Here is a 115,343-nt window from a genome sequence, read left to right on the forward strand (position 1 = left end):
TCCACCCAGCAAGCTGGGCATCATCGTTCGACTTGCATGTGTTAAGCACGCCGCCAGCGTTCGTCCTGAGCCAGGATCAAACTCTCCGTAAAAAAATTACAACCAACACCGAAGTGCCAGCGAGTTGATTCTGACTGTTGACTGTCTACTGACAATCTTCAATCCAAAAGGAATTGTCTCCGACGATCACAACCGAAGTTGATCACGCACGGGGTCAATAAATTGGCATTGACAATGTGCACGCTGTTGAGTTCTCAAGGACCAGACGCACTCCCCACTCGACCCCGAAAGAGGTTCCGCCAGAGAGGCATTTCGTCTCCACCCGGAAGGCACGACTCAGAGAGTCGGACTTCACTGGGATGTGTTGCCTGAGCGGGACCCCGTCCGGACTGCATCCCCGGGGCTCTCGCTCCGGTGACCGTCTCGGCCGTTCCGTTCTCCGCCTCAGCGGCAACGAGTGATTACTCTACACACGCCTCGGGGGCCCCGCCAACCGGCCTGCACCCCGGGCGTGTCGGCACCCGCGATGCCCGGTAGGACGCGGAACGGCCCGCCCCCCACGGTGGGGAGCGGGCCGTTCGGCGCTGCGGGTCAGTGGCGGGCGATGACCGGGTTCTTCAGGGTGCCCAGTCCGGAGATCGTCACCTCGACGACCTCGCCGTCTCGAATCTCGCCGACGCCGGCCGGGGTCCCGGTCAGGATCACGTCACCGGGCAGGAGCGTCCAGATCGACGAGATGAACTCGATGAGGGACGGGATGTCGTGCACCATCTCGCTGGTCGAGCCCACCTGACGCAGGTCACCGTCCACGCGGGTCTCGATGCGGATGTCCGACGGGTCGATCTCGGTCTCGATCGCCGGACCGAGCGGGCAGAACGTGTCGAAGCCCTTCGACCGCGTCCACTGCCCGTCGCGCGCCTGCAGGTCGCGGGCGGTGACGTCGTTGGCGATCGTGTAGCCGAGGATGACGCTCGCGAAGTCCTCACGCGTGACGTTCTTCGCGAGGGAGCCGATCACGATGGCGAGTTCACCCTCGTGGTCGACGCGTCCGACGCCCGCCGGGAGACGGATCGGGTCCTCCGGACCGATCACCGAGGTGTTCGGCTTGAGGAACACCACCGGGTCGTCCCCCGCGCGCTCGTCCATCTCGGACGCGTGCTCGGCGTAGTTGAGCCCGACGCCGATGACCTTCGACCGCGGGATCACCGGCGCCAGGAGCTTGGCGTCGGCGAGCGGCACCCGCTCCCCCGTGGTCTCGAACCCCTGGTACATCGGGTCCCCCGCCAACACGACCAGGTCGCGCTCGTCGAGGATGCCGTACCGCGGGTCTTCACCCTTGCTGCTGAACCGTGCGATCTTCACCGTTGGAGCCTACCGACGCTCGCCTGGACCTCAGGCCGGGTCGGTCAGGCGCGTCATCCACCCGTGCGGGTCGGGACGACGGCCGGACTGGATGTCGGTGAGCTCCTCGCGCAGGGACATCGTCAGTTCGCCGGCGCCCACGGTCGGCGAACCGATCGTGAAGCCCTCGCCGCGGAGCTCCGCGATCGGGGTCACGACGGCGGCCGTGCCACAGGCGAACGCCTCGGTGATCGAGCCGTCGGCGACGCCGTCACGCCACTCGTCGAGCGTCACCCGGCGACGTTCGACCCGCAGGCCGCGGTCCTCCGCCAGCTGCAGGATCGAGTCGCGCGTGATCCCCTCGAGGATGGAGTCCGAGTCGGGCGTCACGAGCGTGCCGTCCGACTTCACGAGCACGACGTTCATGCCGCCGAGCTCTTCGAGGTACTTGCCCTCCACCGAGTCGAGGAACATCACCTGCTGGCAGCCGTGCTCGTAGGCCTCCTGCTGGGGCAGCAGGGACGACGCGTAGTTGCCGCCGGTCTTCGCCGCACCCGTCCCGCCCTTGCCGGCGCGGGCGTACTGCGTCGACAGCCAGATCGACACCGGCTTCGGCCCGGAGGTGAAGTACGCGCCGGCCGGGCTCGCGATGCAGTGGTACGCGACCTCCTGCGCCGCGCGGACCCCGAGGAACGACTCCGTCGCGATCATGAACGGCCGCAGGTACAGGCTCGTCTCGGGCGCGGACGGCACCCAGTCGACGTCCGTCCGGACGAGCTGCCGGATCGACTCGACGAAGGTCTCCACCGGGAGCTCCGGGAGCGCCAGTCGCCGGGCGGACCGCTGGAACCGCCGGGCGTTGGCGTCCGGACGGAAGGTCCACACCGAACCGTCCGCGTGCCGGTAGGCCTTCAGCCCCTCGAAGATCTCCTGCGCGTAGTGCAGGACGCTCGCGCTCGGGTCGAGGCTGATCGGCCCGTACGGGTGGACCGAGGCGTCGTGCCACCCCTCGTCGAGCGTCCACCGCACGGTGGCCATGTGGTCGGTGAAGTGCTTGCCGAAGCCCGGGTCGGCGAGGATCTCCTCGCGCTCGGCGGCGGCGCGACGCTCGGCCGATGGGGTGGTGGCGAACTCGAGTCCGAAGGCGGTGTCGGTGCTCATCTGGGGAGACTCCTGTCAGGCGGTGGTGGTGCGTGCCGTGGCCGCGGCGGCGATGGCGTCGCCGATCTCGGCCGTGCGACGCTGCGTGGTGCCCCGGTCAGCCAGATCGGCCTCGACCGCCCGCGTGACCGCCGACGCGAGGTCGCTGCGACCGATGTGGTCGAGCAGCAGTGCGACGGACAGGATGGCGGCCGTGGGATCGGCCTTCTGCTGACCCGCGATGTCCGGCGCGGAGCCGTGGACCGGCTCGAACATGCTGGGGAAGGTGCCGTCCGGGTTGATGTTGCCCGAGGCCGCCAGACCGATGCCGCCGCTGATCGCGCCGGCAAGGTCGGTGATGATGTCGCCGAAGAGGTTGTCGGTGACGATGACGTCGAACCTAGCAGGTTCCTTCACCATGTGGATGGTGACGGCGTCGACGTGCTGGTAGTCCACCGTGACGTCCGGGTACTCCTGCCCGACGGCCGCGACGGTGCGCTGCCACAGGGCTCCGGCGTGCACGAGCACGTTGCTCTTGTGCACGAGCGTCAGGTGCTTGCGCGTCCGACGGTTCGCGAGCTCGAAGGCGTACCGGACGACCCGCTCGACGCCGTACGCGGTGTTGAGGGACACCTCGGTCGCGATCTCGTGTGGGGTGCCCGTGCGGATCGCGCCGCCGTTGCCGACGTACGGCCCCTCGGTGCCTTCGCGCACGACCACGAAGTCGACCTCGCCCGGGTCGGCGAGCGGGGTCTCGACGGCGTCGTACACCTTCGTCGGCCGGAGGTTGACGTAGTGGTCGAACGCGAACCGCAGCTTCAGCAGCAGCCCGCGTTCGATGATCCCGCCGGCGAGCCGGGGGTCCCGCGGGTCCCCGCCGACCGCACCGAGCAGGATCGCGTCGTGGGTGGCGATGGCGGACATGTCGTCATCGGTGAGGATGTCCCCGGTCTCCAGGAACCGCGTGGCGCCGAGCGAGAACGGGGTCTCCTCCACCACGAGGTCCTCCGGCAGCACGGCGTGCAGGACCTTCAGCGCCTCGTCGACGACCTCGGGCCCGATGCCGTCCCCACGGATGACCGCGAGCTTCACCGTCTGTGTCATGTCCGCCACTCCCCTACAGCGTGATGTCGATCTCGCGGAGCGACGCCGCGTCGATCGTGGACCGGACGTGCTCGAGGATCTCGGCCGGGACCGGCGAGTCGACGGTGAGCACGCTGAGCGCCTGGCCGCCGGCGGCCTCGCGCGAGATCTGCATGGCCGCGATGTTGATGCCGGCCTCGCCGAACTCCTTGCCGTAGACGGCGACGATGCCCGGACGGTCCGTGTAGACCATGACCACGTGGTGCTCGGCGAGGGCGACCTCGACGTCGTGGCCGTTGATCTCGACGAGCTTCGCGATCTGCTTCGGACCCGTGAGGGTGCCGGAGACGCTGATCGCGGGGCCGTCGGACTGCGCGCCACGGATGGTGAGCACGTTGCGGTACTCCGGGCTGTCCGAGTCGGTGATGAGCCGCACGGAGACCCCGCGCTGCTCCGCGATGAGCGGAGCGTTGACGTAGGACACCTGGTCGCTGACGACGTCGGTGAAGACGCCCTTGAGCGCCGCGAGCTTCAGCACGCTGACGTCGTACTCGGCGAGCTCGCCGTGCACCTCGACGTCGATGCTCGTGACGGGCGACGTGGCGAGACCGGTGAAGACCTGGCCGAGCTTCTCGACGAGCGGGATGCCCGGACGCACGTACGGGTCGATGACGCCACCGGCGACGTTCACCGCGTCGGGGACGAGCTCGCCGCCGAGGGCGAGCCGCACCGACTTGGCGACCGAGACACCCGCCTTCTCCTGTGCTTCGTCCGTCGAGGCGCCGAGGTGCGGCGTGACGACGACGTTCGGGAGGGCGACGAGCGGCGAGTCCTTCGGGGGCTCCGACACGAAGACGTCGAGGCCGGCGCCGGCGATCGTGTTCGAGGTGAGCGCGCGGTGCAGCGCGTCCTCGTCGATCAGCCCGCCGCGGGCGACGTTGACGACGAACGCGGTCGGCTTCATGAGCGCGAACTGGTCGTCCGAGATCATGCCGACTGTCTCCGGCGTCTTCGGCATGTGGATGGTGGTGAAGTCGGCGCGCTTGAGGAGGTCCTCGAGCGAGACGAGCTCGACCCCGAGCTGCTGGGCACGGGCCGTGGTGACGTACGGGTCGTACGCGATCACCTGGACACCGAACGCCTGCAGGCGCTGGGTGATGAGCGCGCCGATCCGGCCGAGACCGATGATGCCGACGGTCTTCTCGTACAGCTCGACCCCGGTGTACGCGGAGCGCTTCCAGGTGCCGGCGGCGAGCGAGGCGTGCGCGGCCGGGATGTGCCGCGCGAGCGACAGGATGTGGCCGACCGTGAGCTCGGCCGCGGAGATGATGTTCGAGGTCGGCGCGTTGACGACCATCACGCCGGCGGTGGTGGCCGCCTTGATGTCGACGTTGTCGAGGCCGACACCGGCGCGGGCGACGACCTTGAGGTTCGGGGCCGCGGCGATCGCCTCGGCGTCGACCTTGGTGGCGGAGCGCACCAGGATGGCGTGCGCGTCGGCGAGGGAGGCCAGGAGGGCGGGGCGGTCGGTACCGTCCACGTTCCGGATCTCGAAGTCGGGCCCGAGGGCGTCGACTGTGGCGGGCGAGAGTTCTTCGGCGATCAGGACGACCGGCTTCGGCACAGCTGCAGTTTCCTCACACGAGACGGGCGGTATCCCACCATCGTATCGACGTGCGCACGTGGTTACGACCGCAGCGACGGTCCTGTGGGTGACCGCACCACGGACTGGAGGCGCGTGGCGGGCCCGCCACGCGCCTCCAGTCCGTGGTGCTGGGCGGCTTCTAGAACTGCAACAGGCTCGGGACGAACAGCTGCAGGTCCAGCCACAGCGCGCCGGCGGCCGCGAAGGCGACGACGAAGACGCCGAGGGTCACCGGCAGGCTCGAGCGGCGGGTGACCACGAGGGCCACGACGAACGCGACGGGTGCGATCAGGATGTCGAGGACCAGCCAGAGCCACGGCGTGCTCGTCTTGAGGGAGTCACCGCCGGAGGTGGAGTCGAGGAAGGCGTTGAACTCGGTGACCTTCTGCGAGATCTGCGAGAGGTTCCCGACGGCCTGCACCGTCATGTAGGCGAACAGGACGGCGAAGACCGCCCAGATCACGACACGGCCGGCCAGCGCGCGCGAGGACCGACGGACGGTCGGCGTCGCGGCGGTCACCCGAAGCTCCGCGTCATCAGGAACGGCCACGGGAACAGGACCGCGGCACCGAGGAGCATCCAGAGCAGGCGGGTGCGGGTCCGGCGTCCGCGACCGGCCCAGAGGACGACCGTGAACCAGAGGGCGGGCGCGACGATCGACAGGAAGCGCAGGACCTCGACGAAGACGGTCAGGACGGTGTCGACGTTCGAGACGTAGGAGGTCGACGCGGTGAGCAGCCACGCGACCGTGTAGAGCAGGTAGAGACCGCCGAACACGCCGAAGCCGATCAGGGCGCCGGAGGTCTCGGGGGCCTCGGGGTCGCGGACCCCGCGGTCCTTGACGGCGACCGGGTTGTGGGCCGCGTCGACGTGGGTCGCGTCGTCGGCGTCGCCCCAGCTGAGGGCGTCGTCGTCGTGGTCGACCGAGCCGTCGGGCGGGGATGCTGCCGTGGTCATGCACCCGATTCTACGAGGCGAGCCGCATCGGCTCGACCATGGACCGCCTGTGCGGCAGCCGGTCAGGCGTCGGCGGGCTGCGTCTCGAGGACCTGGGCGACGACGTCGCGCACGGCCGGGAACAGCGGGTGGCTCTCCATCAGGCCCGTGAGGATCTCGGTGAGCGCGTGCGCCGTGGCACCGGAGCGCAGGAGCGCGTGCAGCTCGATCGACTCGGGGTCGTTCTCGTCGTCGAAGTCGAGGGCGACCCGGACGGCGCCGAGCAGGTGGTCGACGGGCAGCCCGCGCTCGGCGAGCTGCGAGGCGGGACCGACGAAGCGCTCCCGGCGGCCGAGCTTGCGGAGCGGGTTCCGGCCGACGCGGACCGTCGTGTCGGGCAGGTGCGGGTTCGCGATGCGGGAGAGGTTCGCGGCGACGTAGCGCGCGTGCTCCGCCGGATCGAACCCGTGCTTCGCGATGAGGAGTGCCGTGGTCTCGGCGAGGACCCCGTCGACCTCGGCGCGGACGGCGTGGTCCTCGAGGGCCTCCCGGATGAGGCGGATGCCCCGGACGTAGCCGTGGTACGCGGCCGTCGCGTGGGCGGTGTTCACCGTGTAGAGCTTCCGCTCGACGAAGGGCTGCAGGTCGTCGACCCAGGTGACGCCGTCGATCGCTGGCGGTTCGGCGTCGGAGTCGGCGAACGGGGTGCGCTCGATCACCCATTCGTAGAACGGCTCGAGGACGACGTCGAGACCGCCGGACTGCCCGAGGACGCCGGACTGGTCGGGCACGATCCGGTCGATGGCGCAGTTCGCGAAGACCGCGGCGATGTCGCGGTCCTCGAGGATGGGGGCGCGGCGGATGCTGGCGTGCAGGGAGTCGGTCGCGTTGAACGCGTTCTCGCAGGCGACGATCGTGACGTCGCCGCGCTCGAGCGGCCGGGCCGCGAGCCCCTCGGCGATCACGGGTGCGACGAGCGGCAGTGTCCGTGCACCGACGGCGGTGGTGACGACGTCCGCCTCGGCGATGGCCTGGATGACCTGCTCGCGGTCGGTCTTGCTGCTGAGCGCCGTGAACCCGTAGACGAGGTGCTCGACCGGCATCTCGCCGACCTCGTGCACCACGAAGCGGCCGGCCTCGTTGAGGGCGGAGACGACGCGGTCGTCGACGTCGACGAAGGTCAACTCGTAGCCGCTCGCGACCAGGAACTGGCCCACGAACCCACGCCCGATCTTGCCGGCGCCGATGTGGACCGCTCGCTTCGTCACCGCCATCCGACGATCCTCCCATGGGTCTCGGTGCGGTTCTGCCACACGGTGCCGTCAGCGCGCGACATGTGTCGCGCAGGTGCCGCGGGCACGGCGAAGGGACGCCGGACGGCGTCGTCGGGTTCGTTCTGGAGCTGCTGCATAACGTTCGGGTCACGTCGCGAGGCGGCGGTGCAGGGTGCACCGCCGCCTCGTCGTCGAGTCCTCGGAAGACTACCGCGCGGCGGAACCGTCCACGTAGTCGCCGTCGTTCTGCTTCCACGCGAAGAGGGCGCGGAGCTCACGGCCGGTGGCCTCGATCGGGTGGCCCTCGCCCTTCGCACGGAGCGCCTTGAACTCCGGCGCGCCGGCGTCCTGGTCGTCGATGAAGCGCTTCGCGAAGGCACCGTTCTGGATGTCCGCGAGGACGGCCTTCATGTTCTCCTTGACCTCGGGCGAGATCACGCGCGGGCCGGAGACGTAGTCACCGAACTCGGCGGTGTCGGAGATCGACCAGCGCTGCTTGGTGAGGCCGCCCTCCCAGATGAGGTCGACGATGAGCTTGAGCTCGTGCAGGACCTCGAAGTAGGCGATCTGCGGCTGGTAGCCCGCCTCGACGAGGGTCTCGAAGCCGTACTGGATGAGCTGCGAGGTGCCACCGCAGAGGACGGCCTGCTCGCCGAACAGGTCGGTCTCGGTCTCCTCGGTGAAGGTGGTCTTGATGCCACCCGAGCGGAGGCCGCCGATGGCCTTCGAGTACGACCACGCGAGGTCCCAGGCGGAACCGGAGGCGTCGACCTCCACCGCGACGATCACGGGCACGCCGCGGCCGGCCTCGTACTCGCGGCGCACGGTGTGACCCGGGCCCTTCGGGGCGACGAGCGACACGTCGACGCCCTCCGGCGCCTGGATGTAGCCGAAGCGGATGTTGAAGCCGTGGCCGAAGACGAGCGTCGCGCCCGGCTGCAGGTTCGGCTCGATGTCGTCCTTGTAGACGATGCGCTGGACCTGGTCCGGCGCGAGGATCACGACGACGTCCGCCCACTTGGTGACCTCGGCCGGGGTGAGGACCTCGAACCCGGCCTCCTCGGCCTTCTGGCGGCTCTTCGAGCCCTCCTGCAGGCCGATCTTGACCTCGACACCCGAGTCGCGGAGGTTGAGGGCGTGGGCGTGGCCCTGCGAGCCGTACCCGATGACGGCGACCTTCTTGCCCTGGATGAGGGTCAGGTCGGCGTCGGCGTCGTACACGATGTCAGTCACGAGGGTGTGTCTCCTTGGTTCTGGTGGTCTTGGGCGGGCGCTCAGCGCACCCGGTCGGTGATGCTCTTCGGTCCGCGGCCCATGCCGAGCAGGCCCGCACGGGCGAGCTCCTTGATGCCGTACGGCTCGAGCACGCGGAGGATCGCCTGGATCTTGCCGGGGTCCCCGGTGACCTCGACGACGAGGGAGTCGGTCGCCACGTCGACGACCTGGGCACGGAACAGGTTCACTGCTTCGAGCACCGCCGAGCGCGTCTGGTTGTCGACACGCACCTTGACGAGCATGTGCTCGCGCTGGACGGACTGCGAGAAGTCCAGCTCGACGATCTTGATGACGTTGACCAGCTTGTTGAGCTGCTTCGTCACCTGCTCCAGGGGGAGGTCCTCGACGTCGACGACGACCGTGATCCGGGACAGGCCCTCGACCTCGGTGTTGCCGACGGCGAGCGACTCGATGTTGAAGCCGCGGCGCGCGAACAGGCCGGCGACACGGGTCAGCAGACCCGGCTTGTCCTCGACGAGGAGGGAGAGGACGTGGCTCATGCGGTTTCCCCCGTCATGTCGGCGTCCTCGTCGTCCCAGGTGGGCGCGAGGGCCTGGGCGTACTCGATGGACGAGTTGCTGACGCCCTGCGGGACCATCGGCCAGACCATCGAGTCGCGGCTCACGACGAAGTCGATCACCACGGGACGGTCGTTGGTCTCGAGGGCGAGCTGGATCGCGGCGTCGACCTCGTCGGCCTTCTCGACGCGGATGCCGAGGGCACCGTACGCGTCGGCGAGCTTCACGAAGTCCGGGACCCGACGGGTGCCGTGACCCGTCTGCAGGTCGGTGAAGGAGTGCCGGCCGTCGTAGAACAGCGTCTGCCACTGCCGCACCATGCCGAGCGACGAGTTGTTGATGATCGCGACCTTGATCGGGATGTCGTTGATGACGCAGGTCGCGAGCTCCTGGTTCGTCATCTGGAAGCAGCCGTCGCCGTCGATCGCCCAGACCACGCGGTCGGGCTGGGCCACCTTCGCGCCCATCGCCGCGGGGACCGAGTAGCCCATGGTGCCGGCGCCGCCGGAGTTGAGCCAGGCGTTGGGCCGCTCGTACTTGATGAACTGCGCGGACCACATCTGGTGCTGGCCGACCCCGGAGGCGAACACGCCCTCGGGTCCGGTGAGCTCGCCGATGCGCTTGATGATCGCCTGCGGGGCGAGGAGCCCGTCGGTCGGCTCCGCGTAGCCGAGCGGGAAGTCGACCTTCAGCTGCTCGAGCTTCGCCCACCACTCGGCGATCGCGGCACGCTCGTCGGTCGGGACGGCGTTCCACGCGTCGAGCAGGTCCTTCAGGACCTCGCGCGCGTCGCCCACGATCGGGACGTCCGCGAACCGGATCTTCGAGATCTCGGCGGGGTCGATGTCGACGTGCACGACCTTGGCGTTCGGCGCGAACTCGTCGGCCTTGCCCGTCACGCGGTCGTCGAACCGGGCGCCGAGCGCGATGATGAGGTCGCTGTCCTGCAGCCCGAGCACCGCGGGGACGGTGCCGTGCATCCCGGGCATGCCGAGGTGCTGCGGGTGCGAGTCCGGGAACGCTCCCCGCGCCATCAGGGTCGTGACGACGGGGGCGCCGGTGGCCTCGGCGAAGGCGAGGAGCTCGGCCGTCGCCCGGGACCGGACCACGCCGCCGCCGACGTAGAGCACCGGGCGCTCCGACTCGGACAGCAGCTGGGCGGCCGCGGCGATCTGCTTGCCGTGCGCCTTGGTCACCGGGCGGTACCCGGGCAGGTCGATCTTCGGCGGCCACACGTACGGCGCCGACTTCTGCTGGGCGTCCTTCGTGATGTCGACCAGGACCGGACCGGGGCGACCGGTCGTCGCGATCTGGTACGCGGCCGCGAGCGTCGCGGGGACGTCGGCCGGGTCGGTGACCAGGAAGGAGTGCTTCGTGATCGGCATCGTGATGCCGACGATGTCGGCCTCCTGGAAGGCATCCGTCCCCATCAGGGTCGAGAACACCTGCCCGGTGATCGCGATGAACGGCACCGAGTCCATGTAGGCGTCGGCGATCGCGGTCACGAGGTTGGTCGCGCCGGGACCGGAGGTCGCGATGGCGACACCGACCTTGCCGGACGAGGACGCGTAGCCCTCGGCGGCGTGGCCGGCGCCCTGCTCGTGACGGACGAGGACGTGGCGGATCGTCGTGGACGCCATGAGCTCGTCGTAGAACGGGATGATGGCACCGCCCGGCAGGCCGAAGACGTCGGTGATCCCGAGGTGCTCGAGCGTCCGGAGGACGGCTCCCGAGCCGGTCAGGATCTCCGGCGTCCGGCGTGCACCGGCGGCCGCGGACAGCGGAGTGGCTTCCGTGGGCATGAGGTGTTCCTTGCCTGGAGAGATGGCGATGGTGCGTGTGTCGACGCTAGCCCGTCACTGCGCCCTTGGCGGCGGACTGGACGAGCTTCGCGAACTTCGCGAGGACTCCGCGGGTGTAGCGCGGGGGCAGCGGTGCCCAGCCTTCTCGGCGGGCCTCCAGCTCGGCGTCGTCGACCAGTAGGTCGAGCGAGCGAGCCGCGATGTCGACACGGATGCGGTCGCCATCGCGCACGAATGCAACTGGACCTGCGTCCACTGCTTCCGGTGCGATGTGGCCGATGCACAGGCCGGTTGTGCCGCCTGAGAATCGTCCGTCCGTCAACAGTAGTACATCCTTGCCGAGACCGGCGCCCTTGATGGCGGCGGTGATGGCCAGCATCTCGCGCATTCCAGGACCGCCCTTGGGGCCCTCGTAGCGGATGACCACCACGTCGCCCTTCTGGATCCGGCCCTCGGTCAGGGCGTCCATGGCGGCACGCTCGCGGTCGAACACGCGGGCGGGTCCCTCGAACACCTCGGCGTCGAAGCCGGCGGTCTTCACGACGGCGCCCTCCGGCGCGAAGGAGCCCTGCAGGATCGTCAGCCCACCGGTCGCGTGGATCGGGTTGTCGAGCGTCCGGAAGACCTCGCCGTCGAGCTCCGGCGGGTCGATCTCGGCGAGGTTCTCGGCGAGGGTCTTGCCCGTGACGGTCATGACGTCGCCGTGCAGCAGCCCGGCGTCGAGCAGCGCCTTCATGATCACCGGGATGCCGCCGTTGCGGTCCACGTCGACCATGACGTACTTGCCGAACGGCTTCATGTCCGCCAGGTGCGGGACCTTCGAGCCGATGCGGTTGAAGTCGTCGAGGGTGAGCTCGACCTCGGCCTCGTGCGCGATCGCGAGGAGGTGGAGGACGACGTTGGTGGAGCCTCCGAGTGCCATGGCGACGGCGATGGCGTTCTCGAACGCCTCCTTCGTCAGGATCTGGCGCGCGGTGAGCCCCAGTCGGAGCATGTTGACGACGGCCTCGCCGGATCGGTGCGCGTAGTAGTCACGGCGACGGTCGGCGCTCGGCGGCGCGGCCGAACCGGGCAGCGACATGCCCAGGGCCTCGGCGACGGAGGCCATCGTGTTGGCGGTGTACATCCCGCCGCAGGCGCCCTCGCCCGGGACGATCGCGCACTCGATCTTCTTGAGCTCTTCCTCCGACATGGTGCCGGCCTTGCACGCACCGACGCCCTCGAAGGAGTCGATGATCGTGACCTCCTTGAAGGAGCCGTCGGCCTGCTTCACGTAGCCCGGCATGACCGAGCCCGCGTAGAGGAAGACGCTCGCGAGGTCGAGGCGGGCAGCGGCCATGAGCATGCCGGGCAGGGACTTGTCGCAGCCGGCGAGCAGGACGGTGCCGTCCAGGCGCTCGGCGTTCACGACGGTCTCGACGCTGTCGGCGATGACCTCGCGCGAGACGAGGGAGAAGTGCATGCCCTCGTGGCCCATCGAGATGCCGTCGGAGACGGAGATGGTGCCGAACTGGAGCGGGTACCCGCCACCCGAGTGGACGCCTTCCTTGGCGCCCTGCGCGAGGCGGTCGAGGGACAGGTTGCAGGGGGTGATCTCGTTCCAGGAGGACGCGATCCCGATCTGCGGCTTCTCCCAGTCCTCGTCGCCCATGCCGACGGCCCGGAGCATGCCACGCGAGGTGGTTGCTTCGATCCCGTCGGTGACGACCCGGCTGCGGGGCTTCACGTCGATGTCAGGCATGGAGCGAGTCTAGGCGCAGTTGGGATACCAATCGGACAACAACATGCGTTCGCATGGTGAAACCCCGCCTGGAGGAACGGATCGCCCTGGTCAGCGCACCGCGCGCAGGCGGGCGAGCTGCTTCAGGACCCCGGTCAGCGCCGCCGGATCGGCGACCCGGTAGGCGGCGAGCGTCTCGCCCTCCCCCACCTTCACGCCGACGTCGCCGTCGCCGAGCACGCGGAAGGCGTCCTCGTCGGTGACGTCGTCCCCGGCGAAGAACACCGCGTCCGCGCCGTGCAGGTCGCGCAGGCGGGCGATCGCGTCGCCCTTCGTGACGTGCCGGACGGCGAACTCGACGATGTCCTTGCCGCCGCGCTCGAGCACGTCCGGGTCGGCCTCGTGCGCCGCGGTGCTCGCAGCCGCGTTCGCCTCTGCCGCGACCTCGGCGCTCACCCGTCGGGTGTGCACACCGTGCCCAGCGGGCTTGTGCTCGATGACCACGCCGGGGAACCGCTCCCCCACCTCGTCGAGTGCCGCACCGATCCGGGCGACCCTGGCCTGCTCGTCGTCGGTCAACGCGGCCTCGTCGTGCCCGTCGACCCGCCACTCGACGCCGTGCGAGCCCACGAGGGCCATGCCGTCCGGCGCGTGCGTCACCGCGGCGAGGCTGTCGAGCGGCCGCCCCGAGACGAGCACGACCTCGGTGTCCGCCGCGCGGTGCAGCGTGAGCACGGCCGCCCACGAGCCGGGCAGCGCGCCGACGTGCGCCGGGTCGTCGGCGAACGGCGCGAGCGTGCCGTCGAAGTCGAGGGCGACGATGAGTCGCGGCGCAGCCGCGAGCGTCTCGAGGGCCGCGTCGACGGCGGTCTGGTCGGTGGTCGTCTCAGGCATCACGCGCCTCCCGGGTGTCCTCGGCAGCACGCGCCGTCTGGGCGTCCTGGTCGAAGATCGACATGTTGTCCGTCTGCGCCTCGCGGTGCTGGTCCTTCGGGTCCGCCGCCGACGGGTCGATCTGGGCGTTCCGCGGGGCGTGCCGGTCGAGTGCTTCGAGGAAGGAGCGCGACCAGCGCGCCACGTCGTTGTCGCGGACGCGCTTCCGGAGCGCGCGCATGCGCGTGGAGCGCTCGCGGCGCGGCATCTCGATCGCGCGCTGGATCGAGTCCTTCAGCGCGCCGATGTCGTGGGGGTTGACGATGACCGCCTGCTTGAGCTCGTCGGCGGCACCGGCGAACTCGGACAGGATGAGGACGCCGTCGTTGTCGAACCGGGCCGCGACGTACTCCTTCGCGACGAGGTTCATGCCGTCGCGCAGCGCGGTGACGAGCATGATGTCCGCGGCGAGGTACAGCGCCACCATCTCCTCGCGCGGGTACCCGTGGTGGAGGTAGGCGATGGGCTGGTGGCCGATCACACCGAGGTCGCCGTTGATCCGGCCCACCGTCAGCTCGATCTCGTCACGGAGCGCGGCGTAGGTGTCGACGCGTTCGCGGCTCGGGCTCGCGACCTGCACGAGGGTGGCGTCCTCCACCGCGATCCGGCCGTCCTCGACGAGCTCGCCGAAGGCCTTGATGCGGTGCCGGATGCCCTTCGTGTAGTCGAGTCGGTCGACGCCGAGCAGGACCGTCTTCGGGTTGCCCAGGCTCTCGCGGATCTCCCGCGCGCGCTCCTGGACCTCGGGACGGTGCGCGATCTCCTCGAAGCCGGCGGCGTCGATCGAGATCGGGAAGTGGCGTGCCTCGACGTGGCGCACGGTGATGCCCTTGCGGCTGCGCGGTGCGTCCGGGTCGTCGACCGGGACGTCGATCGTCTGGCCCTTGGTCGTGTAGCCCTTGATGTGGCGGACCGCACGGAGGAAGTCGCTCGCGTCGTCGTGACGCTGGAACCCGATCACGTCGGCGCCGAGCAGCCCGTCGAGGATCTGCGCACGCCACGGGAGCTGTGCGTAGATGCCGACCGGCGGGAACGGGATGTGGTTGAAGAAGCCGATCGTCAGGTCGGGGCGGCGCTCCCGCAGCAGGGCCGGGACGAGCTGCAGCTGGTAGTCCTGCACCCACACGATGCCGTCCTGCTCGACGATCTCGGCGATCTGCGCGGCGAACCGCTCGTTCACGCGCTTGTAGGCGTTCCACCAGTCGCGGTGGTAGCTCGGGTGCTCGATGACGTCGTGGTAGAGCGGCCACAGGGTGTCGTTGCTGAAGCCCTCGTAGTACTCCTCGACGTCGGCGTCGCTGAGCGGGACGGGCACGATGTGGATGCCCTCGTTGTCGAACGGTTCGACCTCGACCTCGGGCTGGCCGACCCAGCCGACCCAGGCACCGTCGTTCGCCCGCATCACCGGCTCGAGTGCCGTGACGAGGCCGCCTGGCGAGTGCCGCCAGCCCTCGTTGCCGTCCTCGTCGACGACGCGGTCGACCGGCAGGCGGTTCGAGGCGACGACGAAGGCGTAGCGGGTCTGTTCGGTGCGGGGTGCTGCCATGGGGTGGTGGTGTCTCCGTTCCGCCCGGCTCAGCGCCGGGTCCAGCCGTAAGTTACCAGCGTGCCGACAGCGGATTCACGGCGGATCGGCGGCTTCCGGTATGCTGCATCCGACGTGTCGGGGGGACGCGCGGGTGCCGCAGGGGTCGGCACCGCCCTCTCGACCGGAGAGGACCCACCCGCCGTGAGCGACCAGCCGCCCGTCCCGCCCGTTCCGCCCGTCCCGCCAGGGGCCCAGCCGGGAGGCGCGCAGCCGTTCCCGGGGCAGCCCGCGTCCGCCACGCAGCCGGCCTCCGACCCGTTCGGTCGCCTCCTGCGCACCGTCCCCGGACGCGACTGGCTCGCCGCCGTGGTCGCCGCCGTCGGCGGCTGGGTCGCGGCCTACGTGGTGGCCGCGCTCTCGCTGCTCCTCACCGTCGCGGTCGCCGCGTCCGGTGGCTCCGGTTCGTCGGTCGGCACCGGGACCGGCTCGGGCTCCGGGACCATCGGCGGTGCCGCACCCGACGTGCAGGACCTGCTCTCCGGCGTCAGCGTCCTCCTCGGCGCGCCCGCACAGCTCGTCGTGCTCGCCGACCTCGGACGCCTGCACCTCTCCGGTTCGGCGACGCTCTTCGGGGTGTCCGGTTCCGCGGCGCTCGGCGTGGTCCCGGCACTCGTGCTCGCGGCGCAGGTCGTGCTCGCGGTCGTGCTGACCCGTCGCATCCGGACCCGCACGCTCGGCTTCGTCCAGCTGCTCGTCACCGCCGTGCTCTCCGGGCTCGTGCTGACCGCGGTCACGACCCTCACCGGACTCGTCCTCGCGATCCGGTTCCCGGACGTCCCCGGCGTGTCGATCGACCCCGTGCACGCGGTCGGCGTCGGCAGCGTGCTCGGGTCCTTCGTCATCGGCACGCTGTCCGTGCTGCTCGCACGACCGTCCGTCCTCGTGCGCGGCAACGTCCTCGTCGCCCGAGCGCTCGGGACCGCACGGGTCGCCGTCGGACAGCTCGGCGTCCTCGTCGTGCTCCTCACCCTGGCGACCATCGTCCTCGCGCTCGTCGCGCAGCCCGAGTGGGGCGCCGCCGTGCCGCTGCTCGTCGGCAACATCGCGGTGGCGTTCACCGCACTGGGCTTCCTCGGCGGTGTCGGGACCTCCGGCCTCGGCTCGGCGGGGTCGACCGCGTCGGTGTTCGGTGGCACCACCGGATGGCTCTGGATCGTGGTGCTCCTCGTGCTCGTCACCGCGTTCGCCGCCGGTCTCGCGCTCGCCGTCCGCCGCAACGACCGGGTCAGGACGGCCCTCGACTGGGTCGTGACCCCGGTCGTGTGGTTGCTCGGCGGGGTCGTCCTCCTCGTACTGGGCACGGGCGTGATCGGGTACCAGGCCACCGGCACGAGCGTGGTCGGCGGGTCCGGATCCGTCGGCGTCGCCCCGTGGGCCCCGCTCGTCTTCGCACTCTGGGGCGGTGCGGTCGAGGTGGTCGCCCGGTTCGTCGCACCCGCGCTGCTCCCCCGGCTCGGCGGCCGGGTCGTGCTCACCACCGCTCGCCTGGTCGGCACCGACCCGCGGCCGACCGTGCCAGTCGGCGTCCCCGGTGCCCCGACCGCGACGGCGACGGACGCCGCGCCCGGCCCGGTCACCGCACCAGGAGCCTGGTCGGCCACCCCGGGCGTCGTCGCCGCTCCGACATGGGGCGCACCGGCCGGCGCACAGCCCTTCGTCGGCGCCGGCTCCCCCGCGCCCGCGCCGATGTCGCCGCGTGCGAAGAAGGTGCTCGTCCGCTCGCTCATCGCCGGCGGCGCGGTCGTCCTGGTCGTCATCGCCGGGGTGGTGACGACCTCGGTCCTCCGCACGAACGTGTGGGGACCGGCGCCGACCGTCCGGTCGTACGTCGACGCCATCGCCCGCGGGGACGCCGCTGCTGCCGAACGCCTCAGCGAGGTCCCTGCCGACGCCAGCATGCTCGACGCGACCGTGCTGAAGAGCGCCGAGGACCGCCCGGAGGACGTCCGCGTCGGACGGGTGACGACGAGCGGTGACACCGCGCTCGCCACGGTGTCCTTCACGCAGGGCGGCAAGAACCGGTCGGGGCAGGTCACCCTGCGCCGCACGGGGACGGCCTTCCTCGTGAAGGACGAGTGGCGCGTCACCCAGCCGCTCGCCGCCACCGTGTCGGTCACGGCGTCCTCGGCGCTCGAGGGCGCCCCGGTCACGGTCGGCGGGAAGAAGGTCGGCGAGATCGAGGACGGGCAGTTCCGTTCCCTGGCCTACCCCGGGAAGTACGCGGTGCAGGTCGGCGGGTCCAAGTACTTCACCGGCGGCACGAAGTCGGTGTCGGTCGGTTCCTCGACGTCGTCGTCGTACGTCGACTTCGAGCCGAAGGCCACGGAGCAGCTCACGAAGGACGCCGAGCAGTACGTCACGGACCTCATCGAGTCGTGCGCGAAGAAGACCGACGTCGACGCGCTGAGCGGGTGCCCCTGGTACGGACCGTACGACGCTGACGGCGCCGTGAAGTACCAGGTGAAGACCATGCCGAAGCTCGACGTCCAGGTCTCCGGCTCCGGCTCGATCTCGGTGGAGAGCACCGAGGACGGCGTGATCGGCTACGACTACACGTCGTACTTCGGCGACTCCGGCCACGCGGAAGACACCTTCGACGTCTACGAGTACCTCAAGGTGCAGGACGGGAAACTCGTCGAGGCCTACTGACGCACACCGCGCGGCGGCCGGCCTGGGATCCCCGGGCCGGCCGTCTCACTAGGCTCGTCCGCATGGTCATGACACGGGCGTGGCGGAACGGCGGTGCGGCGGAGCGGGACTTCCCGGTCGACCGGATCTCCGAGATCGTCGCCGACGAGGACGCGTTCGTGTGGGTCGACTACACCGACCCCGACCCGACCGACCTGGAGCACGTCGAAGCCGAGCTCGGCATCCACGCGCTCGCCGTCGAGGACGCGGTCGAACGGGGCCAGCGCCCGAAGCTCGACCGGTACCGCGACAGCCTGTTCCTGGTCGTGTACGACGTCGCCGGCCTCGACGACGACGGCGACGTCGTGACGCACGAGGTGAAGGCCTTCGTCACCGAGCACGCCCTCGTCACGATCCACGGCGCGGACGTCGACACCGGTGCGGTCGAACGGCGACTCGACGCGAACGCCGACATCGCCGACCACGGGGTGCCCTGGCTCGTCTGGGGGCTGCTCGACGCGGTGACCGACCACGCGACGAGCACCGTGGAGGACATCGAGCGCCGGATCGACGACCTCGAGGACGACCTGTTCGAGCACGGCAACCCGCGCGAACAGCAGATCCAGCGCCGCTCGTTCCGGCTGCGGAAGGCGCTGGGGGTGCTCCGGCGGCAGGTCGTGCCCACCCGGGACAGCGTCGCCTCCCTGCTGCACGGCGACGCCGAGACGATCTCCGACGGCATCCGCCCGTACTTCCGGGACGTCGAGGACCACCTCGTGTCGATCGCGGACTCCGTCGACCAGCTGCGCGACGCGGTGTCGAGCGTCCTCGACACGAACCTCAACCTGTCCTCGAACCGCCAGAACACGGTGATGAAGAAGGTGACGAGCTGGGCGGCGATCATCGCCATCCCCACGGCGATCACCGGGTTCTTCGGGCAGAACGTGACGTTCCCCGGCGAGAGCCACTGGAGCGGTCTCTTCCTGTCGCTCGCCCTCATCGTGACGTCCTCGCTGGTGCTCTACCGCGTGTTCAAGACCCGCGACTGGCTCTGACGCCGGCGCCACGGCCGCGCGCCGCCTCGCACCGTGCGAGGGGGCTCGACGCTCCGTGCGAGGTCCCGTTCACTGTGCGAGCTCGGAACGCTCGCACACTGCGCGAAACCTCGCACACTGCGCGGCCCGCGCAGCGCACCTCGCACCTCGCACCTCGCACCTCGCACCTCGCACGGTGCGTGATGGCGCAGCGGGCTAGAGGCGCAGCGCGAGCACGCCGGCCACGACGGTGAGCGGGGCGACCACGCACCCGAGCGCCATGTACTTCCCCCACGACAGGTGCACACCCTCCGACGACAGCCGGGCGTGCCACAGCAGCGTCGCGAGGGAGGCCCACGGCGTGATGAGACAACCCGCGTTCACACCGACGAGCAGCGCCGCGTAGCGCAGGGCCTCGTGTCCGGCCGCCGGCTCGAGCACCAGGTACGCGGGCAGGTTGTCGATCGCGTTCGCCGCCAGCGCCCCGGCTCCGCCGAGGGCCAGGAGCGACCCGGTCCCGGTGCCACCCGGCAGCGCGTTCACGATCGGGTCAGTGAGCCCGGTCGTGTGCAGCGTCTCGACCACGACGAACAGCCCGGCGGCGAAGAGCAGCGTCGACCACGGCACGCGGGAGACCCGCAGCTCCGACGGTGCACGGAACGCCGCGACCACCACGAGCACGACGGCAGCCGCGACCGCGGCGATCCACACCGTCACGCCGGCGGTCAGCGCGATCACCAGGGCGACGAGGACCGCCGACGCCGACCAGAAGAACACCGGGTCGGTCGCCTGGCGGACGGACACCGGGGTGTAGCGGCCGAACAACCGCCCCCGGAACACGACGAGCAGCACGGCGCACGGCACCACGACGCCGGCGAGCGCCGCCCAGACCATCAACCCCGCGAACGGGATCGGCCCGTCGAGCCCGATCCGGTCGACGGCGAGCAGGTTCGTGAGGTTCGACACCGGCAGCAGCAGCGACGCGGTGTTCGCGAGCCAGACGGTCGTCAGCGCGAAGGGCATCGGCGGCAGGCCCACCCGGCGGGCGAGCGTGATCACGATCGGGGTGAGGAGCACCGCGGTCGTGTCGATCGACAGGAACACCGTGCACACCACGGCGAGCACGACGACCGCCGCCCAGAGGCCGATCGTGCGCCCGCCGCCGACACGCGCGGCGAGGTCGGCGAGACGGTCGAACACCCCGGCGTCCGCCGCGAGTTCGGCGACGACGGTGAGGCCGAGCACGAACGCCAGCACCGGGACGACCCGGTCGGCGAGCTCGGCGAGGTCGGACAGGGGCAGCAGGCCGAGGGCGACGCACACCGCGCCGACCACGAGCAGTGCTCCCCCGATGACGGCCTGACGCACAGCGGCTCCTCTACGAGTGCGCCGGCAGGGCGACCGGCGGCGCTCCAATGTAGCGGCCGGTAGCGTTGACGGGACCAGCGAAGGAGGAACCCGTGCGGAAGTTCATGTTCAGCGGTGCGGTGTGGAGCTCGATCATCAGCGGCTACAGCGTCGTGCAGACCACCAGGCAGGGACCGCGCGACTGGCGTCTCGCGCTGACGTGGGTGGCGTGGCTCGCGACGACGATCGTCGCCATCGGCACGGTCGTCGAGGACGACCGGGCGGTGAAGGCGAAGCAACCGTGAGCACAGCGGCGAAGCAACCGTGAGCGCAGCGGCGAAGCAGCCGTAGGGTCGCGAACGCGACCGGCAGACGGACTGGAGGCGCGGTGCCAGCTGGCACCGCGCCTCCAGTCCGTCCTGTGGTCGCGCTCAGCGCTCCGAACGCGGGATCCCGGAGGTCTGGATCGGACCGGTGAAGAGGGCGGCGCGGTCCTCCTGGTCCGGGGTGAACAGCGCCGAGGACGACGCCGTCGAGGCGGTCCGGCGGGACGCGCGCGGCTCGGCGACCTCGTCGACCATGAGCACCCGCTGCACCGGCTGGGCGTCGGGGTGGGTGCGCTGGATCCAGGCGACGAGCTCCTCGCGGACGTAGCAGCGCAGGTCGAACAGCGACGGGGCGTCGTGCGCGGTGACGAGGACGCGGACGTGCACGAACCCCTGGACGGCGTCGGTCACCTGCAGGACCTGCACCCGGCGGTCCCAGAGCTCGGTGCGGTCGAGGATCCGCTCGAGTTCCGCACGCATCTCCCCCGGGCGCACCCGCCAGTCCAGGTCGAACTCGACGGCGCCGAGCAGTTCGCTGTTCGTGCGCGTCCAGTTCTCGAACGGCGTGCTCGTGAAGTACGTCGACGGCAGCACGAAGCGCCGGTCGTCCCACAGGTGCACGACGACGTAGGTGAGGGTGATCTCCTCGATGCGCCCCCACTGCTGTTCGACCACGACGACGTCGTCGACACGGATCGACCCGGAGAACGCGAGCTGCATGCCGGCGAACACGTTGCCGAGCGTCGACTGCGCAGCGAGACCCGCGATGACGGAGATGAGTCCGGCCGAGGCGAGCACGCTCGCGCCCGCCGCCTCGACGCCGGGGAAGGTGAGGAGGATCGCGCCGAGGCCGATGATGACGAGCACCGCGACGGTGAGCCGGCGGAGGACGAGCACCTGCGTCCGGATGCGCCGGGCGACCCGGTTGTCTGGCACGTCGACGCGGTAGCGGTGGAGTCCGAGGCTCTCCAGGACGATCGCGATCTCGCAGGCGAGCCACGTGCCGACGCCGATCGTGACGATGAGGAAGGTGTGCGAGACCCCGTCGCGCCAAGGGTATGCGTCGGGCTGGTCCGGGATGCTCGATGCGAAGGCCGCCCAGAGCAGCACGACGAGGAGCATGGTGCGGGTCGGGTGCTTGGTGCGGCGCGACAGCACGGCCGCCCAGCGCCTCCGTCTGGCGAGGGCGCGGAACACGAGGTGCAGGACGAGGGCAGCGGCGGCGGTGACGAGCAGCGCGAAGCCGATCGCGACGAGGAGCCGGAGGAGGGTGTCCATCCCGCCATGCAACCAACTGGACGACGGTCGTCGCCCAGCGGACCACAAGACGGGAGGCGCGGTGCCAGCTGGCACCGCGCCTCCCGTCCGGCTCGTCGGGCCCTACTTCGAGGACGTGAGCGAGTCCACGTAGTCCTGGTGCTCGGACGCCCACTTCGCGGTGATCGCCGGGTACTCGCTCGTCTTCGCGCCGCTGTTCACGAGCGCGTTCTCGAGCGAGTAGAGGGTGTCGGAGTCCATCGAGAAGTCCGACATCCACTTCGACGCCGTCGGGAAGTCGTCCTTGATGGACTTCTTCGCGATGGTGTGGATCTCCTCGTTCTTGCCGAGCGCGCCCTTCGGGTCCTCCAGGTCCTTGATCGGGAACGCGTCGTACGCCCAGTGCGGACGCCACAGCGTCACGACGACGTCCTCCTTCTTTGCGATCGAGGCCTTGAGGTCCGCGAGCATCGCGGGCGTGGAACTCGTGACGAAGTCCATACCGTCGAGGCCGTACTGTGGGATGACCTGCTCGGACACGACCTTGGTCTCACCGGCGGCGGGCTCGATGCCGATGATCTTGTTGCCGAAGTCGGACGCGTGCGCCTTGAGCTCGTCGATCGAGTCGATGTCCGAGTACTCCGGCACGGCGAGCTCGAGCGACGCCTGCTCGTTCCACGCGCCGAGGTCCGTCAGGTCCTTGCCGTACGTGTCCATGTACTCCTGGTGCGTGTTCGGCAGCCAGGTGTCGAACACGACGTCGTAGTCGCCGGAGGCCAGGCCCGTGTAGGCGGGGGCGACGTCGGAGTTCGTGAGCTGGACGTCGTAACCCTTCTGCTCGAGCACGTACTTCCAGAGGTAGCTGGCGGCGGTGTCCTCGTCCCAGCCGTTGAAGACGACGACGTGGATCGACTTCTGGTCGCCGTTGTCGAGCGTGCCGGTCGCGCCGTAGTAGCCGGGCGGCATGCAGGCGGAGAGGCCGAGGGCGGTGGCGGCGGCGAGCGCGGCCGCCACGAGGGTGCGCTTGGTGCGGGTGCGCGGGGTGTGGTTGCGCGGGGTGTGGTTGCGCTTCATGGTCTGGTCCTTCCTCACGCGTCGACGGTCTGGCGGTCGGTGACCGCTTCGGTGGTGGCGGCGGTCTGGGCGGTCGCCGCGTTCGGCGTCGCGGTCGCCGTCGGCTTCCGCTTGCGACCGAACAGCCTGGAGGCGCGCCCCGCGTCGCCGCCGAGCGCTGCGGTCAGGCGGTCCAGCAGGATCGCGAGGACCACGACGGACAGACCGGCCTCGGCACCCAGACCGACGTCGATGCGGTTCAGCGACGCGACGATCTGCTCGCCGAGTCCGCCGGCGCCGACCATGCCGGCGATGACGACCATCGAGAGCGACAGCATGATGACCTGGTTGACGCCCGCCATGATGCTGGCCTTCGCGAGCGGCAGCTGGATCTGGCGGAGGATGCGCCACGGGCTGGAACCGAACGCGGCGCCGGCCTCGACGACCTCGCTCGGGACCCCGCGGATGCCGAGCTCGGTGAGGCGGACACCCGGGGCCATCGCGAACACGATCGTCGCGACGATGCCAGGGACGACGCCGACGCGGAAGAGCAGCAGCGCCGGGATCAGGTAGACGAACGCCGGGGTGGTCTGCATGAAGTCGAGCACCGGGCGGATGATGCGACTCGCGGCGTCGGAGCGGGCGGCCCAGATGCCGAGCGGCACGCTGAACACGACGGCGAGGCCCGCGGCGACGATCACGAGCGCCAGGGTGTCCATCGCGTTCGTCCACTGGCCGACGCTCACGATGAAGAGCAGACCGATCGCGGCGCCGAGGGCCAGCTTCCAGCCCTTCGCGACGAACGCCAGGACCACGAGGATCGCGACGATCACCCAGAACGGCGGGGTGGAGAGGAAGTACTCCATCCACGCGTCCATCCACGTGAACACGTAGCGGACGACGTCGAAGAAGCCGGAGAGGTAGGTGGTGATCCAGTCGACGATCGCTGCGACCCAGGTGCCGAGGGGCAGGTGGAAGTCGCCGAAGGAGTTGGTACCGGGGGTGATCATGCGTGGTCTCCTTCGGCGAGGGTCGAGTCCATGTCGGAGTCGGAGATGCGGGTGACCGGCTCGAGCACCGGGATCGGCATCGTCGCGGTGGGCACGTTGCCGAGCGCCGCGAGCAGGGTGACGCGCGGGACGACGCCGAGCAGGCGCCCCTCGTCGTCGACGACCGCGATGGGCAGCGGCGACTCGACGGCGAGCTCGAAGAGATCGGTGAGTGCCGTGTCCGGTGCGACCCGGGCGAACTCGGAGTTCACGATCGCGTCGAGGTTGGTGTCGCCGGCCTTGACCTGGCGCATCACGTGCCGGTCGCGGACCCAGCCCTCGAGCTTCCGGCCGCGCCCGGTGACGAACACCGCCGCGGTCTGCAGGTCGCGCATGGTGCGCAGCGCGCCGCGTGGACCGACGGTGAGCGGGACGGCCGCACGTGCGGGCTCCATCACGCTCGCGGCGGTGAGCACGCGGGCACGGTCGACGTCCTGCACGAACTGGGCGACGTAGTCGTTCGCCGGGTCGGTGAGGATGTCCTCCGGCGAGCCGATCTGCACGATCCGACCGTCGCGCATGACGGCGATCCGGTCCCCGAGGAACATCGCCTCGTTGAGGTCGTGCGTGATGAAGACGATCGTCTTCCCGAGGCGCTGCTGCAGGTCGACGAGCTGCTCCTGCATCTCGCGGCGGATGAGCGGGTCGAGGGCGCTGAACGCCTCGTCCATGAGCAGGACGTCGGTCTCGGCGGCGAGGGCACGGGCGATGCCGACGCGCTGCTGCATGCCGCCGGAGAGCTCGTCCGGCTTGGCGTCCGCCCAGACGTCCAGTCCGACCAGGCCGATGACCTCGCGGGCCTTGGCGAGCCGGGTGGCCTTGTCGACGCCGTTCACCTCGAGGCCGAACGCGACGTTCTCGAGCACCGTGCGGTGGGGCAGCAGCGCGAAGTGCTGGAAGACCATCGACACGCTCGTGCGACGGATCTCGCGGATCTCCTTCGGCGTGGCCTTCGTCACGGTGCGGCCGCCGATCTCCACCGTGCCGGCGGTGGGCTCGAGCAGACCGTTCAGCATCCGGATGAGGGTCGACTTGCCAGAGCCGGAGAGCCCCATGACGACGAAGATCTCGCCGGGGCGCACGTCGAACGACGCGTCGATGACGGCTGCGGAACCGAGGTCACGGACCTCGTCACGCGTCGCGCCGGCGCCCAGACGGCGGACCGCCTCGCCGGGACGTCGGCCGAACACCTTGTAGGCGCCGCGCACGCTCAGCGCAGGATCAGCGGTGGGGTGGTCCGGCGTGGTGGCACGCCGGTCCTGGGGTGGTGCGATGGTCAACGGTGCTCCTCGCGGGACCGCGGCGCACGGGCGCACGGCGGTACCGGTGTGGTTGCGGACGGGTCGTCCGGCACCCTGTTCGGCGGCACCGCATCGAGCCCGCGCAACGGCGCAGGGCGAGCGATCACGCACGCGGGGGTCGCACTCGGGACGACCCCGGTCCGGCCGACCGTACGGCCGCCGCTGTGCTGCTGCGTCGGACGCGTCCTGATCGTCGGTGTCCCCTGAAGGGACGTTCAAGGCTATCGACGGTTGTCCCCCATCGCGAATCCGGGTCCGCCGGAATCCCGGCACCGCTGTACCCCGACCACGGCGTGTCGCCCGTCGCCACGGGGATCGCGATCGTAACCGTCCCGTTACAGTTCAGGCGCCTCGCATGTTTGTGTGCCGCCCCGGTTCCACGCACCTGTAGCGTGTCGCGCATGACAGCGCAGAACGACACCGGGGTGGACCGCGCGCCCGCGAACGACTTCTCGCACGAGCAGGAGGGCTACCAGCACGGTCTGAAGCCCCGGCAACTGCAGATGATCGCCATCGGCGGCGCGATCGGTACCGGCCTCTTCCTCGGCGCCGGCGGCCGACTGCACACCGCGGGTCCGGCCCTCGCGGTCGTCTACCTGATCGCGGGCATCTTCGCCTTCTTCATCCTGCGTGCGCTCGGCGAGCTCGTGCTGCACCGCCCCTCCTCCGGGTCGTTCATCTCCTACGCCCGCGAGTTCTACGGCGAGAAGTTCGCGTACGCCGCGGGCTGGATGTACTTCCTGAACTGGGCGATGACCTCGATCGTGGACACCACGGCTGTCGCGGTCTACCTGAAGTACTGGTCGGCGTTCACCGCTGCTCCCCAGTGGCTCCTCGCGCTGATCGCCCTCGTCGTCGTCCTCGCCGCCAACATGGTCGCGGTCAAGGTCTTCGGGGAGCTCGAGTTCTGGTTCGCCCTCATCAAGGTCGCCGCCCTCGTCGCGTTCCTCGTGATCGCGCTCGTCTGGCTGATCTGGGCATTCCCGGTCGAGGCCGGCGGCGAGACCGTCCGCACCGGCTTCAGCCTCTGGGCCGACAACGGCGGTCTGCTGCCGAACGGGCTGCTCCCCGCCGTCCTCGTGGTGCAGGGCGTCGTGTTCGCGTACGCGGCCATCGAGCTCGTCGGCACCGCCTCCGGCGAGACGCAGGACACCGAGAAGGTCATCCCGCGCGCCATCAACTCGGTCATCCTCCGCATCGCGGTGTTCTACGTCGGCTCGGTCGTCCTGCTGTCGATCCTCCTGCCGTACACCGCGTACAAGGAGGGCGAGAGCCCCTTCGTCACCTTCTTCTCGTCGATCGGCAACCCGCAGGTCGGGGCGATCGTCGGCTCGATCATGAACTTCGTCGTGCTCACCGCCGCACTGTCGTCGCTCAACGCCGGTCTGTACTCGACCGGCCGTGCGCTGCACTCGATGGGCATGAACGGCTCGGCGCCGAAGTGGACCACGAAGATGTCGAAGGGCGGCGTGCCGTACGCCGGCATCCTGCTGACCGCGGCGTTCACCGTCGCGGGCGTCGTGCTCAACTACTTCATCCCGAGCCAGGCGTTCGAGATCGCGCTGAACATCGCCAGCCTCGGCATCATCACGGCGTGGGGCACGATCATCCTCTGCCAGATGAAGCTCCGCTCGTGGGCGAAGCAGGGGCTCGCGAAGGAGCCGTCGTTCAAGCTGCCCGGCGCGCCCGTGACCTCGTGGCTGACGCTCGCGTTCCTCGTGTCGGTGCTCGTCCTGATGGCGATCGACTACCCGGTCGGCACCTACACGATCGCGTCCCTCGTCGTCGTGATCCCGCTGCTCGTCGTCGGCTGGTTCCTGCAGCGTGACCGGATCCTCCGCATCGCCTCCCTGCGCGAGGGCGTGACCGGTCCGTTCCCCGTGACGGGCCGTGACCCCGCGAACCAGGTGCGCCGCCGGGACGAGGACGGCAACTGACCGTCTCGCTCCTGTCCGGATAGCGACGACGTGGCTCGACGCCGCGCGCACGGGTCCGGCACCCCTCGGTACGATCGGCGGGTGCCGGACCCTTCTGCATCCCCCGCGACCTCCTCGCCCGTGCTCGATCTCCAGTTGACCTGGCGCGGCACGTTCGGCCGCGTCCGGGTGTTCGACGACCACGTGTCGGCCGAGACCAGCTTCGAGCGCGACGGACTCACCCAGGTCCCGATGGACGCCGTGCACGGATGGCGGATCGAACCGTGCGACTTCGACGCCGTGTGCGTCGAGTTCGTCACGACCGACGACACCTACCGGGTGCTGCTCGACACGTCGGACGAGAAGGTCGCCGGGCTCGCGCTCCGCCGGGCCTTCGGGGCGCCGCTGCCGTCCGAGTCCTGACCCGGGCCGTTCTCCCGGCCACTCACGGCCAGGTGCGCTCCGCCTGCCCGTCGGCGACCCGCTTCGACCACACGGCATCGAGTGCGGCCGTCTGCGCCCCGGTGAGCACGACGTCCCCGACCGCGACGTTCTCGGCGAGGTGGTCGGTGCTCGAGGTGCCCGGGATCAGCAGGACGTCCGGTGCGTGCCCGAGCAACCAGGCGAGCCCGAGCTGCGCGGGCGTGATGCCGAGGTCCGTCGCGATGCGCAGGGCCCCGGGCTCCTCGGCGACCTTGGGCAGTCCGGGGAACGCGCCCCCGAGGGGGAAGTACGGCACCCACGCGATGCCGTTCCGCACGCACACGTCGAGGAGCGCCTCGTGCTCACGCGCCACCAACGAGTAGGCGTTCTGCACGCACACGATCCCGGCCGCGAGCCCGCGTTCGAGGACCTCGCCGGACACCGCGCTCAGCCCGATGCCGCCGATGAGGCCCTCGTCGCGCATGGCGGTCATCTCGGCGAGCTGGTCGTCGAGGTCGACCAGCTGGTCCCCCTCCGCGATCAGCCCGGGACCGATGTCGGCTCGGCGGAGGTTCACCACGTCGATGCGGTCGCGCCCGAGGCTCCGCAGGTTCGCGTGCACCTGCTCGCGGAGCTGCTCCGGGCGCTGCGCGAGCGCGAGCGGCACCGGTGCGTCCACCCGGACCGCGCCGACCTTGCTCACCACGACGACCTCGTCCGAGGCGCCGAACGCCCGACGGATCACGTCGTTCGCGACCCCGTCCCCGTAGAAGTCGGCGGTGTCGACGTGGTCGACCCCGAGTTCCCGGGCACGGTGCAGCAGTGCGACACCACGGTCGCGGTCTGCGTCGAAGCGTTCGAGGGCCATCGCGCCGTACCCGATGCGTGCGACGGTCCGTCCGCCGAGGTCGTACGCGCCGCCCGGGCGCTCGTTCTCGTTCTCCTGCATGAGGTCTCCGGTAGTCTCGCCTGAAGCGGAGGAACCTCCGCTTCGCCGATCATAACCGGAGGTACCTCCGCTTTGTCCAGTGAGCCGACATCCGAGCGCCGACGACCGCGCGCCGACGCCGCCCGCAACCGCGAGCGACTCGTCGAGGCCGCACGAGCGGCGTTCACCAGCGACGGGGAGGACACCTCGCTCGAGGGCATCGCGCGGGCGGCCGGCGTCGGCATCGGCACGCTCTACCGGGCGTTCCCCACGCGCGAGGACCTCATCGCGGCCGTGTACCGCGCCGAACTCGACGCAGCACTCGACACCGTCGACGACCTGCTCCGGTCCGCGTCCACCGGGGCCCGGGCACTCCGGGCCTTCTGCGGTCGGTACGCCGAGTTCGTCGCCACGAAGCGCGGCCTCGCCGAGACCGTCCGGGTCGGAGCGCTCCGGGGTGCCGCCGAGGCCGCCGGCACCCGCGACCGCGTGAACGCCGCCGTGCAGCGGTTCCTCGACACGGGGGCCACGGACGGTTCGCTCCGACACGACCTGCTCGCGGACGACGTCACCGCGGCACTGATCGGGATCCTGCTGTCCACGCGGGACACCACGGGCGCCGAGCAGACCGGTCGCCTGCTCGACATCCTGCTCGCGGGGCTCAGTCGGAGCCCCGCGCGAACTGCGTGACGCGGAAGGTCGCTCCCTGCGGGTCCCGCAGCTCGGCCGCCCGCGTCCAGAAGCCCTCCCACGTGCCGAGCACGGTCCCGCCGAGGCGTTCCGCCACCGCGGCGGCGTCGTCGCGGTCGGCGACGCTGAACGACACGTGCCAGTCGTCCGGACCGGAGTCGCTGCGTGCCAGGGCACCGACCACGTCGGCGAAGCCCTCCGGAGCGCCGACCTGGCGTTCGCGGATGTCCGGGTCCGACGTCGCGGCGAGGTGGTCGCCGTACCCGGGCAGTCGGACCATCGCGCTCGGGCCCTCCTGCACGTCCGAGACCTGCCACCCGAACAGCTGCTCGTAGAACGAGAACGCTTGCTCGGGCTCCGTCGAGCGCAGGTCGCTGAACACCCAGCCGCCGGGTGCGTTGACGTGCTGCGCGCCGAGCCGTGCACGGGCCTGCCAGAGCCCGAAGGCGGCACCGCGGGGATCGACGCAGTCCACGCTGCGACCAGCAGCTCCCCCGGGTCCGGCGTCCTCCGGCGCAGCCGCCGATCCACCGAGCTCCACGACCCGGGCGGCCACGGTGTCGGCGTCGTCCACCGCGATGTACGTCGTCCAGGTCGCCGGGTCCTCGCTCGACGCGATGGCACCGACCTCACGCCCGTCGACGCTCACGATCCGGTACGACCCCGGGACGCCGGGTGGCAGGCGTTCCTCGAAGTCCCAGCCGAACAGCCCGCCGTAGAACGCCTGCGCGGCATCCGGGTCGGGTTGGCGGGCGTCGATCCAGCTCGGGACGCCCTGCGGGTAGGTGCGCGGGGTCTGGTCGGTCATCGTCGCTCCCGGGTCCGCCGGCGCTCAGCCGGATGCCCCCGGTCTACCGCGCACCACCGACGCGCGCACGCCTCAGTCGTCGGTGTCGACCCGGTCCGTGACGACGTCACCGGAGCCGGCGTCGATCCGGACGCTGTGCTTCGTGCCGGACGGGTCGCGGACGTCGCCCTCCCAGACGACCTTCCCGAGGTGGTCGTCGAGTCCGAGCTCGGTGATGGTGCCGGCGTGCAGGTCCTCGAGCTTGCCCGCAGCGGCACTGACGTCGAGGTCGGCCGCCGCGACGAACCGGTCGTTCTCGGCGCGGTCGTCGGCGTCGGAGGTCTCGGCGCGCGGCGAGCCGGACACCGAGGTGCCGTCGGCGTTCGTGTGGACCTCGTGTTCGCTGCCGTCGTCGGTGACGACCAGGACCTCGTACGCCGAGCCGTTCTGCTCCTGCTCGACGGACATCACGACACCGGACCCGACGGCCTTCCGGGCGGTCTCGACGGCGGCGCGCAGGGCGTCGTTCGACGCGGCTGCTGCGGTGGGGGTCCCACCGGGAGCGTTCGACGACGACGCTGCGGACGACGACGAGTCCGAGGAACCGGACTGCGCGGTCGAGCACCCGGCGAGGGCGAGCGCGGCGACGAGCGGAAGGGCGGTGAACCCGGCGATGCGACGGGCGGAGCGGACTGGGGCGGTACGGGGAGTGTTCATGCGACCAGCGTGCCGACCGGGTGCTGAAGCAGACCTGAAGCGACCTGTTCAGCCACCGAGTGCGATGCGCACGACGAACCGCGCACCCCCGAGCGGCGAGTCCGTGACCGCCACGTCACCGCCGTGCGCCCGGACCGCGTCGCGCACGATCGCGAGGCCGAGCCCGGCGCCGCCGGCGTCCCGACTCCGGGCCTCGTCGAGCCGCACGAACCGCTCGAACACCCGGTCGCGCTCCCCCGCCGGGATCCCGGCGCCGTCGTCGTCCACCGTCAGGACCGCCCGTCCGCCGTCCTCGGCGAGCGCCACTGCCACCCGGGAGGACGCGTGCCGGACGGCGTTGTCGACGAGGTTGCGGACCACCCCGGCGAGCACGCGCTCGTCGCCGAGGACGCGGGCCGCGGCGATCCCGGAGCCGTCGACGCGGACGCGGCCGGCGCCCCGGGCCCGGGCGACGGCGTCGAACGCCAGGTCGTCGAGGTCGACCGGCCGGCGGTGGCCGATCCCGCCCTCGTCGAGCCGGGAGAGTTCGAGCAGCGCCGTGACGAGGTCCTGCAAGCGGAGCGCCTCGGACCGGACGACCTCGGACAGCTCGGTGACGTCCGTGCGCTCGGGGTGCGCCGCGGCGACCTCGGCGTGCTGCCGGATCGTGGCGATCGGCGACCGCAGCTCGTGGGAGGCATCCGACACGAACCGCCGCTGCCCCTCGGCGGAGCGGTCGAGTCGGTCGAGCATGGCGTTCATCGTGTCGGCGAGCCGGGCGATCTCGTCCCCGGTGTCCGGCACGGCGATGCGGGCGTCCGGACGGGCGGCCCGGATCGTCTCGACCTCGTTCCGCATCCGCTCGACCGGGCGGAGCGAGCGCCCGGTCACGACCCAGGTCACCAGGCCCATGAGGAGCACGAGCACCGGCACCCCGACCGCGAGCAGCACCACGGCCGCGCCGACGGCGGCGTCGGTCTGTTCGAGCGAGACGCCGTAGACGACGGTCGCCTCGCCGCCGCCCGGCAGGTCGACGTCGTCGGCGACGAGCAACCACCGCTCGCCGTCGTGCGACCAGCGGCTCTCGTCGGCGGTGGGCAGCGCGGGCGGGTCTGCGTCGTCGCCGTGGGCGAGCACCGAGCCGCCGTCGCCGACCACCTGGACGAGGACGTCCTCGTAACCGCTGACCACGCCGGCGCCGTCGGCCTCGACCCGGGCGGACGCCTGCTCGAGTCCGGACTCCGCCGCGGTGCGCACACCGTCGAGGAGCACGAGTCGCAGGACCACCACGAACGCCGCAGCGCCGACGAGCAGTGCGGCGAGCACCACCACGATCGCGCCGACCGTCGTGCGGGCCCGGACGGACCGGAGACGCCGCGTGGGCCGGGGAGCGTCAGCCACCGTCGGCCGCCAACCGGTACCCGGCACCGCGCACGGTCTCGAGCGAGGTGCGCCCGAACGGTCGGTCGACCTTCCGCCGGAGGTGCCCGACGTAGACCTCGACGATGTTCGGGTCGCCGTCGAAGTCGACGTCCCAGACGTTCTCGATCACTGCGCGCTTCGAGCAGACCTCACCGGCACGGCGGGCGAGGAACTCGAGCACCGCGAACTCCCGGCTGGTGAGGTCGATCGCGGTTCCGCCGCGGGCCACCGTCCGGGCAGCAGGGTCGACGACGAGGTCGCCGACCGTGAGGACCGCCGGCCGCTCCCGGGCGCCGCGGCGGACCAGCGCCCGGAGGCGTGCGACGAGCACCGGGTGCGAGAACGGCTTGGTGACGTAGTCGTCGGCCCCGGCGTCGAGCGCCTCGACCTGGTCCCACTCGCCGTCCTTCGCCGTCAGCATGAGGACCGGTGTCCAGTCGCCGTCGGACCGGAGTTGCGCGCAGACCGCCCAGCCGCTGAGACCGGGCATCATGAGGTCGAGCACGATCGCGTCGTAGCTGAACTCGCGGGCGTGCCAGAGGCCGTCGACGCCGTCGTGCGCCACGTCGACCGCCCACCCCTCGGCTTCGAGGCCACGGCGGACGCCGTCGGCGAGCCGCACCTCGTCGTCGACCACCAGCACGCGCATCCCACGATCCTGCCGTGCCCCGCTGAAGCGGGCCTGAAGCGCCCTGGACGCGACCAGGGGCCGGACTGGAGGCGCGGTGCGGGCCCGCCCCGCGCCTCCAGGCCGTCAACCAGTCGCGTCCAGGGCCGCGACGATCGCGACCGCGCTGCGCACCAGCAGCGCCGTGAGCGCGTCCGCGGCGGCGTCGTCGTCCGTCGGGACCTCGTCGAGCATCTCCTCGACGAAGGCGACCCACGAGCGCAGGGCGCTGCGCAGCAGCGGACGGTCCTCGTGTCCGAGCTCGGTGAACACCGCGATCACCCGGCGGGCGTTCTCGTCACGGGCCTCGTCGATGAGCGCCCGTGCCTCGGCGTCGCCGGCGGAGGCACCGCGGACGAGCGCGTGGAACGTCCCGCGGTGCTCGGTCACGAACGCGACGAAGCGACGGAGGGTGTCCTCGAGCCGGGCGAGCGGTTCGAGTTCGTCGCGCGGCTCGGTGGCGTGCAGCATCGCGTCGCGGGCGGTGCGGACGATGGCCTCGTGCAGGCCCTGCTTCGTGCCGAAGTAGTGGAAGAGCAGACCCCGGGAGACCCCGGCGTCGGCGGCGAGCCGGTCGATCGTGATGTCCTCGAGGGGTTCGTCCACCAGGGTCGCGACCCCCAGGGCGACGAGCTGCGCACGGCGTTCCTCGGAGCTGAGGCGGGAGCGCTGGCGGTCGTCGGGCACGCGTGGAGCCTAGCGAGCGGGCATGCCCGTCCCCCGAACGGGTGACGATTTTGTTGACCTGAAGTCAACAACGGGTCTAGCGTGGCCTGCGGTCGCGACGGAGCGGCCGTCACGAGGAGGAACGATGTTGTTCACCAGACTCACCCGCTCGCACGGCGGCCGCGTCGCACTCGTCGCCGTCCCGGTCGGGATCGCCACCGCCATCGCGTTCGGCGGTGTGGCCCAGGGAGCGGTCCCCGTCTCCTTCTCGGTCTCCGGCCAGCAGTTCCAGATCAGCGCCGACAAGCTCGACGGCCAGCAGTTCTCGCAGTACGCCGGCGTCGCGAAGGACACCGCGGGGAACGACCGCCAGGTCGCGATCGCCAACATCGGGTCCGCGACGCTCGCGAACCTGTGCCAGTCCGTCACGACCGAGACCCCGATGGGCAAGGTCGGCGTCATGATCACCGCCGGCGGCGGGAAGACCCCGGCGTCCGCGAAGGACCTGCAGATCGGGATGACCGACCTCAAGGGCGACGCCGAGTTCCACGACATCCGGATCGGAGTCGACGCCTCGACCGTCAGGGGCGACCAGCACGGCAGCGCCGGCGACTTCGCCCAGGACGCCGACGCGCTGACCATCGACGGCGTGCAGCAGACCGCGTGGTCGACGACCGCCGGGACGTTCACGTTGACGGGCATGCACCTGCAGCTGACGGACGGCTCGAAGAGCTGCTTCTGATGAGCGCCCACGCCGTCGCCCCCACGTCGCCCTGGGCGCGCTTCCGGGTCTGGGCCCGGTCGCGCCCGTTCGTCGGCGGCCTGCTCGTCGTGCTCGGTGGGATCGAACTGTTCTGCTCCGGCCAGCTCGACCTCGGCAACATCCGGATCCAGTTCGGCATCGAGGGCCTGCAGGCCACCGTGATCCCGATCGCCCTCGTGGCACTCGGTGTCCTGGCGGTGTGCTCCCCCGCGCAACGGGTCTTCTACGGGATCGTCGCGCTCGCCCTGGCGGTGTACTCGCTCATCGGCGTGAACCTCGGCGGCTTCGTGCTCGGGATGCTGCTGTCCGCGGTCGGTGGTGTGCTCGTGGTGGCGTGGATGCCGCGGGAGTCGTCCGAGCCGGCCGACCCCGAGCGTGACGAGGGCGCCGCGTGAGCCGTCGGCTGCGTGCGTCGCTCGGGATCGGGACGGTGCTGGTCGTGTCGGCCGCGTTGACCGTGACGGGTGGGACGAGCGCCTCGGCGGCGGGGTTCTGCATCCCGCTGCTCATGGACTGCTCGGCGCCTGCTCCCTCGTCGACGCCGTCCTCGCCGCCGTCGTCGCCGTCGTCGCCGCCGTCGTCGTCTTCACCCTCGAGTCCGTCCGTCCCCTCCGGGTCGGACACCACAGCCCCGTCGTCGCCGGGCTCCGGGACGGGTTCGGGTCCCGGCCCGGCATCCGGCGGCGACGGTGCCACCCGTGATGCTGCTCCCCCGACGACGGCCACGCCCGACGCAGCGTGGGGAGCGGCGGTCCCGGACGACACGACGGTCTTCACGCAGCCGTCGGCGCAGCTGAGCAGTTCCTCCATCGGGATCGGCGGCCTGTCCGGGCTCGCGCTCGTGCAGGTGCCCCTGGCGGACGGTTCGGAGATCACCGTGATCCGGCTCAGCGCCGACCGGGTGGCGATGGACGACTTCACGCTCGACGTCCGCGGCGAGTCGAACGGGACCTCGGCGGTGACGACGGACGCCCGGATGGAGCTCCGTGGCCACGTGCAGGTGTACCTGAACTCGGTCACGGCCGAGCTGCCGGGAGGGAAGCACCTCACGCTCGGCGCGGACACCCCGCCCCCGGGCGGCGAGCTGCCGACGACGTGGGCCCGGGTCGACCTCGGGCTCGTCGGCGCCACCGCCGACAGCATCACCCACACCGGGTCCGACCTGCGGGTGCGGCCGGGCGCGTAGGGGGCGTGCCGGGCGCGTAGGGGGCGAGCCGGGCCGTTCCGGGCGTACCAGGCCGTTCCGGGCGTACCGGGCCGTTTCTTTCGACCAGGTACGCCCGATTCCGCTACCCACGGCACGCGTGATGGGAAGGAACAGACACACGGGAGGCACGTGGCGGCGCCGCACCGCGCCTCCAGGCCCGCCCGCGGCTTGCACGAGCCCGCTGGGTCGACCGCATCGAACTGTTCCGCGGGTACCGGGTCCTTTCGGGCGTACCGGGTCGTTCCTTTCGACCAGGTACGCCCGATTCCGCTTCCTACCTCACGCGTGATGGGAAGGAACAGACCGACGGGAGGCACGTGGCGGCGCCGCACCGCGCCTCCAGGCCCGCACGCGGCTTGCACGAGCCCGCTGGGCCGGCCGCACCGGGCCATCCCGCGCGTAGCGGGTCCTTTCGGGTGTACCTGGCCGTTTCTTTCGACCAGGTACGCCCGAGTCCGCTTCCTACCTCACGCGCAATGGGAAGGAACAGACAGACGGGAGGCCCGTGGCGGCGCCGCACCGCGCCTCCAGGCCCGCACGCGGGCGGCACTCGAAGGGTGGGCCGACCGCACCGAGCCATTTCGCGCGTACCGGGTCGTTTCGGGCATACCGGGCCGTTTCTTTCGACCAAGTACGCCCGATTCCCCTCCCTACCTCACGCGCTATGGGAAGGAACGGGCGGCGGGGGCGCGCTCAGACGAGCAGGAGGATCCCCGCGACGACGGAAGCGACGGCGATGAGCAGCGCGAGGAGCAGCAGCACGAGGTGCACCGTGTAGAACGTCGTCGGCTTCCCGGTGGAGTCACGCGCCCGGGAGTCCTTCGCGACCCGCTGGAAGAAGCGCGGCCAGGTGACGACGTTGAAGACGGCACCGATGAACAGGACGACAGCTGCGAAGACGGTCACCAGACGATCCTAGACAACGTGTGTCGGGGCCGGTGGTGCTCGGCCGCCCCCAACGCGGCCGAGACCCACCCCGGCGGCCACAGAATCTGTAGCAACTGCTACAAACCCTACACGGCCCGGGCGACGGCGTCGAGCCATCCAGTGGGATTCATGTCCCGTTCACCGCCGTGGGCGGCTCCGGCGACCACCTGGAGCCGTGCGGTGCCCGGCCACGAGGCCACGAGCGCGCGGCTGGAGTCGAGTGGCACGGTCCGGTCGGCGTCGCCGTGGACGACGAGGAGCGGCGGTGCGGGCGCGGCCACGACGGGGAGCTGGAGTCGGACGGGCGCGGCCTGGCCGGCCAACCTCGCGAGCCCCGGGACCCGCAGCGTCCACCGCAACACCGCGGCCGCCGCCCGCCCGATCGGACCGCCGCCGGCACCGTGCGCGACCGTGGCGTCCCAGTCCGACAGGGGCCCGGTGAGCACGACACCCCGGACCCGGACGGGGAGCGGACCGGCGAGCAGCCGGAGCCAGAGCGAGGCGCCGAACGACCAGCCCAGCAGCACGACCTCGGTGGCGCCTCGGGCAGCCGCGAACCGGAGCCAGGCGAGCGCCTCGTCCTGCTCGCGCAGACCGAAGCCGTGCCGGCGGGCCGGGTACCGGGCGGAGTGCGAGGCGAACAGCACGGTGTCCCCGCGGTCGACGAAGGCGTCGGCGACGTCCTGGTGCCGCAGGGAGTGCGAGCCGAGGCCGGGCAGGAACACCGCCCAGGTCGTACCGTCACCGCCCGGGCGGATCCATCCGGGGAGCCCGCCGACCGACACCGGCTCGAGCCCCGGCGCTGGTTCGACGTCCGGCGTCTCGTACAGGGCGGCGGCCCGACGAGCGATCACGGTTCCGGCGATCGGGACGAGCACACCGACGACGCCGGCCACGACACCCGCGGTGCGCACGGCGGCGGTCAGGGGTCGGCTACGCGACATCGAGCGCAGCCTCGGCGTCCGCCAACGCCTGGCGCTCCGCATCGCTCAGGGTCTGGCGAGCGCGACGAGCACCGTCGTTGATCTCGACGATCAGTCGGCTGAGACGCGTGGCGGGGTCACCGGAGTCCGGGTAGGCGTTGTCGATCCCGATGCGCTCGTGCAGGGGCGCGAGGCGATGCAGGGCGACCTCCACCCGTCGGGAGCGTCGGCGCCGCGAGACCTGGTGGCCGATCACGAGCAGGAGCATCCCCGAGGAGACGCAGATCACCGCGCCGGGGGTCGTCACGTCGTACGGCAGCGCGAGCGCGTGGGTCAGGTCGAGGCGACCGGCGACGTGCGCGAGGTCCATGACCACGACGACGACCATCCGCACCACACCGAGGACGCCACCGAGCACGAGGACCCACAGGCCGACGAGGTCCGTCGTGGTCCGGGCCTCGCGCAGGTGCAGCACGCAGATCAGCCCGGTCGCGCCGAGGGCCACCCCGAGGTAGACCGTCTGCGCGATCGAGTAGACCGTGGCGGCCGGGTGCTGCCCGGCGTCGAGCATGAAGGTCGTCGTGGTCGCCGGCTTGTCGAGGACCACGAAGGCGACGACCACCACGACCACGACCACCGCGCAGGTGACGACGATCGCGTTCCGGAGCCACGGCCGCGCAGCGCCGACCGCCTTCGCCACGCCCCAGAGCAACGTGCTCGTCCCGGCGACCATGAGGCAGTCGCTGATCACGGTGACGACGTTGAACCCGCCGAACAACGGGTCGAGCCACAGGTAGAGCGGGTCGACGTTCGTGACGATCGTCGCCGCGAAGAGCAGGAACGTGATGGCCAGCGTCCGGTCCTGCCCGCGCTGGAGCACGAACAGCGTCACCGTGCCGGCGATGAGGAGCAGCGCCTGGACGAGGGAGACGATCACCCGAACACCCCGCGGAACGCACTCGGACGACCGCGGTGGCCGCGGATGAGCCCGGCGAGCCGGTCGGCGAAGACCTCGGCCTCGTGCTCGTACTCGTTCGAGAACAGCCCGCGGGCGAGGGCCCGCTCGACCTTGTACTCCGGCAGGTCCGGGATGACGTCGCGGATGTACGCCGCCTGCGGTGCGTGGTCCTGGTGGCGGTGCAGGATGTGCCCGAGCTCGTGGCCGATGACGAAGGACCGGAAGGTCTGCGACGCCGTCGGCGAGATCATCACGAGGTGCTGGCGTTCCAGGGTGGCCACGAATCCGCACACCGGCTCGGCGGCGAGGAACGCCTCTTCACGCACGACGATCGGCTTGCCGACGACCTCGGCCGCTGCCGACACCGCCTGGTCGACGTCCGACCAGCCCTCGGCGGCTCCGCGCGCCCAGAACGCCTCGACGAAGTCGGCGGTCATGCGACGCTCCCCCGCTGGGACTCCTCCTCGAGGACCTCCGCGATGCGGCGGAGGGCATCGGGCGAGAGCTCGCCGGGGAAGGTGCGGGCCGCGAAGCCGCTCACGCGTGCCGAGCGGAGCGACCGGACGAGGGCGAGCTGGGCGCCGATGCGCTCGGGGACGTCGCTGTCCTCGAGCAGGAAACGCTCGTCGACCTCGAAGAACCCGGCCAGCAGGCGGAGCAACCCGGTGTCCCGGTTGCGTCGTCCGTCGCCGGAGAGCATGTACGTCCACTTCGCCCGGGACAGCGATCCGCCCTGCTCCGCCACGTACTCCTCGACCGCGGAGAACGGCACGGGCGAGCCGCGCTGCGCTTCCTCGAAGTCGAGCAGGAGGTTGAGTCGGCGCGCCAGTTCGGCAGCGTCGAGGACGCCACCCTTCGGAGCTGCTGTCGCCATGTCGATCGGACTCCTCCCCAGCCGCACGTCGTGCAGGACATGCTAGCGCGGACCGCCGGGTGCCCGCCGCTACCCTCGGGACGGTGAGTCCACGCTTCCCGTCCACGATCGCCGAGCCGGTCGAGCACGAGATCGTCATCACCAAGTCGCGGTTCATCACCACGGTCGCACCGGTCGCGGGCGTCGAGGACGCCGACCGGCTGATCGCCGAGGTCCGCCGACGCCGGTGGGATGCCCGGCACAACTGCACCGCCATGGTGACCGGCGTGCTCGGGGACCAAGCCCGGTCGAGCGACGACGGCGAACCCTCCGGCACGGCTGGGGTCCCGATGCTCGAGGTCCTGCGCCGGCGCGACCTGACCGACGCCGTCGCGGTCGTCACGCGGTACTTCGGCGGCGTGAAGCTCGGCGCCGGCGGACTCGTGCGCGCGTACTCGACCTCGGTGTCCGAGGCGCTCGACCGGGCGACGCTCGTGCACCGGCGGGCGCTGACCCGCGTGACGGTGGACGTCCCGCACGCCGATGCCGGCCGGATCGACAACGTGCTGCGCGACTGGGTCCGGCACCACGACGCGACGCTCGGCGATCCCGCCTATGGCGCAGCGGCGACCTTCGAGCTCTGGGTGCCCGGCGAGGCGATCGAGCCGCTGCGCGCGGACCTCGCCGCGACCTCGGCGGGCACGCTCGACCCGGTGATCGGCGACGAACGCGTCGTCGACGTCCCCGCACCCTGACGAACGATCTCGCACGCAGATCGCACTCCGGGCGTGTCTCGCTGGTGCCATCTCAGAGCCGGGAACGACGAAGGCCCCGGTCGTGGTGACCGGGGCCTTGCTGGTGCGCCCCCTCGGACTTGAACCGAGAACCCACTGATTAAGAGTCAGTTGCTCTGCCAATTGAGCTAGAGGCGCCTGCCGCACTTCCGTGCTGCAACGGGAAACAACAATAGCATGGGTTTCGCGTGCTCCTGACCACTCGGGGCACCGGACTCGACAGGAGCACCATGACCGACCGTCTCGCCGCCGGCGACACCGCCCCCGACTTCACCCTCCCGGACCAGGACGGCACCGAGCACTCGCTCGCCGACCTGCGTGGCAAGAAGGTCATCGTGTACTTCTACCCGGCGGCGTCGACCCCGGGCTGCACCACCGAGGCGTGCGACTTCCGGGACAACATGTCGTCCCTCCAGGCAGCCGGCTACGAGGTGCTCGGCATCTCGAAGGACGAGCTCCCGAAGCTCAAGGAGTTCCAGCACGAGCAGGCGCTGACGTTCCCGCTGCTGAGCGACCCGGACCTCGCGGTGCACAAGGCGTACGCGGCCTGGGGCGAGAAGAACAACTACGGGAAGATCGTCACCGGCACGATCCGGTCGACGATCGTGGTGGACGAGGACGGCACCGTCCAGCTCCCCCTCTACAACGTGAAGGCGACGGGGCACGTGGCGAGCCTGCGGAAGAAGCTCGGCCTGGTCTGAGGACCAGACCAGACGACGGACTGGAGGCGCGGTGCCAGCTGGCACCGCGCCTCCAGTCCGTTGGTCGGTACCGTCTACTCCGCCGGACGGGCGAGCGCGTCGGTCACCGGACGCGACAGCACCAGCGTGATGCCCAGCAGCGCGGGGATGAGCAGGAGCCACCCGACGGCCGGCACGCGGAAGACGCCCTGGAACGCGCCGATCGCCAGCGCACCCTGCAGCACCTGCCAGACGATGATCCCGGAGCGGACCCAGGGGCGGCGGTTCCGGAGGCCGACGAACAGCGCGCCGAGCCAGAGCGCCGCGATGGCCGCCAGGATCGTCAGCGCGATGCCGGACGCGAGGCTCGAGGCGGGCGCGACGATCAGTTCGACGACGAGGACGATCGTCACGACGACGAGGGCGGCGAACTCCACGCCGACCACCACGAGGAGCGCCACGAGGGCCGGCGACCTCCGCTCGGCGGGGGCGGACTCGTTCGGGGTGGTGTCGGGCACAGCATTCCTCCAGCGTCGGAACCCTTGATTTGGCCCTACCAGTATGGAACGATATTCGAGGTCGTTTGGACGGCACGATGTGGTGTGCGTCTCCCGTGGTTCGACGCTCCTCCCCCGAGCGTTCTGCGGGCGTCAGACTCGCTTCCAGCGGACTCCTCCCCCACGGGTGTCCCCTCGTGCCTCGCGCATGCTCAGCGTTCCGATCCCCGAACCGCGGCCCCGGCCTGCCGTTCGAGCATCGATTTCAAGGAGCACCACACATGGACTGGCGTGACCAGGCAGCCTGCCTCACCGCGGACCCCGAGCTCTTCTTCCCCGTCGGGAACACCGGACCGGCCGTCGACCAGATCGAGAAGGCCAAGTCGGTCTGCGCTCGCTGCACGGTCACCGAGATGTGCCTGCAGTACGCACTCGAGAACAACCAGGACTCCGGTGTCTGGGGTGGCCTGAGCGAGGACGAGCGCCGCGCGCTGAAGCGTCGCGCCGCCCGCGCTCGTCGCGCTTCCTGACGCCGCTCAGCCCCCGCGCCCTGCGCGCCCGACGCCCGCCGCCCCCCGGGGCCGGCGGGCGTCGTCGTGTCCGCGGCGCGCCGCGGTCCCGGTCCCGGTCCCGGTCCCGTTCCCTCGAGTGGTTCGGGATGCCGCCGCACAACCAAAGTCACGCGACACCGCGCCATTGCGTGGCGCGAATGCACTTTGGTTGTGCGGCGGGTCCGCCGGACGCCGGGCACCGGACACCGGGGCCCGGCCGGCGCCGCGCCGCCCGCGGGCGCTACGCGGCGCCGGCGGCCGTCAGCCAGCGGAACGGGATGGTGATCGTCACCTCGGTGCCGCTGCCGGTCAGCGTGTGCCAGTCGATCGTGCCGCCGAGCTCGCCCTGGATCAGGGTGCGGACGATCTGCGTGCCGAGACCCGAGCCGACCTTGCCCTCCGGCAGACCCCGGCCGTTGTCGCGGACCTGGATGTCGAGGTGGTCGTCGGATCGCTCGGCCACGATCTCGACCTCGCCGTCGCGCCCGTCGAGCCCGTGCTCGACCGCGTTCGTGACGAGCTCGGTGAGGCCGAGTGCGAGCGGCGTGGCGGCCTCGGACGGCAGCACCCCGAACTCGCCGGTCTTCTTCGGGTGCACGGTCGTGTTGTGCGAGGCGGCGACCTCGGTGACGAGCTTGAGCACGGAGTCGAACACGTCGTCGAAGTCCACGGTCTGGCTCAGCCCGCTCGACAGGGTGTCGTGCACGACCGCGATCGCCGCGACCCGGCGCATCGCGTTCTGCAGTGCGGTCCGGGCCTCGTCGGAGTGCGTGCGACGGGCCTGGATGCGCAGGAGGGACGCCACCGTCTGCAGGTTGTTCTTCACCCGGTGGTGGATCTCACGGATCGTGGCGTCCTTGGTGATGAGCTCGCGCTCCTGGTGCCGCAGTTCGGTGACGTCGCGGCACAGTACGATCGCGCCGATGCGGGCACCGTGGTCGCGGAGCGGGATCGAGCGGAGGGACACGGTCACGCCCTTGGACTCGATGTCCGCACGCCACGGAGCACGTCCGGTGACGACGAGCGGCAGGGACTCGTCGACGTCGAGCTGGGCGCCGATGAGCTCGGTGGTGACCTCGGCGAGGGACTTCCGCTCGAGCTCGCCCTCGAACCCCATGCGGTTGAAGGCGCTGAGTCCGTTGGGGCTGGCGAACGTGACGACGCCGTTCGTGTCCAGGCGGAGGAGACCGTCGCTCGCGCGCGGAGCGCCTCGACGGGGACCGGCCGGCGCGCCGATGTCCGGGAAGTCGCCGGTCGCGATCATGCCGAACAGGTCGTTCGCGCTCGCGGTGAAGTTCAGCTCCTGCCGGCTCGGGGTGCGCATCTCGTCCTGGTTCGAGTGCCGGGTGACGACGGCGATCGGACGCTCGGTGGTCTCGGCGGAGTTCGCGCTCAGACGGCGCAGCACCGGGATGGCCCGCACGCGGGTCGGGGTGTCCTCGTACCAGTCGGGCTCGGCGGAGTCGACGACCTTCGCGCCGGCGAAGCACTCGGTGACCTGCTCACGCCACTCCTCGCGGATCTCCTGCCCGACGATGTCCCGGTAGAAGAGCGTCGCCGCGGAGCTCGGGCGGGCGTGGGCGACCGCCACGAACGAGCCGTCCTCGGCAGTCGGCACCCAGAGCACCATGTCGGCGAACGACAGGTCGGCGAGCAGCTGCCAGTCCCCGACGAGCAGGTGGAGCCACTCCACGTCGGCTTCGGAGGAACGGCCTTGTGCGAGGACGAGGTCACTGAGGGTCGACACCCCGCCAGTCTAGGTGCGCCGCACTGTGGAGAACTCCTCGCTCTCCACAGCCTCAAGAGCGTTTGTATTTCTCATGTTGTACTCCCCATACGCTCAGCCCCGACGAAAGGGGCAGGGGTGGCGGAGCAAGCACGGCGGGTCGGCGACGTGGCGGGGAGGGTCGAGCCGCCGCGGCTCACCGTGGTCCCACCACCGAACGACGTCGAGGAGACGGCACGGGCACTGGGGCTGTGCGTCGCGGAGATCCTCACCGGCGCACGCGAGGTCGACAGCATCGCGCGGTGGATCACGGACGAGGTGCACCGGCACCTGCAACAGCGGGCAGCGATCGCGTCCCGGTCACGCCAGCTCGGCGGACGATCACGTGCGCGGGCACTGCTGCGGGTCGGCAGCGTGATCGTCTGCCGTCCGGCGGACGGCGTCGCCGAGGCGACCGTCATCGTGCACACGCGCAGCCACGCACGGGCGGTGGCGATGCGGCTCGAAGAGCGGCAGGGACGGTGGCGCGCGACGGCGGTCGGGGTCCTGTGACGTCCGCCCCGCGGCCGGGTCGACCGCAGACGGACGGGAGGCGCGGTGCCAGCTGGCACCGCGCCTCCCGTCGGTGGTGACGTCAGTTCTTCTTGGCGGCCTGTCGACGCTCGGCACGGTTGCTCGCCGCGGCCTGGCCGGAGGCCGTCGCCGCGTTGCCGAACGCGGAACCCTGCTCGGGTCCGGCGGCGGCCTCTGCTTCGGCCTGCGCCTTCTGCGCCCGTGCGGTCGCGGCCTGCTCGAGGCGACCGCGCTCGTCGCGCACCTCGACCTCGCCGTCGATCGACGGCGCCGAGTACTCGAGCCCGGAGACCTCGTCCTCGTCGAGACCCTTGGCCTCGATCACGGCGTTCTCGCCGTCGGACTGCACCTGGACCTCGAGGTTGAACAGGTAGCCGACCGACTCTTCGCGGATCTGCCCCATCATGCTCTGGAACAGGGCGTAGCCCTCGCGCTGGTACTCGACCAGCGGGTCGCGCTGTGCCATCGCACGGAGACCGATGCCGTCCTTGAGGTAGTCCATCTCGTACAGGTGGTCGCGCCAGCGGCGGTCGATCACAGAGAGGACGACGCGGCGCTCGAGCTCACGCATGGCCTCGTCACCGAGGAGCTCCTCGCGCTTCTGGTAGGCGAGCTGGGCGTCGGAGAGGATCTCGCGACCGAGGAACTCCCGCGATGCCTTGCCCTTCGAGCCGGCCTCGGTGATGACCTCGTCGATGGAGATCGAGATCGGGAACAGCGTGCCGAGCTCGGTCCACATCGCGTCGAGGTCCCAGTCGTCCGGCGAGCCCTCGCCGGTGTGGGTGTCGATCACGTCGTCGACGACGTTCTTCAGGAACGTCTGCGCGCGGTCGTGGATGTCGTCGCCCTCGAGGATGTGTCGACGGTCGCTGTAGATCGCCTCGCGCTGACGGTTCAGGACGTCGTCGTACTTGAGGACGTTCTTGCGGATCTCGGCGTTGCGGCCCTCGACCTGCGCCTGGGCCGAACGGATCGCGCGGCCGACGAGCTTGTTCTCGATCGCCAGGTCGTCCGGGACGTTCGAACGGCCCATCAGGCTCTCGGCGGCACCGGAGTTGAACAGCCGCATGAGGTCGTCGGTGAGCGACAGGTAGAAGCGGCTCTCGCCCGGGTCGCCCTGTCGGCCGGAACGGCCACGCAGCTGGTTGTCGATGCGGCGGGACTCGTGGCGTTCGGTGCCGAGGACGTACAGGCCGCCGGCGTCCCGGACCTTCTCGGCCTCTTCCTTGATCTCGGACTTGACGCGCGTGAACACGTCGTCCCACTCGGCCTCGTACTCCTCCGGGGTCTCCGTCGGGGACAGCCCCTTGGCGTGCATCTCCTGCACGGCGAGGAACTCCGAGTTGCCGCCGAGCATGATGTCGGTCCCGCGACCGGCCATGTTCGTCGCGACCGTGACGGCGCCGAGGCGTCCGGCCTGCGCGACGATCGCGGCTTCGCGAGCGTGGTTCTTCGCGTTCAGGACCTCGTGCTTGACGCCCTTCTTCGCGAGGAGCTTCGAGAGGTACTCCGACTTCTCGACGCTCGTCGTGCCGACCAGGACCGGCTGGCCCTTCTCGTGGCGCTCGGCGATGTCCTCGGCGACCTGCTCGAACTTCGCCTTCTCGTTCTTGTAGACGAGGTCGGTCTGGTCGATGCGGATCATCGGCTTGTTCGTGGGGATCGGGACGACGCCGAGCTTGTAGGTCGACATGAACTCGGCCGCCTCGGTCTCGGCGGTACCGGTCATGCCGGAGAGCTTCTGGTAGAGGCGGAAGTAGTTCTGCAGCGTGACGGTGGCGAGGGTCTGGTTCTCGGCCTTGACCTCGACGCCCTCCTTCGCCTCGATCGCCTGGTGGATGCCCTCGTTGTAGCGGCGGCCCATCAGGATGCGGCCGGTGTGCTCGTCGACGATGAGCACCTCGCCGTTCATCACGACGTAGTCCTTGTCGCGCTTGAACAGGGCGACGGCCTTGATGGAGTTGTTCAGGAACGATATCAGCGGGGTGTTCGCCGACTCGTACAGGTTGTCGATGCCGAGGTAGTCCTCGACCTTCTCGATGCCGGGCTCGAGCACGCCGACGGTGCGCTTCTTCTCGTCGACCTCGTAGTCCTCACCCGGGGTGAGGCGGGTGGCGATGGACGCGAACTCGGTGAACCAGCGGTTCGCCTCGCCCGAGGACGGGCCCGAGATGATCAGCGGCGTGCGGGCCTCGTCGATGAGGATCGAGTCGACCTCGTCCACGATGGCGAAGTAGTGGCCGCGCTGCACCATGTCGGAGGACTGCCACGCCATGTTGTCGCGCAGGTAGTCGAAGCCGAACTCGTTGTTCGTGCCGTACGTGATGTCGGCGGCGTACTGCTCACGACGCTCGGCCGGGGACTGGTTCGCGATGATGCAGCCGGTCGACATGCCGAGGGCGCGGAAGACGCGGCCCATGATCTCGGACTGGTACGACGCGAGGAAGTCGTTCACGGTGATGACGTGCACGCCGCGCGACGGGATGGCGTTGAGGTACGCGGCCGTCGTGGCGACGAGGGTCTTGCCCTCACCGGTCTTCATCTCGGCGATGTTGCCGAGGTGGAGCGCCGCGCCGCCCATGAGCTGCACGTCGAAGTGCCGCATGCCGAGGGTGCGCTTCGCTGCTTCCCGCACGGCCGCGAAGGCCTCGGGCAGGAGGTCGTCGAGGGTCTCGCCGTTCGCGTAGCGCTCGCGGAGCTCCTTGGTCTCGTCCTGGAGCTCCTCGTCGGACAGACTCGCGAAGTCGTCCTCGAGGTCGTTGATCGCCGAGGCGTACGCCTTCAGCCGACGGAGGGTGCGTCCTTCACCGATGCGGAGGACCTTCTCCAGCACGTTTGCCACGTGAGCTCCTTACGAGATCGTCCGCGCGACCTGCGCGATGCGAACAGCCAGTCATGCTAGCAACCCGCTCGGGCGGACTGCTGGGAGCGGCACGGGTGTGCGCGGCCCGCGAACGGACCGCGCACACCTCGATCGTGTCGTCGTCGGGCGACCGTCAGGCGATCGCGACCGCCGGTTCCGCCGCGGACGCCGGGGTGCCGGCGGACTGGTCGTCGATGCCGATCACGCCGTAGTCCCAGCCCTTCCGTCGGTAGACCACGCTCGGTCGACGCGTCTCGGCGTCGACGAACAGGTAGAAGTCGTGTCCGACGAGCTCCATGTAGTAGAGCGCGTCGTCGACCGTCATGGGCGAGGCCTCGAAGACCTTCTGGCGGATCACCACCGGGCAGTAGGCCTCGGTCTCCTCCTCGTCGCCCGTCTCGTCGACCACGGGCACGGCACCGGTCGCGACGTCCTCGATGAGCTTGCCCGTCGCCGGGACGACCCCCATCCGTTCGAACCCGGTGCCCGAGGCCTCGGACACGGAGGTCGGGCGGTGCCGTCCGCGGTGCACCTTCCGGCGGTCGCGCGCTCGGCGCAGACGCTCCATGATGCGGGCGAACGCGAGGTCGAACGCCGCGTACTTGTCCGACGCGGCGGACTCCGCCCGCACGAGTGGGCCGGGGCCGATCAACGTGAGCTCGACGCGGTCCTCGCCCTGGGAACCGCCCGACTTCTCGTGGTGGCGGCTGATGCGCACCTCGAACGCGAGGGCGCGGTCGGCGAGCACGTCGATCTTCTCGGACTTCTGTTCGACGTAGGTGCGGAATCGGTCGGTGACCCCGATGTTCCGGCCCGTGATCGTCACGTCCATGTGGCGGCTCCCATCCAGACTCAGCGCGTCGCCTCCATCCGGCGATCCTGAACGCCTTGACGCGAGGCTAGACCCGCGGGCGGCCCGGCGTCACCCGATGCCGGTGAGTCGCGCCGGACACCCACCGGACACACAGTGGTCACCGAGGGTTCACCCGTCGACGCTCGCGACCGCGACGCACCGGACGACCCGTCCGCCGGCGGCGTGGACCGCCCGGACGGCCTCGGCCATGGTCACGCCCGTCGTCACGACGTCGTCCACGAGCACGACGTCCCGGCCCGCGACGCGCACGGCTCGGAGCGTCCCCACCGTCGCCGCGACCCGCTCGACGGCGGTCCGTTCCTTCTGCCCGGCGCCGGCCGCGTGCGGGGTGACGCCGTCCGGGGACCGGACCCGCTGCAGGCTCCGCGGACGACGGACTCCCCCGCGGGCGAGCAGCACGACGACCGGGTCGAAGCCGCGCCGGCGCGCGCCGCGTCGCGACGGTGGGACCCGGAGCAGGACCGTGCCCGGCGGGGACTCGGCGAGCGCCGTGCGCACGAGTGCCCCGAGTCGGACGCCCAGGTGTCGGCTGAGGTCGACCCGTCCGCGCAGCTTCAGTTCGAGCAGGAGCGTCCGGACGAGGCCCTCGTACTCGAAGGCCGCGTCGAGCCGGACCCCGGCGACGAGCCGGACGCGACGGCCCCGGGCGTCGAGGACGGACCGGCAGGCCCGGCACAGCGCACGGTCGGGTGTGCCGCAGCCGACGCAGGCGACCGGCAGGAACAGCCCGAGCACGGCGAGGGCCGCGTCCTGCCACGCGCGCTCGCGGTCGTCACCCATGCCCACGATCCTGGAGCCGACCGTGCACCCGCAGGGGCGGTCGTGGCGGACTGTGGACGCGCCTCCAGGCCGGTCCCCCTGTGGAGGAGGACCGACGCGACCTCAGCGCTGGATGCCGAGCACGTCGGCCGTGACACCCGTGGTGTCCCAGCCGCCGCCGGTGGACTGCAGGACCGAACCGTCCGACATCCGCAGCAGCATCGACCCGCCGCTGCCCCCGGCGATCGACGTCGCCCGCCCGTCGGGCTTCGGCAGCGTGCTCGACTGCCCGCCGATGGTCGTGCGGACGACGTCCGGTCCGGAGGAGGTCTGCCCGACCGACGCGACGTCGGAGTCGCTGATCCAGGCGGCGCCCACCGCGGTCCCGGTCGCCGCCTGCACCCGGACCGGGGATCCGAGTGCGGTCGGCGTGCGGTCGGACCCGCGCACGACGGCCATGACGTACAAGCTCGGACCGTCGCTCGTCTCGATGAGCGCGAGCGCCCGGGTGGAGTCGCGCGAGACCTGGAACGACACGAGCTCGCCGTTCGGCAGGGTCGTGCTCACCGCGTGCGGGTCGCCGCCCAGGCCGTACGCCGTGACCTTCCTGGTGTTCCCCGACGACGCCACCCAGACGAACCCGAGGTCGTCGATCGAGGGCGCGACGAGGTCGTCCGTCGCGTCGATGCGCAGGTGGTTCCGCCCCCGCACCACGGTCACGCCGTCGTCGTTGCCGACCGCGGCCGCGGTGCCGGAGGCCGACAGGGCGAACGAGGACGGGTCGAGTCCGGCGATCTCGTCGCCCATGCCGTTGCCGAGCTCCGCGACCTTCCCGCTGCCCGTCGCCGCGTAGCCGACGGCGCCGTCGTGGTCGACGAGCGGCCGCGAGTCGACGTCCGGGTTCTGCACGGCCTCCGTGCCGCTGGTGTCCGGGACGGAGAACGTCGCACCCTCGGCGGTGATCGAGACGGACGAGACCGTGGCGACCGAGGCGAGCGACTTGCTGAGCTGTTCGCGCATCCGGCCCCTGTCCTGGCTGCTCGCGCGCAGGGCGTCACTGGACAGGTCGACCAGCGCGGTGCCGTTGTCGACCGTCACGGCGTTCAGGGAGAGCTGCGTGCCCTCCGGGAACGACGAGACGACGGAGCCCTTCAGCCAGTCGGCCGGGCCGGCGAGCAGGGCACTGGCGATGCGGGTGCTCGTCGAGGAGCGTGCGAGGAACCAGCGCTCGTCGGGCACCAGGAACTTGTAGGTCGGGTCGAAGAAGTAGAGCGCGTGCTGCTGGAACACCGAGTCGAAGTTCACCGGCGACAGGATGATGCCGTCCGGCGCGTACGCGATGCGCCACTCGCCGTCCTCGCGGGTGAACTGGAACGTCAGCGTCGACGAGGTGGGTCGGACGGCCTGGGTGTACTCGCCGTCCGCGTCGACGGTCGCACTCGCGGTGAGGGTGTACGTCAGTTCGCGTTCGCCGACGCGCTCGACCGCGGGGTTCCCCTGCCGGATCGTGACGCTGCGGCGCGGGTTCCACTTCTCCGCGAAGCCCGACGACAGGAACTGCCGGGCGATGGCGTAGTCGTCCTGCGCGCCGGTGCCGGCCGCGATGAACCCACGGAGGATCGCCGTCTGGTCGGCACCCGCCACGGGCTTGTCCGGGCGGTAGTCGACACCGGAGAGCGACTCGTCCTTGATCGTCTGCCCGGCGCGGACCGGGCCGTCGGTGGGGATCGCGGCACAGGCGGACACGGTCACGATGGTCACCGCGGCGAGCGCTGCGGCGAGGAGGTGTCGGAGACGGGTGCGCATCAGTCGTCCTCTCGCACGGCTCGGGGGCCCTCGTACGACTCGTCGAGGTCGGGGAGCGGGATCGCCGACGTCGTGACGCCGACCCGTTCGTTGCGGGGCAGGGTGAGCACGAAGGTCGACCCTTCCCCCGGCTGCGACCACACGTCGATGCGGCCGCCGTGCAGGTTCGCGTCGCCGAGCGAGATCGCCAGCCCCAGGCCCGTGCCGCCGATGGTGCGCTTCCGGCTCGGGTCGGCGCGCCAGAACCGGTCGAACACACGGACGGCGTCCTCCGGGGGCATGCCGATGCCCTGGTCGCGCACGGCGATCGCCACGGTGCGGGCGTCGCTGTCGACGACGACCTGCACGGGCTTCGCGTCGCCGTGCTCGATCGCGTTGCCGACGAGGTTCCGGAGGATGCGGCGGACGCGCTTGGCGTCGAGCTGCATGGTCGTGTGGCCGCCGGGGGTCACGAGCTGCAGGTCGATGCCGGCGCGGTCGGCCAGGGGACGGAACTCGTCGACGATGTCCGCGGCGAGCGACGCGGGGATCACCGGCTCCGGGTCGAGCTGGACGGCCTGCGCGTCGAAGCGGGAGATCTCGAGAAGGTCGGCGAGCAGGAGCTCGAACCGTTCGATCTGCGTGTGCATGAGCTCGGCGGACCGGCCCACCGACGGTTCGAACGCGTGCCGGGAGTCGTAGAGCATGTCCCCGGCGAGCCGGATCGTGGTGAGCGGGGTGCGCAGTTCGTGCGAGACGTCGGACACGAACCGCTGCTGCACCCGGGAGAGCTCGGCGAGCTGGGTGATCTGGCGGCTGACGGCGTCGGCCATCCCGTTGAAGCTCCGCGCCAGCGTGGCGATGTCGTCGTTGCCCCGCACCGGGATGCGTTCGTCGAGTCGACCGGCCGCGATCTTCCGGCTCGTCTCGGCCGCGCCGCGGATCGGCACCACGACCAAGCGCACGACCAGCGAGGTCACCAGGGCGATGAGCACCATGAGCGCCACGCCGCCGATGGACAGGGTCTGCGACACGAAGTCGAGGGTCTGCTGCGCGTCGGAGAGGTCGTAGACGAGGTACAGCTCGTACTGGCCGGCGCTCGGGATCTGCAGGGTCGACCCGACGGCGAGGCCGGGCTGCCGACGGCCGTCGTCCTCCAGCCGGACTGGCTGCAGGCTGAGCTTGCCGGTGTTCTTGCCGACCTCCTTGCGGAGGACGTCGGTGATCACGGCGTCGGGGAACCCCTGGCTCGCGACGTTCTGCACCGTCTGCGGTCCGGGCTGGTCCGGGCTGCGCTCGATGGCGATGCTCGTGCCGCCTGGGCTCGTGGTGTTCGACAGGATCGCCTGCTGCGCCTCGCTCTGCAGCGTCTCGAGTTCGGACTGGTTGTTGTCCTCACCCGCGGTGGCCGCGTCGAAGATGCCCTGCGCGACGATCGTCGCCCGTGCCGACTCCGCCTCGATCTGGTCGCGGCGCTGCGCGTAGACGTTGTTCGAGATGCTGATCATGACCGCGGTGCCGATGATCGCGATCGCGAGGCCGGTCGTCATGACCGTGATGGCCACCGACCGGAACATCAGGGAGCGTCGCCACAGGTAGGCGACGCCCCGCCAGCCGCGCCGCACCCACCGCCGGAGCCGTCGACCGATCCGGCCGAGCGTGCTCCGGGCGCCGGCGCCACCGCGCGACGGTCCGGGCGGCACGGTGCTCAGGCCCCTCCGGCCCGGTACCCGACGCCGCGCACCGTGGTGACGATCTTCGGGTTGTCGGGGTCGTGCTCGATCTTCGCGCGGAGCCGCTGGACGTGCACGTTCACCAGGCGGGTGTCCGCCTTGTAGTGGTAGCCCCAGACCTGCTCGAGGAGCATCTCGCGGGTGAACACCTGGTTCGGCTTCTCGGAGAGCGCGCGCAGCAGGTCGAACTCGAGCGGTGTCAACGCGATCACGGACTCGCCGCGGCGGACCTCGTGCCCGGCGACGTCGACGGTGAGGTCGCCCACGTGCAGCACGGTGGCGTCCGTCGCGGAGGGACGGAGCCGGGTGCGGATGCGGGCGACGAGCTCCTTCGGGTTGAAGGGCTTGACGACGTAGTCGTCCGCGCCGTTCTCGAGCCCCGCCACGACGTCGGCGGTGTCGCCCTTCGCGGTGAGCATGATGATCGGCGTCCCGCTCTCGGCACGGATGCGCTTGCACACCTCGATGCCGTCGATGCCCGGGAGCATCACGTCGAGGAGCACCAGGTCGGGCTTCGTGCCGTGGAACGCGTCGATGGCGTCGTTGCCGTCGGCGCTGAACTCCGGCTCGTAGCCCTCGGAGCGGAGGACGATGCCGATCATCTCGGCGAGGGCCTGGTCGTCGTCGACGACGAGGATGCGCGGTGTCATGTGATGTGGACTCCGTGTGACGTGCGGCGGTGCTGCGTGCGGCGGTGCCGGGTCGGCACTCGCGTCCTCACGATAGCCGAGGCCCCGTCGCGTGGCGTTTTCCGACAGGATGGTGTCGTCCGCGCGTCCGCTGCGCGGCCGAGGACGACGAGGGGGCGGCGATGTCCGATTGGCAGACACCGGGGACGTCCGGTGCGCAGCCGGGTGCGGGCCGGCCTGGAGGCGCGGCGCACCAGCCGGGGCAGCGACCGTCCGCCCCGTGGCCGGTCCCAGGGCCCCCGCCGCCTCCGCCCGCCGGCTCGCGGCCCGTCATCCCGCTCCGGCCCCTCGGCCTCGGTGACGTCCTGGGCGGCGCCTTCACCGTGTTCCGCCGGAACGCCCGCGTCCTGCTGCTCTGGAGCGTGCTGCTCAGCGGCGTGCTCGGGCTGCTCGCCACGCTCGTCAGCACCTTCGGCCAGCAGGCCCTGCAGTCGCGGATCCTCTCCGCCGCCGACGGCGGCAGCGGTTCCGACTCGATCGTCGCGGGGTCCGCGACGCTGCTGATCGTGCTCTCCGTCGTCCTGCCGTTCCTCGCGTACCTCGGCCGGGGGTTCCTCGTCGCACCCGTCGCCGCGGACACCGGGCAACGGGTCCTCGGCCGGCGGGCGACCTTCCGCGGGCTCTGGGCGCTGCTCGCCGGTCGGCGGCGGTCCGTCGTCGCGTGGATCCTCCTGCAGCTCGCGGCCGGCGTCGTCATCGGCGTCGTGTTCGTGCTCGTCTTCTTCGGCTTCATCGCCGCACTGACGGCGGGCGACGCCGGCGTGTGGGGCTTCGTGCTCGGGTTCCTCGGGATGTTCGCCGGCTTCGGGGTGCTCCTCGTCTGGCTCGGCACGAAGTTCGCGTTCACGGTCCCGACGATCGCGCTCGAGGGTCGGTCGGTCTTCTCGGCGGCCGCCCAGTCGTGGCGCCTCACCCGCGGCGCGTTCTGGCGGACGTTCGGCATCGTGCTCCTGGTGCAGGCCATGTTCGGGTTCGCGGTGTCGATCGCGTCGTTCCCCCTCACCATCGGGAGCGTCCTGCTGAGCGGCACGTTCGATCCCCTCGGGCAGACCGATGCGTCCTCCGGCGTCGGCGTGGGTGGGATCGTCGCCGTGGTTCTCGGCAGCCTGCTCGCGATCGCGGTGCAGTGCATCGCCGACGTGCTGAACGCGTCCGTGGTGACGCTCCTGACCGTCGACCGGCGCATCCGGACCGAGGCGCTCGACCAGCGGATCGCGTCGCACCTCGAGACCGGTGCGCCGGCCGACCCGTTCGCGCCGGGGCCGCAGGTGTCGCGGCCGCCGTGGCCTCCGCAGCCGTGGCCGGGGCAGCAGCCGTGGCCCGGGCAGCAGCCGTGGCCCGGGCAGCCCGTGCAGCAGCCGTGGGCCGGTCCGCCGGTCCCGCCGCAGCAGCCGTGGGCCGGTCCGCCGGTCCCGCCGCAGCAGCCGTGGCCGGGGCAGCCCACGCCGCCGCCCGAGTGGGGCGGCGCACCCGGACGCTACCCGCCGGACGGTCGCGCATGACGATCGACCCCGACGAGGCCCGCCGCCTGCTGGAACGCGAACTCGAACGGTCGGAGTACGACGGAGCCCACGTGACGTGGTGGGACCGGGCGTCCCGGTCCTTCCTCGAGTGGCTCGGGTCGCTGCGTGCGGACGGCCTGGGCTCACCGGTCGTCGCACACACCCTGCTCTGGGTCGCCGTGGTCGTGCTCGTCGCCGTGGTCGTCCTGGTGGTCGTGGCGCGTGGGCTCCCCCGCCGCCGCGCTCGGCTCACCGGGCAGGACGTCGGCGGGGTGTTCGACGACGACGACCTCCGATCGGCGGCCGAGATCGCCGACGCCGCCCGCGCTGCGCTCCGGAGCGGCGACTTCGAGGGTGCGGTGCTCGACGGCTACCGTGCCCTCGCGCGCGGCCTCGGCGAGCGCGACCTCGTGCCGGACGTCCCCGGGGCGACCGCCCGCGCCATCGCCGGACGGGCAGCCGTCGTGTTCCCCGGCGAGACGACGCGGCTCGACCACGCCGCACGGGTGTTCGACGACGTCCGGTACCTCGGCGCGGTCGCCACCGAGACCGACGCCCGCGACGTCCTCGACACCGAGCACGCGGTCCGGACGGCACGCCCCGTCGCGCCGACGGCACCGGCGGTCCCGGCATGACGACGGCTGCGCCGACGCTCGCGGGTCGGGCGCCGCGCGAGGGCCGCGGGCTGCGGATCGGGTTCTGGGTCGCGATCGTCCTCGTCGGCCTGCTCCTCGCCGCACTCACCGCCGTCGTGCAGCGCAGCGGTGCTCCCACGCGCGACCCCCTCGACCCGACGTCGGCGACGGCGAGCGGCTCGAAGGCGCTCGTCCGCGTGCTCGAACAGCGCGGCACCGACGTCCGGGTCGTCGACACGGCCGACCGGGTCGACGCCGACGGCGGAACGGTCTTCGTCGACGACTCCCGGGCCGCACTCGACCCCGCCGTCGCGCGGCGACTCGGTCGACAGGCCGCACAAGTCGTCCTCGTCTCGACGAGCCCGGCGGTCCTCGACGCCTTCGGTCTCGACGTCGAACCCGTCGCGCAGGTCGGCGGTGACGACACCGCGGCGACCGGCACGTGCTCGATCCCCGCGGCGGCCGGCGCCGGCCGCGTGACGACCACCGGGTTCGCCTACCGGGTGCCGGAGGGCGGACCGGCCCCGTCGGGCACCGACCTGTGCGCACCGACCGGCTCCGGCGACGACCGCGGCTACGGACTCGTCCGCACCGACACCCCGGCGGGCGACGTCACCCTCGTCGGCACGACCTCGGTGTTCCGCAACGACACGATCACCTCCGCCGGGAACGCCGCACTCGCCCTCGGCCTGCTGGGCGACGGTGACGCGCTCACCTGGTACACGACGACGCCGGGTGCGCCGGACGCGGCACCGACCCTCGGGACCCTCGCACCGCCGTGGGTCCCGAGCGCCCTCGCCCTGCTCGGCCTCGTCGCCGTCGCGGCGGGGATCTGGCGGGGCCGTCGACTCGGACCCCTCGTGGTCGAGCGGATGCCGGTCGTCGTCCGGGCCGCAGAGACCACCGAGGGCCGGGCACGACTGTCCGCTCGGACCCGTGACCGCACGCACGCCCTCGACACCCTCCGCATCGCCGCCGTCCGACGGACCGCCCGGCGCCTCGGGCTCCCGCGCTCGGCACACGTCGACGAGGTCGTCCGGGCCGCCGCCCACGCGACCGGACGACCCGACACCGACGTCGGTGCGGTGCTCGTCGGCGGGCCGACCCCGGACGACCGCGCACTCGTCGCCGGTGCCGCGGCACTCGACGAGCTGGAGCGCGCCGTCCACGCCGCGACGTCCGGCGATCACCAGACCGACCACGACCGACGAGGAGCACGACCGTGACCGATCCGTCCCCCACCCAGACCCCGCAGGCGCACCCGGCGGGCGATCCGCTCCGCGACGCGTTCGGCCGGCTCCGTGCCGAGGTCGGCAAGGCCGTCGTCGGACAGGAGGGCGCGGTCTCCGGGATGATCGTCGGCATCCTCGCGCAGGGTCACGTGCTGCTCGAGGGCGTCCCCGGCGTCGCCAAGACCCTGCTCGTCCGGAGCCTCGCGGCGGCCATGTCGCTCGACACCAAGCGCATCCAGTTCACGCCGGACCTCATGCCCGGCGACGTCACCGGCTCGCTCGTGTACGACGCGTCGACGGGCACGTTCCCGTTCCGTGAGGGACCGGTGTTCACGAACGTGCTCCTCGCCGACGAGGTGAACCGGACGCCCCCGAAGACCCAGTCCGCCCTGCTCGAGGCCATGGAGGAGCGGCAGGTCAGCGTCGACGGGGACGCCCGCGCCCTGCCAGACCCGTTCTTCGTCGCCGCGACGATGAACCCGATCGAGTTCGAGGGCACCTACACGCTCCCCGAGGCCCAGCTCGACCGGTTCCTCATGAAGCTCACGCTCGACGTGCCACCGCGGGACGTCGAGTGGCAGGTGCTCCGACGGCACGCGGACGGCTTCGTCCCGCGGGACGTCCGGTCGGCGGGCATCGTGCCGGTGGTCGGCGTCGACGAGGTCCTCGCCGCGCAGCGTGCGGTCCGGGCCGTGGGAGCGCGCGACGACGTCCTGGCGTACGTCGTCGACCTCGCCCGTGCGACCCGGCAGGCGCCGTCGGTCCGGGTCGGCGTGAGCCCCCGCGGCGCGACCGCCCTGCTCGCCGCCGCCAAGGCGTGGGCGTGGCTCACCGGGTACGACGCCATCACCCCGGACCACGTGCAGGCCATGCTCCTGCCGGTCTGGCGGCACCGACTCCGGGTCGCCGCGGACGCCGAGCTCGAGGGCGTCGGGGCCGACGGCGTCCTGCAGCAGGTGCTCGAGCAGGTCCGGGTGCCGATCTAGTGGCGATCTCCGGCCGGTTCGTCGCGCTGCTCGCGGTCGCGATCGTCCCCACCGTGCTGCTCGGCACGGGGTGGGCGGGCCTGGCGTGGGCGGGCGTGGTCGTCGTCGCCGCAGGGCTCGACGTGCTGCTCGCGGCCGACCTGGCTCGCGTCCGGGTCGAACGGCGCATGCCCCGGCTGGCACGGCGCGACACCGCGGCGGACGGCACGCTCGTGCTCGCCAACGACGGCTCCCGGCGCCTGCGCGGCGTCGTGCGGGACATGTGGGAGCCGTCGGCCGGCCACGCACCGCGGCGCCTCCGGATGGACGTGCCCTCCGGCGAACGACGGACCGCGCGCATGCGGTTCGCCCCGTTCCGCCGCGGCCGTCGGACCACCGCCGGCGTCGCCGTCCGCGCGTTCGGGCCGCTCGGGCTCGGCGCGCGGCAACGGGTCCTGCACGCCCCGGCGGAACTCGTCGTGACGCCGCCGTTCCGGTCGCGGCGCCACCTGCCCTCCCGACTCGCACGGCTCCGGGAGCTCGACGGCGAGACCACCCTGCAGCTCCGCGGACACGGCACCGAGTTCGACTCGCTGCGGGACTACGTGCGCGGCGACGACGTGCGGTCCATCGACTGGCGGGCCACGGCTCGTCGGCAGGACCTGGTCGTCCGGACCTGGCGACCCGAACGCGACCGACGGGTGATCGTGGTCGTCGACGCCGGTCGCGCCGGAGCCGGCCGGGTCGACGACGAACCCCGTCTGGACACCTTCATCGAGTCCGCGCTCCTGCTCGGTGCGCTGGCCGCGGCCGCCGGTGACCGGGTCGACCTCGCCGTGCTCGACGACGCCGTCCGCGGCCGCGTGCACGGCGCCACCAGGACGGACGTGGTCCAGCGGTTCGGTGAGACCCTCGCACTTGCGGAACCGGGGCTCGCCGCCACCGACTGGTCCACCGTTCCCGCGCTCGTCGACTCCGTCACGACGTCCCGGGCGTTCGTCGTGCTCGTCTCCAGTCTCGACTCCGTCGGCGCCTCGGCGGACCTGCTCGCCGTGCTGCCGCGACTGGCGCGGCGGCACGCCGTCGTCGTCACGAGCGTGACGGACCCGACCGTCGAGCGGATGGCGCGCGGGGCCCTGGAGCCGACCGACGACGGGCCCGGCCGGCGGGGCGGACGCGCGCCGTTCCTCCCGGACCGTGCCGAACGCGACGTCTACCGGCGGGCAGCAGCGGAACGCACCCTGCTCGATGCCGACGGTGTCGCGGACGTCGCCCGCCGGGCGGGTGTCGAGGTGGTGCGGGCCGCGCCCGAGCAGGTCCCGCCGCTCGTCGCGGACGCGTACATCCGGGCGAAGGCGACCGGGCGCCTCTAACCGGCGACGAGCGCGGACGTGCCGCGCTCGAACTCCTCGAGGTCGCCGCGCTCCCCGGCGCGGTGCGCGCGGCCGCCGAGCACCCACTGGTACCAGAGGACCGCGGCGAGGGCGACCGAGCCGATGCCGATCTTGACGGGCCACGGCCAGTCCTGGCGCGTCACCGTGCCCTCGACGATGCCGGAGAGCAGCAGGGTCAGGGTGAGTCCGACGGCGATCGTGATGAGCGCGCGACCGTCCTCGGCGAGCGCCTGCGCACGGGTCCGCGCACCGGGGGCCACCCACGACCAGAAGATCATCAGGCCGGCCGCGGCGGCGAGGAACACCGAGTACAGCTCGAGCTGCCCGTGCGGGGCGATGTACAGGAAGAAGTCCCCGAGTCGGCCCTCGGAGTGCATGATGGCCGCGGAGACGCCGAGGCCGATCGCGTTCTGCCCGATCGAGAACGGCACGAAGAGCCCGGTGATGCCGAACGCGACCATGGACGCGGCGATGTAGGCGTTGTTCGTCCAGACCTGCGCCGTGAACGCACCGAGGCCGTGGTCGGAGTAGTAGTCCTGGAAGTCCTGCGTCGCGTACTGCCGGAGGGCCTCCGGTGTGCCGAAGGTCGCAGTCGCCCCGGGAGTGGTGCTGATCCAGACGGCCACGACGGCGGCGATCGCGGCGGTGGCGAATGCGACCCAGATCGTCACCCAGCGGATCCGGTACAGTGCCGCCGGCAGCTGCACGACGAAGAACGCGGTGACCGCCGTCAGCGGGTCGACCGGGGTGCCCGTGAACCGGAGGCGGGCGCGGAACAACGTCAGCGACAGCCGGTCGCCGACGGCCGTCCGCGGCGCCGCCCCGCGGATGCGCGCGAGGTCCGTCGCGCCCTGCTGGTAGGCGGAGACCAGCCGGTCGACGTCGGCGCCGGTGGTGTGCCGTGCCCGAGCCAGGCGGTCGAGCTCCTGCCAGCGCTCACGGTGCACCTCGGTGTAGGCGTCCAGGTCCACAGCGTCTCCCCCGCTCCGTCGGTGCGCGGCCGGGCGAGCCGCGACCGTCTCCGACAGAATGATCCCATGCCGAAGACCCGTGCGCCGCGTGACCTCGCCGATGCCCGGTTCGTCCGAGCCCTCGACGACACTGCGGAGGAGCTCGTCGTCGGAGAGGCCGTCGCGCTCGACGTGCAGCCGGCGGGGATCGTCCTGCGCCTCGCGGCGGCACTGCTCGACGCCGTGTGCGTCCTCGCGCTGTACGTCATGCTCATGATCGGGCTGTCCCGGGTGTGGCCCAGCGGGATCGACGACGCCTGGGCCGCCGCGCTCGACATCGGCGTGCTCGTCGGGGTCCTCGTCCTGGTGCCGGCAGCCGTCGAGACCGTGACGCGCGGCAAGAGCGTCGGCCGGTACGCCACCGGCACCAGGGTCGTCCGGCTCGACGGCGGGGCGATCGGCCTCCGCCACGCGTTCGCCCGCGCACTCGTCGGGCTGTTCGAACTGTGGATGACGGTCGGCTCCGTGGCGTTGCTCGTGGCGTTGTTCGGCTCGCGGCCACGACGGCTCGGAGACCTGCTCGCCGGGACGTTCGTGCAGCACGAGCGCGCGACGAAGCACCGTGACCCGCAGGTCCTCATGCCCGCCGAACTCGTGACGTGGGCATCCGTCGCGGACGTCTCGGCGCTGCCGCAGCGGCTCGAGAACCGCCTCGGGGCGTTCTTCCGCGGAGCGGCCGACCTCCGGCCCGAAGTCCGGGAGTCGACGGCACGGACGCTCGCCGAGGCCGTGGCGGAGTACGCGCACCCGGTGCCGGCGGTCCACCCGGAGGCCTTCCTCGCCGGGGTCGTCGTGCTCCGGCGCGAGCGGGACCTGCGGGCGCTGCGGTCGCGCGTGGCGATGCTCGACGACGCCGCGGTGCGGGCGTCGGCGCCGCCGCCGGGCTTCCCGCGCTGACGCGCGGCGCGGCGCGGGCCGCGGCGCGGGCCGCGGCGCCGCGCGGCGCGGCGGGTCGCGGCGCGGCGCTGACGCGCCGGCCGCTGGTGCCGGCCGTCGGCCCACAACCAAAGTCGTCCGACACCACGCGAACACGCGGTCCCGGACGACTTTGGTTGTGCGGCGCCCAGCGACGCCCGCGGCGCTCCCGGCGCGAGCGGGCGCCCGCGCCCGCCGCTGCGGAACGGTCCCGCGCCCCGTGGCGAACACCGCGCCCCGTTCATTCGGGGCGCGCTGTTCGGCGCGGGGCGCCATCGCGCCGGCCGTCGGCCGGCTGCGCCCGCGCCCGGCGCTGGCGCCGGCCGTCGGCGCACAACCAAAGTCGTCCGACACCACGCGAACACGCGGTTCCGGACGACTTTGGTTGTGCGGCGCCCAGCGGCGCCCGCGGCGCCCGCGGCGCCCGCGGCGCCCGCGGTGGCACCATCCCGCGCACCGTTCCGCACGCCGCGCCCCGTCCATCCGGGCCGCGATCGCGCGATCGCGCGATCAGCCGGCCCGCTGCGCCGGCGCCCGTCGCGTCAGTAGCGGTAGTGCTCCGGCTTGTAGGGGCCCTCGACCGGGACGCCGATGTACGCCGCCTGCTCCGGCCGGAGCTCGGTGAGCGCGACCCCGAGCGCGTCGAGGTGCAGGCGCGCGACCTTCTCGTCGAGGTGCTTCGGCAGGACGTACACGCCGGTCGGGTACTCCTCGCGCCGGGTGTGGAGCTCGATCTGGGCGAGCACCTGGTTCGTGAACGAGTTGCTCATCACGAAGGACGGGTGCCCCGTCGCGTTGCCGAGGTTCATGAGACGGCCCTCGCTCAGCACCAGGATCGAGCGGCCGGTCGGCAGGCGCCACTCGTGCACCTGCGGCTTGATCTCGACCTTCTCGACATCCGGCAGGGACTCGAGGCCCGCCATGTCGATCTCGTTGTCGAAGTGCCCGACGTTCGCGACGATCGCGAGGTGCTTCAGCCCGAGCATCTCGTCGACGCCCACCACGCCGAGGTTGCCCGTGCAGGTGATGACCATGTCGACCTCGCCGACGACGTCCGCCAGGCGGGCGACCTGGTAGCCGTCCATCGCCGCCTGCAGCGCGCAGATCGGGTCGACCTCGGACACGATCACCCGTGCGCCCTGACCGCGCAGGGCCTCGGCCGCACCCTTGCCGACGTCGCCGTAGCCCACGACGAACGCGACCTTGCCGCCCATCAGGACGTCGGTCGCACGGTTCAGGCCGTCGGGCAGCGAGTGGCGGATGCCGTACTTGTTGTCGAACTTCGACTTCGTGACGGAGTCGTTGACGTTGATCGCCGGGAACTTCAGCTCGCCGGAGCGGGACAGCTCGTACAGGCGGTGCACGCCCGTGGTCGTCTCCTCCGTGACGCCCTCGATGTCGGCCGCGATGCGGGTCCACCGGTCGGTCGACTCCTGCAGCGACGCCGCGACGGTGTCGAGGACGATCTTCCACTCGGTGCTCGCATCGGCACCGGCCTCGGGCACACGACCAGCTGCCTCGGCGTCGGCGCCGGTGTGCACGAGCATCGTCGCGTCACCGCCGTCGTCGAGGATCAGGTTCGGGCCGATCCACTCGGCGCCGACCGCTTCGGCCTCGGCCGACCAGTCGAAGATGCGGCTGGTGCACCACCAGTACTCCTCGAGCGTCTCGCCCTTCCAGGCGAAGACCGGGACGCCGGCCGGGGACTCGGGGGTGCCCGTCGGACCGACCGCGATCGCCGCGGCGGCTTCGTCCTGGGTGGAGAAGATGTTGCAGCTCGCCCAGCGGACCTGGGCACCGAGCGCGACGAGCGTCTCGATGAGCACGGCCGTCTGCACGGTCATGTGCAGGGAGCCCGCGATGCGCGCGCCGGCGAGTGGCTGCGACGCGCCGAACTCCTCACGCAGGGCCATCAGACCCGGCATCTCGTTCTCGGCGAGACGGATCTGGTGACGGCCCGCCTCGGCGAGGGCGAGGTCGGCGACGCGGAACGGTGCTGCGGTACGGGCTTCGGTGGGCATGCCCACCAGTCTTCCACGCCGGGAGGCGCGGGTCGTCAGGCGACGTCGGTCACGTGATCCGTGCCTCCGGTCCGCCCCCTGTGGAGGACTGAGCAGGCCGCGCTCAGTCGGCCTCGCGCCGGAGCGGCTCGCGCCGCACCACCTGCCAGCCGCGCGGCACGCGCAGCGACGCTGCGTGGCGCTGGCACAGGTCGTAGCCGTGGGGTTCGACGCGGGAGGAGAGGGGGCCGACGACCACCATCGAGTCGCCGTAGTCGTACGTCAGCGTCGCCGCGGCGCTCGCGCCACAGGCCACCTTGCTGCAGATCCGTACGTCCATACCGTCCACGACCCTAGCGGAGCAGAGCCGGGACCGGAGTCGCGCGTACGATGTGGGGATGCGTCGCAGGACCCGTCTCGTCACACCGGTCGACCGAGGCCGCGGCCGATCCCGGCACGGTCGCGGCGGCCGGTCCAGCGTGACCGGTCCGGACCTCGCGCCGATCATCACCCGGGCCGAGACCTTCGACCGGATCGTCGGTGACACGGCGCACTACCTGCTCGGACTGTGGCCGGACGAACTCCAGGGTGTGGTGTTCCAGGTCGCCGACATGCCGACCGACGTGACGCTCCCCGACCACATGCCGCGGTGGCGCGTCGACCGCGAGCAGCGCCGGGTGACCGTGTTCCGGATCCCCGTCGAGCGCGTCACCCGCAGCCCCGAGAAGGACGACACCGACAAGCGGGTCATCATCGAGACCGCGGTGTTCCGAGCGGTCGGCGAGCTGATCGACAAGGACCCGTGGGACCTGGCACCGGACCGCTACCGCCACTGGTGACCTTCGTCGCGAACGCCGCAGCGAGCGAGTCGGGTCAGGGGTAGACGCGCACCGGCGTCGACACCTCGGTCGCCGCCCGCACCGGGAACCCGGCGATCCCGTCGCTCCCCATGTAGGTCACGCCGGCGACGAGTCCCTTCGTCCCGGAGAGCGTCAACTGCTTCGACACCGGCACGATCACCGTGCTCGTGGCTCCGGCGACGACGTCGACCTGCTGTCGTTCCTCCCCGGACCGGATCGTGACCGTGGCGTCCGAGCGCGTGGGGTTGACGAACGTCAGGCGCTGGTTGTCGCCGGGCGCGAGCGCCGTGATCGTCGACGTGCCGAGCGGCTCGGCGGACGCGAACCACCCGAGGTCGGTGCGGTCGTCGTCCGTCGGCGTGGTGGTGCGGGCGCCGGCGACGAGCGGCACGGTGGACGTCACGGTGAACGAGTACCGGCCGTCCGGGAAGTCGTCGAGCGCGACGTCGGTGACGACGCCGGGCTCGGCCGTCGCGTTCACGGTCGAGCCGCCACCGTCCGAGGTGGTGATGCCGAGGGTCACACGCGCCGCCTCGGTGCCGGGCACGAACAGCCGGACGATCGGGGCTGCGTCGGCCGTGTCGTCGCCGCGCTGCGCGGCCTGGGCGCCCTTGAGCACGACACCGGGGATGATCTGCGTCGTCGACGGGGCGGCCCCGCCGGAGACGATGTCGAAGCCACCGGGGGTCAGCGTGCGGACGATGGATTCCTGCATGTGCGCGACGATCTGGCCGCCGGAGGACTCGACGTGCACGACGGTCGAGCCCTGGTCCGACACGAACCCCGACAGCGGGACGACCTTCTGCGTGTTCGGGGCGACGACGATGCCGGTCGTGCCGGGAGCGCTCACGGTGCCGGTGCCGTCGTAGATCGACAGGTCGACGGTGGCGTTGACGTCGGTCGGGTTCGAGAGCGTGACGAGGCTGGTGCGTCCGGTCTCCGTGGACCCGCCGACCAGCCAGGTGGACTGGCTCGGGTCGTCGCACGACGCCGCGCCGGCACCGACGAGGTCACCGTTGGAGACGCTCTGGTAGCTGCTGCCGGCCACCTGGGGAGTGGTCGAGCCGGCGGGTGCGGTGAGGAGGCGCGGGTCGCTGCCGCCCGTCGACGACGGGTCGAGCGAGGAGCGCTCGACCGTCGAACCGGTGGTCGCCGTCGCGACCGTGGCGGACCCGACGGTGCTGGCCTTCGTCGCGTCGTTGCCGGCGTCGTCGGACAGCCGCAGGGCGCTGCCGGCACAGACGCGCTCGGCGTCGGCCGGCACCGGGGTGACGGTCTTGCCCGCAGGGCGTCCGGGGTCGGACTCGGTGCCCAGGGCGTGCGCCGCGGTGACGGCACCGGCGGCCACGACCACGGCGATCGCGGTGGCGGTGCCGCGGACGACCCATCGACGGACGGAGGCGGTGTTGGTGCTCATTCGTCGCGCTCCTCGTCGAAGGTGGTGGCGGGTTCCTCGGCCTCGATGACGTTCGAGGTGGCACGGCGACGCCGGGGTGCGGTCGGCACGGCGAGCAGTGCCGCAGCGCCGAAGACGACGCCGAGCACGATGAGGTACAGCACGTGCGTGGTGTGCGCCGCGGCCGATCCGGTGGAGGGCCGGTCGACGTCGCCCTCGTAGTGGAACAGCTGGCCGCTGGTCGTCTCGCCGATGCTCGTGAACAACGCGTTCTGGCCGATCGCGCCGGCGGCACGGTCGTGGACGTCCCGCGAGGCCTGGTCGTCCGAGGCGTCGTCGAGCAGGACGAAGCTGATGCCGAGCTGTCGGAGCGCGGGCTCGGGGTCGTAGCCGCTCCGGCTGGCGAGGTTGCCGGCCAGGGTCGCGAGCTGCGAGCCCGACCGGCTCAGCGTCAGCGCGGTCGAGTCGAGCGTCGTCTGGTCGTCGAGCGTCGAACCCTGGCCGCGTTCGAGCGACACCGCGAGCGAGCCGTCGGTCTGCGGCTGGACGACGAGCGTGCCGACGTCCGGGTTCGCCTGCGCCTCGGCGTTCACGTAGGCGCTGAGGACCCGGCCGGTGGTGGGCTGGATGACGGCGTTGCCGAGGTAGAACGCCCCGAACGCCGGTGCCACGGTGAGGGCGGCGAGGACGGTCGTGACCAGGCCGGCGACCGGTGCGAGCCGGGGCAGCACGTCGATGCCGATGCACGCGGCGGCGACGATCCCGAGCCAGTACACGGACAGGCCGCTGCCCGGCCACACGATCGTGGTGGTCGACCCCACGCCGGTGACGGTGACCTGCGTCGCCGCGAAGGCCGTGGCGAACCCGAGCAGCGCGACGACGAGGGCTCCGCAGGCGACGGCCCAGCGGTGCCCGAGCACGGCGCCGATCGCGGCGACGGCGATGGGCAGCGCGAGGACGGCCATCAGGACCGGCAGGATCCACGCGGCGAGCGCGAGGCCCGAGGTCGTGGGCAGCCAACCGCTCCAGTCCGGCACCGGCTGGCCGATGGCGAGCTGGAACGCGGACGGCGCACGGGTCGCGGACGGCACGCCGGGGTCGGCGAAGACGGCGAGCACGTTCCCGCGGGCCACCTGCGCGAGCACGAGGGGCAGGAAGAGCACGGCGGCCGGCACCGGGATGAACACGCGGCGGTGCGCACGGCGCCACCCGACGGCGAGCGAGACGAGCCACGTGACGAGCAGCACCGGCAGCAGCGACGGGGCCGAGGCGGCGACGACCGCGAACAGCAGCGAGGCACCGGACGCCCAGGCCCAGGACCGGTGCGCCTCGAGCACGGCGAGGAACAGCCACGGCAGCAGGACGTGCGCGATGACGGCGCCGAGGTGTCCGCTGGTGACGGCGCCGACGAGCGTCGGGGCGATCGTGTACAGCGCCGCGCCGATGACCGGGACCCAGGTCCGGGTCGTGACCTTGCGGACGGCGAACCAGGCGCCGAGCGCGGCCACCGGGAACGCGACGAGCATGACGAGCACGACCGAGGTCGACGGCGACCAGAACGTGATGGACCCGAGGACCGCGACGACGGCCGCGAACGGGTCGGACGGGCCGGTGAACCCGGTGCCGATCGAGTGCCAGCCGTAGCCGACGTTCTGCCACAGCCGGGCGACGTCGGTGCTGAGCGGCAGGAGACCCCCGCCGGTCAGTGCCGGGGAGCCGAGGAGCGGGTACAGCGTCACCACGCTGAGGACGGCCGCTGCCAGGACGACCCAGATGCCGCCGTCACCGAGGAACGACGCGCGCGCGATCGGGGCGTCCTCGACCCGGGCGAGCTCGACGTCCCGGGAGGTCGTGCGCCGTTCGTGCACGCGCCGCCAACTCACGCGGAGCGGTTCGATCGCCGCCCAACCGAGCTTCTTGTTCCGGGCGAGGGTCCGACGGGACCGTCCGACGCCGCCGCCGAAGGCCACGGCGAACGCGGCGGAGAGCTCGGCGCTGACCGCGGCTGGGTGCTTCGCGACGAGGTGCCCGACGGCCCGGCCGATCGCGAACGGCACGAGCGTCAGCCAGTGGATCCAGAGCACCCCGGCGGAGGCGTACGTCATCCGACGGTGGAGCTGCGCCTGGCGGTGCATCCGGACGCGCCGACGCTCGGACACCCGCTTCCGCCCGAACTCCTCGATGGGGCCGGCGCTCGTGACACGGGCCTCGGGGACGACGGCGACGCGGTGGCCGGCGAGGCGGACGCGCACGCAGAAGTCGAGCGCGGCGTCGACGTCGGGCAGCGCCGGGTCGAAGCCGCCGAGCTCGTTCCAGATCGATCGGCGGACGAGCATCCCGCCCGCGGCGACGGCCATCACGTCGGTGTTCCGGTCGTGCTGGCCCTGGTCGAGTTCGTCCTGCACGAGGACGAGGGACCGGCCGAAGCGGGTCATGCTCTCGCCGAACGCGCGGATCACCGACGGGTCGTCGACCGACACCGACTTCGGGCCGGCGACGACGACGGACGGGGCGATCTCGACCGCGGACAGCAGGTCGGCGAGCGCCGACGGCGACGGTGCGTTGTCGTGCCCGAGCAGCCAGAGCCACTCGTCGACGGGTTCGTCCGCCACGGCCGGCGGCGCTTCGCGCTCACCGCGGGCGACCGCCTCGCCGAACGGCCGCCCGGCGGGCAGCCGCAGCAGTTCGGCGGAGCCGCCGAAGGACAGGTCCTTGGTGGAGCCGTCGGTCGACCCGAGGTCGACGACGACGAGGTTCTCGGGGTGGCGGGTCTGGGCGGCGAGCGCGTCCAGGGTCCGGTCGAGGTGGTCCGCCCCGTTGGCGGCGACGAGGATCGCGGTGACTCTGGGCTGCATGACGGGCGTCACTCTACGGTCTGGAGGCGCGGCGCGGCCTGCGGACGGCGGCGCGCCGTGAACCTGAGGGGACGATCACTGCACGGTGTGCGCCGGACGCGCACCGTGCCTCCAGGCAGACGGGGTGCGGGCCTAGGCCCGCTTCCGCAGCTTGCGGCGCTCGCGCTCGGACAGACCGCCCCAGATGCCGAAGCGCTCGTCGTTCTCGAGCGCGTACTCGAGGCACTGCGCCCGGACCTCGCACGAGGTGCAGATCTTCTTCGCCTCGCGCGTCGATCCGCCCTTCTCGGGGAAGAACGCCTCGGGGTCCGTCTGCGCGCAGAGCGAGTCGACCTGCCACGAGAGCGGGTTCTCCTCGTCGTCGGTCTCCGGACGCCGGACGCCCGGGACGCCGAGCGACACGGGGTCGACGTGCCAGTCCTCCGGTACTCCGGCGTGGAAGTCGGAACCGTTCACCCTGATCACCCCTGACGTCTCGATAACGGGACCACAACGATCGCTGTCGTTGCCTGTAATTACAGCGGTGTCATTCGCGAGAGTCAAGTCGCGGATCATAGAAGGCTCTGACCGTTCCGGCGTGTCATGTCCCCCGTACGGGCGTGTCGCGGCCGGTCTGTCCGGGCTTCGGGGGACAACTGACGACCCCTCGAGGGCTCAGGAGACGTTGCGGCGGGCCTCCCACGCGCTGGTGACCATCTCGTCGAGGGTGTGCCGCATCGACCACTCGAGGTCACGTGCCGCGGCCTCGCCGGTCGCCACGATCCGCGCGGGATCCCCGGCGCGTCGCGGTGCGATCTCCGGCTCGAACGCGATGCCGGTGGCGGCGGCCATGGCGTCCATGATCTGGCGGACGCTCACCCCGTCGCCGCTGCCGAGGTTGTACGCACGCTCGAGGGTCTCGCCGGCTTCGAGCTTCTGCGCGGCGACGGCGTGCGAGTGCGCCAGGTCGGCGACGTGCACGTAGTCGCGGACGCACGTGCCGTCGGGCGTGTCGTAGTCGTCACCGTTGATCCGCGGCGTCCGTCCGGCCAGCAGCGCGTCGAACACGAGCGGGAACAGGTTGTGCGGGCTGGCGTCGTACAGGTCGGGCTCCCCCGACCCGACGACGTTGAAGTAGCGCAGCGACGTCGTGGTGAACCCGGCGGCGACCTCCATGTCGCGGAGCAGCCACTCGCCGATGAGCTTCGACTCGCCGTACGGCGACTCGGGGGCCTTCGGGGTGGACTCCACCACCGTCTCGACGTCCGGCGTGCCGTAGACCGCGGCGCTCGACGAGAACACGGCCTTCCGCACGTCGTTCTCCGCCATCGCGCGGAGGAGCGTCGCCATGCCCGTGACGTTCTGCTCGTAGGTGTGCAGCGGCCGCTCGACCGAGACACCGGCGTACTTGAACCCGGCGACGTGCACGACCCCGGTGACCCCGTGGTCGCGGATCGTGCGGGCCAGCAGCTCGCCGTCGAGGATCGTGCCCTCGACGAACGGGACGTCCTCGGGCACGAACGCCCGGAACCCGCTCGACAGGTCGTCGAACGCGACGGTGTCGATCCCCGCTGCACGGAGCGCTCGGACGACGTGGGACCCGATGTACCCGGCACCGCCGGTGACCAGCCAACTCATGCTGGCCACGCTAGCGGACGGCGTTCCCCGTCCTCGTGCTCACGCTCCGGTCGCGATGAAGACGGTGGACGCCAGACCGCTGCCGCCGTCGGCCTCGACCGTGACGTCACCTTCGTCCGGGGTGATGTAGCAGGACTCCCCCTGCCGGAGCAGCGTCGCCGAGGTCGCACCGACGAGCGTCACGGCCCCGGCGGTGCAGACGGCGATCGACGGCCCGACGAGCGGCGCCACCCCGCCCGTGCCGAGTCCGACGGGGCGTCCGTCGCCGGTCACCCGGAGGAGCGCGAAGCCCACACCCTCCGGCGCGAACCGCTCGACCCCGGCGTCGACCGGCTCGGGCGCGAGCAGGGGGGCGGGGTAGGCGGTGAAGTCGAGGACGTGCAGGAGTTCGGCGACGTCGACGTGCTTCGGCGTCAGGCCGCCGCGCAGCACGTTGTCCGACGGCGCCATCAGCTCGATGCCGAGCCCGTCGAGGTAGGCGTGGATGTTGCCAGCGGGCAGGTACATCGCCTGACCGGCCTCCAGTGTGACGCGGTGCATGAGCAGCGAGACCACGATGCCCGGGTCGCCCGGGTAGCTCGTGGTGAGGTCGCGCACGGTCGCGGTGTTCGGCGTCAGCGCCTCGTCGGGGAGCGCCGCGGCGAGGTCGCTCACGGCCTGCACGATCGCGAGTGCCGAGGAGTCCGCGGTCTCGAGCCAGCGGACGGTGTCCTCGAGTCCGTGCTGCAGGTGCACCGTGAGCGGACCGAGCCGACCGGAACCGGCGTCGAGCGCCTCGACCTCGGCGAGCGTCTCGGCCACCGGACGGAACCCGCTCAGCGCCTCGAACCGCTCGCTCAGGGCCACGACGAGCTCCGGCTTCGGGAACGGGTCCTTGTAGTTCCGGGCGGGGTCGTCGATCGGGATGCCGGCTGCTTCCTCGCGCTCGAACCCCTCGCGCGCCTGCTCCGGCGTCGGGTGCGCCTGCAGCGAGAGCGGAGCAGCGGCGGCCAGGACCTTCAGCAGGAAGGGCAGGCCGGACCGGTCGGCGCCGAGGGCGTCCTGCGGCTCGGCGGTGATCCAGTCGAGCAGGGTGTCGGCGCCGCCCACCATCGCGGGGTTCACGACCACGCTCGGGCTGCCGGGGTGGGCGCCGAGCCAGAGTTCGGCCTGCGGGGCCCCGGTGACGGTGCGGCCGAGGAGCTCGGGGATCGCGGTGACGGACCCCCAGGCGTAGTCGCGGGGCGTGTTCGTGATGCCGAGGAACATGGATCGAGCCTACCGGCGGTCGCCGGTACTCTGGCGTCGTGACGAACACCTGGCCGCTGTCGCGCGGGACCGTACCCGAGCGCGAGGCGTTCGCCCTCGGCGCCACCGTCCTGTTCGTCCTGTTCGCCGGCGACGCGGTGCCGAACACCCTGACCTGGGTCGGCGCCGGCATCCTCTGGGCAGCGGTCGCGGCGTGGGGCATCGCGGTCCTCGTGCGCGCCCGCCCGCCGATCGCACGGACGCCCCGGTCCCTCTGGTTCTTCCTCGCGTGGTGCCTGCTGTCGGTCGTCTGGTCGCACTGGCGGCCGGCGACGATCGCGAGCATCACGGTCCAGGTGATCTGCGCAGCGATCGCGTTCGCCATCGCGTCGACCCTCACCTGGCGGCGCATCCTCGACGCGGTCAGCCTCGCGATGCGCTGGGTCCTCATGCTGTCGCTCGTCTTCGAGGCGTTCGTGGCCGTGGTCGTCCGGCACCCGATCGCACCGATCTGGACCGACTACGGCGACGCGAAGATCCCGGACGCGTTCTACTTCTCCCGTGCGGAGCTCCTCACGGGCGGCCGCATCCAGGGCCTGCCCGGCAACGCGAACCTGCTCGCGATGGTGGCGCTGCTCGCCGCGATCGCCGTGGCGATCCAGTTCGCCGAGGGCCGGATGGGTCAGAACCGCGCCGTCGGGTGGCTCGTGGTGGCTGGAGCCGTCCTGCTGCTGACCCGGTCGTCGACCGTGCTGGCCGCCGCCATTGTGGTGGTCGTCGCCCTCGCCGTCGCGCTCTGGATCCGACGGGTCCCGACCGAGCGCCGGACACCGCGGTACCTCGTCGTGCTGGTCGGTGCCGTGGTGGTCGCGGTCGTCGGGTTCCTCGCCAGGGGCGCCGTGTCCGAGCTGCTCGGCAAGGGCGCCGACGCGACCGGCCGCGGCGAGATCTGGCAGCGGGTCCTCGGCCTCGTCGACCAGCACCCGGTCGTCGGATGGGGCTGGATCGGGTACTGGTGGCCGGACATCCCGACCCTCGCGGACCTCGCGCACCGCAAGGGCGTGACGTACCTGCAGGCGCACGACGCGTACCTCGACGTGTGGATGCAGACCGGGATCATCGGCCTGCTGCTGTTCGCGCTGTACGTCGTCACCACCCTGAACCGCTCGTGGTCGTCGGCGACCCGGATCGGCTACGACCAGACGCTGTCGCCGCGCGCGTTCGACCCGGTGTCACTCCTGCCGCTGCTGCTCGTCGTGGCGCTGGTGGTGCAGTCCGTCGCCGAGTCGCGCCTGCTCTACCAGGGCAACTGGGTGCTGTTCGCCCTGATCGCGATCAAGACCCGCATCGTGCTCGTCGGCGAGGAACCCCGCTCCACCGGCGACGGCCCGCGCACCCCGCCGACCAGGCGCGAGTTCCGCCGCGCCGTCGCTCGCTGAGCCGCTACCGGCTCGGCAGCAGTCTGCTGCACGGCACCTTCGCGGACCACGGAGCGGTGCGCACGTCCACGACCTCCGCGGGATCACCGTCGCAGGCCGCCACGGCCGCGGGGACCTCCCCGGCCCAGACCGGACCGTCGCTGCGCCGAGTGGCACCGGGCGCGGCGTTGCCGACCGCTGCCACGACCAACAGCGCGACCACGCACCAACCGGCCGCGACCCCGACGAGGCGAGCCGCGCCTCCAGTCCGACGGCTCGTCGACGCCGGCCGCCAGCCGACGAGCACGCTGGCCGAGACGACCGACGCCGCGACGAGCAGCAGCCCGGACGCCGCCGCGTAGCGCTGCGGCGGCACGGCCTCCAGCGCCGCCACCGGGTGCGACCAGTCCTGGGCGGCCCCACCGTTCGCGAGGAGCGCCGCCCACCAGACCCCGCCCGACACGAGTGCCAGCGCGACGATCATCCAGCGTGCACGCCACGTCCCGACCGCCACCGCGGCGACGACCACGAGCACGAGCAGCGTCAGCGGCACCAGGACGCCGACCCAACCGTGCTCGACGACGAACCGCACCGCGGCGCCGACGTCGGCGTCCCACGCGCCGGCGAACGGCTGCAGGACCCACCCGGCGACGACGTCCGCGAAGGCCGGCGACCCCGGCTGCGAGACCCGGTCGTCGGTGAGCGCGGCCACCACCTGGGCGGCAGCGCCGAGGACGGCGACGATCGTCACGGGGAGCGCCCGCGGCCACACGCGCGCCCCGGCAGCGTCACGCCGCGGGAACCACGCGAGCAGGAGGAGCGGCAGGAAGAACACCGTCTGCAGCTCGGTGAGGACCACGAACCCGGTCAGCACGCCCACGACGCCGCTCCCCCACCAGGTGCGGGCCCGGTACGCGAAGCACCACGGTGCCGCGAACAGCAGGAACCAGTGCAGGTTCGCGGCGTTGCCGGCGATCTCGTAGGGCGCGAGCGGCAGCACCGCGGGGATCACCGCGAGCACCAGGCGGAACGGCCACGACGGCACGACGTCGCGCGCGAGCACGAACACCGCCGCTGCGACCGCTCCGACCACGACGCACGACCCGGCGGACACCACGTGGGCGTAGTCCTCGATCGGCATCGCCCAGCCCAGGTCGACCAGCAGCCGCGGCACGAGGTGCAGGTAGCCGGCGTACGGGTGCAGGAGCGAGTCGACCGGGCCGAGTGCCACCCGCTCGCGGAGGAACACCCCGCCGTCCTCCGCCCAGACCGTCCCGCGGGTCACCGGGCCGAGCCGCCACCACGTGAGCGCGGTGACGCCGGCACCGACCAGCACGGACGCGACGACGGCCAGGACGACCGGGGCGCGTCGTGTCGGGGCGGCGGGTGTGCGGTCCATCGTCCGCCGACGCTAGCCGAGTCATCGCGCATCGGCGATATCGACGCTCCGCGATGGCGTCGGTACCGAGGCGGGTACGACAAGATGGACGGGTGACGGACGGACGGCTGACGAAGCGCATGCTCGCCAGGCGCTACCTGTCCGCCTGGATCGGGTTCTCCGCCGGCGGCCGGTTCAGCCAGGCGCTCGCGACGGTCATCGTCCTGTTCGCGTTCGGACAGCCCACCGTCCAGGCCCTGGTCGGCCGCGCCGGTGTGTGGGCCGTGCTCGTGACCCTCTTCGTCCTCGCCGGCCTGAGCCTGCTCGGCCAGCGGTACCGGATCGAGTGGCACGGTGTGCTCCCGCTCTCGCTCATGGCCTTCGTCGGCTACTGCGCCCTGAGCGTGCTCTGGAGCGAGTACTCCTGGGTGGCGCTCCGCGGGCTGGTCGGCACCGTGTGCTTCATCGGGCTCGGGCTCTACCTCGCCCTGGGCCGCGACCTCGTGCAGGTGATCCGGGCCTCGGGGGACGCCTTCCGGATCCTGCTCGTCGCCGCACTCGGGCTCGAGGTCCTGTCCGGCCTCGTCCTCGACACTCCCATCCCGGCCTTCGGCATCCAGGGCAACATCGCGTACGGCGGACCGATCCAGGGCATCGGCGGCACGCGGAACTTCATGGGCTTCATCGCCGCGATGGCGCTCGTGACCTTCGTCGTCGAGTTCCTCACCCGCTCGGTGACGATGTGGCGCGCGATCGGGTCCACCGCCCTCGCCGTGATCGCACTGATGCTCGTGCAGTCGCCCATCACCGGACTCGCCATGATCGCCCTCGCCGTGACGGCCCTCGCGCTTTGGTCGCTGCGGCACGCGCGGCCCTCGACGCGGCCGGTGGTGAACGGCGTGCTCGGCGGGTTCGTGCTGCTCATGCTCGTCGTCGGCGTCCTCGCCCGGCACCGCGTCCTCGCCGAGATCGGAGCCGCCGGCGGCACCGCGACGCGGGTCGACCTCTGGTCGCAGATCCGGGTGTTCGTCGGCCAGTTCCCGATCCAGGGCTGGGGATGGGTCGGCACCTGGCCGCACGAGGCCGTCGTCCCCTACGTCACGTTCATCGACCCCGCCGGCACCCGGTTCACCTCCGGTCTGAACGCCTTCGTCGACGCCTGGCTGCAGATCGGGCTCGCCGGGACGATCATCCTCGGGGTGACGGCCCTGCTCGCGTTCGCCCGCGCCTGGGTCACCGCGACGACGTTCCCGGGGGTCGCCTACGTGTGGCCGGCCGCCGTGCTGGTGCTCCTGGGCGTGACGAGCGCTGCCGAGAGCTACCTGCTGCACGGTGCCGGACTCATGGTGTTCGTCGCCGTGCTCGTGATCGCCGCACGCCGCCGGTCCTGGCGACGGCACCTGCCCCGCGGCTGACCGCGCCGGGCGCGGCGGTTCCGGCGGTCCTGCGGGTCCCGCGGGTCCGCCAAAGCGACAGATTCCCGCGGGAGTCCCGCGGGGATCCGTCGCTTCCGCGATGGTGACGACGCGGCCTGCGAGCACACCGTCGCGTTCGCGGGACCGACCACCCACCGGTCTGGAGGCACGGGTCGGCCCCGCCACGCGCCTCCAGGCCGGCGGGGCCGCTGTGTCCGGAGACGCACGTCCGCACAGGTTCCCCCGGCCGTGCCGGGGACGCCCCCTATACTGCGAGCGGCCGTCAGGGGGACGGCCCTCGCACGAGAAGGACCTCCATGCGCCTGCAGCACCGGCTCGCCCTCGTCCTGACCGCCCTGGTCGTCGTCACCGGCATCGCCGCCGTCGGCCCCGCCGGCACGGCAGCGGCAGCAGCTCCCACCACCGGCCGGTTCACGCCGCTCGACACGACCCGGGTCTGGTCCGGATCGGTGCTCACGACGGCGACGGTCATCCCGATCGCCGGACACGGCGGGGTCCCCGCGAACGCCACGGCGGTCGTCGTGAACGTCGAGGTCGAGAACCCGACCGCCGCCGGTACCGCCCGGGTGACGCCCGCCGGTGTCAGCAGCGGCGTGACCTCGCAGGCGTTCCGCAAGGGCCAGACGGTGTCGGCGCTGCAGACGGTCCGGCTGGTGGGTGGCAAGGTGCAGGTCCAGCTGTCGGCCGGCAAGGCGACGGTCTACCTCGACGTGTCGGGCTACTACGCGAACGGCTCCGGCGCCACCTTCACCCCCCTGAACGCCGCACGCGTCTTCAACCAGAAGGTCGGTACGACGCCGACGAAGGTGCCCCTCGCCGGCCGCGCCGGCATCCCGTCGACCGCGACCGCGGTGGCGGTCAACACCGAGGTCGGCACACCGTCGGCGAACGGCTACGTCCGCGTGACGCCGGCGGGCAAGGACGCCACGGTCGCGGCGCAGGTGTTCACGAAGGGCACCACGATCTCGAACCTCGTGATCGTGAAGCTCGTCGGCGGTGCCGCCCAGGTGAAGGTCTCCAGCGGCACCGCGACGGTCTTCATGGACGTCGCCGGGTACTACGCGAACTCCTCGACCGGATCGGTGTACGTCCCCGTGGACCCCGTGCGGGCGGCGTCCAGGTCGCTGACGACCACTCCGCGCACGATCCGCCTGTCCGGCACCGCCGGGGTCCCAGGGACGGCCACCGCCATCGTCGCGACCGCCACGACCACGACCGCGAAGACCACCGCGTCCAGCTACCTGCGCTTCACCCCGTCCGGGCAGGACCCGCAGGTCGCCACGCAGGTGCTCGGTGCCGGACAGACGCTGAGCAACGCCGTCATGACGAAGCTCGTCGGGTCGACCGTGGACCGCCGCGCCCAGGCGAAGGTCTCGGTGGGGACGGCGTCCCTGACCGTCGACGTCGCGGGCTACTTCATGGACGGGTCGAGCGGCTCCGGCTTCGGTGCGGACGTCTCGTGGCCGCAGGGCGGGTCGTCCGCCAGCTACCCGAAGAACCAGGCGTTCGGCATCGTCGGCGTGAACAACGGACTCGCCACCACCACGAACCCGTACCTCGCGCAGCAGCTCGCCTGGGCGAAGACGTCCGCCGGCGGGACCTCGCAGCCGAAGACCCAGCTCTACGTGAACACGGCGAACCCGGGGCAGTACTTCGCGGACAACCCGACGGTGCCGCGCACGTCGTGGCCGACCAGCAACGTCGACCCGGGTGGCACGACGGTGCCGGCGAGCGCGTCCGGGAACCCGTACGGCACCTGCGTCGCCGGCACGGCGGCCCTCACCTCGACGCAGTGCTCGTGGATGTACGGCTGGAACCGCGCCTACGAGGACGCGAAGACCCGCGGAGTCACGTCTCCCGGCTCGTACCGCTGGTGGCTCGACGCCGAGACCGACGGGTCCTGGCAGAAGACGACCACGCTGAACCGTGCGACGCTCGAGGGCATGACGGCGTACTTCGTGAGCATCGGTGCGACCGTGGGGGTGTACTCGTCGCCGGCGGAGTGGTCGACGCTCTTCGGCGTCGTCCCGGCCAGCAGCAGGCTCTACATCCTGCCGACGTGGCGGGCGATCGGGACCGCCACCGCGGCGAGTGCGCAGGCGGCGTGCTCCGCGGCGCCCTACGTCGCGGGTGGACGCACGACGATGGTCCAGTACGTGACCGGCAGCACCGACAACGTGGTCAGCTGCGTGTGAGGGTGACCGGATGACGGACGGGAGGCGCGTGGCGGGTCCGCCACGCGCCTCCCGTCCGTCATCGCGCCGGTCGTGACCGGCGTCGGAACCGCCGCTGGATCCCCCACTGGGTGACGCGGAGCATCGCCTCGGCGACGACCGAGCCGCTCATCTTCGAGACGCCGTGCACGCGGTCCCGGAACCGGATCGGCACCTCGACGATGCGTCCGCCGAGGTCGTCGACGCGCAGGGTCATGTCGACCTGGAAGCAGTAGCCCTTCGAGTCGACGGTGTCCAGGTCCATCCCGGCGACGGTTTCCGCGCGGTAGGCCCGGAAGCCCGCAGTGACGTCCCGCACGCTGAGTCCGAGCGCGATCCGGGCGTAGGTGTTCGCGCCACGGCTGAGCACCTCGCGCCGGAGCGGCCAGTCGACCACCGAGCCGCCGGTGACCCAGCGGGAACCGATGGCCAGCGCCACCGACGCGTCGTCCTGCAGGGCACCGAGCAGCGCCGGCAGCCGGTCCGCCGGGTGCGATCCGTCGGCGTCCATCTCGACCAGCACCGGGTAGCCGCGTTCGAGTCCCCAGCGGAACCCGGTGACGTACGCCGTGCCGAGGCCGAGCTTGCCGCTGCGCTCGATCAGGTGCACGCGGGGGTCGCCGGCTGCGATGGACCGGACGATGTCGGCCGTCCCGTCGGGACTGCCGTCGTCCACGACGAGCACGTGCGCCGCGGGCACCGCGTCGAGGATCGCCGTGGTGGCGCTCCGGATGTTCTCTGCCTCGTCGTACGTCGGGACGACGACGAGGGCTGTCGGGGCCGCTCCGGTCACCGGTTCTGCAGGCGCCGCTTGATCTTGCCCGCGACGCTGCGCGGACCCTCGGTGCGGAAGTAGTGCACCGCGCGGCCGACGTCGTGGCGGATGCCGTAGAGCTTCTTGCGGTCCGGCACGCGCACGCGCATCTGGTGCGCCTCGACCTGGGCCGAGGTCTCCCGCACCGACTTGTCGGCGGCACGGACGGGGTTCCGGCAGAACTCGACGAGCGGCGCGAGGACGTTCTCCCACGTGAACTGCTCACGGACGCGGTCGACGTTCCCGATGAACTCGGTGCGCGCCTTCTTGTCGTAGATCGCCGTCTCGAGCGCCGCTGCGAGGCCGTCGATGTCCTGTTCGTGCACGGCGATGCCGAGCTTCTGCTCCGCGACGAGGTCGCCGAAGGAGTCGCCGGCGGTCGTCACGATCGGCAGACGCGCCCACAGGTAGTCGAGGATGCGGGTGCGGAACGAGAACGTCGTCTCGAGGTGCTCGTAGTGCGTCGAGACGCCGGCGTCGGCCTCGAGCAGGTAGGCGCCGCGCTCCTCGTACGGGATCCACGTGTCGTTGAAGAACACGTGCTTGCCGGTGAGGCCGAGCGCGTCGGCCTCGGCGCGGACCTTGGCGACGATGTCCATCTCGGGCACGTCGGGGTTCGGGTGCTGCACGCCCATGAAGAAGAGCTTCACGGTCGGGCGGCGCTCGGCGAGCCGGGCGATCGAGCGGACGAGCGTGATCGGGTCGAACCAGTCGTAGATCCCGCCGCCCCAGACGACGAGCTTGTCGTTCTTGCCGATGCCGGGGACGACGCCCTTCACCCGAGGCTGGTCGTGGACCGGCGGCGTCGAGGACAGGCCGAACGGCACGACGCCGATGAGCGAGCGGAGGTCGGCGTCACGCGAGTAGGTCCTGGCGTTCACCCGGCCGGAGCCGGCGAGCTGACCGAGCCAGAACATGCGCTGGCGCTCGGACGCGCAGATGAAGTAGTCGCCGAGCTCGAGCTGGTGGTTCAGGGTGTCCGAGGCGTCGAGGATCTGGCGGTTCCACTGGTCGACGTCGTCGCTGCGGCCCTGCTCGAGCTGCTCGAGGTGCAGCGGGTCGTAGACGTCGACCACGAGGATCTTGCGCGTCGACTCGAGCACCGGGAACAGGCGCAGCGCGTGACCCTGCACGATGATGACGTCGGCCCAGGCCTCGTGCTCGACCATCTGCCGCGGGTGGCGGTGCGGGACCGTGACGACCTCGTACGAGGGGTCGATCGGCGACGAGCGGGTCAGGCTGATGACGCGCACGTCGTGCTCCGTCGCGAGCTGCTTCGCCATCTGGGTCGCACGGATCGCCGGACCGGCCATCTTCTCGCCGATGGAGTCGCCCGTGATGATGAGGACGCGACGTCGGGTGCCGACCTCGAGCACGCCGAGCGAGTGCACGATCTTGTCGTAGCCGGCGAGGTAGTTCTCGATCGGGTACGCGGGCTCGTCGCGATTGCCGAACAGGCGGAGGAGCTCGCGGTCGCTGCGGACGCGGGTCGCCTGGATCTCCCGACGGGACTCGGTCATCGACGGCAGCTGCTCGACGAACTGGTCGACGCCGTAGATGCCCGCCATGCTCGTCTTCGGCACCGGGATCGTCGGGACGCTGTCGTCGCCGGGGTTGCGGAGGTCGAGCTCGGTCGAGTCGAGCTCACCGCGGCCGATCGCACGGCGGACGACGAGGGCGAGGGACCCGGGGAGGGCCGCCGCGAGCTGCTCGTCGCCGAGGTTCTTGTAGAGCGTGAAGAGGGCGTTCCGCTCGAGCAGGTAGGTCTCGCGGAAGTCGCCGAACTTGTTCATCGACGCGTGGTGCTTGTGGAACGCGACGGACTTCGGCTGGTACCGGAAGCGCCAGCCGAGCAGGTTGAGGCGCCACCCGAGGTCGACGTCCTCGTAGAACATGAAGTAGCGGTCGTCGAACCCGCCGAGCTGCTCGAAGAGCTCCGCGCGGATGAACATCGCCGCGCCGGTGCCGAACAGGACGTCGGTCTCCGATTCCCAGCGGCCGGTGTCCGGCGACCCGGCGAAGGGCTTGTAGCCCATGCCGTACCAGGTCATCGCGGCCTCGGTGAAGTCGACGTTGACGCCTTCCCAGTCGAGGACCTTCGACGCCACGGCACCGATGTCCGCGCCGGAGGCGAACGTCGCCATCGCCTCGCGCACCCAGCCGGTGTCGGGGCGCGCGTCGTTGTTGAGGAACGCGACGATCTCCCCGGAGGAGTGCTCGACACCGAGGTTGCAGCCACCCGTGAACCCGAGGTTCGCGCCGGAGTCGACGAAGGTGAAGTCGAGGTCGGAGGCCTTCAGCCGCCCGACGTGCTCGGGCCCGGAGCCGTTGTCGACGACGATGACCTCGAGCTTGTCCTGCGGCCAGTCCTGCTTGCGGAGCTCGGCGATGCTCGTCAGGGTGTCGTCCGTGCCCTTGTAGTTCACGAGGACGACGGACACGACTCCCGGCTTGCGCTCTGTCACGGCGGGGTTCCTCCAGCGGCTGCCGCGCGTGCGGCATGGATCGGTGGTGCGACCGTCGGGGGTGCCCGTCGGCCGACATCACCATACAAGGCCGAGCACGCCGCTCCCCTGTGATCGGCTCGGGTTCGTGCACAATGGCAGACGGCCCCCACCCGGCCGCACCGTTCGCCGTGACCCGTCCGACGTCGCGGTGTCCCTCCCCAGACCCGGAGTCCCCGTGCCGCAGTCCTCGATCCCGACCGCCCCCGCCTCGTCGCCCCTCGCCGACGACTACGCCGCCATCGCGCGTGGTGACCACGCGGACGGGGCCAGGGGGACGATCCGCTTCGCGGTGTCGACGGCGGACCCCGCCGAGGGCAAGGGCGACCTGTTCGTCGCGCTCGGGCTCGCGCGGGCCCTGCGTGCCGAGGGCTGGGGCGTGGCGATGTGGCCGATCGAGCGCTGGGCGGAGGACGTCCCCGACGACACCACGGTCCTGGTGAACATGATCGAGTCGTTCGTCCCCGGGCTCGTGCCCGCCGGTACCGCCACGGTTGCCTGGGTCCGGAACTGGACCGCACAGTGGGCGACGCTCCCCTGGCTCGGCGAGTACGACGCCGTGTGGGCGTCCTCGACGATCGCGCGCGACGAGCTCGCCCGGGTGCTCGACCGCCCGGTGGAGGTCGTGCCGATCGGCGTCGACCTCGACCTCTTCACGACCGACGTCGACGGTGCGCCGACGCCCCGCAGCGACCGGGCGGTCACCACGGTGAACTTCTGGGGTGCCCGGCGCGGCGTCCAGGACGTCCTCGAGCAGGTCGCCCCGGCCGAGCCGATCGTCTGGTTCGCCGCCAACGTCGAGCACGTGGAGGGCTCGGCCGGCGTGGAGCTCCGGCCCGCGGTGTCCTACTTCGCCCTGCCCGAGGTCTACCGCTCGGCCGCGTTCGTGGTCGACGACGTCATCGCGCCGGCCGCCGAGTTCGGCACCCTGAACTCCCGCCTGTACGAATCGCTCGCGTGCGGCGCGCTGCCCGTCACCACCTGCGCACTCGGGCTGGACGAGCTCGGGCTGACCGGCGTGCCGGTCTTCGACGACGCGGCGTCCCTCGAACGCGCCCTCGCGATGCCGGCGGCGGAACGGGACGCCCTCGTCGAGCGCCTGCACGCCGTGGTCGTCGAGCGGCACTCCTTCGCTGCGCGTGCCGCCCAGGTCGGGCCGTCCCTGGACGCCGCCGTCGAGCGCGCCTCCGGTCGGTCGGGCGCACGCGACCCGCTGCTGCGCTGGGCCGCGCTGCACCGTGAACTGCTGCGGGAGACCGAGCGCGAGCGCGACGTCCACCGCTCCGGTGTCGAGGACATCAACCGTCGCCTCATCATCTCGGAGGAGGCGGTCGCGGTCGTCGACCGTTCACGGCGCACCGCCGAGGCCGAGCGCGACGCGATGGCACGGCGGTACGACGCCCTGACCCACTCGGCCGAGTTCCGGGTGCTGGACCGCCTCGGCGGCGTCGCGCGCGCGCTCCGCAAGCGCTGACCGCGCGGCGGACGCCGGTGTCGGGACGGGCGGTGGTCCGGCCCCGTGACGGACGGGAGGCGCGGTGCCAGCTGGCACCGCGCCTCCCGTCCGTCGCGTGGTGACCGTCTACTGCACGGTCACCGACTTGCAGACCTCGGTGTTGTCTCCCGCGCCCTGGTTGATGGCGAAGACGCAGACGCTCGTCGCGCCCGCCTTCTTGCCGGTGAACGTCGACGAGAACGCGTGGTTCCCACCGAACCCGCCGTAGACCGTCGCGAGCGACGGCTTCGCCTGGTCCGCCGCGATGGACACGCCAGCGGCACCGTCGAAGTACACGTGCACCCGCAGCGACGCAGCCGTGTCCGGGTCGATCGCCCAGCCGCGCACCCGGATCTGGCCGGGCGCCGGCGAGGAGACCTCGTCGAGCAGGAGCGTCGGGTTGCCGGTCGCCGCGGCGACCGACTTGCACGTGCTGGCGTTCGAGCCGCCGCCGACGTTCTTGGCGACCACGCAGACCGTGTGCTTCCCCGGGCCGACGCCGGTGAGCTTCTGCGTGTAGCCGTGCGCGTTGCCGTAGCCGGGGTGCGACGAGTCGAAACCGCTCTTCGTCTGGTTCGCCGTCCCCGTCGCGACCTGCTTGCCGTCGACCGTGTAGGTCAGCGACACCGCCGCCGTCGTGTCCGGGTCGTACGCGGTCCCGCTCACGGTGACCGCACCGAGTCCGGCGGACGCGGCCTGGTCGACCGTCACCTTCGGCGACCCGGTCGGCGTCGAGAACGGCTTGCAGATGCTCGCGTTGAGGTTCTTCGGGCCCTGGTTGATCGCGATGATGCACAGGCTGTGCTTGCCGGCGCTGATCCCGCTCCGCTCCAGGCGGTACGCGTGCTTGTCGCCGTACCCCGGCTTCGCGTTGTTCAACCCGGTCTTCGTCTGGTCGGCGGCGATCGACGTGAGCGCCTTGCCGTCCAGGTAGAAGTGCACGCGGACGGTCCCGGTGGTGTCCGGGTCGATCGCCCAGCCGCGGGCCAGGAGCTTGCCGGGGGCCTTGGACGCCACCTCGTCGACGGCGAGCCACGGGTAGCCGGTGGCCTGCGACACGGACCTCGACGCGATCTGCGTCCACTTCCCGTTCGACAGGTCCTTGGCGTGCACGGTGACGGTGTGCGTCCCCGCCGGGAAGCCCTGCACCGTCCCGGAGTACCCGTGGTTGTCGCCGTAGCCCGGCATCGCGGCGTTCAGCCCGCTCTTCGCCGCGTTCGCGGTGAGGGTGCCGAGCGTCTTGCCGTCCGCACGGACCTGCACCTGGGTCGCCGACTGGCTGTCACGGTCGATGGCCCAGCCGCGGATCGTCAGCTTGCCGGCGACGGCGGACGCCGCGTCGATCACGCCCGTCGGGACGCCGCCGGAGACCGTGACGTCCCGGCACTCGAGCAGCGTGTTCGAACCCGGTCCGGTGTTGATGCCGAACACGCACACGGTGTGCTTGCCGGTGGACAGGCCGCTGAGGGTCGCGGTGTACCCGTGCGCGGTGTTGTTCGCGCCGAGGCGGGCCGCGAGGTCCGGACGGACGGCGTTGGCCATGACCGACGCCTTGCCGACACCGTCGACGTAGATCTGGGCCTTGATCGCAGCCGTGGTGTCCGGGTCGGCGGTCCAGCCGCCGACGACGACCTGCTTGAACCCGGCCTTCAGCGAGTCGAGGCTGCCGATGGGCGAGGAACCGCCGGTGGGCGACCCGAACCAGTCGGTGTACATGCGCCAGAAGTTGCGGTTGCCGTACGCCGAGCAGCTGTCGCCCGTGCCGTACAGGTTCGCCATCGCGGCGGCGTTCGGGGTGTACGGCGTGTAGATGTACAGCCCGGCGGTCGCCTGGTTCTTGATGTAGACCGTCTTCCGACCGCAGGCGGCGTTCGGGTTGTAGAGGATCGCGTTGTTGCGCCCGGCCTGGTACGCCCACGAGGTCGGGGACGCCTGGTAGCGCTTGAACTGCAGCGCGGCGGCGTAGACCTGAGCGAAGAATCCGTTGTAGGCCGGATTACAAGCTGCTGTGTCTGGACAGGCGAAACCGGTGGCGTGCGTGTACTTGTACGCGGTCGGCCAATTCGGCTTGTTCTTGGTGTCGGCGGACGCTCCAGCAGAGACCAGGCCCTGCTCCTTTTCGAGCAGGACCAGCAGCACCTCCTGACTGATTCCGCACGCGTTTCCGACCGCTGTGATCAGTTGCGCGCCTGTCATCTTGCTGCCCCCCAGTGCGGCACAGCGGCCAGACACCGCCGAAATTTTGGGGGTTGTCTGCGCGAAGTTCTTGAGGCAGGGTGTCCCGTCCGTGTGACAAGTGGGGACGACGCTGTTGAGGAACGACTGCACCGAAGCCGCGCTCATCGCGGATCCGTTGTAGAAGTTCGCGTCGCTGATGATGTTGCCAGGGTCGAAGCCCGCGGCGGTCGCGGCGGACGCGGACTCGGTCGTCGTCTGTTCGGAGACGATCGTGCCGATGGTCAGACCGCTCACGGCGATCGCCAGTGCGGCGACCATCCCGAGGGCCGAGCGCAGCGGGCGTCGTCGCCCGCTCGTGGTCGTGGAACGGAACATCACGGCACCTCCGCCGTCATCGGGTCGGACGTGGTCGACTTCGACCCGACCGTGTACGTGAGCGTGATCGACCAGGTCCCGGTCGACACCTGGCTCGCGGGGAAGGACGCCTGGGCGCAGTTCACCGACGAGGCACTCGCCTGGGCCGTGCTGGTGACGGTGCGCGAGACCGCGTCCTTCTTCGCCGTGAACGTGCAGGTCCCGGACGCGTTGGTCGTCCCGGACACCAGACCGCCCGCCTGCAGCGACTTGCTGCCGGCGTCCCATCCGGAGAAGGTCACGACCGCGGTGGCCGGGAACTCCCCGGGATCCGTGTCGGGTTGCGTGGTCTGCCCGGTACCGGGGAACGCGGTCGGGACGTCGTCGTCGCCCGCGGTGGCACCGGACGAGGGTTCGTCGGTGTCGGCCGTCGCCGTGGGAGTCGGCGTCGACGTCGGCGTCGTGGTCGCCGTGGCGGACCGCGAGGCACTCGGGGTGGGGTCGGTGTCGCCGCCGGCGGAACAACCCGCCGCGAGGAGACTGAGAGCACCGACCACCGCGAGCGCAGCGATCGGCCGTGGAGCAAGCTGCATGCTGACGGGCCGTCCTGTGGATGTTGACAAGGGTCCGGGTTGCGTCAACGGTAACCCCAAAGTGAAGGTTGAGGGTTGCCATCGCGCACATTCACCCCCGCACAGGGGTCGGACGACAGGTGTCGTCCGGTGTTCGCCGCACTCCGGTTCCCCGTCGGTGCGGTGAGTATGCTGTTCCGGTCCTGCCCCCACGAACGAAGAGACGAATGGTCGATCAAGCCCGCATGGCGGCGCTCGCGAAGGAACCCCTCGTCGTCGTCGGCGCCCCGACGAGTGCGATCCGAGGAACCTGGCGAGAACTCCGCGACGTCTTCCGACAGCGCGAGATGCTCGGGATGCTCATCCGCCGCGACCTCAAGGCGCGGTACAAGGACTCGGCGCTCGGGTTCGTGTGGACGCTGGTGCGCCCGCTCACCCAGCTGCTCATCTACTACTTCGTGATCGGCAAGGTGCTCGGCGCTGCGCACGGCATCGACAACTTCGCGATCTACGTCTTCACCGGGCTGAGCGCCTACACGCTGTTCAGCGAGATCGTCGCCGGGTCGACCAGCTCGATCGTCGGCAACAGCGGTCTGATCAAGAAGGTCTACGTCCCGCGCGAGGTCTTCCCGCTCGCCAGCGTCGGTGCCGCGCTGGTCAACTTCGCGATCCAGTTCGCGATCCTGCTCGTGTTCACCCTCATCCTCGGGGCGTTCCCCTGGCACGGCGGTCTGGTCTACCTGATCCCGTCGCTGCTGGTGATCCTGGTCTACGGCGCGGCGATCGGCCTCGTGCTCAGTGCCCTCAACGTGTACCTGCGCGACGTCCAGTTCGTCATCGACGTCGGCCTGATGGTGCTGCTCTGGGCATCGCCGATCGTGTACTCGTACTCGATGGTCCTCGCGAACCTCAAGGTGGGCTGGCTCCTGACGGTCTACACGAACAACCCCCTCACGCTGTCCGTCCTCGGCCTGCAGAACGCGATCTGGATCCACGACCCGACGAAGGTTGTCTACCCCGACCACCTCATGCTGCGACTCGGCATCGCCTTCGTGATCGGGCTCGTCTGCCTGCTCGGAGCGCAGCGGGTGTTCTCCCGTCTGCAGGGCAACTTCGCGCAGGAGCTCTAGACCATGGCCATCAGCACCCCCGTCGCCCCGTCGACGTCCGGCGCCACCGCCGAGCGTCCGGACGTCATCGTCATCGACCACGTCCGCAAGCGGTTCGTCGTCCGCAAGGACAACACGATCCGCGAGCGCATCGTCACACTCGGCCGCGCCGGCCGGAAGCACCGCCAGGACTTCTGGGCACTCGACGACGTCACCGTCTCGATCCAGGCCGGCACCACCGTCGGGCTCATCGGCCAGAACGGCTCCGGCAAGTCCACGCTGCTCAAGGCGATCGGCGGCATCATCCAGCCGACGTCCGGCACGGTCTCCCGCCGCGGGCGTCTGGCCGCGCTGCTCGAGCTCGGAGCGGGCTTCCACCCGGACCTGTCCGGCCGCGAGAACGTCTTCCTCAACGCGTCCCTGCTCGGCCTGAGCCGCAAGGAGACCGAGGAGCGCTTCGACGACATCCTCGCGTTCTCCGGCATCGGCGACTTCATCGACACCCAGGTGAAGTTCTACTCATCCGGCATGTACGTGCGGCTCGCGTTCGCCGTCGCCGTGCACACCGACCCCGACGTGCTGCTCGTCGACGAAGTGCTGGCCGTCGGTGACGAAGCGTTCCAGCGCAAGTGCCTCGACCGCATCCGCTCGTTCCAGGAGCAGGGCAAGACGATCATCATCGTCACGCACTCGCTCAGCCAGGTGCAGGAGATGTGCGACCGCGTCGTGCTGCTCAACAAGGGCAAGGTCCTGCACGACGGCGACGCGGTGCAGGCGGTCAGCAAGTTCCGCGACGTGCTCGAGGAGCGCCGCTCCGGCGAGCTCAGCGCGGACGTGGCGGTCGGCCGCGGCACCGTCCTCGGCGCCACCGTGACTGCCGAGGGCAAGGAGCACCGCGCGCCGATCGTCCCCGGTGACGACCTCATCGTGGACATGGAGTTCGAGCACCTCGACCGCGTCGAGGACTGGGAGGCCGCGGTCCAGATCAACAACACCGCCGGACAGGTCGTCTACGGCACCACCACGGGCATCATGGGCATCCACCTCGAGCCCCTGCACGGTCGCCGGAAGCTCCGCCTCCGCATCGCGGACACGAACTTCGGCACCGGCAAGTACTTCATCAACGTGTCGATGATGGACTCCGCAGGGCGGCACCTGCACGACCTGCCCGAGTGCGACTCGTTCGAGGTGCCGTCGTTCGGCGACGCCGTCGGCACGGTCTACGCGAAGCCCTCGATCGAGGAGCTCGGCTGACCCTGTCCGACGGCGCCAGCCGCACCGCGGTCGTCGTCGTCAACTGGAACCGCGCCGACCTCACGACGCGGTCGGTGCGCGCCGTCCTCGACGACGGCGCGGCCGACGAGGTCATCGTCGTCGACAACGGCTCGACCGACGACTCCGTCGCCGTCCTCCGGCGGGACCTGCCCGACGCCACGGTGCTGGCCCGCGACACGAACGGCGGGTTCGCCGCGGGTGCCAACGCGGGCATCCGGCACGCGGACGCCGACGTCGTGGTCCTCCTGAACAACGACGCCGAGCCCGCGCCGGGCTTCGTCGCGGCCCTCCGCGACCACCTCGACGCCGCCCCTGCGGACGTCGCGGCCGTGACCGGCCGCATCGTGCTCGCCGGACGCTGGACGCGCCTCCAGTCCGCCGCCCCCGCTCCCACCGGGCGTGCGCTCCGCGACCACGACGGCCACCTGTGGGTGCCGTCGCCGGACGGCGAGGTCCGCCTCAACTCGACCGGCGTCCGCGTCGACCGCGACGGCAACGGCATGGACCGCGACTGGTTCGCACCGGCCGACCGGGTCGCCGACCGCGCGGTCTTCGGGTTCTCCGGCGGCGCGTCCGCGCTCCGCCGGGCCGCCCTGGACGACGTCGGACTCCTCGACGAGTCCCTGTTCATGTACTACGAGGACACCGAACTCGCGTGGCGGCTGCGCCGACGCGGATGGCGCGTCGAGTACGTCGGCGACGCGGTCGTCCAGCACGACCACTCGGCCTCGTCGGGCGTGCGGAGCGACCTGTTCGTCTTCCGCAACGCCCGCAACCGGATCGTCGTCGCCCTCTGGCACGCCCCGTGGTCGACGGTGCTGCGTGCGAGCACCAGGACCCTCGTGCGCGGCCTGCGCGGACTGGCCGCGGGCAGCACCCGCCAGGAGGCGCGACTCGTCCTGGCAGCGCTGGCCGACGTCACGGGGCACCTCCCCGCGCACCTCGCGCACCGGCTCCGCCAGTCGCGGCTCGCGTCCGTCCCGCGGAGCGGCGTGGACCCGAGCGCATGAGCGGGTCGGGCTATCCTGGACACTCCCCCGTCGACGGCACCGGCCGCGGCGTTCCCGCACGGAAGGAACCACGCGTGCCGCAGCTCACCGTCCTGATCGACGGGACGGCGGTACCGCGGAACCTCGGCGGCGTCGGACGCTACGTCGAGGGGGTCGCGTCGCACCTCACCGATCCCGGGCTGGACGTGCACCTGGTCGTCCGTCCGGTGCACGCGTCGCACTTCGCCGAGATCGCGCCGCACGTCACGGTGCACCGGGCGCCGGCGTGGACCGACTCGGTCCCGTTGCGGTTCCTCTGGGAGCAGACCGGCCTGCCGGCGCTCGGCCGCCGACTCGGCGCGACCGTGCTGCACTCGCCGCACTACACGTTCCCGTTCTCCTGGCGACGCGGGTCGGTGGTGACCCTGCACGATGCCACGTTCTTCTCCAACCCCGAGTGGCACTCACGCCTGAAGCGCACGTTCTTCACCTGGTGGAGCCGCCGCTCCCTGCGCAGCCGCCCGGTCGTGATCGTCCCGAGCGCCGCCACCGCGACCGAGGCCGCACGCGTCGTCTCCGGCATCCGCGCAGACGTCCGGGTCGCACCGCTCGGGGTGGACCGCGCCCGCTTCCACGAACCCACCACCGCCGAGGTCGAGGACGCCCGCATCGCCGCGGGTCTGCCCGACGACGCCCCGTGGATCGCGTTCCTCGGCACGATCGAGCCGCGCAAGAACGTCACCGCGCTGCTCGACGCGTACGCCGCCGTACGGGGTGCACGGAACACCACCGGGTCACCGACGCCGTGGCTCGTGCTCTCCGGCGCCCGCGGCTGGGACGACACCGCGATCGAACGGCTCGACGCGCTGCAGGACACCGACCACGTCGTCGAGGCCGGGTACCTCCCGCTCGAGGACCTCGCCGGGTTCCTCGGCGGCGCGGAGTTCGTCGTGTACCCGTCGCTCGGCGAGGGCTTCGGCCTGCCCGTGGTGGAGGCGATGGCCACCGGAGCGTGCGTCCTGACCACCAGGCGGCTGTCGCTGCCCGAGGTCGGGGGCGACGCCGCCGTCTACACCGAACCAGACGCCTCGGCGCTGGCGGCCGCGATGGCCTCGCTGCTCGACGATCCCGCACTCATCGCGTCGCACCGCGCCGCCGCGCTCCGGCGGGCCGACGACTTCACGTGGGACGCCACCGCCGCGGTGCACGTCGCCGCCTACGAGACGGTCGCCGGGGGTGGTCGGCGGTGATCCGCGTCGCCGTCCTGACGGTCACCTACAACACCGGCGAGACGATCCGGCCCTTCCTCGCGAGCATCGAGGCCGCGTCCACCTCACCGGTGGCCGTCGTCATCGCCGACAACGGGTCAGCCGACCTCGACGCGCTCCGGGCGATCGGCGAGTCCTACGGTGCCGTCGTGGTCTCCTCGGGCGGGAACCGCGGGTACGGCGGCGGGATCGACGCCGCCCTGAGTGCGCTCGACGACGTCCTGCCCGACGTCCGTCCGGACTTCCTGCTCGTCACGAACCCCGACGTCGTGCTCGAGCCGGGGTCGATCGACGAGCTCGTCGCCGCGGCCGACCGGCTGCCGCACGGCGGGTCGTTCGGCCCGCGGATCCTCGACGAACAGGGTGAGACCTACCCGTCCGCCCGACGGCTCCCCTCGCTCCGGACCGGCCTCGGCCACGCGGCGTTCTCGCGCTTCTGGCCGGGCAACCCGTGGAGCCAGCGGTACTGGTCCACCACGCAGGTCGTCGAGCGCGAGGCCGGCTGGTTGTCCGGCGCGTGCTTCCTCATCCGCACCGACCTGTTCCGGCAGCTCGGGGGCTTCGACGAGTCGTACTTCATGTACTTCGAGGACGTCGACCTCGGGCAGCGCGTCGGGCTGGCCGAGCGGGCGAACGTGTACGTGCCCACCGCGGTCGTCACGCACACCGGGGCGCACTCGACGTCGTCGAACCGGCGCCGCATGGAGATCGAGCACCACCGCAGCGCCTACCGGTTCCTGTCGCGGAAGTACCGGGCGTGGTGGCTGTGGCCACTCCGGCTCGTGCTGCGCGTCGGCCTCGCCGTACGCGCCCGCTGGGTGACCCGCAAGTAGTGCCGGGCGGCGTCGTTCGCCGGCGCACACTCAAAACACGCTCGAACCGCGGAACTGCGTGGTTCGGGCGCACTGTGGTTGTGCGCAGGCATCCGGAACCCGCGGCGGCGCGGTCAGGCGCGGAGGCGAGCGCGCTCGGCGCGTGCGGTGTCGAGCAGGACCGCGGCGCGGGCGTCGAACGAGTGCTCGGCCGCGATGCGGGCGGCGACCGCGGCACGCTCGTCGGGCGTCGGCCATGCGTGCGTCGGGTCGAGCACGGTGGCGAGGTCGTCCCGCGACCGGGCGACCGCGAGCGTCGGGACGTCGAGCACGTCCCCGAGCCCGGCGACCGGATCGGTGACCACGACGCCCCCGGACGCCAGCACGTCGAACACCCGGTTCGACACGAAGCCCCCCGCCGCCATGTCCGGCCAGTGGTCGTTGAGCACGACCCGCGCGGACGCGTAGGACGCGGCGACCTCGGCCCGCGTCAAGGCTGGTGCACCGCGCATCCACTCCGGCACGACGGACGCCCACCCGGGGCCGTGCACGCGCAGATCCGCGCCGAGCGCGACCGCGTCGGACACCACCGGGCGTGACGTCCCCCGGGTCGACCCGACGAACACCACCCGACCGGCATCGGGGCCCGTCGGCGAGGTCGGGCGGAAGACCGTCGGGTCGGTGGCCTGCAACAGCGTCCGGACCGGGACACCCGAGCGCTCGGCCGCCGCCGCCGCCCAGACGGGACCGGCCGCGAACGCCGCGTCGAACGACCGGAGTTCGGTGTCGGCGACGTCGTCCGGGTGGCTGATCACCCACAGCAGGTTCACGGACGCAGGGTTCGGCGGCACCCGGTCGAGACCGCGCACCACGAGCGTGACGTCGTCCGCGCCGTCGTCGTCGCGGACGTGGGCGTCCCGCCGGTCGACGCGGACACGCTGTCCGAGCCGTTCGAGGGCTCCGGCGAGTTCGGCGGCGAAGTGCACGTCGCCCCAGCCGTCCCCCTCCGGCCCGGCCGGCGCCGCGATCTTGACGGACCACGCGAGCTGGTCAGCGGACCCCGTGCGCCGCGGGACGGGCGTCACCGGGCGAGCACCCCAGGGTGGCAGCGGCGGACCCGCGACGACACCCGAGCCGCCGGGCTCCGGCTCGCGGTCGCGCCAGGCGGCGAACGCGTCGACGACGGTCTGGTCGATGGTGCGTCCCGCCTCGGCCGACCGTTCGACCGCCCACGTCACGACGGGGTCCTCCCCGGTCCGGTCCGCGATCGCGCGGGTCCAGGCCGTGAGGGTCATGCGTTCGTCCGGGAGGCACGGTGCCGGGACCACCGCCGCGCCCGGAACCGCGACCGCGGGTTGGTCCGCCGCGAACACCGGGAGCGTCCGGATCCCGTCGCCGAGGCGCGCGTCCGAGATCGCCGCGGCCACGTCCGGTGACGGCGGGGTGTCCGGATCGTCGTCCGTCCAGGGGAGCGCCCCGGGACGGAGCAGGCGCACTCCGTGCCGACGACTGCCATCGGACGACCACACGCGCGCCTGGGCGACGCGGTCGTGTCCCGCCGTGGCGAGCACCTGCAGGTCCTGGTCGGTGACGCCGACGGTCGAGTCGACGACGAGCAGGACGCGGCCGACCCCGGTCGACACCCCGGCGTTGATCGCGGACCCGATGCCGTCCACCGCGTCGGGGCGGACCCAGGGCAGGCCGCGCTGTGGAGCGTCCTGCGGGGAGGCGTCGGCGACGTACCCGACGGCGCGCACGTCGATCTCGGGACCGAACGCCCGTCGGGCCGCCGCCACCATCGCGGGGAGGCGCTCGTACCGGTCCGACCGGCTCACCAGGAGCACGGTGACCGCGCGGTCCAGGTGCGGCAGTGGGCCGTCGAACCCGGCCACGGGAACGGGCGACGCCGCCGTCACGGACGCGGGTCGCGCCTCCAGGCCGGAGCCGGAGGGCGTCGCGTCGCGACGGCGGCGTCGGAAGATCGCCACAGGACGACTACGCGGAGAGGAGCCGCTGCAGGTAGACGCCGTAGCCACCCTTGACCAGCGGCGCGGCGAGCTCGGCGAGCTGCGTGTCGTCGATCCAGCCGTTGCGCCAGGCGATCTCCTCGATGCAGCCGATCTTGAAGCCCTGACGGTCCTCGATGACCTTCACGTACTCCGATGCCTGCATCATCGACTCGAACGTCCCGGTGTCGAGCCAGGCGGTGCCGCGGTCGAGGACCTGGACGCCGAGCTCGCCCGCTTCGAGGTAGCGCTCGTTCACGGTCGAGATCTCGAGCTCGCCACGGGCGCTCGGCTCGATCGTCTTCGCGATCTCGATGACCTTGTTGTCGTAGAAGTACAGGCCGGGGACGGCGTAGTTCGACTTCGGCTCGGCCGGCTTCTCCTCGATGGAGACCGCGGTGAAGCTGTCGTCGAACTCGACGACGCCGTACGCCTTCGGGTCGGCCACGTGGTACGCGAAGATCGTCGCGCCCTCGACCTCGGTGTTCTTCCGGAGGTTCGTGCCGAGGCCGGTGCCGTGGAAGATGTTGTCGCCGAGGACGAGTGCCACGCTGTCGTCGCCGATGAAGTCCTCACCGATGACGAACGCCTGGGCGAGGCCGTCCGGGCTGGGCTGCACGGCGTACTGGATGTCCATGCCGAGCGCCGAACCGTCGCCGAGCAGGGCGCGGAACTGGTCGTTGTACTCCGGCGTCGTGATGACCAGGACCTCGCGGATGCCGGCCATCATCAGCGTCGACAGCGGGTAGTAGACCATCGGCTTGTCGTAGATCGGCATGAGCTGCTTGCTGATGCCCTTGGTGATCGGCCAGAGACGGGTGCCGGAACCCCCGGCGAGGATGATGCCCTTCACGGTCTTTCCCTTACTTCTTCGTTCGGAGGGACTCGGTGTAGGCGACGCACTCGTCGTACGTCGGCAGCAGCCCCTGCTCGGCGGCCTGCTCGAGCGTCGGCGCGCTGGTGTCCTTCTCGGAGAGCACCGGCTCGCCGAGCCCCTCCGGCAGGGTGAGCCCGACGGTCGGGTCGAGGATCGTGATCCCCTTCTCACGCTCGGGGTTGTAGTGGGCGCTGACGAGGTAGTTCACGGTCGACTGGTCCTCGAGCGCGACGATCGCGTGGCCGAGGCCCTCGGACAGGTAGACGGCCTTGCGGTCGACGTCGTCGATCCGGACCGAGTCCCACTGCCCGAAGGTCGGCGAACCGACGCGGATGTCGATGATGTAGTCGATGAACGCGCCGCGCACCGCGGTGACGTACTTCGCCTGGCTCGGCGCGACGAGAGCGTAGTGGATGCCCCGTGCGACGCCGGCCGACGAGATCGACATGTTCACCTGGCGGAGGTCCAGCGGGTGACCGACGGTCTCTTCGAGGACGTCGGCGCGGTACGCCTCGAGGAATGCTCCTCGTGCGTCGCCGTGCTGGACGGGCGTGAACTCCCACGCGCCGGGGATCTTCAGTTCGCGGATCTGCACCGGAGCAGCCTAGCAAGGCGTCTGGTACACCACACATCGGGCCGGGCTCGGCGGGGTCCGGTCTCCCGTGACACCCGCGTCGCATAGGCTGTCCTGGTTTCGAGCACGTTGCCGACTCCCTGAAACGAGACACCGCGACCCGTGAAGCTATTCGTCCAGATCCCATGCCTCAACGAGGAGAACACCCTCGCCAGCGTCATCGACTCGATCCCGAAGCAGATCGACGGCATCGACGAGATCGAGATCCTGGTCATCAACGACGGCAGCACCGACCGGACCGTCGAGGTCGCCAAGGAGCACGGCGTCCACCACTTCGTGCACCACACCACGAACATGGGCCTCGCCCGCTCGTTCCGCGACGGCGTCGACTACGCCCTGCTGCACGGCGCCGACATCGTCGTGAACACCGACGGCGACAACCAGTACCCGCAGGCGCACATCGCCGAGCTGGTCCAGCCGATCCTGCGCAAGGAAGCCGAGATCGTCATCGGCGACCGCCAGACCCGGACGATCGAGCACTTCTCCGGCTTCAAGAAGCTCATGCAGCGCTTCGGCTCCTGGGTCGCCTCGCGTGCAGCCGGCCTCGACCTCCCCGACGCGGCGAGCGGGTTCCGCGCGTACTCGAAGTACTCGCTCATCCGTCTGAACATCGTGACGCGCTTCAGCTACTGCATGGAGACGATCGTGCAGGCCGGGTACAAGCGCCTGGCGATCGCGTCGATCCCGATCACCACGAACCCGAAGACGCGCGAGTCGCGGCTGTTCAAGAACATCTGGCAGCACATGTTCCAGTCCGGGTCGGCGATCGCCCGCGTCTACCTGATGTACCGCCCGATGGCGCTCTTCCTCTGGGTCGCCGCGGTCCTCGGCGTGCTCGGGCTCTGGCCGCTCGTCCGCTACCTCGTGCTCCTCGCGATGCACACCGGCGGCAACCACCTGCAGTCGATCATCCTCGGGGTGGTGCTGCTCATCACGGCCGTCCTCGCGATCGTCATCGGCGTGGTCGCCGACCTCACACGGCTGAACAGGACGCTGGCCGAGGAGCAGCTCGACCTGCAGAAGCTGCAGCGCTATGGCGACTGAGCGCGGCGCGGCCCGACCTGATCGGCGGACGCGCGTCGCGCTCTGGCTGCGACGCCCGGGGAGCTGGGTCGAGATCGCCGCGTGGGCGGCCCTCGCCGCGTTCGTGGTCTGGACCATCGGCCCGGCGCTCATCGGGCACGGCACGTTCCTCAACACCGGGCTGCTGACCCGCTACACGCCGTGGGGCGAGTCGCTGCGCTCGATGGCGAACTCGACCAACATCCTCAACAGCGACACGATCGACACGGTCGCCCCGCAGACCTCGCTGCTGACGGGCCTGGCGCACGAGGGTGTGTTCGCAGCCTGGAACCCCTACGTCGCCGGCGGCGCCGAGCTCGGTGGCATCCCGGACTCCGGCGCCTGGTCGCCGCTCTCCCTCCCCTGGTGGATCCTGCCCCTCGCGTACGCGCCCGGCGTGGTGAAGCTGCTCGAGATCGTCGTCGTCACCGTCGGCATGTCGCTCCTGCTCCGCCGCTGGGGCGTCCCGCGCGCCGGCTGGGCGGTCGCCGCCCTCGTCTACTCGTCGTGCGGCTTCATGGTGGCGTGGTCGAACTGGCCGCAGACCCGCGTCGCGGCCTTCATCCCGCTCCTGTTCTGGGCCATCGACCGGGCAGCGGTGGAGCTCCGCGCCCGCGACGTCATCGCCGTGGCCGTGCCGGTCGCCTCGATGCTGCTCGGCGGGTTCCCGGCGATCGTCGGCTACGCGCTGTTCATCGGCGGCCTGTTCTTCCTGGCCCGGACGATCGTCGCGCACCGCCGCTGGCTCCCCGTGGCCCTGAGCGGGGTGATCGCGATCGGCGGGATCCTGTTCGGCCTGCTGTTGTCCGCCTGGCAGCTCGTGCCGTTCGCGATCAACGCGACGAACCTCGTCGACTTCAGCGGCCGCGGCCAGAGCGGCCCGAACGGGCTCGGCACGCCGCCGCTCGTCAGCGCGTGGGTGCCGGACATCTCGTTCCTGCAGAGCACCGGGGCCGCCTGGGGCATCCGCAACCCCGTCGAGGAGTACTCGTACCTCGGCATCGCGGCCGTCGTGCTCATCGCGGCGGCGGTCCTCGTCCGACCGGCCGGGGCCGTCGGCGCTCCGGGCGACGACCTCGTCCGTCGTCGCGCGCACGGCGTGGTGGCGATCACGGCCGCGCTGCTCGCCCTCACCGTGGTCATCGTCTACCTCGGCGGCCCGGTCCTGTCGGCCGTCCGTGAGCTGCCCGTCTTCGACAGCAACCCCATCGGCCGTGCCCGCGTCGCCGTGCTGTTCCTGGCCGCCGTGATGGCCGGCGTCGGGTTCGGGCGCCTCGCACAGCCGGAGAACCTGCGCGACGAGCTCGTGCGGTTCCGCGCCGCCGGTCCGCTGCGACGCACCGGACGCATCCTCGCCGTCGCCGCCGTGCTGTTCGTCGCCGTCGGTGTCGGTCTGCAGACGCTCCTCGCGCTCGACCCCGTGCCGGAGCAGTACGTCCACCGGACGAAGCTCGAGCTGCTCGCGGTGGGGGTCCTCGGCGTGGTCACCGTGGTCCTCGTCGCCGTCGTCTGGCTGTTCCGGTCGCGGGTGTGGGCCACCGTCGCGTCCATCGGCGTCGTCGCGCTCGTGGCCGTCCCGGCGATCGTCGCCACGCAGCCCTGGTGGCCGATCGCGTCGACCTCGACGTTCTACCCGACCACCCCGGCCATCAAGTACCTCGAGGAGCACGTCTCCGACCAGGACCGGTACGCCACGACCGGCAGCGCCATGCTCCCCGGATCGTCGTCGTACTTCCGGATCCGCGAGACGACCGGGCACGCGTTCCAGACGAGCGAGTGGAAGGACCTGATGCGGGCGGTCGACCCGGACACGTACCCGACCGCCACGTACCTGTCCTTCGAGCCGAACCGCATCCCCGAGCTCGTCGACTCCGGGATCCTCGACCGGGTCAGCACGAAGTACCTCGTCGCGGACCCCTCGGCCCCGCTCGCGGGCACGGCCGAAGCCGGTGCCGCGCAGACGAAGTGGGCGGACCTCACCGACGACGACCCGTCGGTCGAGTCGGCCAGCCACACCGGCCCCGTGAACGGCATCACCTTCACCGGTCCACCAGCCCCGACGACCTCCGCGAACGGGATGACGCTCACCGTGGCCGTCGTCGAGGACGGTTCCGGCACGACCCTGGCGAGCACCAGCAGCTGGGTGCCCGGCCTCGGCGGCCCCCGGAACGTCGCGCTGCAGGGCTCGACGATCCCGGCGTCCACGTCCTGGCACGTCCGGATCACGGTGACGGGGCAGGACAAGCTCGTCCCGATCGGCACGGACGACTCCGGTCACGCCGTGATGAGCCTGACGCGGCCCGACGCGGGTGACGGCGTGACCGTGGTGCACACCGGCGACGCCACGATCTACGAGCGCAGCGGCGCCGTGGACCGCGTGCGGTGGGCGTCCGACCAGGTCGTCGAACGCACCGGGACCGCACGGGTGCGGGCACTCGAGGACCAGTCGTTGCCCGACGACACCGTCGTGCTCAGCGCACCCACGGAGCACACCGCCGACCCGGACGGGACCGCACGCATCACCCTGCAGGGCGACGACGTGAACAGCACCGTCGCGAAGGTCGACGCGACCGCAGGCGGCTGGGTCGTCGTGTCCGACTCGCTGCAGCGCCCGGGTTGGACGGCGACCGTCGACGGCGCAGCGACGAAGCTCGTCGCCGCGGACGACGCCGGCGGAGCCGTGTGGGTCCCCGCCGGGAGCCACACGGTCGTGCTGCGGTACGCCGTGCCCGGCGCCACGACCGGAGCCCTGCTCAGCGGCGCGAGCGTCGTGATCGCGGTGCTCGTGACCGTCCTCGTCACCGTGTTCACCCGACGTCGGCGGAAGCGCGTGCGCGGCGCCGGACAGGAAGCGTCCGCGCCGACGCCCTAGTATCGTCAATCGATCCAACGTCACCGACTCCGAAAAGGAACCAGACCTCGTGAAGATCCTCGTCACCGGCGGAGCCGGCTTCATCGGCTCGAACTTCGTCCGACGCACCCTGCAGGACGCGTACCCCGGTCTCGAGGGCGCCGATGTCGTCGTCTACGACGCGCTGACCTACTCGGGCAACCTCGAGAACCTCGCGCCGGTGGCGGACTCGCCGCGGTACACCTTCGTGCAGGGCGACATCCGCGACGCCGAGAAGCTCGACGAGGTCATCCCCGGCGTCGACGCGATCGTGCACTTCGCGGCGGAGTCCCACGTCGACCGTTCGGTCCGCGACTCCGGCATCTTCGTCGAGACCAACGTCGTCGGCACGCAGCGTCTCCTGGACGCGGCGCTCCGCCACGGCACCGAACGCTTCGTGCACGTCTCCACCGACGAGGTCTACGGCTCGATCAGCGAGGGCTCGTGGGACGAGGAGCGCCCGCTCGAGCCGAACTCCCCGTACTCGGCGTCGAAGGCCGGCAGCGACCTGCTCGCCCGCAGCTACCACCGGACGCACGGCCTGAACCTCTCGATCACGCGCTGCTCGAACAATTACGGGCCGTACCACTTCCCCGAGAAGGTCATCCCGCTCTTCGTCACGAACCTGATCGACGACAAGCACGTCCCGCTCTACGGCGAGGGCAACAACATCCGCGACTGGCTGCACGTCGACGACCACACGCGCGGCATCGCGCTCGTGCTGACCAAGGGTCGCGCGGGCGAGATCTACAACATCGGTGGCGGCACCGAGCTGACGAACAAGGAGCTCACGCAGCTCCTCCTCGACGCGACCGGCAAGGACTGGTCGTACGTCGACCGCGTCGCCGACCGCCTCGGCCACGACCTCCGGTACTCGGTCGACATCTCGAAGATCCAGGCCGAGCTCGGCTACGAGCCGCAGGTCCCGTTCGAGCAGGGTCTCGCCGACGTCGTGCAGTGGTACCGCGACAACCGCTCCTGGTGGGAGCCCCTCAAGGAGCGCGCCGCGCTCGCCTGAGCGCACCGCGCGCTCCTGAGCGCACCGCTCTCCTGAGCGCGGACCACCCCTCGACCGACCCCGACACGGGAGCGACACCATGACCCGGTACCTCATCACCGGCGCGGCCGGCATGCTCGGACACGACCTCCAGCAGGCACTCGCCGACCGTGACGTCACGGCTCGCTCCCGTGCCGACCTCGACATCACCGACCCGGACGCCGTCGAGGCCGCGGTCGCCGGGCACGACGTCGTGATCAACTCGGCGGCGTACACGAAGGTGGACGACGCGGAGACCCACGAGGACGACGCCCACGCCGTCAACGCGACCGGCCCGGAGCTGCTCGCAGCGGCGGCCGTCCGGCACGGCGCGAAGCTCGTGACGATCTCGACGGACTACGTCTTCGACGGCAACGGCACCGCCCCGTACGCCGAGGACGCCCCGACCGACCCGATCAACGCCTACGGCCGCACCAAGGCAGCCGGCGAGGCCCTCGTCCGGCGGATCGCCCCCGACTCGTCGTACGTCGTGCGCACCGCGTGGATCTACGGCGCGCACGGACCGAACTTCGCGGCCACGATGCTCCGGCTGGCCGCGACCCACGACACGGTGAGCGTCGTGACCGACCAGGTCGGCCAGCCGACGTGGACCGGCGACCTCGCGGCCCGCATCGTCGAGCTCCTCGACGCGGACGCCCCGGCCGGCATCTACCACGGGACGAACGCCGGGCAGGGCTCCTGGTACGACTTCACGCGGGCGATCTTCGCCGAGAACGGTCTCGACCCCGAGCGTGTCCTCCCGACCGACAGCACGGCGTTCGTCCGCCCGGCACCGCGCCCGGCCTACAGCGTGCTCGGCCACGACGCGTGGTCGCGCGCCGGCCTGGCGCCGATGCGGGACTGGCGCGAGGCACTGCACGCGGCGACGGCCGCCGGGGTCTTCGGCGCGTGACGAACCCGACCACCCTGGTCGTCGGTGCCGGCGGGTTCCTCGGCGGAGCCGTCCTGCGTTCCCTCGACGCGGGAGCGGACGCACCCGGAGCGGTCGCGGCCCGCGTTCCGTGGGACGACCAGGACGCCGCCGTGCAGGCGCTCGTCGACGCCGTCCGGTCGGTCCGCTCGGGTCCGACCCCGTGGCGGCTGCTGTGGTGTGCCGGGACGGGCGTCGTCGCCACCGGTGCGGACGTCTTCGAGCAGGAACGGCGACTCATCGGCCGGGTGCTCGACGCCACGCGCGGGGACGACTCCGCACCGGGCACCGTCTTCTTCGCGTCCTCCGCGGGCGCGGTCTACGCGGGGAGCGACGCTCCCCCGTTCGACGAGGACACCGAACCGGCACCACTCGCACCGTACGGGCACGCGAAGCTCGCCGAGGAGCAGCAGTTCCGGGACTGGGCGGAGCACACCGGCAGCCGGCTCGTGGTCGGTCGCATCTCGAACCTGTACGGCCCCGGCGCGAACCTCCGGAAGCCGCAGGGGCTCGTGTCCCAGCTCACCCTGGCCCACCTCGAGGGCCGTCCGTCGTCGATCTACGTCCCGATGTCGACCACGCGGGACTACCTCTACATCGACGACGCGGTGGCGATGGTGCTGCAGACGCTCGACCTCGTCGAGCGGCAGGGCGCCGCTGCCGACCCGGTGACCAAGATCCTCGCCTCCGGCCAACCGGCCACGATCGCGGACGTCATCGCCGCGGTCGAGGAAGCGCTCGGGGCGGACCTCGACGTCGTGCACGGCGTGGATCCCTCCGCGACGTTCCACGGCCTCGACCTCCGGATGCGCTCCGCGGTCCTCCCGGAGGTCGACGACCGGTCCTTCGTGCCGTTCCGGCAGGGGGTCGGCCGCACGGTCCAGGCGATGCGCTCGGGCCGCCCGGACGCCGCCGTCCACGGGTCGCCCGACACCCAGCAGTAGGATCGGCCCATGCGTGATCGCCCCGCGGGCCGCATCGGCTCCCTGGACGGACTCCGTGGCGTCGCCGCGGCCGTCGTCCTGGTCCACCACGCCCTGCTCGTCGTCCCGACGCTCTCGGCCGGCAACAACGGCGAGCCGATCCCCGCGAACCGCGCCTGGTTGGTCGACAGCCCGCTGCACGTGTTCTGGGCCGGTGGCGAAGCGGTCTTCGTGTTCTTCGTGCTGAGCGGTTTCGTGCTGACCCTCCCGGCGCTGCGGCGCCGACAGGACTGGGTCGCGTACTACCCGAGCCGGCTCCTGCGGCTCTACGTCCCCGTCATCGCGTCGGTCGCGCTCGCCCTCGTCTGGTTCCTCCTGGTGCCGCGGGTCCCGTCCCCGGGTGCGTCCGGGTGGCTGCTGCGACACGTCGAGCCGCTCACCGCCGGCGGCCTGGTCGGGGACCTCACGCTGCTCTCGCCGACGCGGCTCAACAGCCCGCTGTGGTCGCTGACGTGGGAGGTCGCGTTCTCGCTCCTGCTCCCCCTGTTCGTCCTCATCGCGAAGGCGACGCACCGGGTCTGGTGGGTCACGGCCCTCGCGGCGCTCCTGCTCTCCGGGCTCGGCCGGCAGTTCCACGAGGACTGGCTGATGTACCTGCCGATGTTCCTCCTCGGGTCGGCCCTCGCCGCCGGCTGGGAGCGCATCCCGGAGATCCGGCGCGGCACCGGTTGGGTCCTCGCCGTCCTGGCGGTGCTCGGCATCACGTTCGAGTGGTGGGTGCCGCGGTCGATGGTCGGCATCCACGTCCCGATCGTGGTCGTCGCCTCGGCCGGGCTCATCGTGCTCCTGTGCGGCAAGTGGCTCCCCGCCGAGCGCCTGATGCTGGGGCGCGTGCCCCGGACGCTCGGCCGGCTGTCGTTCAGCCTGTACCTGGTGCACGAGCCGATCACGGTCTCCGTCGGCCTGCTGCTGCCGACGTCCCTGCCGTGGCTCACGCCGTTCATCGCGATCCCCGTCGCGATCGTCGTGGCCGGGCTCTTCGCCCGCCTGGTCGAGCTGCCCGCGCACCGTCTCGCGAAACGCGTCGCCAAGTCGATCACCGTGCGCCGAGCGCGGGTCGGCTCGGCGAGCACGCATCCGGCGGCCGCCGCGTCGCCGCTCGCCGACGACGACCGCACCGCCGCGTGAGCGCCCGCACACGCTGACGACGGGTGCGCACGGTGCACCGTGCGCACCCGTCGCGGAGGTGCGCACTCGTCGTGGACTGCGCGCTCGCCGTGGACGGCGCACGCACGGGCCTGGAGGCGCGTGGCGGCGCCGCCACGCGCCTCCAGGCCGACTCAGCGCCGCGCAGCCGCCAGCAGCTCGCGGTAGCGGTCGCCGACGGCGTCCACCGTGTGCGCGGCCGCGGTCTGCGCAGCAGCGACGCCCAGTCGCGTCGCCAGCGCTGGGTCGGCGAGCAGGCGGTCGACGGCGGCTGCGAGGCCGTCGGCGTCCCCCGGCTCGACGAGGAGCCCGTTCACGCCGTCCTCGATGACGTCGACGATGCCGGGCACCGCCGACGCGACGATCGCACACCCGGCGGACATCGCCTCGAGCAGGGCCACCGGCAGGCCGTCCCGGTCGCCGTTGGCGGCGGGCACGGACGGGTAGAGCGCGATCGAGGCCCTCGCGTACTCGGACGCCAGGTCCTCCTTCCCGCGCGCCCCGAGGAACGTGACCACGGACCCCGCCCGCGCCTCGAGCTGCGCCCGGAGCGGACCGTCACCGACGACGGCGACCTCGGCCGGTCGCTCGGCCATCCGGTCGAGCGCGTCGAGCAGGACGATCGCGCCCTTCTTCTCGACGAGGCGTCCGACGAACAGCACCCGGCCGGGCACCCGGGTCTCGCGCTCGACGGCCCGGGTGATCGGGTCCAGGTCGACGCCCATCGGCACGACGTGCACCTGCTCGTCGCGGGCGCCGAGCTTGCCGAGTTCGCGCGCCATGTCCGTGCTCATGCAGGTCACCGACGCGGCGCTGCGGATGACGGACCGCTTGACGGCCTGGAGGAGCGGGTTGCGCAACGCGTACAGGTCGCCACCCAGCGTGGTCACGACGCGCGGCAGGTCGCCGAGGACGAGCTGGCCGACGGCGCCCTGCGGGATGATCCAGTGCAGCAGCGCGACGTCCGGCTGCGAACGACGGCGCTCACGGCGGAGCGCGGCGGCCATCGCCACGAAGAAGAACGGGACCTGCAGCCAGCGGGACTTCTTCGCCTTGAGGTTGTCCACGATCGCGCCGTCGGCCAGGTCGCGCCAGCGCGCCGGGAAGTACCCGTAGCGCCGGACCTCGACGTCCCCGATCCGCTGTTCGGCACGGGCGCCCTTGGTCATCGGCGCGACGACGACGACGCGGTACTCGTCCGACAGCGCGAGCGCGAGGTCGAGCACGAAGCCCGGGGTGCCGTCACCGGCCTCGGCCGGGAAGGTCGACGCGGCGACGAGGAGGGTCGGACGGAGATCCGGATCGGGTCGCATCCAGCGCGCTCCCTTAGAGTTGTCGGTCGATGGACGCTGAACAGCCTACGGGGTCGACCACGGGGTCCCCGGACCCGCTCGACACCTCCGCCGACGCCGTGACGGGGGCCACGCCGACGACCGGTCGGCGGGCCCGTGTGCTCACGATCGTGAAGTGGGCGGCCGCCGTCGTGGCCCTCGCGTTCCTCGTCTGGAGCATCGCGAAGCAGTGGGACGAGATCGTCCACGACTTCGCCCGTCTCGACGTGGCGACGGTCACCGTGGGCGTCGTGTTCACGATCGTCGCGCTCGTCGCCAACATGCTCTCGTGGCGCGCGATGATGGCCGCGAGCGGGTACCGCGTCCGCCTGGCCGCGGCGTCCTCGATCTTCTTCGTCGGGCAGCTCGGCAAGTACATCCCCGGCGGCGTGTGGTCGATCGCCGCCCAGGCCGAACTCGGGCGCGCGCACGGCCTGCAGCGCACCGGCAGCGCCGTCGCCGCGCTCGCCTCCATGCTCGTGAGCATGGTCACAGCCGCGATCGTCGGCATCGTCGCGGTCCTGCTGGCCTCGTCGACCGGGTTCGCGACGTTCTGGTGGCTCATCCCGGTGATCGTCGTCGGGCTCGTCTGCCTGGCCCCGCCGGTGCTCGGTCGCCTCGTCGCGATCGCGTTCCGGGTGCTCCGACGGCCTCCGCAGGACACCACCCTGTCGTGGTCGGGCACCGTGATGTCGCTCGTCTGGTCGCTCGCGATGTGGGTGGCGTACGGCGTGCAGGCGACCGTGGTCCTCCGGGCCTTCGGTGCCGACTCCCCCGCGCTCTTCCCGGTGGCCGTCGGCGCCTACGCGGTGGCGTGGCTCGTGGGGTTCGTCATCGTCATCGCGCCCGCCGGCATCGGCCCGCGTGAGGGCATCCTGGTCCTGCTCCTGGGCAGCGTCGCGGGCGGTGCGGCCCCCTTCGCGCTCGCGGTCATCAGCCGCGTCTTCATGACGATCGGGGACGTCGTCCTCGCCGGCGTCGGCGCGGTGCTCGCCGCGCGGCACCGTCGGGTGACCGCCGCTTCCGCGCCCCGGCCGGGCACCCCGGTTCCTCCCCGAGCGGACTGATATGGTCGGCATCCGACCGCGCAGTGCGCACGGCAGCACCACGAGGAGGCGCACCGCATGACAACACTCCACGTCGTCGTGGACCAGGTCGTCGCCCCGGTCCCGGGCGGCATCGGCCGGTACGCCGAGGAGCTCACCCGGCACCTCATCGAGAACGCCCCGGAGGGCTGCGACGTCGCCGGGATCGTCTCCGCCGTCGGCAGGGACGAGATCGCCCACATCCGGACGCTCCTGCCCGGCCTGGCCGACCTCGACCGGCTCGCCCTCCCCCGCCGCGAGCTCTCCCTCGCGTGGCAGGGCGGCATCGTCGGCACCGTCGGACGCGGCATGGTGCACTCCCCGAGCGTCCTCGCGCCGCTCGTCAAGCACAACCGGTTCAGCGAGCCCGGACGACAGACGGTCGTCACCGTGCACGACACCGTTCCGTGGACCCACCCCGAGACCCTGACGCCACGGGGCGTCCAGTTCCACAAGGCGATGGTCAAGCGCGCGTGGAAGCACGCCGACGCCGTGGTCGTGCCGACCCACGCCGTCGCAGGTGCCCTGAACGAGATCCACCGGTTCGACGACCGACTCCGCGTCATCGGCGGTGCACCCAGTGGTCGACTGCGCACCCCCGTCGACGCCGACCTGCGCGCCGAACGCCTCGGCCTCCCGGAGCGCTACGTGCTCGCCGTCGGCACGCTCGAGCCGCGGAAGGGCCTGCGGTACCTGATCGAGGCGCTGGCGCACCCGGACGCCCCGTCGGACATCCCGCTCGTCATCTCCGGCCCGGACGGCTGGGGCGACGTCGACGTGTACGGCACCGCGGAGCGCGCCGGGCTCTCCCGCGACCGGGTCAAGGTGCTCGGCCGCATCGACGACGCGGACCTCGCCGTGGCCTACGAGCGTGCGACGGTGTTCGTGTTCCCGAGCCTCGCCGAGGGCTTCGGCCTGCCCGTGATCGAGGCGATGAGCTTCGGCACGCCGGTCGTGCACTCCGACGACGCGGCCGTGCGCGAGGTCGCCTCCGACGCCGGGGTGACCGTGGCTCGCGACCCCCGGGACTCGTACGCCGAGCGGTTGGCGCAGGCGATCTACCAGGTCGTCAACGACCCGCTGCTCGCCGGCCAGCTCGCCGTCGCCGGGCCCGACCGGGCGCGCATGTACGACTGGACCGACTCCGCCGCCGAGACCTGGCAGCTGCACGCCGACCTCTGACCCGGCGGCACGGGCGACCCGTCAGAGCGAGTCGCGGAGGCGCTGCGCCTTCTCCTCGACGAGCTGCTCGAGCCCCTCGGCGTACTCCGCCAGGCGTGCGGCGACCGCAGGGTCGGCCGTACCGATGATGCGCGCGGCCAGGAGCCCGGCGTTCGCCGCACCGTTGATCGCCATCGTCGCGACCGGGATCCCGGCGGGCATCTGCACGATCGACAGCAGCGAGTCGAGCCCGTCGAGCCGCGCCAGCTGCACCGGCACGCCGATCACGGGCAGCGTCGTCATCGATGCCACCATGCCGGGCAGGTGCGCCGCGCCACCGGCACCGGCGATGACCACCCGGATGCCGCGGGCGGCCGCCCCACGGGCGAAGCGGGTCATCTTGTCGGGCGTGCGGTGCGCCGACACGACGTCGGCCTCGAACGCGATGCCGAGTTCGGTGAGCATGTCCGCAGCGGCCCGCATGGTCGGCCAGTCGGAGTCCGACCCCATGATGATCGAGACGAGCGGCGTTCCGGTGGCTTCGGTGTCGGTCACGCGACGAGCCTAGTCGAGCAGCGCCGACCGCCAGGCGTCGCCGTCGTCGCCGATCGTCCGCTCCTCCCGCACCCAGCGGGCCGCGACCGGGTCGGCGGCCCCGGCGTCCACCGCGGCGCGCACCGCGTCGCGCCAGGCTCCCGCGTCGTCGGGCACCGCGACGACCCCGTGGGCGCGGGCGTCCCGGTAGGAGACCCGGTCGGACACGACCGCCGGCAGGCCGAGCGCCGTGTACTCGAGCGCCTTGAGGTCGCTCTTGGCACGGTTGAACTCCTCGTCGCGCAGCGGGGCGACGCCGGCGCGCCACCGTTGCCGGTGGTCGACGAGCCACCGGGCGAACGCCGGGTAGTGCCCGTCGGGGACCTCGACCCGGCGGTACCAGGCGGAGTCGTCCGGTTCCTCGGTCACGCCGATCACCTCGAGCCGGACGGGTGCCCCGTCCCACGCGCGGAGGTCGGTGAAGACGTCACGCAGCAGCTCGAGGTCCGCACCGTGGGTGAGCGTGCCCATGTACAGGACCCGGTGCTCGTCCGCGGGCAGGTCGTCGTCGACGACGGCGTCGCCAGGGGTCCAGATCGTCGGGTCGAGCGCGTTCCGGACGACCACGACGCGGCGGGCGATCGGTCGGACGACGGCGGCGAGCTCCTCGGTGCTGACGACGACGAGGTCGGCGCCCCGGACGAGCGCGTCGATGGAGGCGAGACGGTCCGGGTCGTACTCGGCGCGGGCGAGGCGGGCGCGGCCGGAGTCGGTGAAGAAGTCGTCGTCGACCTCGGCGGCGACCCGGATGCCCCGCGCCGCGGCGGCCGCCAGGAACGGCGCCACGAGGTCCCGCGGCAGGATGTCGCGCTGCACGAGGAACACGCGGTACGGGGTCTCGTCGGCGCCGTCGACGAACGCCTGGGGATCGACCTGCCGGACCTCGGCCCGGCCGCCGCGGGCGAGGTGCTCGACGCGCCGCACGACCCGGACGTGCGCGGACGCCGGGTGGGCTCCCCCGCCGCCGGCCACCACGTAGCCGAGCACGGGCAGCGGCTCGGGCGCGGGCGCGGATCGCTCCGGGTGGGTGCCGGTCAGGGTTCGGCGGAGCCGTCTGGCGGCACGGCGGACGAGATCACGCGGCATGCGTCCATCCTCCCGCACGCCGGGCACCGGGCCGCGCGTCGGCGGGGCTCAGCGCACCGTGACGGTCGCGCAGCCGAGCGACGTGTCGCCACCGCCGCCGATGCCCACGGCGACCAGGCAGACGCTCCGACGGCCGCTCGGCACGGCGACGGTCGCCGAGAACCCGTGCGACGCGCCGACCCGGTACACGCGGTCGAGATCCGCCCGCGAGGTGTTCGCGACCGTGGTGCCGACGACCTTGCCGCCGACGGAGACCCGCATCGTCACCGACTTGCCGAGGTCGTCGCGGTCGAAGGCCCATCCGCGGACGGTGACCCGGCGCGTCGCGGTCGACGCCGCTGCGTCGCGGTGGGCGACGGGCGCCACCGACGGCGCCTTCCGCACGGGCGCGGTCGGCGCCGGTGCGGACACCGCGGCCGGCGCCGTCCCGAGCCGAGCGTTCGCGACGAGGGTCTTCGCGAACGCCGACCACCACGTGCCCGCCGCCGGTCCGCCGTTGCACGTCCCGTCGCTCGCCCCTGGGGTCTTCACCCAGAGGAGGGCGTCAAGGGCGGTGCCGTCGGAGACGATCCGGGGCGAGGTCCCGAGGCCTGCGCCCGGCCCGTTGCACCAGGTGCCGCGCCAGCCCTGTCCGTTCCGGGAGGTGTCGATGACGTAGTGCGAGCCGCCGGTCGCCGCGGACACCTTCTCGGCGTACGCCTGCTCCTGGGCGGTCGGGTAGTAGTTCGCGACGTTCGTGAAGAACCCCCGCGCCGTCCGGACGCCCGCACTGTCCAGCCGCGCGGCCATCACCGCGGGCTGGACCCAGTTCGAGTTGCCGGCGTCCAGGTACGCGGGCACCCCGGCGGCCGTGAACGCGGCGACCTCGCGGGCCAGGATCCGGTACCGCTGCTGGTCGAGCGTGGTGCTGCACGCGGCGTTGCTGAGCATCGCGAGGGAGTCCGGCTCGACGATCACCGCGGCACGGTGCCCGGCGAGCCGCGCGGCGATCTGATCGACCCACGCGTCGTACGTCGCCTCGTCGAACCCGCCCGCCGAGTACCCGCCGCAGTCCCGCTGCGGGATCGCGTAGGTCACGAAGACCGGGGTGGTCCCGGCCCGTTCGGCTCCGGCGACGGCGGCATCGATCGTCTTCGTCAGCGTCGTGCCCCGGGTCCAGTCGCCGAGCCAGGTCGCGACCGGGTACTGCGCGATGGTCCGCGCCGCTGCGGCCCCGCTCGGGTCGCTCGTCGCGAGTGCCGCCGCCGCCTTCGCGGCCTCGCTCGTGTCGGAGCGGTACGGACCGGCGCCGTAGAGGGTGGCGGCCGTCGCCGACCGGATGGTCGCAGCGGTGGTCGCCGCGGACGCGGAGGTGGGTGTCAGCGCTCCTGCGGCGAGCGCGAGGAGCGCACCGAGCGCTCCGGTCGTGCCGAACAGGGTGGTGCGGCGCATGACGAACTCCCGGGACTGGTCGGCCTCTGACCCGTCCATGGGAGCACGCCGGTCACGCCGGCGTCCACACGCCAGATCGGGTGCCACCCGACCGGGTGTCCGCCCTTCTGCGGACTGCGCGTCGAGTCCGCAGCCTCAGTCGTCGAAGTGGGCCGCGGCCGACCGCGCGCGGTAGGTGACGTCGTCGACGTCGTCACCGATCACGGTGACGTGCCCGATCTTCCGGCCGGGTCGCGGGGCCTTGCCGTAGAAGTGGTACTTCGCCTCGGGGAAGGCCTCGAGCGCTCCCGGGTACCGGGCCGCGAGGTCGCCGTCCGCCGGGCCGCCGAGCACGTTGATCATCACGGCAGACGGCGCGTGCATGCCGGTCGCGCCGAGCGGGAGGTCGAGGACGGCACGGAGGTGCTGCTCGAACTGGCTCGTCGTCGCCCCGTCGATCGACCAGTGCCCGGTGTTGTGCGGCCGCATGGCGAGCTCGTTGATGAGGATCCGCTCGTCGTCGGTCTGGAACAGCTCGACCGCGAGCACCCCGGTCACGCCGAGCTCGGTCGCGACGCGGACCGCGATGTCCTCGGCCAGGTCGGCGATCCGTCCCGCGCTGTCCCGGGCCGGGGCGAAGACCTCGGCGCAGACCCCGTCGCGCTGCACGGTCTCGACGAGCGGCCAGGCGACGACCTCGCCGGAGGGGCGCCGGGCGACGGACTGGGCGAGCTCGCGGGTGAACGGCACGAGTTCCTCGACGAGCAGTGCCTGCCCGCCACCGGCCTCGGCGACGGCGATGAACCAGTCGGAGACGTCGGCGGGGTCGGAGACCACGCGCACCCCCTTGCCGTCGTAGCCGCCGCGGGCGGTCTTCACGACGGCGCGCCCGCCGTGGTCGTCGAGGAAGGCCTGCAGTTCGTCGGGGTCCTGCACCGCCGCCCAGTCCGGCACCGGCAGCCCGAGCTCGGACAGGCGCGTGCGCATGGTGATCTTGTCCTGCGCGACGGCGAGCGCCTCCGGCCCCGGGCGCACGGCGACCCCGGCGTCGACGAGGGCGCGGAGGACGTCCTGCGGCACGTGCTCGTGGTCGAAGGTGACGACGTCGACGTCCCGCGCGAACGCCAGGACCGTCTCGACGTCGTGGTAGTCGCCCTCGGCGGTGGCCGCGATCGACGCCGACATGCCCGGTCCCTCGGCGAGCACCCGGATGTCGAGGCCGAGCTCGACCGCTGCGGGCACCATCATCCGTGCCAGCTGTCCTCCACCGATGACCCCGACGCGCAACGCCATGCTGTGTGTTCCTTCCGTCGTTCACACCGCCCGGTGAGAACGCGCTGTCTAGAATCGCTGTTCGGGTCGCCAGTGCGCGACCACCGGTCGGGCGAACGGAGCACGACCAGCGACAACTCTACGGACCATGGAGACACCGTGCGGCGACTGATTGCCCAGCTGGCTCGCTTCGGCGTCGTCGGTGCGGTCGGCTTCGTCGTCGACACGACGATCTTCAACATCCTGCGGGCGACGGTCCTGAGCCCGGACGACGTGCACTCCGGACCCTTCTGGGCGAAGGTGGTCTCGACCGTCGTCGCGATCTTCGTCAACTGGATGGGCAACCGCTACTGGACCTTCCGCGACCAGCGCCGGAGCGTCGCCACCCGCGAGGGCGTCGAGTTCGTGATCGTCTCCCTGGGCGGCATGGTCATCTCGCTCGGCTGCCTCGGGATCTCCCACTACGTGCTCGGACTCACGTCGGCGCTGGCGGACAACATCTCGGGCAACGTGATCGGGCTGGTGCTCGGCACGGCGTTCCGGTTCTGGCTGTACAAGGTGTGGGTGTACCACCCCGAGCGCGGCGGGCGGGGCGAACCGACCGAGGCGCGCGCCGACACGTCCGCCGTCCCGACGGCCCAGTAGGCTCGTCGCGCCACCGGTCGGGTGGCGCCGCCGACCCGGGAGCCCCCTCGATGCAGCACGGACCACACCCCGTCGTCTCCCGGCGCGAAGGGTGGTGGATCGCCGTCCTGACGGCCGTGTTCGGCCTGTGGCTCGTCCTCTGGGCGCTCGTCGTCCCGGCGTTCCAGGCGCCCGACGAACCGGCGCACTTCGACGCCGCCGTGCACGTCGCGACCGGTTCGGGGTGGCCGGCTCCGGGGACCCTGCACGTCTCGAACGCCGTCCTGGCGGCGCAGCAGGAACAGGCCTCGGGCGACGCCTCCACGTGGTCCACGATGAGCGAGCTGCTCGCGGCACACCCCGGCGACTCGGCGACCGTCAACCAGATGACCCAGCACCCGCCGACGGCCTACGCGGTGGACGCGCTCGTGCTCCGGGCGCTGCACTACGGCTCGTTGCGCTGGGACCACGCCCTGGTCGCCCTCCGACTCGTCGACGCGCTGCTCGTCACGCCGCTGGCGCTCCTCGCCTGGGCCGCGGTCCGCCGGGTCACCCGGTCGCCGCGTTCCGCACTGCTCGCACCGATCGCCCTGTTCGCGACACCGCAGCTCGCGTCGATCGGCGCCTCGGTGACGAACGACGCCCCGGTGCTGCTGCTCGGCGGCACGGTGGTGTGGCTCGCGGCCCGGATCCTCACCGGCGATCTCCGGACCCGGACGCTGCTGGCGCTCGGCGTCGTCACGGCGGCGCTCGTCTGGACGAAGGGCACCGGGCTCCCCGCCGTGCCGTTCACCGCGGTCGTCGCGCTCGTGGCGGGTGCCGGTGTGCTGTCCGTCGGCCGACGGGTGGTCCGGACCGTCGTGCTGCTCGGGACCACCGCCGTGCTCGGCTGCTGGTGGTGGGTGCACAACCTCGTGACGTACCACCGCCTCCAGCCGGACGGGTACGCGGCGATCCGGCCGCCCGCCGACTTCCCGCCCGGCGAGCAGCCGTCCGCCGTGCACTTCGCGGACGTCAGCTGGGGCACCATCGCCCGGACGTTCTGGGGCAGCCCCGGGCAGCGTGCGCAGGTCAGCATCGGCGACCTGCTCACCGCCGTGCTGACGATCGTGGCCATCGTCGTCGTCCTGGTGTGGGCGTTCCGTCGGCCTCGCACCGGCCCGGACACCCGCGCGGCGGCGTGGTCGCTCCTCGTGTTCCCGGCGCTGCTGCTCGCGCTGCAGACGGCGAGCAGTGCCCGCGCGTACCTCGACACCACGCAGGTCGCCGGGACGCAGGGCCGCTACCTCTTCCCGGCCCTGCTCGCGCTCGTCGTGCTGAGCGCCCTCGCCTGGCGGCGGATCCCCCGGACCGAGCGTGGTCGCGGGGCGCTCGCCACGGGTGTCGCCGTCATCGCACCCGCGATCGGGATCTACGGGCTGGCGGTCGTGTCCGCCTGGTTCTGGAACGCCGCCCGCGGGCCGCTGACGTCGACCGGCATCGCCCGGTACGAGGCATCGGGTCCGGTGCCGTTCGCGCTCGTCGCCGGCGTCGCCGTCGTCGTCGCGGTGGGTCTGACGCTGGCCGTCGTGCAGGTGGCCCGGGATCGTCTGCCTGGAGGCACGGCGCACCTCGACCGGTCGACGGACGTCTGAGGGCGGTCGCCCCGGACACGACGACGGCCGCGCCTCTCGGCGCGGCCGTCGTCGTCGGTGGGATGGCGGGTGGGGGAACGCCGGTCAGCGACCCATCCCGCGGTACGTGAACCCGGCGGCGGTCCAGGCGTCGCGGTCGAGGCAGTTGCGGCCGTCGATGACGACCGGGGTGGACACCAGCGACGCGGCGGTGCCGGCGTCGAGCGTGCGGAACTCGTCCCACTCGGTGAGGACGAGCACGAGTTCAGCGTCGCGGAGCGCGTCCGTCGAGTGCTCGACGTACTCGAGTTCCGGGTGGATGCGTCGCGCCGTGACGACGGCCTCGGGATCGTACGCGGCGACCACGGCACCGAGCTCGTGCAGTCGCGCCGCGATGTCGAGGGCCGGCGAGTCACGGACGTCGTCCGAGTTCGGCTTGAACGCGAGGCCGAGCACCGCGACCCGCCTGCCGGCGACGGCACCGCCGAGGAGCTCCTGGGCGAGGTCCACGACGTGCGCCCGACGACGGAGGTTCGTGGCGTCGACGTCCGCGAGGAACGCGAGCGACTCCCCCACACCGAGCTCGTCCGCACGCGCCTGGAACGCGCGGATGTCCTTCGGCAGGCAGCCGCCGCCGAACCCGAGCCCGGCGTTCAGGAACTTCCGGCCGATCCGAGCGTCGTGCCCGATGGCGTCGGCGAGCGCCGTCACGTCGGCGCCGGCGACCTCGGCGATCTCGGCCATCGAGTTGATGAAGGAGATCTTCGTGGCGAGGAACGCGTTGGCGCTGATCTTCACGAGCTCGGCCGTCGGCAGGTTCACGACGAGCCGCGGGGTGCCGCTGGCGAGCGCCTCGGCGTAGACCTCGTCGAGGACCTCGACCGCGCGCTGACCCGCCTCGCCGTCCGGCACGCCGTAGACGAAGCGGTCCGGCGAGATCGTGTCCTGCACGGCGAAGCCCTCGCGCAGGAACTCGGGGTTCCAGACGAGCGAGGCGCCGGGGACGGCCGCCTCGACCTCGGCCGCGAGCCGGGCGGCGGTGCCGACCGGGACGGTGGACTTGCCGACGACGAACTCGCCCGCGCCCAGGTGCGGCGTCAGCGCGGCGACGGCGGCGTCGACGTAGGTGAGGTCCGCGGCGCCGGTCGGGCCCTGCGGGGTGCCGACGGCGAGGAAGTGCACCTGGGCACCGGCGACCTCGGCCATGTCGGTGGTGAAGCGGATACGACCGGACGCGATGGCCTCGGTCAGGATCTCGGGGAGACCGGGTTCGAAGAACGGGGCCTCGCCCGCGGCGAGCCGCTCGATCTTGACCGGGTCGACGTCGACCGCGACGACGTCGTGTCCGAGCTTGGCCATGGAGGCGGCGTGCACGGCACCGAGGTAACCGCAGCCGATGACAGAGATACGCACGGCGAAGACGCTACCGGGTTCTCGTCGAACTTCCACCGAGTGCGATGGCGTCCGTGTCGAGCGCGGGTTAGTCAGGGGCGGACGTCGCCCCACTGCGGCCGTTCGGCGCTGCCGACGATCTCGTCCCAGTCCGGCTCCCGGTGCCGCCGCCGGGCCTCGTGTGCCTCGACCATGTCGTGCAGGACGGCGACGACCAGGTCGGCGTGCGGGACGTCGCCGAGTACCACGGCGGGTTCGTCCCCCGGGAAGACGAGCACGTCCCCGGAGCGGAACACCCCCTGCAGGCCGCGGCGGCGGACGGTCACGTCGTAGCCGCGCGAGTGCAGGAGCTCCCGGCGGGTGCGCGTCCCGAGGCCGTGCACGACGACGAGCCGCCGGGTGGTGACGACGTAGCGCTCGGACATCCAGCGGAACAGCGGCACGGCACCGCCGAGGAACACGAGGACGACCACGAGCCCGGCGACGACGGCGTTCAGCCACGCGAGCTGGGCCTGGAACACGCCGAACCCGAACCCGCCCGCGAGGGTCACGAGCACGACGAACACCGCCGGGCGCACGAGCCGGCGCGCGTGCGGTCGCAGGCGCGCGACGACGCGTTCGGGCGGTGGCTCGTCGGTCATGGCGTCATGCATACCGCAGGTGGGTGATGTCCCCCACTGCGACGCCCCTGGTGACGCCCTGTCGATCCCGGATCGTGATGCGGCCGTCGTCGTCGATGCCGGTCGCCTCGGCCTCGTCGACCGTGCCGTCCGGCAGCTCGAGGCGGACGTGCTGGCCGATCGTGCCGCAGGCCGACCGGACCCGGGACCGGACCGTCTCGGCGGCCGCACCGCCCGTGACCAGGCGGGCCACTGCCTCCAGGACGGCCCGGTGGAAGGCGGACAGCACCTCGTCGGCGAGCTCGGCGGCGTCACCGTGCGCGCCGGCGACCGCCAGCGACGTCGACGTCGGCGTCGGGAGCCGGTCCGCGGGGATCGTGAGGTTCACGCCGGCGCCGACGACGACGCTGCCGTCGGCGGCGACCTGGCAGAGGATCCCGCAGACCTTCCGTCCACCGATCTGGACGTCGTTCGGCCACTTCACCAGCACGGCCCGGTCGTCCGGTACCGGGCCGTCGCTGCAGACGGTCGGCCCGCGGAACGCGAGCACCCGTCCGATCGCGTCCCGCATCGCGCTTCCGGCGACGAGGGGCAACCAGCCGCGGTCGCGCTCGCCGAGGTCCGCGCGGACCAGCACGCTGGCGGCCAGGGTCTCGCCCGCCGGCGCAGACCACGTGCGGTCGAGCCGGCCGCGCCCCGCGGTCTGGTGCAGGGTCGCGAGCACGCTGCCGTGCGGCTGGTCGACAGCGGCCGCGAGCAGGTCGGCGTTCGTCGACCCGGTCGTCTCCGGCGCGGTGAACACGGCACCCGCGGACTCGACGGCTGCGCGACTGCGCGGGAACGGCAGAGACGACGACGGGGACGCGGGTGTGGACATGCACGCAAATGTACGGGCAGGAACCGTGGGGGTCCTCCAACCGACCGCGTGGTCGCCGCCGGTAGGGTGAGCGGGTGACTTCAGGAGACACCCCCGATCTCTCGACGACGGCCGGCCGGCTGGCAGACCTCCGCGAGCGGTACCACGAAGCAGTGACCGCCGCGGGCGAGGCCGCGATCGCGAAGCAGCACGCCAAGGGCAAGACCACGGCGCGCGAACGCATCGAGCAGCTGCTGGACGAGAACTCCTTCGTGGAGCTCGACGAGTTCGTCCGACACCGCACGCACGCCTTCGGCATGGAGTCGAAGCGGCCGTACGGCGACGCGGTCGTCACCGGCTTCGGCACCATCCACGGCCGGAACGTCGCCGTGTACGCCCAGGACTTCACCGTCTTCGGCGGCTCGCTGGGCGAGGTCGCCGGCGAGAAGATCATCAAGGTGATGGAGCACGCCCTCAAGACCGGCGTGCCGATCATCGGCATCCTCGACTCCGGCGGCGCCCGCATCCAGGAAGGCGTCGTCGCCCTCGGCAAGTACGGCGAGATCTTCCGCCTGAACACCCAGGCGTCCGGCGTCATCCCGCAGATCTCGATCGTGATGGGCCCGGCGGCCGGCGGGGCGGTCTACTCCCCCGCGCTCACCGACTTCGTGATCATGGTCGACAAGACCAGCCACATGTTCGTCACCGGGC

Annotated in this window: 101 protein-coding genes, 1 tRNA gene and 1 rRNA gene (1 of these 103 running past the window's edge); 40 read left to right on the top strand and 63 right to left on the bottom strand. The window is 71.8% G+C overall.

All coding sequences use genetic code 11. From position 1 onward, the window contains the following. The 14 genes from CRP27_RS04960 to otsA all read right to left on the bottom strand — a co-directional run. A 16S ribosomal RNA gene (locus tag CRP27_RS04960) occupies window positions 1-92 on the bottom strand; the annotation flags it as partial. A gap of 499 nt (window positions 93-591) precedes the next feature. After that, window positions 592-1,362: a fumarylacetoacetate hydrolase family protein gene (locus CRP27_RS04965; protein ID WP_079236381.1), complete on the bottom strand. Its 771-nt coding sequence runs from the start codon at window positions 1,360-1,362 to the stop codon at window positions 592-594. A gap of 30 nt (window positions 1,363-1,392) precedes the next feature. After that, window positions 1,393-2,502: a branched-chain amino acid aminotransferase gene (locus tag CRP27_RS04970; RefSeq protein ID WP_097179663.1), complete on the bottom strand. Its 1,110-nt coding sequence runs from the start codon at window positions 2,500-2,502 to the stop codon at window positions 1,393-1,395. A 15-nt stretch (window positions 2,503-2,517) separates the two neighbouring features. Continuing rightward, a complete protein-coding gene (locus CRP27_RS04975; RefSeq protein WP_097179664.1) occupies window positions 2,518-3,585 on the bottom strand; it encodes a 3-isopropylmalate dehydrogenase in 1,068 nt (355 codons plus the stop codon). Between the two features lie 13 nt (window positions 3,586-3,598). After that, entirely contained in the window at window positions 3,599-5,188 is a 1,590-nt protein-coding gene (serA, locus tag CRP27_RS04980) for a phosphoglycerate dehydrogenase (protein ID WP_079236383.1), read from the bottom strand. Window positions 5,189-5,348: 160 nt separating this feature from the next. Further along, on the bottom strand, window positions 5,349-5,729 hold the full coding sequence (locus CRP27_RS04985) for a hypothetical protein (RefSeq protein WP_097179665.1): 381 nt from the start codon (window positions 5,727-5,729) through the stop codon (window positions 5,349-5,351). After that, window positions 5,726-6,166 carry a hypothetical protein gene (locus CRP27_RS04990; protein WP_079236385.1) on the bottom strand — a complete coding sequence of 147 codons (441 nt, stop codon included), beginning with the start codon at window positions 6,164-6,166 and terminating at the stop codon, window positions 5,726-5,728. The genes CRP27_RS04985 and CRP27_RS04990 overlap by 4 nt, the downstream gene beginning before the upstream one ends. A gap of 62 nt (window positions 6,167-6,228) precedes the next feature. Further along, complete coding sequence (locus CRP27_RS04995) at window positions 6,229-7,419, bottom strand: mannitol-1-phosphate 5-dehydrogenase (protein ID WP_097179666.1); 1,191 nt, start codon at window positions 7,417-7,419, stop codon at window positions 6,229-6,231. Between the two features lie 207 nt (window positions 7,420-7,626). Beyond that, complete coding sequence (ilvC, locus tag CRP27_RS05000; protein WP_079236387.1) at window positions 7,627-8,652, bottom strand: ketol-acid reductoisomerase; 1,026 nt, start codon at window positions 8,650-8,652, stop codon at window positions 7,627-7,629. 41 nt (window positions 8,653-8,693) lie between these two features. Continuing rightward, window positions 8,694-9,194 (bottom strand): acetolactate synthase small subunit, encoded by a 501-nt coding sequence (gene ilvN, locus CRP27_RS05005; protein WP_079236388.1) that lies wholly within the window; start codon window positions 9,192-9,194, stop codon window positions 8,694-8,696. Next, the gene (locus CRP27_RS05010; protein ID WP_097179667.1) at window positions 9,191-11,014 is read right to left on the bottom strand and encodes an acetolactate synthase large subunit; all 1,824 of its coding nucleotides are present in this window, start codon (window positions 11,012-11,014) and stop codon (window positions 9,191-9,193) included. The genes ilvN and CRP27_RS05010 overlap by 4 nt, the downstream gene beginning before the upstream one ends. Window positions 11,015-11,060: 46 nt before the next feature. Continuing rightward, entirely contained in the window at window positions 11,061-12,755 is a 1,695-nt protein-coding gene (ilvD, locus tag CRP27_RS05015) for a dihydroxy-acid dehydratase (RefSeq protein WP_097179668.1), read from the bottom strand. A gap of 90 nt (window positions 12,756-12,845) precedes the next feature. Next, window positions 12,846-13,628: a trehalose-phosphatase gene (gene otsB, locus CRP27_RS05020; RefSeq protein WP_097179669.1), complete on the bottom strand. Its 783-nt coding sequence runs from the start codon at window positions 13,626-13,628 to the stop codon at window positions 12,846-12,848. Continuing rightward, window positions 13,621-15,213, bottom strand: coding sequence for an alpha,alpha-trehalose-phosphate synthase (UDP-forming) (gene otsA, locus CRP27_RS05025; protein ID WP_097179670.1), 1,593 nt, complete (start codon window positions 15,211-15,213; stop codon window positions 13,621-13,623). Before otsA ends, otsB begins: the two co-directional genes overlap by 8 nt. A 183-nt stretch (window positions 15,214-15,396) precedes the next feature. Here otsA and CRP27_RS05030 point away from each other — a divergent pair, with 183 nt between their 5' ends. Both CRP27_RS05030 and CRP27_RS05035 read left to right on the top strand, forming a co-directional pair. Continuing rightward, window positions 15,397-17,904 carry a hypothetical protein gene (locus CRP27_RS05030; RefSeq protein ID WP_141399694.1) on the top strand — a complete coding sequence of 836 codons (2,508 nt, stop codon included), beginning with the start codon at window positions 15,397-15,399 and terminating at the stop codon, window positions 17,902-17,904. A gap of 62 nt (window positions 17,905-17,966) precedes the next feature. Continuing rightward, window positions 17,967-18,938, top strand: a complete 972-nt coding sequence (locus CRP27_RS05035; RefSeq protein ID WP_097179672.1) for a magnesium transporter CorA family protein — start codon at window positions 17,967-17,969, stop codon at window positions 18,936-18,938. Between the two features lie 195 nt (window positions 18,939-19,133). On the opposite strand, the gene CRP27_RS05040 is transcribed toward CRP27_RS05035, so the two are convergent. Further along, window positions 19,134-20,285, bottom strand: coding sequence for an SLC13 family permease (locus CRP27_RS05040; protein WP_097179673.1), 1,152 nt, complete (start codon window positions 20,283-20,285; stop codon window positions 19,134-19,136). Between the two features lie 92 nt (window positions 20,286-20,377). On the opposite strand from CRP27_RS05040, the gene CRP27_RS05045 reads away from it, so the two are divergent. Then, entirely contained in the window at window positions 20,378-20,569 is a 192-nt protein-coding gene (locus CRP27_RS05045; protein ID WP_079236396.1) for a hypothetical protein, read from the top strand. 126 nt (window positions 20,570-20,695) lie between these two features. On the opposite strand, the gene CRP27_RS05050 is transcribed toward CRP27_RS05045, so the two are convergent. From CRP27_RS05050 to CRP27_RS05065, 4 genes are all read right to left on the bottom strand, one after another. After that, on the bottom strand, window positions 20,696-21,868 hold the full coding sequence (locus CRP27_RS05050) for a mechanosensitive ion channel family protein (RefSeq protein ID WP_097179674.1): 1,173 nt from the start codon (window positions 21,866-21,868) through the stop codon (window positions 20,696-20,698). Between the two features lie 102 nt (window positions 21,869-21,970). Beyond that, window positions 21,971-22,921 carry a glycine betaine ABC transporter substrate-binding protein gene (locus CRP27_RS05055; protein ID WP_097179675.1) on the bottom strand — a complete coding sequence of 317 codons (951 nt, stop codon included), beginning with the start codon at window positions 22,919-22,921 and terminating at the stop codon, window positions 21,971-21,973. A 14-nt stretch (window positions 22,922-22,935) separates the two neighbouring features. After that, the gene (locus CRP27_RS05060; RefSeq protein WP_097179676.1) at window positions 22,936-23,910 is read right to left on the bottom strand and encodes a proline/glycine betaine ABC transporter permease; all 975 of its coding nucleotides are present in this window, start codon (window positions 23,908-23,910) and stop codon (window positions 22,936-22,938) included. Beyond that, window positions 23,907-25,229 (bottom strand): glycine betaine/L-proline ABC transporter ATP-binding protein, encoded by a 1,323-nt coding sequence (locus CRP27_RS05065; protein ID WP_255257450.1) that lies wholly within the window; start codon window positions 25,227-25,229, stop codon window positions 23,907-23,909. The genes CRP27_RS05060 and CRP27_RS05065 overlap by 4 nt, the downstream gene beginning before the upstream one ends. A gap of 422 nt (window positions 25,230-25,651) precedes the next feature. Here CRP27_RS05065 and CRP27_RS05075 point away from each other — a divergent pair, with 422 nt between their 5' ends. Next, a complete protein-coding gene (locus CRP27_RS05075) occupies window positions 25,652-27,187 on the top strand; it encodes an amino acid permease (protein ID WP_097179678.1) in 1,536 nt (511 codons plus the stop codon). An 81-nt stretch (window positions 27,188-27,268) separates the two neighbouring features. Further along, complete coding sequence (locus CRP27_RS05080; protein ID WP_141399695.1) at window positions 27,269-27,589, top strand: hypothetical protein; 321 nt, start codon at window positions 27,269-27,271, stop codon at window positions 27,587-27,589. A 22-nt stretch (window positions 27,590-27,611) separates the two neighbouring features. On the opposite strand, the gene CRP27_RS05085 is transcribed toward CRP27_RS05080, so the two are convergent. After that, a complete protein-coding gene (locus CRP27_RS05085; RefSeq protein ID WP_097179680.1) occupies window positions 27,612-28,538 on the bottom strand; it encodes an aldo/keto reductase in 927 nt (308 codons plus the stop codon). 72 nt (window positions 28,539-28,610) lie between these two features. On the opposite strand from CRP27_RS05085, the gene CRP27_RS05090 reads away from it, so the two are divergent. Then, window positions 28,611-29,207: a TetR/AcrR family transcriptional regulator gene (locus tag CRP27_RS05090; protein ID WP_097179681.1), complete on the top strand. Its 597-nt coding sequence runs from the start codon at window positions 28,611-28,613 to the stop codon at window positions 29,205-29,207. On the opposite strand, the gene CRP27_RS05095 is transcribed toward CRP27_RS05090, so the two are convergent. The 5 genes from CRP27_RS05095 to CRP27_RS05115 form a co-directional block, all read right to left on the bottom strand. Continuing rightward, window positions 29,179-30,015: a VOC family protein gene (locus CRP27_RS05095; RefSeq protein WP_097179682.1), complete on the bottom strand. Its 837-nt coding sequence runs from the start codon at window positions 30,013-30,015 to the stop codon at window positions 29,179-29,181. The two genes, CRP27_RS05090 and CRP27_RS05095, sit on opposite strands and share 29 nt — an antisense overlap. A 72-nt stretch (window positions 30,016-30,087) precedes the next feature. Further along, a complete protein-coding gene (locus tag CRP27_RS05100) occupies window positions 30,088-30,711 on the bottom strand; it encodes a PepSY domain-containing protein (RefSeq protein WP_097179683.1) in 624 nt (207 codons plus the stop codon). A gap of 48 nt (window positions 30,712-30,759) precedes the next feature. Continuing rightward, a complete protein-coding gene (locus CRP27_RS05105) occupies window positions 30,760-32,091 on the bottom strand; it encodes a cell wall metabolism sensor histidine kinase WalK (RefSeq protein ID WP_097179684.1) in 1,332 nt (443 codons plus the stop codon). Then, the gene (locus CRP27_RS05110) at window positions 32,084-32,761 is read right to left on the bottom strand and encodes a response regulator transcription factor (RefSeq protein WP_097179685.1); all 678 of its coding nucleotides are present in this window, start codon (window positions 32,759-32,761) and stop codon (window positions 32,084-32,086) included. Before CRP27_RS05110 ends, CRP27_RS05105 begins: the two co-directional genes overlap by 8 nt. A 105-nt stretch (window positions 32,762-32,866) precedes the next feature. Then, the gene (locus CRP27_RS05115) at window positions 32,867-33,466 is read right to left on the bottom strand and encodes a TetR/AcrR family transcriptional regulator (RefSeq protein ID WP_097179686.1); all 600 of its coding nucleotides are present in this window, start codon (window positions 33,464-33,466) and stop codon (window positions 32,867-32,869) included. 124 nt (window positions 33,467-33,590) lie between these two features. Here CRP27_RS05115 and CRP27_RS05120 point away from each other — a divergent pair, with 124 nt between their 5' ends. The 3 genes from CRP27_RS05120 to CRP27_RS05130 are packed head-to-tail and all read left to right on the top strand — an operon-like array spanning window position 33,591 to window position 35,394. After that, window positions 33,591-34,187 (top strand): DUF6230 family protein, encoded by a 597-nt coding sequence (locus CRP27_RS05120; protein WP_097179687.1) that lies wholly within the window; start codon window positions 33,591-33,593, stop codon window positions 34,185-34,187. Further along, window positions 34,187-34,603 carry a DUF6114 domain-containing protein gene (locus CRP27_RS05125; protein WP_176505474.1) on the top strand — a complete coding sequence of 139 codons (417 nt, stop codon included), beginning with the start codon at window positions 34,187-34,189 and terminating at the stop codon, window positions 34,601-34,603. Before CRP27_RS05120 ends, CRP27_RS05125 begins: the two co-directional genes overlap by 1 nt. Next, the gene (locus tag CRP27_RS05130) at window positions 34,600-35,394 is read left to right on the top strand and encodes a hypothetical protein (RefSeq protein ID WP_097179688.1); all 795 of its coding nucleotides are present in this window, start codon (window positions 34,600-34,602) and stop codon (window positions 35,392-35,394) included. The genes CRP27_RS05125 and CRP27_RS05130 overlap by 4 nt, the downstream gene beginning before the upstream one ends. Before the next feature lie 714 nt (window positions 35,395-36,108). Here the strand turns inward: CRP27_RS05130 and CRP27_RS05135 are convergent. The 5 genes from CRP27_RS05135 to CRP27_RS18150 all read right to left on the bottom strand — a co-directional run bounded on the left by CRP27_RS05135 (window position 36,109) and on the right by CRP27_RS18150 (window position 39,097). After that, entirely contained in the window at window positions 36,109-36,321 is a 213-nt protein-coding gene (locus CRP27_RS05135; protein WP_097179689.1) for an SCO4848 family membrane protein, read from the bottom strand. Window positions 36,322-36,428: 107 nt separating this feature from the next. Further along, window positions 36,429-37,286 (bottom strand): alpha/beta hydrolase, encoded by an 858-nt coding sequence (locus CRP27_RS05140; RefSeq protein ID WP_141399696.1) that lies wholly within the window; start codon window positions 37,284-37,286, stop codon window positions 36,429-36,431. After that, window positions 37,276-38,202 (bottom strand): hypothetical protein, encoded by a 927-nt coding sequence (locus CRP27_RS05145; RefSeq protein WP_097179691.1) that lies wholly within the window; start codon window positions 38,200-38,202, stop codon window positions 37,276-37,278. Before CRP27_RS05145 ends, CRP27_RS05140 begins: the two co-directional genes overlap by 11 nt. Next, window positions 38,199-38,660, bottom strand: a complete 462-nt coding sequence (locus tag CRP27_RS18145; protein WP_097179692.1) for an ImmA/IrrE family metallo-endopeptidase — start codon at window positions 38,658-38,660, stop codon at window positions 38,199-38,201. Before CRP27_RS18145 ends, CRP27_RS05145 begins: the two co-directional genes overlap by 4 nt. Beyond that, entirely contained in the window at window positions 38,657-39,097 is a 441-nt protein-coding gene (locus CRP27_RS18150) for a hypothetical protein (RefSeq protein ID WP_097179693.1), read from the bottom strand. Before CRP27_RS18150 ends, CRP27_RS18145 begins: the two co-directional genes overlap by 4 nt. Before the next feature lie 83 nt (window positions 39,098-39,180). Between CRP27_RS18150 and CRP27_RS05160 the strand changes: the two genes are divergently transcribed. After that, complete coding sequence (locus CRP27_RS05160) at window positions 39,181-39,831, top strand: YigZ family protein (protein ID WP_097180298.1); 651 nt, start codon at window positions 39,181-39,183, stop codon at window positions 39,829-39,831. Window positions 39,832-39,932: 101 nt separating this feature from the next. Here the strand turns inward: CRP27_RS05160 and CRP27_RS05165 are convergent. Then, window positions 39,933-40,008: transfer RNA gene (locus tag CRP27_RS05165), tRNA-Lys, on the bottom strand. 92 nt (window positions 40,009-40,100) lie between these two features. On the opposite strand from CRP27_RS05165, the gene bcp reads away from it, so the two are divergent. Further along, complete coding sequence (bcp, locus tag CRP27_RS05170; RefSeq protein WP_097179694.1) at window positions 40,101-40,571, top strand: thioredoxin-dependent thiol peroxidase; 471 nt, start codon at window positions 40,101-40,103, stop codon at window positions 40,569-40,571. Window positions 40,572-40,645: 74 nt separating this feature from the next. On the opposite strand, the gene CRP27_RS05175 is transcribed toward bcp, so the two are convergent. Then, entirely contained in the window at window positions 40,646-41,068 is a 423-nt protein-coding gene (locus CRP27_RS05175; RefSeq protein ID WP_097179695.1) for a hypothetical protein, read from the bottom strand. 260 nt (window positions 41,069-41,328) lie between these two features. Between CRP27_RS05175 and CRP27_RS05180 the strand changes: the two genes are divergently transcribed. After that, window positions 41,329-41,577: a WhiB family transcriptional regulator gene (locus CRP27_RS05180; protein ID WP_022904217.1), complete on the top strand. Its 249-nt coding sequence runs from the start codon at window positions 41,329-41,331 to the stop codon at window positions 41,575-41,577. A gap of 262 nt (window positions 41,578-41,839) precedes the next feature. Here the strand turns inward: CRP27_RS05180 and CRP27_RS05185 are convergent, their stop codons facing one another. Continuing rightward, a complete protein-coding gene (locus CRP27_RS05185) occupies window positions 41,840-43,345 on the bottom strand; it encodes a sensor histidine kinase (RefSeq protein WP_097179696.1) in 1,506 nt (501 codons plus the stop codon). Between the two features lie 117 nt (window positions 43,346-43,462). Between CRP27_RS05185 and CRP27_RS05190 the strand changes: the two genes are divergently transcribed. Next, window positions 43,463-43,876: an Rv3235 family protein gene (locus CRP27_RS05190; protein WP_097179697.1), complete on the top strand. Its 414-nt coding sequence runs from the start codon at window positions 43,463-43,465 to the stop codon at window positions 43,874-43,876. 82 nt (window positions 43,877-43,958) lie between these two features. Here CRP27_RS05190 and secA read toward each other — a convergent pair whose 3' ends face one another. The 6 genes from secA to mtrA all read right to left on the bottom strand — a co-directional run bounded on the left by secA (window position 43,959) and on the right by mtrA (window position 52,561). After that, window positions 43,959-46,739, bottom strand: a complete 2,781-nt coding sequence (gene secA / locus CRP27_RS05195; RefSeq protein ID WP_097179698.1) for a preprotein translocase subunit SecA — start codon at window positions 46,737-46,739, stop codon at window positions 43,959-43,961. A gap of 154 nt (window positions 46,740-46,893) precedes the next feature. Further along, window positions 46,894-47,592, bottom strand: coding sequence for a ribosome-associated translation inhibitor RaiA (raiA, locus tag CRP27_RS05200; RefSeq protein WP_097179699.1), 699 nt, complete (start codon window positions 47,590-47,592; stop codon window positions 46,894-46,896). Between the two features lie 150 nt (window positions 47,593-47,742). Beyond that, entirely contained in the window at window positions 47,743-48,414 is a 672-nt protein-coding gene (locus CRP27_RS05205; protein ID WP_097179700.1) for a ComF family protein, read from the bottom strand. Between the two features lie 102 nt (window positions 48,415-48,516). After that, window positions 48,517-50,199 carry an LpqB family beta-propeller domain-containing protein gene (locus CRP27_RS05210; RefSeq protein WP_097179701.1) on the bottom strand — a complete coding sequence of 561 codons (1,683 nt, stop codon included), beginning with the start codon at window positions 50,197-50,199 and terminating at the stop codon, window positions 48,517-48,519. After that, the gene (mtrB, locus tag CRP27_RS05215; RefSeq protein WP_255257451.1) at window positions 50,199-51,881 is read right to left on the bottom strand and encodes an MtrAB system histidine kinase MtrB; all 1,683 of its coding nucleotides are present in this window, start codon (window positions 51,879-51,881) and stop codon (window positions 50,199-50,201) included. Before mtrB ends, CRP27_RS05210 begins: the two co-directional genes overlap by 1 nt. Before the next feature lie 5 nt (window positions 51,882-51,886). Then, the gene (mtrA, locus tag CRP27_RS05220; RefSeq protein WP_079236423.1) at window positions 51,887-52,561 is read right to left on the bottom strand and encodes an MtrAB system response regulator MtrA; all 675 of its coding nucleotides are present in this window, start codon (window positions 52,559-52,561) and stop codon (window positions 51,887-51,889) included. Window positions 52,562-52,722: 161 nt separating this feature from the next. Here mtrA and CRP27_RS05225 point away from each other — a divergent pair, with 161 nt between their 5' ends. Genes CRP27_RS05225 through CRP27_RS05245 form a run of 5 tightly spaced genes read left to right on the top strand, consistent with a single transcriptional unit; the run spans window position 52,723 to window position 58,307 of the window. Beyond that, complete coding sequence (locus CRP27_RS05225) at window positions 52,723-54,102, top strand: glycerophosphoryl diester phosphodiesterase membrane domain-containing protein (protein WP_097179702.1); 1,380 nt, start codon at window positions 52,723-52,725, stop codon at window positions 54,100-54,102. Continuing rightward, window positions 54,099-54,737, top strand: coding sequence for a DUF4129 domain-containing protein (locus tag CRP27_RS18155; RefSeq protein ID WP_097179703.1), 639 nt, complete (start codon window positions 54,099-54,101; stop codon window positions 54,735-54,737). The genes CRP27_RS05225 and CRP27_RS18155 overlap by 4 nt, the downstream gene beginning before the upstream one ends. Then, entirely contained in the window at window positions 54,734-55,963 is a 1,230-nt protein-coding gene (locus tag CRP27_RS05235; RefSeq protein WP_097179704.1) for a DUF4350 domain-containing protein, read from the top strand. Before CRP27_RS18155 ends, CRP27_RS05235 begins: the two co-directional genes overlap by 4 nt. Next, a complete protein-coding gene (locus tag CRP27_RS05240; protein WP_097179705.1) occupies window positions 55,960-56,955 on the top strand; it encodes a MoxR family ATPase in 996 nt (331 codons plus the stop codon). The genes CRP27_RS05235 and CRP27_RS05240 overlap by 4 nt, the downstream gene beginning before the upstream one ends. Next, window positions 56,955-58,307 carry a DUF58 domain-containing protein gene (locus CRP27_RS05245; RefSeq protein WP_097179706.1) on the top strand — a complete coding sequence of 451 codons (1,353 nt, stop codon included), beginning with the start codon at window positions 56,955-56,957 and terminating at the stop codon, window positions 58,305-58,307. Before CRP27_RS05240 ends, CRP27_RS05245 begins: the two co-directional genes overlap by 1 nt. Here CRP27_RS05245 and CRP27_RS05250 read toward each other — a convergent pair. Next, complete coding sequence (locus tag CRP27_RS05250; protein WP_097179707.1) at window positions 58,304-59,299, bottom strand: stage II sporulation protein M; 996 nt, start codon at window positions 59,297-59,299, stop codon at window positions 58,304-58,306. The two genes, CRP27_RS05245 and CRP27_RS05250, sit on opposite strands and share 4 nt — an antisense overlap. Before the next feature lie 66 nt (window positions 59,300-59,365). Here CRP27_RS05250 and CRP27_RS05255 point away from each other — a divergent pair, with 66 nt between their 5' ends. Continuing rightward, window positions 59,366-60,235 (top strand): RDD family protein, encoded by an 870-nt coding sequence (locus CRP27_RS05255; protein WP_097179708.1) that lies wholly within the window; start codon window positions 59,366-59,368, stop codon window positions 60,233-60,235. A gap of 560 nt (window positions 60,236-60,795) precedes the next feature. On the opposite strand, the gene ahcY is transcribed toward CRP27_RS05255, so the two are convergent. Next, window positions 60,796-62,274 (bottom strand): adenosylhomocysteinase, encoded by a 1,479-nt coding sequence (gene ahcY, locus CRP27_RS05260; protein WP_097180300.1) that lies wholly within the window; start codon window positions 62,272-62,274, stop codon window positions 60,796-60,798. A 103-nt stretch (window positions 62,275-62,377) separates the two neighbouring features. Further along, complete coding sequence (locus CRP27_RS05265) at window positions 62,378-62,593, bottom strand: DUF3499 family protein (protein ID WP_079236433.1); 216 nt, start codon at window positions 62,591-62,593, stop codon at window positions 62,378-62,380. Window positions 62,594-62,651: 58 nt separating this feature from the next. On the opposite strand from CRP27_RS05265, the gene CRP27_RS05270 reads away from it, so the two are divergent. Beyond that, window positions 62,652-63,092, top strand: coding sequence for a hypothetical protein (locus CRP27_RS05270; protein ID WP_097179709.1), 441 nt, complete (start codon window positions 62,652-62,654; stop codon window positions 63,090-63,092). Window positions 63,093-63,126: 34 nt separating this feature from the next. Here CRP27_RS05270 and CRP27_RS05275 read toward each other — a convergent pair whose 3' ends face one another. The 5 genes from CRP27_RS05275 to manA all read right to left on the bottom strand — a co-directional run bounded on the left by CRP27_RS05275 (window position 63,127) and on the right by manA (window position 70,229). Then, on the bottom strand, window positions 63,127-64,530 hold the full coding sequence (locus tag CRP27_RS05275) for a DUF5719 family protein (RefSeq protein WP_097179710.1): 1,404 nt from the start codon (window positions 64,528-64,530) through the stop codon (window positions 63,127-63,129). Next, window positions 64,527-67,364: a glycosyltransferase gene (locus CRP27_RS05280; RefSeq protein ID WP_141399697.1), complete on the bottom strand. Its 2,838-nt coding sequence runs from the start codon at window positions 67,362-67,364 to the stop codon at window positions 64,527-64,529. The genes CRP27_RS05275 and CRP27_RS05280 overlap by 4 nt, the downstream gene beginning before the upstream one ends. A gap of 132 nt (window positions 67,365-67,496) precedes the next feature. Next, window positions 67,497-67,820, bottom strand: a complete 324-nt coding sequence (locus CRP27_RS05285; protein ID WP_097179712.1) for a WhiB family transcriptional regulator — start codon at window positions 67,818-67,820, stop codon at window positions 67,497-67,499. A gap of 198 nt (window positions 67,821-68,018) precedes the next feature. Continuing rightward, complete coding sequence (gene galE, locus CRP27_RS05290) at window positions 68,019-68,981, bottom strand: UDP-glucose 4-epimerase GalE (protein ID WP_097179713.1); 963 nt, start codon at window positions 68,979-68,981, stop codon at window positions 68,019-68,021. 39 nt (window positions 68,982-69,020) lie between these two features. Next, on the bottom strand, window positions 69,021-70,229 hold the full coding sequence (gene manA / locus CRP27_RS05295; RefSeq protein ID WP_097179714.1) for a mannose-6-phosphate isomerase, class I: 1,209 nt from the start codon (window positions 70,227-70,229) through the stop codon (window positions 69,021-69,023). A 38-nt stretch (window positions 70,230-70,267) separates the two neighbouring features. On the opposite strand from manA, the gene CRP27_RS05300 reads away from it, so the two are divergent. Further along, entirely contained in the window at window positions 70,268-71,647 is a 1,380-nt protein-coding gene (locus CRP27_RS05300) for an O-antigen ligase (protein WP_097179715.1), read from the top strand. A gap of 4 nt (window positions 71,648-71,651) precedes the next feature. On the opposite strand, the gene CRP27_RS05305 is transcribed toward CRP27_RS05300, so the two are convergent. Beyond that, a complete protein-coding gene (locus CRP27_RS05305; protein ID WP_097179716.1) occupies window positions 71,652-73,025 on the bottom strand; it encodes a hypothetical protein in 1,374 nt (457 codons plus the stop codon). Between the two features lie 92 nt (window positions 73,026-73,117). Between CRP27_RS05305 and CRP27_RS05310 the strand changes: the two genes are divergently transcribed. Together CRP27_RS05310 and CRP27_RS05315 are read left to right on the top strand one after the other, a co-directional pair. Next, window positions 73,118-74,419 carry an O-antigen ligase family protein gene (locus CRP27_RS05310; RefSeq protein WP_097179717.1) on the top strand — a complete coding sequence of 434 codons (1,302 nt, stop codon included), beginning with the start codon at window positions 73,118-73,120 and terminating at the stop codon, window positions 74,417-74,419. A gap of 317 nt (window positions 74,420-74,736) precedes the next feature. Next, on the top strand, window positions 74,737-76,635 hold the full coding sequence (locus CRP27_RS05315; RefSeq protein ID WP_097179718.1) for a hypothetical protein: 1,899 nt from the start codon (window positions 74,737-74,739) through the stop codon (window positions 76,633-76,635). Window positions 76,636-76,693: 58 nt separating this feature from the next. Here the strand turns inward: CRP27_RS05315 and CRP27_RS05320 are convergent, their stop codons facing one another. Both CRP27_RS05320 and CRP27_RS05325 read right to left on the bottom strand, forming a co-directional pair. After that, a complete protein-coding gene (locus CRP27_RS05320; protein WP_097179719.1) occupies window positions 76,694-77,446 on the bottom strand; it encodes a polyprenol monophosphomannose synthase in 753 nt (250 codons plus the stop codon). Beyond that, entirely contained in the window at window positions 77,443-79,932 is a 2,490-nt protein-coding gene (locus CRP27_RS05325; protein WP_097179720.1) for a glycosyltransferase, read from the bottom strand. Before CRP27_RS05325 ends, CRP27_RS05320 begins: the two co-directional genes overlap by 4 nt. Window positions 79,933-80,149: 217 nt before the next feature. On the opposite strand from CRP27_RS05325, the gene CRP27_RS05330 reads away from it, so the two are divergent. Further along, window positions 80,150-81,445, top strand: a complete 1,296-nt coding sequence (locus CRP27_RS05330) for a glycosyltransferase (protein WP_097179721.1) — start codon at window positions 80,150-80,152, stop codon at window positions 81,443-81,445. Window positions 81,446-81,553: 108 nt separating this feature from the next. On the opposite strand, the gene CRP27_RS05335 is transcribed toward CRP27_RS05330, so the two are convergent. Together CRP27_RS05335 and CRP27_RS05340 are read right to left on the bottom strand one after the other, a co-directional pair. Beyond that, window positions 81,554-84,019: a hypothetical protein gene (locus tag CRP27_RS05335; RefSeq protein WP_097179722.1), complete on the bottom strand. Its 2,466-nt coding sequence runs from the start codon at window positions 84,017-84,019 to the stop codon at window positions 81,554-81,556. Further along, window positions 84,019-84,591 (bottom strand): hypothetical protein, encoded by a 573-nt coding sequence (locus CRP27_RS05340; protein WP_097179723.1) that lies wholly within the window; start codon window positions 84,589-84,591, stop codon window positions 84,019-84,021. The genes CRP27_RS05335 and CRP27_RS05340 overlap by 1 nt, the downstream gene beginning before the upstream one ends. Before the next feature lie 206 nt (window positions 84,592-84,797). On the opposite strand from CRP27_RS05340, the gene CRP27_RS05345 reads away from it, so the two are divergent. The 5 genes from CRP27_RS05345 to CRP27_RS05365 all read left to right on the top strand — a co-directional run bounded on the left by CRP27_RS05345 (window position 84,798) and on the right by CRP27_RS05365 (window position 90,044). Then, complete coding sequence (locus tag CRP27_RS05345; RefSeq protein ID WP_097179724.1) at window positions 84,798-85,700, top strand: ABC transporter permease; 903 nt, start codon at window positions 84,798-84,800, stop codon at window positions 85,698-85,700. Between the two features lie 3 nt (window positions 85,701-85,703). Further along, a complete protein-coding gene (locus CRP27_RS05350; RefSeq protein WP_097179725.1) occupies window positions 85,704-86,933 on the top strand; it encodes an ABC transporter ATP-binding protein in 1,230 nt (409 codons plus the stop codon). After that, a complete protein-coding gene (locus CRP27_RS05355) occupies window positions 86,852-87,964 on the top strand; it encodes a glycosyltransferase family 2 protein (RefSeq protein WP_097179726.1) in 1,113 nt (370 codons plus the stop codon). The genes CRP27_RS05350 and CRP27_RS05355 overlap by 82 nt, the downstream gene beginning before the upstream one ends. Window positions 87,965-88,038: 74 nt before the next feature. Beyond that, a complete protein-coding gene (locus CRP27_RS05360) occupies window positions 88,039-89,193 on the top strand; it encodes a glycosyltransferase family 1 protein (protein ID WP_217990693.1) in 1,155 nt (384 codons plus the stop codon). After that, the gene (locus tag CRP27_RS05365) at window positions 89,190-90,044 is read left to right on the top strand and encodes a glycosyltransferase family 2 protein (RefSeq protein ID WP_097179728.1); all 855 of its coding nucleotides are present in this window, start codon (window positions 89,190-89,192) and stop codon (window positions 90,042-90,044) included. The genes CRP27_RS05360 and CRP27_RS05365 overlap by 4 nt, the downstream gene beginning before the upstream one ends. A gap of 113 nt (window positions 90,045-90,157) precedes the next feature. Here the strand turns inward: CRP27_RS05365 and CRP27_RS17935 are convergent, their stop codons facing one another. From CRP27_RS17935 to CRP27_RS05380, 3 genes are read right to left on the bottom strand one after another with little or no spacing between them, the layout of a single operon-like run. Further along, entirely contained in the window at window positions 90,158-92,011 is a 1,854-nt protein-coding gene (locus CRP27_RS17935; RefSeq protein ID WP_097179729.1) for a glycosyltransferase, read from the bottom strand. 7 nt (window positions 92,012-92,018) lie between these two features. Beyond that, window positions 92,019-92,882, bottom strand: a complete 864-nt coding sequence (rfbA, locus tag CRP27_RS05375) for a glucose-1-phosphate thymidylyltransferase RfbA (RefSeq protein WP_097179730.1) — start codon at window positions 92,880-92,882, stop codon at window positions 92,019-92,021. Window positions 92,883-92,892: 10 nt separating this feature from the next. Continuing rightward, window positions 92,893-93,501 carry a dTDP-4-dehydrorhamnose 3,5-epimerase family protein gene (locus CRP27_RS05380; RefSeq protein ID WP_097179731.1) on the bottom strand — a complete coding sequence of 203 codons (609 nt, stop codon included), beginning with the start codon at window positions 93,499-93,501 and terminating at the stop codon, window positions 92,893-92,895. 141 nt (window positions 93,502-93,642) lie between these two features. On the opposite strand from CRP27_RS05380, the gene CRP27_RS05385 reads away from it, so the two are divergent. The 6 genes from CRP27_RS05385 (at window position 93,643) to CRP27_RS05410 (ending at window position 101,570) form a co-directional block, all read left to right on the top strand. Continuing rightward, complete coding sequence (locus CRP27_RS05385) at window positions 93,643-94,584, top strand: glycosyltransferase family 2 protein (RefSeq protein ID WP_097179732.1); 942 nt, start codon at window positions 93,643-93,645, stop codon at window positions 94,582-94,584. After that, on the top strand, window positions 94,574-97,474 hold the full coding sequence (locus CRP27_RS05390; protein WP_097179733.1) for a hypothetical protein: 2,901 nt from the start codon (window positions 94,574-94,576) through the stop codon (window positions 97,472-97,474). Before CRP27_RS05385 ends, CRP27_RS05390 begins: the two co-directional genes overlap by 11 nt. Before the next feature lie 49 nt (window positions 97,475-97,523). Further along, entirely contained in the window at window positions 97,524-98,510 is a 987-nt protein-coding gene (gene rfbB, locus CRP27_RS05395) for a dTDP-glucose 4,6-dehydratase (protein WP_097179734.1), read from the top strand. Between the two features lie 79 nt (window positions 98,511-98,589). Next, window positions 98,590-99,441, top strand: coding sequence for a dTDP-4-dehydrorhamnose reductase (rfbD, locus tag CRP27_RS05400; RefSeq protein WP_097179735.1), 852 nt, complete (start codon window positions 98,590-98,592; stop codon window positions 99,439-99,441). Beyond that, window positions 99,438-100,403 (top strand): NAD(P)-dependent oxidoreductase, encoded by a 966-nt coding sequence (locus CRP27_RS05405; RefSeq protein WP_176505475.1) that lies wholly within the window; start codon window positions 99,438-99,440, stop codon window positions 100,401-100,403. The genes rfbD and CRP27_RS05405 overlap by 4 nt, the downstream gene beginning before the upstream one ends. A gap of 9 nt (window positions 100,404-100,412) precedes the next feature. Next, a complete protein-coding gene (locus CRP27_RS05410; protein WP_097179737.1) occupies window positions 100,413-101,570 on the top strand; it encodes an acyltransferase in 1,158 nt (385 codons plus the stop codon). A 152-nt stretch (window positions 101,571-101,722) separates the two neighbouring features. On the opposite strand, the gene CRP27_RS05415 is transcribed toward CRP27_RS05410, so the two are convergent. Then, window positions 101,723-102,901 (bottom strand): glycosyltransferase family 4 protein, encoded by a 1,179-nt coding sequence (locus tag CRP27_RS05415; protein ID WP_097179738.1) that lies wholly within the window; start codon window positions 102,899-102,901, stop codon window positions 101,723-101,725. A 29-nt stretch (window positions 102,902-102,930) separates the two neighbouring features. On the opposite strand from CRP27_RS05415, the gene CRP27_RS05420 reads away from it, so the two are divergent. Together CRP27_RS05420 and CRP27_RS05425 are read left to right on the top strand one after the other, a co-directional pair. After that, window positions 102,931-103,986, top strand: coding sequence for a YbhN family protein (locus CRP27_RS05420; protein WP_097179739.1), 1,056 nt, complete (start codon window positions 102,931-102,933; stop codon window positions 103,984-103,986). A gap of 57 nt (window positions 103,987-104,043) precedes the next feature. Beyond that, a complete protein-coding gene (locus CRP27_RS05425) occupies window positions 104,044-105,186 on the top strand; it encodes a glycosyltransferase family 1 protein (protein ID WP_097179740.1) in 1,143 nt (380 codons plus the stop codon). A gap of 21 nt (window positions 105,187-105,207) precedes the next feature. Here the strand turns inward: CRP27_RS05425 and purE are convergent, their stop codons facing one another. From purE to CRP27_RS05445, 4 genes are all read right to left on the bottom strand, one after another. Further along, window positions 105,208-105,720, bottom strand: a complete 513-nt coding sequence (purE, locus tag CRP27_RS05430; protein ID WP_255257452.1) for a 5-(carboxyamino)imidazole ribonucleotide mutase — start codon at window positions 105,718-105,720, stop codon at window positions 105,208-105,210. A 9-nt stretch (window positions 105,721-105,729) separates the two neighbouring features. Next, complete coding sequence (locus CRP27_RS05435) at window positions 105,730-106,845, bottom strand: glycosyltransferase (protein ID WP_097179741.1); 1,116 nt, start codon at window positions 106,843-106,845, stop codon at window positions 105,730-105,732. Between the two features lie 48 nt (window positions 106,846-106,893). Further along, window positions 106,894-108,315 carry a glycoside hydrolase family 6 protein gene (locus CRP27_RS05440; RefSeq protein ID WP_097179742.1) on the bottom strand — a complete coding sequence of 474 codons (1,422 nt, stop codon included), beginning with the start codon at window positions 108,313-108,315 and terminating at the stop codon, window positions 106,894-106,896. A 96-nt stretch (window positions 108,316-108,411) separates the two neighbouring features. Next, window positions 108,412-109,548, bottom strand: a complete 1,137-nt coding sequence (locus tag CRP27_RS05445) for a 5-(carboxyamino)imidazole ribonucleotide synthase (protein WP_097179743.1) — start codon at window positions 109,546-109,548, stop codon at window positions 108,412-108,414. A 138-nt stretch (window positions 109,549-109,686) separates the two neighbouring features. On the opposite strand from CRP27_RS05445, the gene CRP27_RS05450 reads away from it, so the two are divergent. Next, a complete protein-coding gene (locus tag CRP27_RS05450; RefSeq protein WP_097179744.1) occupies window positions 109,687-110,172 on the top strand; it encodes a GtrA family protein in 486 nt (161 codons plus the stop codon). Window positions 110,173-110,222: 50 nt separating this feature from the next. Continuing rightward, a complete protein-coding gene (locus CRP27_RS05455) occupies window positions 110,223-111,785 on the top strand; it encodes a DUF2142 domain-containing protein (RefSeq protein WP_097179745.1) in 1,563 nt (520 codons plus the stop codon). A gap of 84 nt (window positions 111,786-111,869) precedes the next feature. On the opposite strand, the gene CRP27_RS05460 is transcribed toward CRP27_RS05455, so the two are convergent. From CRP27_RS05460 to CRP27_RS05470, 3 genes are all read right to left on the bottom strand, one after another. Then, window positions 111,870-113,177: a UDP-glucose/GDP-mannose dehydrogenase family protein gene (locus tag CRP27_RS05460; RefSeq protein ID WP_097179746.1), complete on the bottom strand. Its 1,308-nt coding sequence runs from the start codon at window positions 113,175-113,177 to the stop codon at window positions 111,870-111,872. Window positions 113,178-113,248: 71 nt separating this feature from the next. After that, complete coding sequence (locus tag CRP27_RS05465; RefSeq protein WP_097179747.1) at window positions 113,249-113,797, bottom strand: PH domain-containing protein; 549 nt, start codon at window positions 113,795-113,797, stop codon at window positions 113,249-113,251. A 4-nt stretch (window positions 113,798-113,801) separates the two neighbouring features. Beyond that, window positions 113,802-114,653, bottom strand: a complete 852-nt coding sequence (locus CRP27_RS05470; RefSeq protein WP_097179748.1) for a biotin--[acetyl-CoA-carboxylase] ligase — start codon at window positions 114,651-114,653, stop codon at window positions 113,802-113,804. 74 nt (window positions 114,654-114,727) lie between these two features. On the opposite strand from CRP27_RS05470, the gene CRP27_RS05475 reads away from it, so the two are divergent. Beyond that, a protein-coding gene (locus tag CRP27_RS05475) for an acyl-CoA carboxylase subunit beta (RefSeq protein WP_097179749.1) crosses the window boundary here: on the top strand, window positions 114,728-115,343 show its beginning. Its footprint extends 980 nt past the window's final position; only the first 616 of its 1,596 coding nucleotides appear in the window; the start codon lies at window positions 114,728-114,730; its stop codon lies beyond the right edge, outside the window.

It is taken from the genome of Curtobacterium sp. 314Chir4.1 (assembly GCF_900215175.1).
GTDB classification, from domain to species: Bacteria; Actinomycetota; Actinomycetes; order Actinomycetales; family Microbacteriaceae; genus Curtobacterium; species Curtobacterium pusillum_A.

Bases quoted from the DNA above. Each gene is read 5' to 3' on its own strand.
- CRP27_RS04970 (WP_097179663.1), bottom strand. From the start codon at position 2,502: ATGAGCACCGACACCGCCTTCGGACTCGAGTTCGCCACCACCCCATCG.
- CRP27_RS04975 (WP_097179664.1), bottom strand. From the start codon at position 3,585: ATGACACAGACGGTGAAGCTCGCGGTCATCCGTGGGGACGGCATCGGG.
- CRP27_RS04990 (WP_079236385.1), bottom strand. From the start codon at position 6,166: ATGACCACGGCAGCATCCCCGCCCGACGGCTCGGTCGACCACGACGAC.
- CRP27_RS04995 (WP_097179666.1), bottom strand. From the start codon at position 7,419: ATGGCGGTGACGAAGCGAGCGGTCCACATCGGCGCCGGCAAGATCGGG.
- ilvN (WP_079236388.1), bottom strand. From the start codon at position 9,194: ATGAGCCACGTCCTCTCCCTCCTCGTCGAGGACAAGCCGGGTCTGCTG.
- CRP27_RS05010 (WP_097179667.1), bottom strand. From the start codon at position 11,014: ATGCCCACGGAAGCCACTCCGCTGTCCGCGGCCGCCGGTGCACGCCGG.
- ilvD (WP_097179668.1), bottom strand. From the start codon at position 12,755: ATGCCTGACATCGACGTGAAGCCCCGCAGCCGGGTCGTCACCGACGGG.
- otsB (WP_097179669.1), bottom strand. From the start codon at position 13,628: ATGCCTGAGACGACCACCGACCAGACCGCCGTCGACGCGGCCCTCGAG.
- otsA (WP_097179670.1), bottom strand. From the start codon at position 15,213: ATGGCAGCACCCCGCACCGAACAGACCCGCTACGCCTTCGTCGTCGCC.
- CRP27_RS05035 (WP_097179672.1), top strand. From the start codon at position 17,967: ATGGTCATGACACGGGCGTGGCGGAACGGCGGTGCGGCGGAGCGGGAC.
- CRP27_RS05050 (WP_097179674.1), bottom strand. From the start codon at position 21,868: ATGGACACCCTCCTCCGGCTCCTCGTCGCGATCGGCTTCGCGCTGCTC.
- CRP27_RS05055 (WP_097179675.1), bottom strand. From the start codon at position 22,921: ATGAAGCGCAACCACACCCCGCGCAACCACACCCCGCGCACCCGCACC.
- CRP27_RS05060 (WP_097179676.1), bottom strand. From the start codon at position 23,910: ATGATCACCCCCGGTACCAACTCCTTCGGCGACTTCCACCTGCCCCTC.
- CRP27_RS05075 (WP_097179678.1), top strand. From the start codon at position 25,652: ATGACAGCGCAGAACGACACCGGGGTGGACCGCGCGCCCGCGAACGAC.
- CRP27_RS05085 (WP_097179680.1), bottom strand. From the start codon at position 28,538: ATGCAGGAGAACGAGAACGAGCGCCCGGGCGGCGCGTACGACCTCGGC.
- CRP27_RS05095 (WP_097179682.1), bottom strand. From the start codon at position 30,015: ATGACCGACCAGACCCCGCGCACCTACCCGCAGGGCGTCCCGAGCTGG.
- CRP27_RS05100 (WP_097179683.1), bottom strand. From the start codon at position 30,711: ATGAACACTCCCCGTACCGCCCCAGTCCGCTCCGCCCGTCGCATCGCC.
- CRP27_RS05110 (WP_097179685.1), bottom strand. From the start codon at position 32,761: ATGCGCGTGCTGGTGGTCGACGACGAGGTGCGGCTCGCCGACGGCGTC.
- CRP27_RS05120 (WP_097179687.1), top strand. From the start codon at position 33,591: ATGTTGTTCACCAGACTCACCCGCTCGCACGGCGGCCGCGTCGCACTC.
- CRP27_RS05125 (WP_176505474.1), top strand. From the start codon at position 34,187: ATGAGCGCCCACGCCGTCGCCCCCACGTCGCCCTGGGCGCGCTTCCGG.
- CRP27_RS05140 (WP_141399696.1), bottom strand. From the start codon at position 37,286: ATGTCGCGTAGCCGACCCCTGACCGCCGCCGTGCGCACCGCGGGTGTC.
- CRP27_RS18145 (WP_097179692.1), bottom strand. From the start codon at position 38,660: ATGACCGCCGACTTCGTCGAGGCGTTCTGGGCGCGCGGAGCCGCCGAG.
- CRP27_RS18150 (WP_097179693.1), bottom strand. From the start codon at position 39,097: ATGGCGACAGCAGCTCCGAAGGGTGGCGTCCTCGACGCTGCCGAACTG.
- bcp (WP_097179694.1), top strand. From the start codon at position 40,101: ATGACCGACCGTCTCGCCGCCGGCGACACCGCCCCCGACTTCACCCTC.
- CRP27_RS05180 (WP_022904217.1), top strand. From the start codon at position 41,329: ATGGACTGGCGTGACCAGGCAGCCTGCCTCACCGCGGACCCCGAGCTC.
- raiA (WP_097179699.1), bottom strand. From the start codon at position 47,592: ATGGACGTGACGATCACGGGCCGGAACATCGGGGTCACCGACCGATTC.
- CRP27_RS05205 (WP_097179700.1), bottom strand. From the start codon at position 48,414: ATGGGTGACGACCGCGAGCGCGCGTGGCAGGACGCGGCCCTCGCCGTG.
- CRP27_RS05210 (WP_097179701.1), bottom strand. From the start codon at position 50,199: ATGCGCACCCGTCTCCGACACCTCCTCGCCGCAGCGCTCGCCGCGGTG.
- mtrA (WP_079236423.1), bottom strand. From the start codon at position 52,561: ATGACACCGCGCATCCTCGTCGTCGACGACGACCAGGCCCTCGCCGAG.
- CRP27_RS05225 (WP_097179702.1), top strand. From the start codon at position 52,723: ATGTCCGATTGGCAGACACCGGGGACGTCCGGTGCGCAGCCGGGTGCG.
- CRP27_RS18155 (WP_097179703.1), top strand. From the start codon at position 54,099: ATGACGATCGACCCCGACGAGGCCCGCCGCCTGCTGGAACGCGAACTC.
- CRP27_RS05235 (WP_097179704.1), top strand. From the start codon at position 54,734: ATGACGACGGCTGCGCCGACGCTCGCGGGTCGGGCGCCGCGCGAGGGC.
- CRP27_RS05255 (WP_097179708.1), top strand. From the start codon at position 59,366: ATGCCGAAGACCCGTGCGCCGCGTGACCTCGCCGATGCCCGGTTCGTC.
- ahcY (WP_097180300.1), bottom strand. From the start codon at position 62,274: ATGCCCACCGAAGCCCGTACCGCAGCACCGTTCCGCGTCGCCGACCTC.
- CRP27_RS05265 (WP_079236433.1), bottom strand. From the start codon at position 62,593: ATGGACGTACGGATCTGCAGCAAGGTGGCCTGTGGCGCGAGCGCCGCG.
- CRP27_RS05270 (WP_097179709.1), top strand. From the start codon at position 62,652: ATGCGTCGCAGGACCCGTCTCGTCACACCGGTCGACCGAGGCCGCGGC.
- CRP27_RS05275 (WP_097179710.1), bottom strand. From the start codon at position 64,530: ATGAGCACCAACACCGCCTCCGTCCGTCGATGGGTCGTCCGCGGCACC.
- CRP27_RS05280 (WP_141399697.1), bottom strand. From the start codon at position 67,364: ATGCAGCCCAGAGTCACCGCGATCCTCGTCGCCGCCAACGGGGCGGAC.
- galE (WP_097179713.1), bottom strand. From the start codon at position 68,981: ATGAGTTGGCTGGTCACCGGCGGTGCCGGGTACATCGGGTCCCACGTC.
- manA (WP_097179714.1), bottom strand. From the start codon at position 70,229: ATGTTCCTCGGCATCACGAACACGCCCCGCGACTACGCCTGGGGGTCC.
- CRP27_RS05305 (WP_097179716.1), bottom strand. From the start codon at position 73,025: ATGGACCGCACACCCGCCGCCCCGACACGACGCGCCCCGGTCGTCCTG.
- CRP27_RS05315 (WP_097179718.1), top strand. From the start codon at position 74,737: ATGCGCCTGCAGCACCGGCTCGCCCTCGTCCTGACCGCCCTGGTCGTC.
- CRP27_RS05335 (WP_097179722.1), bottom strand. From the start codon at position 84,019: ATGTTCCGTTCCACGACCACGAGCGGGCGACGACGCCCGCTGCGCTCG.
- CRP27_RS05340 (WP_097179723.1), bottom strand. From the start codon at position 84,591: ATGCAGCTTGCTCCACGGCCGATCGCTGCGCTCGCGGTGGTCGGTGCT.
- CRP27_RS05345 (WP_097179724.1), top strand. From the start codon at position 84,798: ATGGTCGATCAAGCCCGCATGGCGGCGCTCGCGAAGGAACCCCTCGTC.
- CRP27_RS05350 (WP_097179725.1), top strand. From the start codon at position 85,704: ATGGCCATCAGCACCCCCGTCGCCCCGTCGACGTCCGGCGCCACCGCC.
- CRP27_RS05390 (WP_097179733.1), top strand. From the start codon at position 94,574: ATGGCGACTGAGCGCGGCGCGGCCCGACCTGATCGGCGGACGCGCGTC.
- rfbD (WP_097179735.1), top strand. From the start codon at position 98,590: ATGACCCGGTACCTCATCACCGGCGCGGCCGGCATGCTCGGACACGAC.
- CRP27_RS05410 (WP_097179737.1), top strand. From the start codon at position 100,413: ATGCGTGATCGCCCCGCGGGCCGCATCGGCTCCCTGGACGGACTCCGT.
- CRP27_RS05415 (WP_097179738.1), bottom strand. From the start codon at position 102,901: ATGCGACCCGATCCGGATCTCCGTCCGACCCTCCTCGTCGCCGCGTCG.
- CRP27_RS05420 (WP_097179739.1), top strand. From the start codon at position 102,931: ATGGACGCTGAACAGCCTACGGGGTCGACCACGGGGTCCCCGGACCCG.
- CRP27_RS05425 (WP_097179740.1), top strand. From the start codon at position 104,044: ATGACAACACTCCACGTCGTCGTGGACCAGGTCGTCGCCCCGGTCCCG.
- CRP27_RS05435 (WP_097179741.1), bottom strand. From the start codon at position 106,845: ATGCCGCGTGATCTCGTCCGCCGTGCCGCCAGACGGCTCCGCCGAACC.
- CRP27_RS05440 (WP_097179742.1), bottom strand. From the start codon at position 108,315: ATGGACGGGTCAGAGGCCGACCAGTCCCGGGAGTTCGTCATGCGCCGC.
- CRP27_RS05445 (WP_097179743.1), bottom strand. From the start codon at position 109,548: ATGGCGTTGCGCGTCGGGGTCATCGGTGGAGGACAGCTGGCACGGATG.
- CRP27_RS05455 (WP_097179745.1), top strand. From the start codon at position 110,223: ATGCAGCACGGACCACACCCCGTCGTCTCCCGGCGCGAAGGGTGGTGG.
- CRP27_RS05465 (WP_097179747.1), bottom strand. From the start codon at position 113,797: ATGACCGACGAGCCACCGCCCGAACGCGTCGTCGCGCGCCTGCGACCG.
- CRP27_RS05470 (WP_097179748.1), bottom strand. From the start codon at position 114,653: ATGTCCACACCCGCGTCCCCGTCGTCGTCTCTGCCGTTCCCGCGCAGT.